Source organism: Shewanella sp. HN-41 (genome assembly GCF_000217915.1).
In the GTDB taxonomy this organism is placed as follows: Bacteria; Pseudomonadota; Gammaproteobacteria; order Enterobacterales; family Shewanellaceae; genus Shewanella.
The window spans coordinates 403,699-519,041 of the sequence record NZ_AFOZ01000014.1; the positions used below are offsets into that span (position 1 = coordinate 403,699).

The following is a 115,343-nucleotide window of genomic DNA, read 5'->3' on the forward strand; positions in this document are numbered from 1 at the left end:
CATGCTGCACTATAACTTCCCTCCATACTCTGTTGGTGAAACAGGCATGGTGGGTTCACCTAAGCGCCGCGAAATCGGTCATGGTAAGTTAGCATGGCGCGGTATCAACGCTGTTATGCCTTCAGCTGCTGAATTCCCATACAGCGTGCGCGTGGTATCTGAAATCACTGAATCTAACGGTTCAAGCTCTATGGCGTCAGTATGTGGTACTTCTCTCGCGCTGATGGATGCCGGTGTACCTATCAAGACTTCTGTCGCGGGTATCGCTATGGGTCTAGTGAAAGAAGGCGATGATTTCGTTGTTCTTTCTGACATCTTAGGTGATGAAGATCATTTAGGTGATATGGACTTTAAAGTGGCGGGTACCCGTAATGGTATTACTGCACTGCAGATGGATATCAAGATCGAAGGTATCACTAAAGAAATCATGGAAATCGCACTGCAACAAGCCTATGGCGCACGTGTGCATATCCTGAACGTGATGGACCAGGCCATTGGTTCACACCGTGCTGATATTTCTGATCACGCACCACGCATCACCACGATCAAAATTAACCCAGAAAAAATCCGTGACGTTATCGGTAAAGGTGGCGCAGTTATTCGCGCTCTGACCGAAGAAACGGGCACTACGATTGAACTGGAAGATGATGGTACTGTGAAGATTGCCTCTTCGAATGGCGAAGCAACCAAAGAAGCTATCCGTCGTATCGAAGAAATCACTTCAGAAGTGGAAGTGGGCCGTATCTACAATGGTAAGGTTATTCGTATCGTTGATTTCGGTGCCTTCGTGAACATTCTGCCGGGCAAAGATGGTTTAGTACACATTTCACAGATCAGTGATGAGCGTGTGGCTAACGTGTCTGATCACCTTGAACTGAACCAAGAAGTGACAGTTAAAGTCATGGAAGTGGATCGTCAAGGCCGTGTAAGGCTGTCAATTAAAGAAGCACAAACGAAAGAAGCTGCTGCAGAATAATTGAGGGATAAACTCAGTATTCCCAAGCACTTTTAAGTGACTGTCCAAAAAGGAGATCAATTGATCTCCTTTTTATTTGTTCAAATTTAATTAAGTTACGATTAATGCTATTCGTCAATAGCAGTCCTGTGGTGGGATTGCTATCATGAACATTCTTCTGCGAGTGTTGGGAATCTAAAAAGGTAGAAATGGATGAGTCTTAAAATTAGAACCGCTATTGTTGCTGTGCTGGCGGCGGGTGCCAGCCTGATGTTGGCTGGATGTGCAACCACTCAGTCTCCCTTAGAGAACCACAACGATGTTGAAGGTAAGTTAGTCGTTGCACCAGTCATGCCCGATTATAAAGTCGAAGTGACACTGGCAAAACTCAATGAGATTTTATCTGCCGTTGAGCTAACTAATGAGCAAAGAGCGCGTTTTCACTATGACCGCGGTGTGATTTATGACAGTGTGGGGTTAAGATTACTCGCACGTATTGATTTTATGCAAGCGTTGAAGCTCCAGCCTGATCTGGCCGATGCTTATAATTTTCTTGGGATTTATTACACTCAGGAAGGGGAATACGACAGTGCCTATGAAGCCTTCGATGGCGTGTTAGAACTCTCACCTAATTACGATTACGCCTATTTAAATCGTGGTATAGCGCTCTATTATGGGGATCGTAATGACCTCGCGGTAAAGGATATGCAAGCCTTTTATGCCGGTGATAATAAAGATGGTTACCGCGCATTGTGGCTGTATTTGATCCAATCAAAAGACAGTGTCGACGAAGCCAAACGCCAATTACAGGAACACCGCAAGGGCCTCGAGGCCGATGCCTGGTCAACCGTTATCGTTGATCACTATCTTGGCTTAAAAAGCCGTGATGATGTTTTTGCCGCGGCAAAATTAGGGCTGACTCATCCCAAAGAATATGCTGAGCGCTTATGTGAGGCCTATTTCTATCTAGCCAAAATGGCAATAGAGACTAAGCACTATCAGGATGCCGCTAACTATTTACGCCTAGCGTTGGCGACCAATATCTATGATTTTGTCGAACACAGATATGCACGCATCGAACTGGCAAAAGTTAAAGGCTTGCTAGAGGATGCAAAATAACCTTTGTGCACCCGAGTTCATCTCGGGCTTTGCCTAGCCAAGTGAGCAGTGAGGCGCTATAATTTGCGCCTTTTTAGCGATACTAGTGCATAGGTTAACATGTCAGGCAATAAAGTAGAGGTCGATAAACGTCGCACCTTCGCGATCATATCGCACCCCGACGCGGGTAAAACAACCATTACCGAAAAAGTGCTGTTATTCGGAAACGCTTTGCAGAAAGCGGGTACGGTTAAAGGCAAAAAATCGGGTCAGCATGCTAAGTCTGACTGGATGGAAATGGAGAAGGACCGTGGTATTTCTATTACTACGTCTGTGATGCAATTTCCTTACGGTGGCGCCCTCGTTAACCTACTCGACACGCCTGGTCACGAAGATTTCTCGGAAGATACCTATCGTACTCTCACCGCGGTTGACTCCTGTCTGATGGTCATCGACTCGGCAAAGGGGGTTGAAGATCGCACCATCAAGTTGATGGAAGTGACCCGTCTGCGTGATACGCCGATCGTGACGTTTATGAACAAACTTGACCGTGATATTCGCGATCCTGTTGAGTTAATGGACGAAGTCGAAGATGTACTCAATATCGCCTGTGCACCTATTACTTGGCCTATAGGTTCGGGTAAAGAATTTAAGGGCGTGTACCATATTCTGCGCGATGAAGTGGTGCTTTATCAAGGCGGTATGGGACACACTATTCAAGAACGTCGCGTGATTGAAGGCATTAATAATCCAGATTTAGATAAAGCGATTGGCAGCTATGCAGCTGACCTGCGTGATGAGATGGAATTAGTGCGTGGTGCATCGAACGAGTTCGACCATGCGGCTTTCTTGAAAGGCGAGTTGACCCCCGTGTTCTTCGGTACAGCATTAGGTAACTTCGGTGTGGATCATATTCTCGACGGTATTGTCGAGTGGGCACCTAAGCCACTACCGCGCGAAAGCGATGTACGGATGATCATGCCAGATGAAGAAAAATTCACCGGTTTTGTGTTTAAGATCCAAGCTAACATGGATCCCAAGCACCGTGACCGTGTCGCCTTTATGCGTGTCTGTTCGGGCCGATATGAACAAGGCATGAAGATGCATCATGTGCGAATTGGTAAGGATGTTAACGTTAGCGATGCGCTGACCTTTATGGCGGGTGACCGCGAGCGCGCCGAAGAGGCTTATCCAGGCGATATTATCGGTTTACATAACCACGGTACTATTCGTATTGGTGATACTTTTACCCAAGGTGAAAAGTTCCGTTTCACTGGCGTGCCTAACTTTGCGCCGGAAATGTTCCGCCGTATTCGTCTGCGCGATCCGCTCAAACAAAAGCAATTGCTTAAAGGTTTAGTGCAGTTATCTGAGGAAGGTGCTGTGCAGGTATTCCGTCCATTAGACACCAACGACTTGATCGTGGGTGCTGTGGGTGTGCTGCAGTTTGAAGTGGTGGTTGGTCGTTTAAAGAGCGAATACAACGTCGAAGCCATTTACGAAGGTATTAGTGTTTCTACCGCACGCTGGGTTTATTGCAAAGATGAGCGTAAGCTAGAAGAGTTCCGCCGCAAGTGTAGCCAGAACTTGGCCCTCGATGGTGGTGATAATTTGACTTATATTGCGCCAACTATGGTTAACCTTAATCTTTCAATGGAAAGATACCCTGATATAGAGTTTGCGAAAACCCGCGAGCATTAATCTTGGTTGGTTTACAGCAGTGTTTAAATGGCGGTGTGTTACCGCCATTTTTGTATCTAATTTACGGTTTGGGATGCTGATATGGCTAATTGGATCACAAAATCATGGCAAGCTTACATTCGATGGTGCGATCGAATGGGGCTCACTCCTGAAAATCGCCGTTGTTGCATGCCACGCCTTGAGGATCCCCCGCTCGCCCCTAAGTGCTCGACTAAAGCACCTAGTCTACCAAACGCATCGAAACCTACATTGAAACCTGCATTGAAACCTGAGTGTAAGCCCGATGATGAGTGAGGTGTTTGTGTATGTTAGATACCCACGCACACTTAGATTTTCCTGAGTTTGATGCTGACCGTGAGCAAGTGGTTCAGCGTATGCAACAAGCTGGGATCAGCAATCTGATCATCCCTGGCGTTTCCCCCAGTCACTGGCAAAAACAACTCGCCGTTGCACAGCAATATCAAGCCTATTTTGCACTAGGCATCCATCCATGGTTTTGCCCTGAGGATGTTGACGCAGGGATCTTAGCATTAACATCTAAAGTTACTTCGTTGCTCGAATGTCCTCGTTTTGTTGCCATTGGTGAATGTGGCCTAGATGCGCTTTATCCCTCAACTTGGCCGCAACAGTTAGCTTTTTTTGAGGCACAACTGGCATTAGCTAAATCCGTTAATCTGCCGGTTATCGTCCATAGCGTGAAAACGCATTCCGAGGTTTTGGCCTGTTTGAAAAAGCATCAATTGCCTAGAGGCGGCGTGATACATGCTTTTTCTGGCAGTGTTGAGATTGCGCAAGAATACATCAAATTAGGTTTTAAGCTTGGGATTGGTGGTTTGATCATGAATTCCAACGCCAAAAAATTGCTCAAAACAGTCGCTGAATTATCGCTCGAAAACTTCCTACTTGAGACTGATTCTCCCGCCATGACACCGATAAATGTTACTGAAAAACGTAACCAGCCCGCCAATGCTGCGCTTTTTATCGACAAAATTGCAACTTTGCAAAAAAAATCAAGTGTTCTAATATCAGAACACTTGATGTTGAATGCTGTGCAACTGTTTGACCTTTAGTTGTTTTTAATTAAACAGGTGTAGGTCGCATTAGCATTCTTCACTAAGCGATTGAAATTAAACTCCAAAAATTTGATCAAAACGACGATTTTCGACTTTGCCTCGGGTATAATCTGACTCGGAAATAGGTTGATTAACAACATAATTAAAAAGTGTTAACAATAGGGTGATGGTTAATGAATATATTGATGAGTTTAGTAGGGGTGGTCGTCCTACTTGCGATAGGTTTCCTCCTATCGAATAACAAAAAAGCAATTAATCTACGTACTGTGGGTGGTGCATTAGCCATCCAAGCCGCCTTCGGTGGTTTTGTACTGTACGTTCCTGTCGGTAAAGATATTCTGAAAAGTGTATCTGACGCCGTCTCTAGCGTAATTGGCTATGCACAAAACGGTATCGGTTTCCTGTTTGGTGATTTAGCTAACTTCAAACTTGGCTTTATTTTCGCTGTTAACGTATTGCCAGTTATCGTGTTCTTCTCTTCTCTGATCGCCGTTCTGTACTACTTAGGCATCATGCAGTGGATCATCCGTATCATCGGTGGCGGTCTACAAAAAGCATTGGGCACAAGCCGTACTGAATCTATGTCAGCGACTGCTAACATCTTCGTTGGTCAAACAGAAGCACCGTTAGTCGTTCGTCCATTCATTCCAACTATGACGCAATCTGAACTGTTTGCGATCATGGTGGGTGGTCTAGCTTCTATTGCGGGTTCTGTATTAGCAGGCTATGCGCAGATGGGCGTGCCTATCGAGTACTTAGTTGCTGCGTCATTTATGGCGGCACCAGGTGGCCTATTAATGGCTAAGCTGATGCACCCAGAAACTGAAGCTGCTAAAAACGATATGGATGAGCTGCCAGAAGATCCTGATAAGCCAGCTAACGTATTAGACGCTGCTGCAGCGGGTGCTTCATCTGGTATGCACTTAGCGCTGAACGTGGGTGCCATGCTGTTAGCCTTCGTTGGTTTGATTGCGATGATCAACGGCATTATCGGTGGTGTGGGCGGTTGGTTTGGTGTTGAAGGTTTAACACTGGAACTGATCCTAGGTTATGTGTTCATGCCTTTAGCTTTCCTAATCGGTGTGCCTTGGAACGAAGCTTTAGTTGCTGGTTCTTTCATTGGTCAAAAGATCATTGTTAACGAATTCGTTGCCTACTTAAACTTTGCTCCATACTTAAAAGACATTGCTGACGGCGGCATGATAGTCGCTGAAACGGGTTTAGCTATGACAGACAGAACTAAGGCGATTATTTCGTTTGCTCTGTGTGGTTTCGCTAACTTGTCTTCAATTGCAATTCTGCTTGGTGGTTTAGGTGCTATGGCTCCTAACCGTCGCCATGATTTAGCGAAAATGGGTATTCGTGCGGTTATTGCCGGCTCACTCGCTAACTTAATGAGCGCCACAATTGCGGGTCTGTTCTTAGCTATCTAAGTTAAGGCAGTCGCAGGGGGGAACCCCACTAACTAGGTCCTGGCTATGCAGGGCAGGACCTAAGTTAATTCAACCATTTTCCAGTAGTGATTCCTGTAGTGAATAGTTTCTCCGATTGCATTGATCAGAATACAAGGAAATTCGATTTGTTATTCTGTTCGTATGTCGTGAATGCACGGTTAAGTTAATTAATCGTGATAATGAAGTCGCGACTTTGTTCACAATTAAGAATTTTGTGTTCGTGATTTTACGCTAGATTATTGAGATTTTTTTAATCGAGGTAGAATGCGAGCGCCACAAAAAGAACGCTATCCTCGATGGTAGCAAACAAGATAAATGGGGTTGATGATGAAAAATGTTAAAACTTTAGCTTTAGCCGCTACTGCTGTAGCTGCAATCTCTGGCAACGCATTTGCTGCAGACCGTACTGATCTTCACGGTTCTGACTATAAGTGGATGCAGTTCAACGCTATGTACTCTATCGGTGAAAAACCAGATAACCCAGCTACTGGCGACCAACATAACTACTTAGAAATGGAATTCGGCGGCCGTTCTGGCATTTTCGATCTCTATGGTTATGTTGACGTATTCAACTTAGCAAACGAGCACACCAAAGATGGTGACAAGAACCCTGGTTCTGGCACCAGCAAGCTGTTCATGAAGTTTGCACCACGTGTATCTATCGATGCATTAACTGGTAAAGATTTATCTTTCGGCCCAGTACAAGAAGTTTACTTCTCAACTCTGTTCAACTGGGACGGTCTGAACGGTGAAGGCGTGAACTCTACATTCTGGGGTGTTGGTGCTGACGTAAACGTGCCTTGGTTAGGCAAAACAGGTATGAACCTGTACGGTTACTATGACATGAACGCGAAAGAGTGGAACGGTTACCAATTCTCTGCTAACTGGTTCAAACCTTTCTACTTCTTCGATAACAAGAGCTTCCTATCATTCCAAGGTTACATCGATTACCAATTCGGTGCTGACGAAGATAAGACTGCTTTCGTACCAAAAACCTCTGATGGTGGTAACATCTTCTTCGGTCTATACTGGCACTCAGATCGCTATGCTCTGGGCTATGGTCTGAAAGGCTTTAAAGACGTTTACCTGTTAGAAGATGGTGCTGGTGCTCTTGCTTTAGAATCAACAGGTTGGTCACACTACCTGTCAGCTACTTACAAGTTCTAATTTCTTGTAAGAGTCGTTGGAGCCGCGATGGCGGCTCCATCTTTTATATGTCATGAATCTTTATCTAAACCCATTTATAATTTGAGCAGTGCGTTTATATAAAGGTTTGTGTTTTTCTCGCGCTAAAACGGATTTTTCGCGGAAAAGTAGGAACAAGGTTTTATTCGTATCCTCTCTTCCGGTCTTCAAGGATTCAAGTCGTGACCACTTATAGTCAATTTAAGTGTCAGGATGCGTATGTGTTATGCATAGGCAAGATTGAATACCTAATAAACATGTAATTTGCCCTACACAAATTACTCGGCATCGCCTGAAGGCCCGGCCATATAAAAATAATCAAAAATAATGCCACCTCTAAGCCTTGCTTTTAAGAGACTGATTTATATTTATTTAATTTTTCTTTTGGAGAGCTATTATGACTGATTTAAAAAAAGCAGCACAACGCGCCATCGAGTTAATGGATTTAACCACATTGAATGATGACGACACCGATCAGAAAGTGATTGATCTGTGCCATAAAGCGAAAACCGCCGCTGGCAACACCGCTGCGATCTGCATTTACCCACGTTTTATCCCCATTGCACGTAAAACCTTAGATGAGATTGGCGCCGAAGATATTCAAATCGCCACTGTGACTAACTTCCCCCATGGTAATGATGATATTGCGATTGCCGTACTTGAAACCCGCGCAGCGGTTGCCTACGGTGCCGATGAAGTCGACGTGGTATTCCCATACCGAGCTCTGATGGAAGGTAACGAAACCATAGGTTTTGAGTTAGTTAAAGCCTGTAAAGAGGCCTGTGGTGAAGTCTTACTGAAAGTGATTATCGAGTCTGGTGTATTAGCCGATCCTGCGCTTATTCGCCGTGCGTCAGAGCTTTCAATCGATGCGGGTGCGGATTTTATCAAAACCTCTACGGGTAAAGTGCCCGTTAACGCCACCCTAGAAGCGGCCGAGATCATGCTGACTGTGATCAGTGAAAAGAACCCTAAGGTAGGCTTTAAGCCTGCTGGTGGTGTACGCGATGCTGCCCAAGCCGCAGAGTTCTTAGGGGTTGCCGAACGTATTCTGGGTGCTGACTGGGTGTCTCCACGTACCTTTAGATTTGGGGCTTCAAGCTTACTCAACAGCTTGTTACACACCTTAGAATTAGCCGATGCGCCTAAGCCTACCCAAGGCTATTAATCACAGATTAATACAAAAAGGGTATATCGAATCTAATTAAGTGTGACCTAAATCTAGTTGAAAACATCAGAACTTCGATAGCATGTGTTTGTAATATTGCTACAGTTTTGATGTTTCATTGCAAAGATAAATGCCAGACTTTGGGTTTGGTGTTTATCTTGGAGGCAGTATCATGTTTCTAGCTCAAGAAATTATTCGTAAGAAACGTAATGGTTTAGCGTTAAGTTCCGAAGAGATACAGTTCTTTGTTAAGGGCATAACCACCAATGCCGTGTCCGAAGGCCAGATTGCCGCATTAGGTATGGCAGTGTACTTTAATGACATGAATATGGATGAAAGAATCGCGTTAACGCTTGCAATGCGCGATTCGGGCACTGTGCTTAACTGGCAATCTTTAGGCCTTAACGGACCTGTAATCGACAAGCACAGTACGGGCGGTGTCGGTGATGTCATCAGCCTAATGCTTGGCCCTATGGCCGCCGCCTGTGGTGGTTATGTGCCGATGATTTCAGGCCGTGGCCTAGGTCATACCGGCGGAACCTTAGATAAGTTTGATGCCATTCCTGGTTATCAGACCGAGCCTTCAAGCGAACTGTTCCGCAAGGTCGTTAAAGAGGTCGGTGTGGCCATTATCGGTCAAACGGGCGATCTGGTTCCCGCCGATAAACGTTTCTATTCCATCCGTGATAATACCGCAACCGTCGAATCCATCTCCCTTATTACCGCCTCCATTCTTTCTAAGAAATTAGCTTGTAGCTTAGATGCATTGGCGATGGACGTTAAAGTTGGTAGCGGCGCCTTTATGCCCACCTATGAAGCCTCCGAGGAATTAGCTCGCAGTATTGCGGCGGTGGCTAATGGCGCAGGCACTAAAACCACAGCCTTACTCACCGACATGAACCAAGTATTAGCGTCATGTGCGGGTAACGCGGTTGAAGTGAAAGAAGCCATCGATTTCTTGACCGGTGCTTACCGTAATCCTCGTCTATACGCTGTGACGATGGGACTCTGTGCTGAGATGTTACTCCTCGGTGGCCTTGCCACTGACGAAGCGGATGCCCGAGCTAAGTTAAACCGCGTATTGGATAACGGCCGTGCTGCCGAGATCTTTGGCAAGATGGTTTCAGGCCTAGGTGGCCCAGTCGACTTTGTCGAAAACTACAGTAAGTACTTACCGCAATCGCAAATTATTCGTCCTGTATTTGCCGATACTCAAGGGTTTGCCCACAGCATGGATACCCGCGAACTGGGTTTAGCCGTGGTCACCCTAGGTGGCGGGCGCCGTAAACCGGGCGATGCACTAGACTATAGTGTTGGCCTAACTCAAGTATGCGCCCTCGGCGATAAAATTGACTCATCAACACCGATTGCAGTGATCCACGCACAATCTGAAGCGGCCTTTGCCGAAGCGGAAAATGCAGTCAAAAAAGCGATTCACATTGGTGAAACCGCTCCTGAAAAAACACCTGAGATCTACGCTTACATTCGTGCGTCGGATCTTTAAGGAAGTATTATGAAACGTACAATTATTATGATGTTGGACTCCTTTGGCATTGGCGCTGCAGCCGATGCCGCCAAGTTTGGGGATTTAGGATCTGACACTTTTGGTCATATTGCGAAGGCCTGCGCCGAAGGCAAAGCCGATATTGGCCGTGAAGGCCCACTTAAACTACCTAACCTAGCGCGCTTAGGCCTAGGCCATGCGGCCATGGAAAGCACAGGTACCTTTGCGCCTGGTTTTGGTGACAATGTTCAGCTGATTGGGGCCTATGGTCATGCCCAAGAGTTAAGTTCGGGTAAAGATACCCCGAGTGGTCACTGGGAAATGGCGGGTGTGCCCGTGTTATTTGACTGGGGCTATTTCAGCGAGCACCAAAATTCATTCCCGAAAGAACTGACGGATAAGATTTTAGCCCGTGCGGGGCTCGATGGCTTTTTAGGGAACTGCCATGCTTCTGGTACTACTATTCTGGAAGAATTAGGTGAAGAGCATATGCGCTCTGGCAAACCCATTTTTTATACCTCGGCGGATTCGGTATTCCAAATTGCCTGCCATGAAGGCACTTTTGGCTTAGAGAACCTATATCGTCTTTGCGAAATTGCCCGTGAAGAGTTAGAGCCTTACAACATCGGTCGCGTGATTGCGCGTCCATTCGATGGTACAGGCCCAAGCGACTTTGCTCGCACCGGTAACCGTAAGGATTACTCCCTCGAGCCGCCTGCGAAAACAGTATTAGATAAGTTAAAAGCCGCTGGTGGTGAAGTGGTGAGTGTAGGCAAGATCGCCGATATTTATGCTTACTGTGGTATCACCAAGAAGGTGAAGGCAAACGGTTTAGAAGCACTGTTTGATGCGACGTTAGCCGAAGTAAAATCCGCCGGTGATAACACTATAGTGTTTACTAACTTCGTAGATTTTGACTCTCACTATGGTCATCGCCGTGATGTAGCGGGCTATGCTAAGGGGCTGGAGTATTTTGATGCCCGCTTGCCCGAAATGCTGGCCTTACTGGGTGAAGACGATCTACTCATTTTAACCGCAGATCATGGCTGCGATCCAACATGGCAAGGTACGGATCATACCCGTGAGTATGTGCCTGTACTTGCCTATGGTGCTGGCTTAAAAGCCGGAACGCTTGGGCGCCGCAATAGTTTTGCCGATATAGGCCAATCAATTGCAAGTCACTTTAAGCTTGAACCAATGGCCTATGGTGAGTCGTTTATTTAATTAAACGCGCTGGATATCGATTTGGCGGCTGATATTTGGCCGTCAGTAAACAAAGACTTAAGTCTTAATAAAATAAACAGGGGTTATTTCGATGGCAACACCACACATTAATGCAGTAGAGGGCGCATTCGCTGAGACGGTTCTGTTTCCTGGCGATCCATTACGTGCAAAATATATTGCTGAAACATTCTTAGAAAATGTTGAGCAAGTGACTGACGTTCGAAACATGCTAGGTTTTACCGGTACTTACAAAGGTAAACGTATTTCTGTTATGGGTTCAGGCATGGGTATTCCTTCATGCTCAATCTATGCAACTGAATTAATTAAAGACTACGGCGTTAAGAACCTGATCCGCGTGGGTACTTGTGGCGCGATCAGCACTGACGTTAAAGTGCGTGATGTGATCATCGGCATGGGTGCTTGTACCGATTCTCAAGTAAACCGTTTACGTTTCAAAGGCCAAGATTTCGCTGCTATCGCGAACTACGAGCTGATGAATGCCGTGATCGAATCTGCCAAAGCCAAAGGCACTAAGATCCGCGTTGGTAACGTATTCTCTGCCGATTTATTCTACACTCCAGATCCACAAATGTTTGACGTGATGGAAAAAATGGGTGTGCTAGGGGTAGAGATGGAAGCGGCTGGTTTATACGGTGTTGCCCATGAATTTGGTGCCCGCGCCCTGTGTGTTGTGACTGTATCCGATCATATCCGCACCGGTGAAAAAACCACTGCAGAAGAACGCCAAACGACCTTCAATGATATGATTATCATGACCTTAGATGCGGCTATTACCCTGTAATTGTTGTTAGGGTTAAAAAGGGTTCGCAATGCGAACCCTTTTTTATGGGCGTCGATCAATCCCGCCGTCGAGTGTATTGCGGATGTTGAGGGATATTAACCCGTGGAGTCCGTATCGAGATCGCTAGGTTGGATAGGGCTTTTCTCCGCGCTGGTTCTTGTCTGGGTTTTAACTCGGCGAACCGTTTTCACTTTAGGCTTTAATTCAGACTTCTCTGCCTGAATAACACTTTCAGAATGACGAGCTTCTTGTTCTGGTTTTATGTTGCCGCCACTCTTTTCCTCTGGCTTGGGTTTATCCTTTGCCTTCGGTTGATCATTCGGATTGCTTAGGCTTATCTCGGCATCATCCTTAGCACTCTCTTCTAAATTGTCCTCGGTATTTTTGGGAGTATCGGATGTGGTTAATTCTGCGTCTGTCGCTCCTCTCTCTTTGGCATTGTTATTTTTTTGGGGATTTTGGCGTAACTTAACCCGGGTGCGACGGCGGTCAAAATCGGCGCGTTTAAAGGATAAGGCGCGGGATAACAACATGCCGATTAAACCCGCGACCAGCAGCATCATTTGCTGTTGCTCCATATTCAGGTTATGGGCTTCTTTAATTTCATTGAAAAATAATTTGGTATCGAGCCTGACCTCAACATAACCGAGATTTTTACCCTCTTGGATCACAGGTTCAACATAGGGAGGATATTTGCTGAGCTGCAGGTTCATTTCCTCGGAGTCAGGGTCTGTTCCTTCTTTGGAAATACTTTGGGCAAAGGAGAGTCGGATGCCTTGGTCACTGAATATTGCCGCGGAGATGACCTTTGGATCTTCGACTAGCGCACTGGCGAGCCATTGCAACTGCTCATCATTCTGCAACTGCAGTGCCGGTGCCGCACTGTAGGCGGTTTGTTGTACCAGTAATCTTGCCATCTTTTGCGTTTGGGACTTTAGAAGCAGTTGACCTTGTAGTAGGCTTGTCTGCCACAATTGCACTAAGCCCACCATCAAGGTCAAAGCGATGGCGATTTGGAGCAGTCTACTGATTTTATGGCTTTTCTTAAGCCCTTTAAGATATAACACTTCGACCCTTAACATTTAACACGCTTGCCTAATCATAATTGATTATGAGTGAGCCCGATAGTTGGAGAATCCCCGTCCTATGGAAAGCTTGAACCAAGATGCATTATTTGTATGGTTAGCCGCTAGCCCCTCGCCACGGTTTGAATACCAAGGGCATGCCTTTGAAGCTTACCAAGAGTCAGCGGGTGCGCCATTGGGTTCTCTCTTTCGTATGCGGCTAATTTATGACGATCTTAGTGTTGAAAGTGCACTCTCGGCTTGGGTGCTTTCTCTGGCTAAAGCACTTGGGCCTGAAGTTATTTATATCGCGCCCATTCGCCGCCAAGTGGCTTTGCACTGTATTGAGCTTACCTTACCCCTTGAACCTAGCCGCGAGTTGCTAGCGACTTTCCCCGATGATTTAGCCGAATGTCATGTGATTAGACAGGCATTGCCTAAGCTGAGTGAACCTGGTTTATTGGTCATGGATATGGATTCAACCGCGATTCAAATCGAATGTATTGACGAATTGGCGGCGATGGCGGGGGTTGGTGAGCGAGTGGCTGCAATTACTGAGCGTGCCATGTTGGGAGAGTTGGATTTTGAGCAAAGCTTACGTCAACGGGTGGCCCAACTTAAGGGGGCTGATGCCAGCATTATTGAGATCCTATGTGATCGCCTACCTTTAATGTCCGGACTTGAACCTATGCTTACCGAGCTTAAGTCGCACCATTGGCGCTTAGTGGTTGCTTCGGGTGGCTTCACACCTTTTTGTCGGCCATTTGAAGCAGCTATTAAACTTAGATGCGGCCTTTGCCAATGAGTTAGTGATTACTGACGGACGGCTCGTCGGTGAAGTGACGGGAAAGGTTGTCGATGCCCAATTTAAGGCCGATGTGATCGCCGCCTGTAGTGGCGATTGGCAAATTCCACAGGGACAAAGAGTTGCCATTGGCGATGGTGCCAATGATATTCCTATGGTTCAAGCGGCAGACTTTGGCATTGCCTTTCATGCGAAACCTAAGTTAGCCGCTGCGGCCGATGCGAATATTCGTCGGCTTGATTTACGGGTTTTGCCTTATTTACTGCAGTATTAGACTATTTTTCAACGTGATAAACTGCTTAGGTCAAAACCAAAGTTAGAGTAATGACTCTTGTTTTTTGAATCCGAGCTGGTAGTTTAGTCTTACTTGATAAACTACCAGTGACTTATTTTGACTCAGCACGCCTCGGTTTCGACCATTTCACAGTTTTCGCTTTACTTACCTTACCGTGACGGGCACTTGCACCTTCGTCAGTTACTGCCAGCTACGCCAGATTTTTCTAAAACGCCTATATTGATGCTTCACGGCGCCATGTCTAATGGGCGGGTGTTTTATAGCCAAAACGGACGGGGTCTTGGCTGCTTCCTCGCTCGGGCTGGATTTATTGTTTATGTGCTCGATACCGCTGGTAGGGGATTGAGCCTGCCTAAGATCACCCGGGATTTTACTCTAGGACAAGGCGAGGTTATTCGTGAGCAGATCCCGTTAGTGCAGCAATTTATTCTGAATTTACATCAACAAACTTGCCAAGGGATCAACGCGGTAGCCCCGTCGAAGGTGCATTGGTGCGCCCATTCCTGGGGCGGTGTATTAATGGCGAGCAGCCTAGCACGTTATCCCCAATTACAGCAGAGTGTTCGCTCACTGTTGACCTTCGGCAGTAAGCGCACTATCCGAGTTAAATCCTTTAAAAAGTGGTTGATGGTCGATCTATTTTGGAATCGACTCGCTCCTGGTTTAGCCATAGGTCAAGGGTATCTCGCCGCGGATAAATTAGGTGTTGGTATGGATAACGAGAGCCGCGCGTCACTCAATCAAAGTATTGACTGGGTGCGGGGGGATTGGCGTGATCACGATGATGGCTTTGACTATGCTAAGGCTGCAAAGAAGGCGCTTTGGCCACAGGCTTGGTTTATTGCGGGGCAAAATGACACTGTGCTAGGGCACCCAGAAGATGTTGCCGATATGGTGCGTGAATGTGGATTCGAACAAGTGAGGTTGACTTTGCTATCTAAGGCTAATGGTTTTAAACACGATTACGGCCATGGGGATATGCTGACCCATTTAGATGCCGCAGGTGATCATTTTTTGCAGATCCTAGACTGGTATTTAGCATTTGATCTGTGTGTGTTTAGGGATTAAAGATCCGCGGATTTTCAGCTTATGCTGGCTAGGTCGACTTTTGATGTAATGCGGGATACCTGAGTTCCACTTCTTGGGTGATATCGAGTAGCTCGCCGACACCTATGATCCGCCAAAGCTGCTCTTCTAACTGCTTTGCCCTATGATTTGCATGGACATTAATGTATTCCAGTTCACGGCGCAGATAACTGATATCGGGTTTTTCCGTTGCTCCGCGATAGATGCGCAGGGCGATAAAACGGCCAGCCATTTTACTCTGACTAATAAACATCACCTTAGCTTTTTCATCCCCAACATCACTCGCTAGGATACACTTTAAATGGATCTGCCCACGGGATTGACGGGTCAGTTGGATAAATACCTCAATAAAATCCATATCCTGCTGCGGCTTCATTTGGCGTATCGGCTCAAGGATCTCCCGCTTGAAGAAACCATCCTTCAGTAGCGGCGCTAAATTGTATTGCAGTGCATCGGAGGTGCCTGCTGCAAAAATATCACTGATATCATCCCGTTGAGTACCGACTCCAAGGCAGGCGACTTGGGCCGATTTTGTTGTTTTCTCGACAAAGTAGGGGACAGAATGTAGCTCGCGTAACAGGATGTTTTTTAATCCATCGGCAAGTTCTTTGACTTCACTATTGTTTTCGGTCAACTGCTCTAACTTTTGTTTATTATGGGCAATCAGTTTATTTAAAAATTCGACACCAACGTGGGGCGTATGGCCCATGACCGCGGCTAAATGGAGAGTTACGCCATTTTTACGGGTGCGCACTAAGCGGTAGGGTAAATTATCCAACTGGGTCTTACCGGCAATGGTCTGCAACTTAGGCAAGCTGATCATTAGAGGTTTGTTTGCAACAAACTCTGCTGGATTATCTAAGGTGAGCTGCATGCCACGCCCAGAAATATCTAAGGTAATCCCTGTCGCTTTTATGCCACCCTGTGACACATTGACTAAGGTTTTGAAGGCAAAACGCGCTTCCTGTCGACGCTCACTAAATTGCATCGAAACCGATTTTATTTGATGCGCGGTGAGCCGCTGTTGGCCGAAGGCTTTGAGTGCATTGGCATTACTATCGTCCTGCCAGGCTTTATAGGTGGCTCTTTCATCTTCATTGGTGAGATCGATGAGCTGCAGCATATGGCTGAACAGGGCCAATTGTTGTTCCACCAGCGGGCTGTATTTAGCTTCATCCCCCGGCAAGGTGGCGCGGCGATAGCCTTTGGCATGGTAAATCTTATCGGGGATGAGTTTAAAAATTCGCCAGCTCGGTTTGGTGGATGCAAAACCTAAAAATAACGACATTAATCCCTTCGCTTTTAGTTCGGCTAAGGTGGCCGAATAAAAATACAAGGCACCTTGGGCATTGTAGGTAAAGCTAAAAAACAGTCCGTAGTCGGGATTTTCGGGATGATTAAGCAGTGCCGAGAGCCGCGCAGGGGTCAGCATCGCGGGTAACTGGCTGATATCATTCTCATCCTGAAAATAATGTACTATTTGCTGGTTATCGCGGCTCAGCAGCATGTGGCTTATCGATTGCGTCTGCTGGTTCAGATATAGGGGCAAGTGTGGCAAATGGGGTAAATAATGGCGCTCAAATCCTAGGCCCGATGCTGTGACTAACACATCGTTAACATCTAACTTATAGCGTAATTTGTAGCCTCGAATTAAATTACCAAGCATTTCACCTAGAGCATCGGTACCGCCAATCCGCCTCAATCTTAACCAAATAAATTCGCCATTGGTTTGGCTGTCAACAATCTGATAATCCACTCCGAGTTGTAGATCTGGGTAGTAATATTCTTCACTGAGCTCGAGTAATTTGACCTTGAGGGGCTTGTCGAGGTCGAAGGGATGATTTGCCGCTAAACGAATACGCGCACCACCAATCGATAAATCGACGGTGATCCCCGGCATTTCTGGTCGTCCAGGCTGGGAGACCGCAATGCGGATGCTGTAATTCATTCGTTCTTCGGCGCGATTAAAATAACTGCCGAGGACAACTCCCGGCACCATAAAAGGCTCGGATTCGAAACTGTCGGTTTGCGTTCCTTGGCGTAATTTTTGTTTGCGCTGCTGATGGGCTGTAAGCACATATTCATACACGCCTAAAGTGTACTGATTACGGTACAAGGACATAGCTTCCAACAAGCTGTGTTTAGCGGGCTCATCTAAAAAGTGACGTTGTTGGCCGAGCATGACTTCAGTGCAGGGGAGTTCAGATTTATCCCTAAGATCGATGATCCGTGTGCAGGGCGACGCTAAGCGATTCAATTCCATTTTCAACAGAAAACGCGTTGAATTGCTTTCGTCTGTGGTTAGCTGTTGAAAAATCTCTTGGAAATTAGGTTCCATGAGCAACGGCTTGAGCTGTTCTATAAGTGCACTATGGTTATCTAAACTCATGTAGGGATTCTTTTCTAATGCTGATTTTATGTCGTGCTGTGTTAGTCTTATGTCGGCAGTATTCACAGTTACTTAAATTGATTTTATACAGATTTTAATAAGTTATGGCAAAGAATAAAACCGCGTACGTATGTAATGAGTGTGGGCAAGACTTTCCCCGTTGGCAAGGTCAATGTAGTGCTTGTCAGGAGTGGAATACGATAACTGAGGTAAGGCTCGGTGCAGCCTCTCCTGGGCGAGCTAAGTTCGTCGGCTATGCCGGTGCTGGCAGCAGTGAAGTCAAAACCTTAGATCAAATTGATCTCAATGCATTGCCGCGGATCCTAAGTCATTTTGGTGAGCTAGACCGTGTACTTGGTGGCGGTATTGTGCCGGGTTCGGCAATTCTTATTGGCGGCCATCCCGGCGCGGGTAAGAGTACGCTTTTATTGCAAACCCTATGTCATCTGGCCGAGCAAATGCCCGCACTGTACGTCACGGGTGAGGAATCTTTGCAGCAAGTGGCTATGCGTGCCCATCGACTCGGTTTACCCACCAATAAACTGCGGATGTTGTCTGAAACCAGCGTTGAGCAAATCTGCGAAGTGGCCCTCAAAGAATTACCTAAGGTAATAGTGGTCGATTCGATTCAAGTGATGCATATGAGCGATGTGGCATCGAGTCCTGGGAGTGTGTCACAGGTGCGCGAATCCGCCTCTTATCTCACCCGTTTTGCGAAGGAAAACGGTATCGCTGTGATTATGGTCGGCCATGTGACTAAGGATGGTAGTCTCGCCGGACCTAAGGTGCTGGAGCACTGCATCGACTGCTCGGTAATGTTTGAGGGAGATAGTGATAGCCGTTACCGCACTTTACGTTCCCATAAGAACCGTTTCGGTGCGATCAATGAGTTAGGCGTATTTGCCATGACCGAACGTGGCCTAAAGGAAGTCGCTAATCCCTCTGCCATTTTTTTATCCCGCGGTGAAGAGGAGTCTTCAGGCTCCTTAGTGATGGTGGTGTGGGAGGGCACTCGGCCGTTACTGGTTGAATTACAAGTGCTGGTGGATAACTCGGCCATGTCTAATCCTCGACGGGTGGCTGTGGGTATGGATGCTAACCGTTTAGCCATGTTGCTTGCTGTTATGCACCGTCACGGCGGCTTACAGATGTCGGACCAAGATGTGTTTGTTAACGTCGTGGGTGGCGTAAAAGTCACCGAGACCAGCGCCGACCTAACCCTATTGCTGGCGATGGTGTCGAGTTTTCGCGGGGATATTTTACCCAGCGATTTAGTTGCCTTTGGTGAAGTCGGTTTATCCGGTGAAATTCGCCCAGTCCCCAATGGTCAAGAACGATTAGTCGAAGCCGCTAAGCATGGTTTTAAGCGGGCAATCGTACCTAAGGCGAACGTCCCGAAAAAGCCGCCCTTGGGCATGGAGGTCATTGGCGTGTCAAAATTATCCGAAGCGCTAGAAGCAATTTAGAATGCTGACGCGAGTTAGCATACATGCATTCGAGCGAGATTAATGTCACAAACACAAACAGCGCCACTAAGCGCTGTTTGTGTTTGTGAGCTGGTGTCTTAATCCGTGGTATTGTGTGCTTCGATAAACAATATGAGTTCGCGGTTTAACAAGGAGGTATCACCTAAGTTCAGCTCGACCATGCGTTTTAGGTGGCTAATGCTATCGACGTCAATAAAGCTGCATTTTAGGCCTAATTGACCATTTCTATGGTGGATTAACTCAGTTTCCATTTTTAGTTCGATATCGGATCCTGGGAGAATAAAACTTAGGGTAATAGGCTGCTCCGTACTGGCGAAATTATCAGGTTCTTCAACTAATGCGCCATTAAGACTGAGGTCGAGGATGGTGGTCTGCCACTGCTCGTTACCCTGTTGCAAAGATGCGCTAGCAGCGAATAAAATTCGCGAAAACTTGCGTCTCTCGTCCATAATCGATCCTTTTTCTTTCATAGTCTGCCAACATGAGTCCTCATTCGTAGTGGTAAGCATAAGTCATATTCATATGTCTGTAAAAGCTCGGCAAATTTATCTGTGATGCTGTGTATCATTGCGTGTCACGATGGACGTTTTTTAAACAACTGATTTTGCGTTTTTGGGCTAATTATTTATCAAAGTGTTGGTGATGTCTTAGCTATCTTGGGGCGTTTACAGTATTATCCGCGGCCAACAACGGCTGCGTCTACAGGGGTAACGACGGTTAACTCTAACGAAGCATCATTGCTTGCAGATCATGGATTTTTCCCACAGTAGGAGAATGATGTGGATCTCTCACCTAAATCCTGTGGATTTGGGGCTCTAATCTGCCGCAGCCAGCGTCGCCAATCCCGTTTAATGTGGATGGTATCGACCCTATTTTAAGAGATCACAAGGTATAACAATATTATGTCTGAGCAATTGAGTTCAACTGCCGTACCCTCTGGTTCATTTCTGGACCAATATTTTTCAATAAAACAACGTGGTAGCACGGTTCGCCAAGAGGTGATTGCGGGATTAACCACCTTCCTAGCTATGGTGTACTCGGTGATTGTGGTGCCCAATATGTTAGGTCAGGCGGGATTTGACCCCGGCGCCGTATTTATCGCTACCTGTTTAATTGCTTCTTTTGGTTCTTTGCTTATGGGTTTATGGGCAAACTTACCTATGGCGATTGGCTGTGCGATTTCGCTCACCGCCTTTACTGCCTTTAGCTTAGTGCTAGGTCAAGGTATGTCGATTCCGGTCACCCTAGGTGCCATCTTCCTGATGGGCGTGGCCTTCACACTCGTGAGTGTGACGGGTATTCGTCAGTGGGTGCTGGCTAATTTACCTCGAGGGATTGCCCACGGTACAGGAATAGGTATTGGCTTGTTTTTACTCTTGATTGCGACTAACAGCGTGCAGTTGATTGTGGCCAATAACGCAGGCTTACCAGTGAAGTTAGGCGATATTAATAGCTTACCCGTTATCGCGACTGTCATAGGTTTAGCGGCAACGATCGGCTTAGAGCGTCGTGGTGTTCCTGGTGGTATTTTGCTGGTGATTATCGCGCTATCGGGATTTGGTTTAGTGTTCGATCCGAGTGTGAAATACCAAGGCTTGTTTGCCTTTCCTGATTTTACCTCGGAGCATTCGCTCATTGGGCAGCTCGATGTTATGGGGGCCTTTAATCCCGTGGTTTTGCCTATCGTATTAGCCCTGGTTATGACGGCGATTTTCGATGCGACAGGGACAATTCGCGCTGTGGCTGGCCAAGCTAATCTGCTCGATAAGGACGACAATATTGTCGGCGGTGGTAAAGCCTTAACCTCAGACTCCGTCAGCAGCATGTTTGCGGGGTTAGTGGGTGGCGCTCCTGCGGCGGTATATATCGAATCGGCGGCGGGTACCGCGGCGGGTGGTAAGACAGGTTTAACGGCGACGATCGTTGGCGTACTGTTTTTATTGATGGTGTTTCTCGCACCGCTCAGCTATTTAGTGCCAGCCTATGCAACTGCGCCAGCATTAATGTATGTCGGCTTATTGATGCTCAGTAATGTGGCAAAACTCGATTTTAACGATAAAGTCGATGCCATGGCGGGCCTAACTTGCGCCGTATTTATTATCCTAAGTTGTAATATCGTCACTGGTATTATGCTGGGTTTTGTGACTCTGGTCATCGGCCGTATTTGTAGTGGCGAATGGCGTAAACTTAAGATTGGCGTGCTGGCCATTACCTTAGGTTTAGTCGTGTTTTATATGGGCGGCTGGGCGATCTAATTTCAACCCCATTGGTATAAAAAGCGAGTGCTAATCTTAGATTAGCACTCGCTTTCTTCTATAGAGAGGTGCTCGCAGTAGGCGCGTAATAGATCCTTCCAAGTCACAATCCCAACTAACTCACCCTGTTCTAAAACGGGTAAGCAACCAATATTATGTTCGAGCAAGATGCGGGTCGCCGTATCTAAGTTGATATGGGATGCTATGGTCACTGGATTACGCGTCATCACTTGATGCACGCGCTTTTGCAGGGTTTCAAGATCTTTTACCGTTTCAGCACTGCTGCCGAGGTTAGGGCTGATAGCGCGCAGTAAATCTCGCTCCGATAGCACACCTTCTAGTTTGCGTTCATCCACTACGAGTAAGTGATGAAAGTTCGCCTGATCGAAAATTTCCTTAGCGACACAGAGACGATCGTCCATTTCGACGGTGACGACACGGGTACTCATAATATCGGCGATAATGATCGTCATGATACTCTCCCTGTTATTGCAACATGTTCTGTTAATACGCTGTATTACAGTTACTTATAACAGAGTGATGTTTAATTAGCCAATTCATTATCATAAAGTATTAACCTAAACAGGATTAAGATCGAGCCGAACGGTGTTCAGTTAATCCGCTTCATTATATTCATCTTCGGGGGTTATTGAGCTGCGCTCCGCCTCCGGTAAATGTATACCAATATAGCGTTGGTACTTTTTCCCTTTCAGTTTATGAGTATCGACCAAGACTAAGCCATCGATACAATCGCCAAAATCGGCGTCTATACCAAAGGCGAGAAACTTCACTCCATCTGTTTTACAGAGTTCACCGTATTGTTTGTAGAGCGTAGGTACTGCCGCCCCCATACTGGCGAGCATTTGTTTTAGTTGCTTGAAATTACTCTGATAATCTTCACTCGAATATACATCATTGAGCTGTTTTTTACGTTGTGGTGATAACCCAAAGGGCGACATGGAGACCGCCATGGTTTGTTCGGGGGCAAATTCCTTCGCGTAAAAATGCACTAACATTTCCCGAGCGCTGCCGGGGAGTTGATTGCTGATGGACACAGGACCGAATAGGTAGCGGTATTCAGGGTGTTTGGCGAGAAAGGCGCCTATGCCAAACCAGAGGTAATCTAAGCTGCGTTTACCCCAATATTTAGGCTGCACAAAGCTGCGGCCAAGTTCTAATCCCTGTTTGACGAAGGGCATAAAGTTGTCGGCGTATTGAAACAGGGATTGGCTGTAGAGGGCATTATCGCCGTATTTTTCTAAGACTTTGTCACCACTGGCAAAACGATAGGCACCGACAATTTCAAACTGCTCCTTATCCCACAAAACCAAATGCTGATAGTAGGAATCGTATTTATCGATATCGCGGCGTTTGCCTGTGCCTTCGCCGACGGCGCGAAAGGCGATTTCCCGCAGGCGACCAATTTCCCGCATGATCGGGTTGCTGTCCTGATGCTGATACAAATAAATCAGCTTGTTATCTTGCGTTGTCCCAAGAAGTTCACATTGCTGCAGTGCCGCTTGCAGTTCACGGCGCGACTCAGGGTGGGCGATGGCGCTTTGGGTGATAAACAGCGGGTCTTTATCTTTGCCTATGCGATATAAATGATTTTTAAGCAGTTTTATCTTGGTCTTTAGCGGAAAGTCCATCGAGCGCACGGCTTCATTGGGAATCAGCTCGCCAATGCGGATCGGCATATTGCGTTTGGCTTGCTTGAACATTTCCTTCACGAGCAGCAGTGTGGCGAGTGGCTTGTAAATCATCGATGCGCCGTAGAAGGTCGCAGAGTTTTTGGCATCTAAAAAAATGGGTAGTAGCGGCGCATTACAGGAAATCGCCATCTTTAAGAAACCCGAGTGCCACAGGGTATCACGCACGCCATTGGGGCGTAGGCGCGAGACTTCCCCCGACGGGAAAATCAGCACTGCGCCTTCGTTACGCAGGTGCTGGTGGATCTTATCTAGGTGTTGTTTCGGTGTGCCGCCAGTCATATTACGCACCGGCAGTAGGATAGAGTGCAGTGGTTCGAGCGCCATCAATAGCTCGTTAGCCACCACCTTGATATCGGGGCGTATTTCACTGATGAGTTTGATAAGGGCGAGGGCATCGAGTGAACCTATGGGATGGTTGGCGAAGATCACAACTCGGCCTTCGCAGGGAATGTTTTCTATTTCGTTGGCAGGCACGGTAAAGCTAAAGTCGAAACTCGCCAGCACTTGTTCGACAAAGTCCACGCCCTGTAAATAGGCGTATTGATTGGCGATATCGTTGCATTGTTTTTCATTGAGTAGGTAACGCAGCATGGCCTTGGCAGGTTTAGCGAGCCAAGGTTTGTCATTGATAGAGGGGAGATTTTGTTCAACCACATTTTCGACGGTAAAGATCATCGAACTGCCTTTTAAGGCGGGCAGTGGCATGTTAACTGGCTCGCACTGTGTGTTTGGGTTTAGTGAATCTGTGCTTGGCGTACTATGGGTTAATTGATCCATGATTAGGCGACATCCCTTGGTTGGATTTCTGGTTGTTTGGGGCTGTGAGTGGCCGTTTGTAGGGCTGGTTTTGAGGCTTGAGCAGGCATTTGAATAGGCGCTTTAGGCTGAGTTTGCGCCAGCACAATACTGCTCAGAATATCGAGGCTTAAGGTTTGATCGTTCCAGCGGCAGAGCTGTAATTCACCGCTTAAGGTTTCGGTGATGAGGCTGCAGTTTTCGACCCAGTCGCCATCATTGGCATAGACTATCTGGCGCTTATCCGGCGTGCTGTATTGATTATCTCGAGGGTGAATCGATAGCTCTGGCTGATGGATATGGCCGCAAATCACGCCATCCACATCATAGTGCTGGGCATAATTCACCACGGCTTGGCGGTAACGGGTGATTGCGGTTTGCGCTTTACCGACGCGGGATTTGATATAGCTGGCGAGTGACCAGTAGGGGTAGCCTAAACGCTCACGTAGGCGATGGAGATTGCGGTTGAGGAACAGCAGTAAGTCGTAGAGGTGATCGCCCAAGATGGCATAAAAGCGCCCAACGCAGACATCGGCATCAAACTGATCTCCATGCAGCATTAGCAGTTTATGGCCGCCAATCCCCTGATGAATATGTTGGCGGGCAATTTTGATATTCAGCAGGGTCAGTTCGGCATAGGGCTTGATTAGCTCATCATGGTTACCCGGCAGGTACATCACCTGAGTGCCGTTTTGTGCCAGTTCAATCAGCTTTTGCAGCACCTTATTATGGCTATCTGGCCAATGCAATTTACGCTTAAGCGCCCATAAATCCACAATATCGCCGACCAAGTACAAGTGCTGGCAACGCACTGTATTTAACAGGCTTAACAGATAGTCGGCTTTGCAATCCTTACAACCTAGGTGGATATCCGATAACCAGAGGGCGTTGACTGTGGTGGTTTGGCTATTTGCGGCGTTGCTGGCGTTGGCAATATGTGGTGTTGAGAAGGAAGTGGCGTTAACACTGGATGGAGCATTGTCGGAAGAGTTGGAAGGAGAGTTACGTGAAGAGTTGCGGGGAGCGTTGAGTGCGTCGATAAGCGTGCGATCAAGTCCCCTGTAATTGGCTCCAGTCATCTCATATTCACCCTATGCGGCTGTTGACTGCCTTAGAGATTAGTGACGGGCTTTGACTGAATGATGAAGCTTAGGTGACATGCAGATGACAACAGGGGTGATTAGCCTAGACTTAACCGTCAAGATTTGGAGCTGGATGCAATGAGAACAGGCTGGAGGATTTAACTTACTTCTGCCCCAAAACTAGATAAGTTTGTCGTCAGGTGTGCTGGATGAATTGTCATTGTTTCCCCTGTGACACGCCACCCTTTTATTTCACAAGAAGCATCCCTGAGGGCTCGACGGCGGTATCTGCTGTATATGGCTCTAGCATTACAAGAATCGAATGTTGCGATCACATGGTCAATGATGTTCCCGACATCATAGTGACATTCCCCATATCCCTATGGGTCAGATGTGAATGAGCAACCATGCCGCCAACGGTCACAGTTGCAACAATGCCAATCTTTACGACCATTGAACTGTTCATCTGGCTAAAAGCTTTTTTGCCCCAAAGCTTGCTAGCATTTATTTAGTGAATCGAAAATTGACGAACTATTTGCCCTAACAGTTCTTATCGATGAACCTTATTTTTAGTGAGTCTTCATGAATGAGCGGAACTGGATGGGTATACAGTCATATTTAAATTTAGATGCTTTTGAGTGTTTTTACACTCATTAGTTTGCGCGTTTATCCAGCCTAAAATTAACAAAATTCTTTAAAATCATTTGCATATACTTTTCCAAAATTAGTTAATAGGTTTGGAAAACGCGCATGCGCGTTTTTCCAGGTGGTGTATTTGATAGAAAGCTGATAAGTTCTTTGCATACAGGTAGTTAACTGTGCGCGTTTTCACTGGTCTAATGAGGTAAACGCGCATGCGCACTAATAATATGTTAAATTTGGAAAGTACGAATGGATGAGCGAGATCGGAAAGCGCTGGAAGATATTGAAAAGTTTGGTTGCCACGTTCTAAATGTTATGGAAGGTGAAGAGCAGCCATGCTTTTCATATTCCATTGGCATAGAGAAAACGCTAAACCAGTCTGAATTAATAATAGTTGGGCTAAAGCGCGAACTTTCACACTCCATAATAAATAACTATCGTCAAAGGTTAGCTTCCGGTGAAGTTTTCATTCCTGGGGTGTTTTATTCGGACTTTATAGAAGGTTTTGATGTTACGTTCATTGAAATGGACAAAAAGCATTACAAAGAATACCTTGGCTGGGGGCTTTGGCTTTACTCGGGTAATAACTTTAAAACTTACCAACTAATTTGGCCTACCACGGCTGGCATTTGGCCGTGGAGCGAAAACAAATCAGAATATTATGCTTGGGCGCAACCAATTCTCAATTCATCAGGTGTGCTTGAAAAAATTTAACAAGGCGCTCCAGCACCGCGCACTCTGTGCGCTCGACAGTTTGTAAGTCGCCTTTTTGTGGTTTTGCTACGCAAAAGTATTCCACAAAAAACCAACTTACAACCTGCGGCTGAGCTTAACGTTATAGGGCAAGAGAGAAATCGAGTCTATGCATGGATTAAATCTAGAGTGCACTCATAACTCTTCATTTAGGCTAATTGGGCTTACTTCTGCTGAATTAGCCAAGGCAGAATCCATAATGGGTGACTGTGAATTCAGAGTTGGTAGCTATTTCAAGGATAAGACTAAAAAAGTCATTACTATTCCTCTCAGCAAAAATATCAGCAGCGAGCTACTCAAAAATATTATCGCGTGTGCTTCAGATTACATATCGTATGACTTCTATGTCTCTACTTGTAATAGTAATGAGTCATTTATCATCGATGTTCCCGAGCATGTATGCAGGTTGTTTCAGAAGGTCGGTGGTGGAATTTCCTTTAGCTATACATATGCTGGCGATGAAAATGAGTAGTATGGGTAAAGCCTATAACAAGGCAATCAAAAACCGCCCACAAAAAGCGTGGGCTGGACTCGCTAACGCTCGCCTTTTATTGCGGCGTTATGCGATGTGGCTTTATAAAATGTTTCCACGTTCTTGTTTTTAAGTTGCATTAAGATTAAATAGATTGTTCGTTACCCGCAGTTTTCAGGTAGATTTGTGCGGGCAGTAAGTGGCAGCAAGACCCTGCCCTCTTTCTTATCTAAAAGAAAAAGTTCAGGTTACAAGGCAGTTCATATCACCAGGCTTATTAGCTGGTTTCGTTCATGCCTTCCTTCTTTCTGCTAAAAGAAAGCTTTCTTTACGAAATACAAAATAGAGGCTATCAGTTGGTTACGTTAACTCAGGCAAAAGTGGCTCATCATCACCATTGCCAAATTACTCAACCGCATAACAAGTTGCTCAAGGGCGCTCACTACGTTCGCTGGACGGCTGCGCCTTTGCAAATGTGTGGTTTTGCTTCGCAAAACTCTACCACACATTTGCAAAGCCACAGCCGCTGGTTAGCAAGGCGTTGGTATGACTCCCCACGTCAAGCAGAGCGCACGAATATCGGCCTAATTATTTAAGCCTTATTTTTACGTGACTCAAAAGGATTGAGTTAACGCAGTAGATGAAGCAAGTAACTTCGTCGGTAAAAGAATTCAAAGACACCCAGCCTTAATAGCGCAGTTGTTAACCTCCGACTATGCTTGGGTTAAGCATTAAACAAGGAGGTTTGTATGCCGCGCCCTCGCAGAACTCAGATTAGTGTTGAACTATCTCTTTAAAATTAGTCCCTATTACCATTGCTGTAGCCGCGTTGTGCGGCGTGCGTTTTTGTGTGGCGATGATACCTATTCTGGAAAAAACTATGACCATCGCCGTGGTTGGGTTGAGTCACTACTGTTTGAACTCGAAGCCGTTTTTGCTATTGATGTGGCGGCCTTTGCGGTGATGTCCAATCATCTACATGTGGTTTTATGTATTGATATAGAGACAGCAAACCGCTGGAGCGACAGGGAGGTGCTTGAGCAATGGCATAAGCTATTTAAAGGCGATGAATTAACGCAAAAATTTGCCAAAGGTGAATTGGTTGAGGCCCATGAGGTCAACAGATTAAGGCATTCAATCGCGATATATCGCAGCCGTTTATGTGATATCAGTTGCCAGTGTTTTCAAAAGAGTGCGCTGCTTAAACGAGCCGATAGCAAGGCAAGCGAATCAAGAAGATATCTGTACAGGTCGTTTCTGGGAAGGTCTGTTTAAATCACAAGCTCTACTCGATGAAGCCGCCGTTTTAGCTTGTATGGCCTATGTTGATTACTCTTTATTAGCAAAAGTCCATTCGAGCCAAGGTGGCCGACACGCCAGAACAATCCGACCATACCAGTACTCAGCTGCGGATTCGGGCCGCATTAAAAGGTGAACAGCCTAAAAATCTACTGCCTTTTATCGGCAATGAACGTGATAACCAACCCAATGGCATTGCGTTTTCATTAACAGACTACCTCGAATTGGTTGATGATACCGGTCGAATCATCCGCAATGATAAACGTGGAAGCATCAGTGAAAATAGCGCCAAGTTACTGACAAGATTAAATATCCCTCATGATAATTGGCTTAAATTGACCACAGAGTTTGGCAAGCTATTTCATGGCCCTGTGGGGACGCTGCAAGAACTGACCGATTACTGTGAACACTTAGAAAAGCGACGACGGCACTTTGCGGCAAACTGCCAGCACTTTCACAGCAATTAACGGTAATCCTGCTTAACCAAACCAATCACTGCTCATTTGTTTTATTGGGCGAGTTAGCATATCTTAAATACACTAATTTTTAATGAGTTAGCTCATTTTCATGCCTCAGCTTTAGCCCTTTAACTTTTGATGACTCTAGTTTAAGCAATTTTAGCTCGTACAGTTGTAGACAAACCCAAAGTGCATTATGTTGTTGATCTAAAATGGGTGGCTAGATTTTAGTGTTTTGTGTTGTTGTTCTAAAATGGGTGGTTAGATTTTAGTTGCACTGTTTTCGGGTGCACAGACTATCTTCCTGATGCAGCCAAGATTGAAATCAATCCAGGTAAGTATGCCGTGCTTTCACTTGCCAAAGGTCTTGGTTCAATCACCGAGGAGTGGGAATGCGCAGATGATCTTTATAAGGTTATTCTATGGCCTTCATCTACCGAAGAGTACAGGGCTTTAAAGAGCTATAAAAACACATAATGAGACGTTAAATACCTACAGGAGTAAAGATGTCCCTCATCGCTAACACACCGAAGCCGCCATACTACGCGGTAATTTTTACATCTCACCGTACTGAAGGTGATGGCGGTTACGGCCAAATGGCAGATCGAATGGTTGAACTAGCCTCAAAACAACCAGGCTTTTTGGGCGTAGAGTCGGCACGAGAGGATGTTGGAATTACCATTTCATATTGGTCCGATCTTGAGTCCATCAGACAGTGGAAGGCAAATGCTGAGCACCAAGAAGCCCAAAGGCTTGGTCATCAAAAATGGTATTCATCGTTCAAAACCCGTATATCGAAGGTAGAGCGCGACTACGGCATTTAACAAACCAATTAATCTGGCCTCAATACGCTGCGTATCTTTCGGCGGCTGATTGGGGCATTAACCCATCGAAATTTTAACCCTAACCCCACAAATTAGAGTAAAAACCTAGCTCACTTTTGCCCCCAACTGAGTTATGTGGTGACGAGTGGAGTTTGTACGCTTAAGCCACACTACATAATCAAAACTATCTGTTTGTGTATGCATGAGTGAGTACAAAAAAGGGGAGTCAGTTAACCTGACTCCCCTTGATATTTCAAAGGTGATGTCGCGCTTAGAACAGCAGGTGAGCCACGCCGGCAATCACTGGTAGAGTCACTAAGGTACGCAGTACGAACACGACAAATAGCTCAACAAAATTCACTGGGATCTTACTGCCAATCAGCAGCGCGCCCACTTCGCTCATATAAATTAGCTGAGTCACAGACAATGCTGCAATCACAAAACGGGTCATATCCGATTCGATAGAGCTGGCTAAAATCGACGGAATAAACATATCGGCAAAGCCCACCACTATGGTCTTAGAGGCTTCGGTCGCTTCTGGGATATGCAGCAGTTCCAGTAACGGAATAAACGGCATACCTAAGTAATTGAAGATAGGTGTATGCTCGGCGATGATCAGCGCTGTGGTACCAATGGCCATTACCACGGGGATAATACCAAATACCATATCGATCACGTTTTTAACGCCTTCATTCAAGACGGCTTTTATGCCACCGGCACTAGCAGCTTTTTCTAGGGCCTTATCAAAGCCCCAAGAGAGTGCGCCGTGTCCAGCAGGGATCATCTCATCATCGGGTAAACGTGGCGTATCGTCGATATAGTTATCTTTTTTCCACGAGAGCGGCGGTAGCTTAGGCACAATTACCGCAGCCGCAAAACCCGCTAGGCATACTGTCAGGTAGAAGGGCACAAACATTTGCTCTAACTTCACCTGTGAGATCACTACTAAGCTAAAAGTGATCGATACCGCAGAAAACGTCGTGCCGATAACCGCCGCTTCCCTCTGAGTATAAAAACGCGCTTCATACTGTTTGCTGGTCAACAAAATACCGACGCTACCATCGCCTAACCATGAGGCCATACAGTCGATGGCACTGCGACCCGGTAAATTGAACACTGGGCGCATGATTTTAGTTAACAGTGTGCCAAAGAGTTCGAGTAGGCCGAAGTTCAGCAGCAGCGGCAATAACATGCCCGCGAAAATAAACACCGAGAACAACACGGGCAGTAAGTCGTTTAAGACTAAGGCGCCCGTACTGGAGGAGTGAATCGCTTCGGGGCCGACTGCAAAATAGGTCAGCACAATAAAGACTGCGCCCACAACTCGAGTCGTTAACCACAGTGGGCTTATATTGAGTAAGCCATTGAGAAAGTGGTTATGGAGGACAAACTTAGGTTTGAGCATTTTGGTGAGTAGGGAGGCAAATGCCATAGTCACCACAATTGCCGTGATGATTAAGGTTAGGTCTTCACTTAATGCACTTTGCAGCGCCTTAGAGATGATTGCGATGGGAATAGTAATCGCATCGTTATAGCTGATAGGGGTCATAAACAGTAGCAGACCTATCAGCGAAGGGACGATAAAGGTGAGTATCGTCTTTATGTTGCGGTTTTTATGTTCAGTAGCCAATGGTGTACACCTTAAAGTACGAGTCGCACAAAATAAACTTGAATAAGCAGCCATCCAAAACTGTTTTTAGGGGCAGTTAAGGTGCATTTTCATTCAGCTCAAAATCGAGAAGGGGGAAGATTACTCGCTTAGTTCCGCTATGTAAAACGATTCGCTAGTTAGTTTGATATAAGCAACAAAACAGCATAGTTATTTTGGCGCCAGTAGCAAGGGGTTGTAGTGATGTTTATCGTAGTGGATTATGGTTATATTCATTTAAATCAATTGCTTGTTGATTTTAATTGGTTCGAGTTTAGCTAAATGCTCTGTTTTATAACTGATGGCTGCTCGTATTTGTATTCGACGAAAAAATACCAGCCAAGGAGCATTCAGCCATGCTTGGCCCACTTTTTACCCCAATTGAGTATGACTAAAAAGTCGATAAAGATGCGGAAAGTAAAAATTTTCTGATAAAGCGGATGCGCGCCGCTTTAAATCTTTTCAATTCCATGTAAGGTATTACTACCTCTGTTTGGCTAAATTACTTATGACTGTTACAAGATCAAGTATCACGATAAGGAAGGGGTCAGGGCTCGCCACTAAATTTGGCTTTCTTGGTCTCTTTGGGTTATTGCTGGGGATTGTTGTGGCGGTCGTGGGATTTAACTGTTCCGAGCCAGAAACCTTTAACTTTTTAAACTATACCCTAAGTGAACTAGGCACTTATGGGCATTCTACCTATGCTGTGGTCCTCAATGGCGGATTATTTTTTGGCAGTTTAAGCGTCGTTTTTTATTGCTTATCCTCGCTACAAAACGTGACATCTTTCTGGGGATATCCTTTTTTTCTCTTCTTAGCCTTCACTTTTTTAGCCTTAGCTTGTGTGGGGCTGTTTCCGGTGAATGTGTACCATTTGCACATTTTAGGACTGAAATGGTTTTTCTATTTTGGCAGCCTAAGTGCAATATCTTATTTGGTTTTAGTGGTAGCGAGTCGCTCGGCCCTTCGCCGTTTAACGGTATTGCTGGCGCTGATGGTGTTCACTAGCATGATGACATTCCTCTATGCCCCGCAGTTATCCTTGGGGCTCACCGAAGGTGGCAGGCCTTTCTACCAGGAAGTGGTTCTGCAGTTTCCTCGTCCAACATTATGGTGGCCAGCCCTATTAGAGTGGCTAGGGCTGGGGAGTTTATTGGGGTGGGTGGGTACCCTGTTACTGAGTCAGCTGAGTTTCACAAAAGTACCAGTGACCGAAAAACAGCTTAACTAATATGAATGGCGACGCCTGCCTCACCAAACCAGTAGCCATTACATTGCTCTGCACTCATAGGGAAATAGGGGGACAACTCTGGTGCTTTGAGTGCAGTGACTAAGGTATCGGCCATAGTGATGCATTCCATGCTGCTGGGGGACACCCTAAAGACATCTACCCCCATCTTCGCCATAGTGGTCATTTCGCTGCGTAAATCCAAGCAATGGGCAGACTGGGTTTGAATACCATTGAGCCTGAGCAAGGGTTGTTGTTCCTGAGTTTGGGCGAGAAGTCCTTTGCTGTATTGACGACAGATCGTTTCGCAACTGTCCTTCGTGAGTTGTTTGTGCCGTGCGGTAAAGCAGCGCGCCGAATGGGCGAGTGGCAAATAGCCATGGCCTAGCACTTCGACCTCAAATGAGGGTTTTTCTTGGATCACTTGACTCAGCCAGGTCTTAGATAATTCCACTGGCATCACAAACCTTTGCATCCCAAAGCGCTGCAAGATATCTAAACTCGCACGATTGTAATTATTGATACTCGCACCGCAGACAAAGGGCAGTTTATGTTCTTGGGCAAGATACACTGCCGCCATATCGTTCGCTTCGACCATAAATTCGCCATTTTCAACTTGGCGTTTAAGCTCAGCGTATTCAGAGGGAGCCTCGATTAACGCCAGTGTTGATATCACCACCTCTTTACCCGCCTGCTTGAGCATCTGCGCCAGTGCCAGATAATCGCCCCATTTGAGTTCGCGTCGACGGCTGCAAACGGCTTCGCCTAAATACACTAAGGGAATTTGACTGGTAGATACTTGTTGGTAAAAATCAATAACTTGTTGTTTTTGCCAGCAATATAGCAACGGTCCTAGGGAAATATTCATCACTCCTCCTTTATCCATTTTTGTTATCTGTCATTGACCGTTATTGCCAATTGCGCTCATAGGCACCCAGAGTGGTAATTTGCCCTTCGGACACCTTTGCAAGTGCCTGTTCCCAATGGGATTGGCTTTGGAATTGTTCGGGATTATTTAGGTAGGTATCTATGGCTTGACGCCATACCTTAGTCACTTGCTCAACATAGGCTGGGCTGCGTTGGCGTCCTTCAATTTTGAGAGACACTATGCCGGCTTTGGCGAGTTCAGGCAGTAGGCTTAGGGTGTTTAAACTGGTCGGGGACTCGAGCAAATACTGGGGCGAGTCCTGATCTTCGGTGAGATAACGGCCTTTACAGACGACGGGGTAGCCCATTTGCTCATCCAGCCCAGACTTATCAATGAGCACCTCATTGAGCCGAGTTAGTCTGTCCTGGCCTTGTTCTTCCCAACGCACATGCTTCGCGGGCGAGCAGGAGCCGCCCGTGTTGGGTGATTGCCCGGTCACATAGGAGGATAAATGACAACGCCCCTCAGCCATAATGCACAGACTGCCAAAGGCAAATACCTCTAAATCGACCGGACTGACCTTGGCTAAGTCACGCACTTGCTTCATGGATAACACCCGCGGCAGCACGACTCGGGCGATATTGAAGGTTTCCTTATAAAAGCTGAGCGCCCCTAGGTTAGTGGCACTGGCCTGCACCGATAAATGCAGCGGCAGGTTTGGATAGTGCCTATGGGCATAATCGAGTAAAGACAGATCGGCAACGATTAGGGCATCCATACCAAGCTTTGCTGCTAAATCAATAGCTTGATACCAACGGTGTTCTTCACCTGGTTTAGGGAAGGTATTTAAGGTTAAAAAGATTTTCTTACCGTGCTTCTGCGTTAGTTCTGCCGCTTCCTGCAATTTTGCTGGGGTGAAGTTTAATCCTGCAAATGAACGTGCATTGGTATCATCTTTTAGTCCTAGGTATATCGCGTCGGCTCCGGCCTGTAGTGCCGCCTTTAACGAGGCCAGATTTCCCGCTGGACACAATAACTCCATAATGATGCTCCCGATAAAATAATAGCCGCAGAGTGTAGGCAAGATTGAATGACGGTGAATTGATTTAAAACAGGTTTAAGATCATAAAATCTAGGTAAACTGAGATACATCGTGTTTTTTTCCGTAGGAATTTCCGTATGTCCGCTGTTTTTTCAGCAAATGTTGCAAAACAATTGCTTGAACTCACCCCAAAACTGATCAGTTTGCCACTCTCCAAAGTGCCCTTTAGCCTCAAGGCCAAGGTGCTAAGCCAACTCCTGACACAACTGCTTGCGTCGCAGGCCGAAGATGGCGAGTTAGATTTCTTGGCGGACAAGTGGGTCGCGATCCGCGTTGAAGACTTAAATCTGTATTTTGAAGTGAGCTTTAGTGGCCGCTGGCAGGTGCGTGAACTTACCGATGCGCAGGTCAGCTTCAGTGCCAATTCCGCAGAACTATTACTGGTTGCGGCAGCGAAAGAGGACCCGGATACGCTGTTTTTTCAACGAAAACTTAGCATCGAGGGCGATACTGAGTTAGGGCTTGAGGTGAAGAACCTGCTGCTGAGCATTGAGTTTGCCAGCTTGCCGACACCGATCCGCTTAAGCGTTGAAAAGCTGACCGATGCGATTGTTCGTTTGCAGCTTGAGGCAAAACCGACGGTTATCTTGGCCAAATCCCCGAGCATGAGTTAATACGGTATTGACTATAATCGACTGATAAATAAAAGCCCCGCCAGATTGCGGGGCTTTTTGTTGGCTTGAACGGCTGGCGCTTACTCAGATTTTTTGTGTGAGTAGGGCAAATTTGACTAATAGTTCGTCGTTAGACTCGATACGGCTTGGATCGGGGTCGATGCAATCAATTGGGCAGACAGAGACACAGGTCGGTTTATCGTAATGACCTACACATTCGGTGCAGCGGTCGGGATCAATTTCATAGATCTCTTCGCCCATGGTGATGGCCTGATTAGGACACTCAGGTTCACACATATCGCAGTTGATGCAGCTATCGTCGATCAGTAATGCCATACCTTAACCTAGTTCATGTGGGTTGCGGGTATCCTGGCCTTGTGGCAGGTTACGCAGCAAAATTCCGTGGCTCAAATCGACTTCCTTAGGCACGGGCAGATACACAGTGTGCCCCGAACCTAAGCCAGCTTCAACCGCTTCTGCTCTACGATTTTCGAGGTGCTCAATCGTCAGGTTCATATTTCCTTGTGGTGTCATCAGTTCGACGCTATCACCCACGGAAAACTTATTTTTCACTTCGATTTCGGCCAGCCCCGCAAGGTTGCGTTTACCCGTTAGTTCACCCACAAATTGTTGAGTGTCACTGACTGAGTAGCCATAGTCGTAATTTTGATATTCATCATGCACATGACGACGTAAGAAGCCTTCGGTATAGCCGCGGTGGGCGAGACCTTCTAATTGATTCATTAGGCTGCGATCGAAATCTTTACCCGATGACGCATCTTCAATCGCTTGACGGTAAAGCTGCGCGGTGCGGGCTACATAATAAAAAGACTTAGTGCGGCCTTCAATCTTGAGTGAGTCAATGCCCATTTTTGTTAGGCGCTCGACGTGCTGGATGGCCCGTAAGTCTTTGGAGTTCATGATATAAGTACCATGTTCATCTTCAAAGGCTGGCATGTACTCGCCGGGACGATTGGCTTCCTGTAGCAGGAAGATTTGGTCCGTTGGCGCACCAGCACCTAACGTCGTCGGGGTCTCGATTTGCACCGCATTAGGCATGGCAATAATGTCGCCGCTGTCGTTTTGCTGCGCTTCGTGCACATCGTATTTCCAGCGACAAGCATTGGTGCAGGTGCCTTGGTTTGGATCGCGTTTGTTGATATAACCCGAGAGTAAACAACGGCCTGAATAGGCCATACACAGAGCACCATGGACAAACACTTCGAGTTCAATATCGGGGCAACGCTGACGAATTTCTTCGATTTCATCTAAGGACAATTCGCGGGATAGGATCACGCGCTTGATACCTTGGGTTTGCCAAAACTTGACCGAGGCCCAGTTGATGGCATTGGCTTGTACCGATAAATGCACCACTTGATCGGGAAACGCCTCACGTACCATCATGATTAAACCCGGATCTGACATGATCAGCGCATCTGGCTTCATCGCCACTACGGGTTCCATATCCTTGATATAGGTTTTGAGTTTGGCATTGTGGGGCGCAATGTTGCTCACCACATACAGTTTTTTCCCCAGCGCATGGGCTTCCTCAATCCCTGTGGCGAGATTTTCCATCTTAAAGTCATTATTACGTACCCTTAAGCTATATCTCGGCTGGCCGGCATACACGGCATCTGCACCATAGGCAAAGGCGTAGCGCATGTTTTTCAGCGTCCCTGCGGGAGATAGTAGCTCTGGTTTAAACATAATGACTCTCGAATTGGTTGATCTAAATAGAGGCGCAATGCGCGGGGGCGGCATTTTACACAATGAAAGTAGGGTTATGCAAATGGTGGCACCTAACTTTAGCTATACTTCACATTTTGCGAATATAACCGTTTTAATCCCTCGGGGATGGATGAGAAAAAGGCTCTATGGGTAGAATTAATAACGCAATCATACAAATTATTAACCTCCGCTGCTTTTTCTACCCATCTCATCACAGCCAACTGATATACTCCAACTATCCAATGTGCATGTTGATAGATTGATGGGAGCTAAGATGTCTACCGAACATCTACTGTTAGTCGGCTTATTAAAAAACTAAAAGATGATGCCTTAGTATTGCCAACCTTACCCGAAGTGGCAATGCGGGTGCAGGAAGTCGTGGGACGTTCCGATGCCAGCCTTAAACAAGTGGCCGAAGTGATTGGCCAAGATGCGGCGATTTCGGCTCGGATCATTAAGGTTGCCAACAGTGCTTTATATAGTCGCGGTATTCCCGCTGAGAGCATTAATAGTGCCGTTTCACGTATTGGATTAATTCAGATCAAGAGCATTGCCACATCAGTTGCGATGGAACAATTATTTATTTCCACCAATGAAATGGTTTGGGAAGTGATGGATGAAGTGTGGCGTACCTCCATCGACGTCACGGCGGCGGCTTGCGCTATGTTGCAGTTGTACAATAAGCGTCGTCCTAGTAGCGGGTTAAATTTCGATACCTTAACCTTGGCTGGACTAGTACATAACATAGGGGCTTTACCCGTATTAACAGAGGCTGAAGCGCACCCTGAGTTGTTTACTAGCATAGATCAATTGCGTGCGTTAGTGCGTAAAATGCAAGGGCCATTAGGTCGGGCCGTATTAAAGAGTTGGGATTTTGCCCCCGAAGTGATGGAAGTGGTTGAGCGCTGGGCGGACCTCCCTTATTTACCCGAGCAGGTGACTTACTTAGATTTTATCCGCGCCGCGGCATTTTATTCGGGGGAATTGCGGGCCGGCACAGAGTTAGAGCAGCGTTTGGATGTGTTTGTTGCACGGGGATTGCCTGTATCGGCTAGTGATCTAGCCAGTGATGAGTTTATGGACAAATTCCATTCAATTAGAGAAAGTTACCAATAGTCGGCCTAGATGGAACCCAAATGATGACTCGGTGCGACAGATGCTGGGTCACCATTGGAAATAAGCTTATGCGGTAAGATTGAGGCCTACGTATGATTATATTGGGATTTATTGGGGTAGCACTGTTTATCGTCTTGATCGGCGTGCTTTACATTTTGTTAGAAAAATATCGTTCTTTGCGAGAACAACAGCGATTTCTAGCACAACTTTGCCCACAGCTTGACCAACAAAAGGTTGAACGTCAGCCCCTGAATATCCCCATAGTCCCACAGGAGTTTGCCCCTCTTTATTACTCTTTAAACGAGATGTTAGCCGCCTTGCCCGCGGGAACGGGTAAGGATAAATTGACGGGACTGAGCAACCGTCTCGGGCTGAAACGCACCTTAGCCTCAATGATGCCGCTTACCCAAGGTACTATGGTGTTGCTCGACATCTATCGGTTTCGCTATGTAAATGATCTTTTCGGCTTCGTGTTTGGAGATATCTTGCTCAAGCAGTTTGCCGAGCGGTTAACTAGCCTCAGTGTAGCCCCTAGACTCATTGCGCGTTTAAATGGCGATGAATTTTTTCTGTACTATGAGCAGAGCCTATCTGAGGCGCAATTACTGCACCTACGCGGCCGGCTACAAGTGCCCTTTAGGATTAAAGATACGCCTGTGAGTGTGCGGGTCCAGGTGGGGTGCGTACAGCTAGAACAGCACCATGCTGATGCCAGCAATATGCTACGCAGACTCGATCTTGCCCTTAACAAAGCGCGCGTGACACGCAGTGCCATTGCCTATTACAGTGAGAATGATGATATTAGGCAACTGCGGGAGCTGCAGATTATTGACAGCTTACCCAAAGGCTTACAGCGTAATCACTTGTATATGGTGTACCAGCCTAAGCAGGATGTAAAAACGGGGCAGTGCACCCAAGTAGAAGCGTTAATACGTTGGGAGCATGAAACCTTGGGGTCCATTTCCCCTGGGGAGTTTATTCCCTTGGCGGAATACGCAGGGATGATTGATTTAGTGAGTCGCTGGGCGCTGGAGCAGGTTTTCGCCCAGCAGGTAAAATGGCGGGCCATGGGGATGAAACTTTGCGTGGCAGTCAATCTATCGACTCGGGATCTTGACAGTGAAACCTTGCCCCAGGAGCTGGCGGCGCGTCTTGCCCATTATCAGTTGCCACCAGAATGTTTAATGATCGAAATCACTGAAAGTACCTTGATGGCAGATCTCAATAAGGCTGTTGAAACCTTAGCGAAAATTCGCAAATTGGGGATAAAACTCGCTATTGATGACTTTGGTACAGGCCATTCGTCCCTCGCTTATTTAAAGCATTTACCCGCCAATGAAGTCAAAATCGATAAGGCTTTTTTAAGGGATCTCGAGCAGAATAAATCGGCTGCATACATTCTCGAGGCTAGTATCAACATAGCGAAAAAGCTCGGCTACAATGTGACTGTCGAAGGTGTTGAAACCCCTGAAATACGTGAAATTTTAGTGGCAATGGGTGCCGATACACTGCAGGGCATACATTATGCTAAGCCCATGAGGGCCGCTGAATTGGAAATGAACTGGGCACAGTTACAACCCGTTTTTAGGGATACGCAGATACTTACTCATCCAGTGCAAATCCGCGACTAAGGGCGGCAATTAAATCCGCTGGCATTGGGGCTAGCTGGCGGGCTTGATTCATGCACACCATTTCAATTGTGGCCGTGACGGCAGGTTTTTTGCCGTTAGGGCGCCAAATTTCCTGTTGCCATACGGTGCGATACTTACTCTCAAAATAAAACCGGGTTCGCACATCGATAATATCGGCAAACTCTACCCCTTCATGGCACAGCATATCGCTACGATACACTGCAAAACCTAATTGCTGTTGTTGCCATAGTGCACTTAAACGCTCGGCACCAATCACATGCTCGCGGGCGCGCTCGAAGTATTTCAAAAAATTGGGGTGATACACCACACCTGAGAAATCCGTATCTTCATAGTAAATTTGCACAGGGAAAGAATAACTCGGGCTAAATTGTGGCATGGTGTGTTCGATATGGAGTAGTTTTGTTTGAGCGCAGTCTAGCGGTTTATGGGGCTAAACAAAACCCGATATATAGGCTAAATCCTGCTGTTAGGGTTGAAATTGCATCGACAGCACAGAGTAAAAAGCCATATTCGCCGAAACGAATATGGCTTTTTTGTAGGGTAATCGGTGGCTTAAGCGAGTATAGCTTAGCGAATGATCATCTGATCGCGCTCAGGACCCACAGACACCATGCTGACGCGCACACCCATTAAGGCTTCGATGCGTTCAACATATTGCTGCGCAGCCTTTGGCAGGCTTTCAAAGGTGCGACAAGTGGTGATGTCTTCGCTCCAGCTTGGCATTTGCTCATACACTGGGCTCAGCGCGGCCGTTTGTGGCCAAATGGGGTTCTCTGTGTGCTCGCCTTCGTAGGCGACGCAAATCTTGAGATCTTTCATGCCAGTTAAGCAATCAATCTTAGTCAGCGCGATTTCAGTTGCCGCTTGTAGCTCAACACCATTGCGAGTTGCTACTGCATCGAAGTAACCCATGTCACGTGGGCGACCCGTAGTTGCACCAAACTCGTTGGCGTTTTCACGGAAGGCATCTTGTTCTTCCATCGCGGTGACTAAAGTGCCAGTCCCTACAGATGAGCTAAAGGCTTTAGCTACCGCAATCACCCGCTCTGGGCGCAGAGCGGGTAAACCACTACCTAGACCTGCGAAAGCTGCCGTCACGTTAGAAGAAGTAGTGTAAGGATACTCACCGTAAATTAAGTCGCGACCCGCGCCTAATTGCGCTTCAAACAGCAGGTTAGCATCTTGTTTTTGCAATGTTTTTAATGGCTCAGTCACATTGCAAATAAACGGACGCCAAGGCGCAGTCACATCCAATAACCACTGAGTCATTTCGGCGGCAGTTTGGCTAAAGTCACAGCTTGGGTACAGTGCTTTTAACTGGGGTAATTTCCAGTCGAGCATAAATTGAATGCGTTCTTGCAGCACTTCGGGTTGGTTTAACCAGCCGACTAAGATGCCCTTTTTCATCACGCGATCGCCATAGGCTGGTGCAATCCCTTGACGGGTTGAACCATAGGCCAGATCGCCTAAACGCTGTTCTTCTAAGGTATCTTCCAGTGCGTGAATAGGTAAGCACAGGGTGGCGCGGTCAGAAATGCACAGTTTAACTTCAATGCCAGCTGCTTCGACTTCAGCGATTTCAACGCTGAGTTTTTCTGGGCTGATCACCATGCCAGGGCCCAAAACTGCAATGCAGTTAGGATTGAAAATGCCACTCGGTAATTGATGTAATTTAAAGGTGCCATAGTCGTTGACTACGGTATGGCCAGCGTTGTTACCGCCTTGAAAGCGAATACTGGCAGCGGCATCTGCGGCTAAATAATCTACGATGCGGCCTTTGCCTTCATCACCCCAATTTGCACCCACAACCACGATAGACGGCATAACATCATCTCCACATTGATTAAGCGGTTATGCTAGACCTCCAATATAAATAAGAGAAATTAATTATAGTTATCGTGCTGATAAGAATTTCATATATCATTATCCCATGATTAATACATTTTCATTGTCTTAGGGTGCACTATGCTCGATCTTCATTGGTTAAAAACCTTTGTCGTCCTCGCTGAACATAAACATTTTGGTAAGGCTGCGGCGGCATTACATATGACACAGCCGAATGTGAGCTTACACATTAAGCAGTTAGAGCAAACGACTCGGGTGAAGTTGATTGAACGTAATCCCTTTCGATTGACGCAGGCGGGATTTCGTCTGTTAGAGAGCAGCCAAAGGACCCTGATGGAATTGCAAATTTGCCAGGCGGATCTGAATGCTATTAACGATCTTAGCCAAGGCACTCTCACCATTGCCGCGAGTGATATTATTTCACGGTTACTGTTGATCCAACCGTTTCAGCTATTTAAGGCGGAGTTTCCGGGAATTGACTTTTCACTGCTCAATACGACTTCCTCGCAGGCCTCGGAGTTAGTGACCAATGCCGAAGCCGATTTAGGCTTTGTGATCGCGCAAAAGGAGAGTCAACCGCTGCATTTTACTGAGTTACAACAAATTAAATGGTGTGCCCTTGGGGACAATTTTGAGCTTTGGCAACAGGCTAAATTGTCAGCAGATACACCACTTGCCGAGCAACCGACATTGATTTTACTCGGCCATGATACCCGTACCCGTGAGTTATTGGATCCTGCACTCCCATCCTTAAACCTGCCCAGTTACAGGATCATGGAAGTGGGCAGTGTTGATGCGCAAATTGATTGGGCTGAAGCCGGATTTGGGGTGGCGATTGTGCCCGAGTTTTCGATTTACACTAAGGCTAACTTGACGACTAAGGTGACGCCTCTGCCGCAATTTCCAAGCACGAGTTTAGGCTATATAGTGCGGCAAAACCAAATCCTTTCTAAGGCAATAAAACAGCTTTTATACTGGGTAAATCAAGAGATTATCCGTTCTCAACAGTCTTAAATGTCTTATACCAATACATTAAATATCTAATCAGTTCATTAGTGCTCAGCGGCGAAGAGTTTTTGGTATTGTCCATCACTTTTAAGTTGTGATAATCCTTTATCCAGTGCCTGAGCGAGCAAAACAGCCTTGGGATTTGTCTTGGAAAATGCGAGGTAAATATGGCTACTATGATTACTAAATGCGGGAATTACCACATCGCTCACCCCCATCTTCTGTACATTTTCTTTGGCGACGAGGTCGAACATTAATGCGGTATCTATACGTCCTATCAGCAATAAATTGATTAACTGCTGTTGTGTGGCGACTTGTACTAGGTTCAGTTGTCTTTGTTTGACTAATAGGGGAAATTCATCACCATACTCGTAGCTTTTTATCACCCCAACTATGGTGCCCTTAGGCAGGTCCCATTTATTATCAGCTTTTATAGCGTGTTCTTTCTTATAGTAAAAAGAGGCTGTCGCAATAAATAATGGCGTCGTACCAAACACAAATCGCTGCTCAGTACTCACCTCGCGTGTCACATTGAATACACCGTCTACTGCGCCTTTTTCCGCCATCATTAATGCTCTGGAATAGGGTACGACGAGGCTATTGACTTCGATATTGGACTGCTTAAATGCGGCAGCAATTAAGCGATGGGAAATACCTTGCCCGAACTGATTTGCAAAGGGAGGCCAGCTGTCTTCTGCGGCTAAGGTAATACTCTGTGATGCGGCTTGTGTGGGGTTAGCTTGGCTTTCTTGGGCGAAGGAGAAGTTGTCAGCGGTAGAGAGTAAAAGCAAGAAAGCAGCAGATAACAATGCCAGCGGGAGGGCCATCACTCGCTGAAATTCATTCCTTGTCGGGCTGCAAACACGCATCTTACTTCCATATCATCCTATTCCTAATGGAAATTTATATCATAACTGCCTGTTGCGAACCTAATCATTTTACGATTTGTGGCGTGGCTTAGATTGTTTATTGCAAAATAATTTAGACACATAAAACTGTGATCTTAGGTTGTGACTTTTTGTTTTTTAATTATTAGAATAATCTGATTGAAAAAAAACTAATGGAGCAATATTCAATGGCTGAAAAAGTTGTCGAAGTCACCACCCATATGGCAAGTGGTTGGAAAGTCACTGCGCAGGTTCGAGAGCATCTTTTAGTGATAGATCAACCTAGTGCCACTAACGAAGGGGCGAATCCTTTGGAGACATTCCTATTTTCACTGGGTGGCTGTATTTCTGCCATTGCGAAAATGGTCGCAAGGGAACGTCATATTGAGCTACGCCAGTTTGACGTGCATGTCCGTGCCGTGATGAATTCCGCTGGGTTATTGGGTCAGCCCTCAGAAGATCCCGTCGGCTTTAAGCACATTGCCCTAAATGCCAGTATTGATGCCGACCTTACAGAGGAGCAGAAGCGTGAATTTTTAGATACTGTGTGTAATCGTTGTCCAGTACATGACAATCTTTTACAACCTACACTTGTGACCCATAGGGTTAATGGTCACGATTAATGGTGAGTTTTCCCCAAAATTCCCCTGTTAGGTCATGACCTAACAGGGGACTCAACTAAGCGGATACATTAGCGGTTACTTTTGGGAAAACTCGCTAAAACAAGCTCAGCCACTTGAAGCAATTCCTCCGAACTGATCCCATTCGTCGCTTGAATGGCCATGCCTTGCAAGACAGTGCCAATATAACGGGCGAGCAATAGGGGGTCGGCTGTGTCGGGTAAATCACCTTCGTCTTTGGCTCTTTGTAGTCTCTCACACAGGGCCAGCTCTCCGTCCCGACGGCGATTAATCAAGGTTTCTTTAATAGCCTCCCCCGCTTCACTACAGGCAAGAGCCCCTTGGACAATCAAACAGCCTTGCGGATGACTATCATCGGCAAGTGAGCTGGCGGCGCCTAAGAGCATGGACTCTACGACTTGATAGGCGGTTTTTTGTTCGAGTGCGGGGTAGAAAAATGCACAGGGGCGCTGCTCATATAATTCTATCGCTTTGAGAAATAACTGTTCTTTATTACCGAAGGCGGCATAGAGGCTAGGCTTATTAATGCCCATTGCTTGGGTGAGATCGGTTAATGACGTGCCTTCAAAACCTTTGCGCCAGAAGACTTCTAAGGCTTTGGCCAATGCATCATTAGTGTCGAAGGCACGCGGGCGACCTACGCAGGGCATCTGGGTGGCGGTTGACATCAATAGACTCCTCAATTCTCAATTGCCCCTAGGATAGACATGGGTTTAGTCCATGTCCAGCCACACTTGCTGACGGGCGTTAGGGCGGGTGAGTGATCATCAATCCTTTCTCCCACAATCCTCCAATGAAAAACACGCCTTTAAGATTTATACCGACTGGTACATAAATTTGTTGACAGAGTCATTTTACGCTATATATTACCGTTCAGTACAGAACATTTTTTACCAGTCGGTATTTATTGGCGCTGCACAAAATGCCCACCACTTTGAGGATAGGAATATGATGAGTCACAACCCCTTACGAACAATGATGTTAACGGCCATTGCTGCTGTCGTCCTTTCTGCTTGTGGTGAGCAAACAGCGCAGCAGGGGCCTGCGCCGAGTGCGCCCAAGGTGGATGTCGCCCAAGTATTGCACGAGCGAGTCACCGAATGGGATGAGTTTACCGGTCGTTTACAGGCGCCCGAAAGTGTGGTCTTAGTCCCACGGGTTTCGGGTTATATCGAGTCTGTGGATTTTAAAGAAGGCGCCTTAGTCAAAAAAGGCGATGTGCTATTTCGCATTGATGCGAGCGTATTTGAAGCTGAAGTGGCCCGGTTAAAAGCAGATCTTGCTAGCGCGCTCTCTGCTGAGCAACTGGCCACTAATGACCTCGAACGTGCCCGTAAACTCTTTGCCCAAAAAGCGGTGTCCGCAGAGTTACTCGACACCCGTGAGTCGAATAAACGTCAAACGACAGCGGCAGTGGCTTCGGTAAAAGCGGCATTGCTGCGGGCCGAACTCGATTTAGATTATACCCAAGTGCGGGCTCCGATTGATGGCCGCGTGTCCTACGCCAATGTCACTGCGGGTAACTATGTCACCGCCGGACAGAGTGTACTGACCAGCTTAGTCTCTACCGCCAGCATGTATGCCTATTTTGATGTGGATGAGCAAACTTACCTTAAATACGTGAAGTTAACCGCACAGAAAAAACGTAACGATCCCCGCGCTGGTGATAACCCTGTCTACATGGCCTTAGCCAATGAGCGTGATTACCAGCGTGTTGGTATGGTCGACTTTGTTGATAATGCGATGGATAAGCAAACTGGCACCATTCGCGTAAGGGCCTCTTTTAACAATGAAGACAATAGCTTATTACCAGGATTATTTGCCCGCCTTCGTACCGCAGGGAGCGGTGCCTATGAAAGCATCTTGATCGACGATAAAGCCGTTGGCACAGATCTGAATAATAAGTTTGTGTTAGTGGTCGGTGCCGATGGTCTAGTCGAATATCGTGGCGTGACCTTAGGTGAGAAAGTTCAAGGGCTTCGTATCGTGACTCAAGGTTTAGAGGCCGAAGATAAGATCGTGGTTAATGGTATGCAGCGCGTACGCCCTAAGATGCAAATTGAGCCGCACATGGTGGACATGGTTGACAGCGACAAGCTCGAAGCAATACGTCAAGCCCAGTTCATGCTCGATAAAAACCAAGATACTTTGACGGCGCAAGCGGTCGAAACGGCTAGCCGCGGTTAAGGAATAAAACACTATGTTGTCGCAGTTTTTCATTAAAAGACCGATATTTGCAGCCGTTTTGTCACTGCTATTTTTTATCTCAGGGGCGATCGCCGTTTGGCAACTGCCGATCACCGAATACCCTGAAGTTGTGCCGCCCACAGTAGTGGTGACTGCTAACTACCCAGGCGCTAACCCAAAAGTGATTGCCGAAACCGTTGCCTCGCCCTTAGAGCAAGAAATCAACGGCGTCGAAGACATGTTGTATATGTCATCGCAAGCCACCTCCGATGGCCGCATGACCTTGACCATCACCTTTGCGATTGGCACCGATGTGGATAGAGCGCAAACCCAAGTGCAGAGCCGAGTCGATCGCGCTATGCCACGTCTGCCGCAGGAAGTGCAACGCTTAGGTATTGTCACCGAAAAATCATCGCCGGACCTGACCATGGTGGTGCATTTGTTGTCACCGGATAACCGTTACGACATGCTGTATCTGTCTAACTACGCGGCATTAAACGTAAAAGATGAGTTAGCACGCATCAAAGGTGTGGGCGCGGTACGCTTGTTTGGCGCTGGTGAATACAGCCTACGTATTTGGCTCGACCCGAATAAAGTTTCGGCTCTGGGTTTATCACCCGCGGACATTATTGCCGCCGTGCGTGAGCAAAACCAACAGGCCGCCGCCGGCAGTTTAGGGGCGCAGCCTAGCGGCAATGCCGACTTTCAACTCCTGATCAACGTGAAAGGTCGTTTAACTGAACTGTCTGAATTTGAAGATATTATCATCAAAGTCGGTCAAAACGCTGAAGTGATCCGCCTAAAAGATGTCGCGCGAGTTGAATTAGGTGCAACCAGCTATGCACTGCGATCATTACTCGATAATAAGGATGCGGTGGCGATTCCTGTGTTCCAAGCATCGGGTTCTAATGCGATTCAGATTTCCGACGATGTGCGCGCCAAAATGGCTGAGTTGTCTCAGTCTTTCCCTGAAGGGCTAGAGTACGAAATCGTCTACGATCCGACTGTCTTCGTGCGTGGCTCGATTGAAGCTGTGGTCAAAACCCTGCTCGAGGCTGTGTTGCTGGTGGTGTTAGTGGTAGTGCTGTTCTTGCAAACGTGGCGCGCCTCGATCATCCCGCTGGTGGCTGTGCCTGTGTCTTTGGTCGGTACTTTTGCCTTTATGCATCTGCTCGGTTTCTCGTTAAACGCCCTATCGCTGTTTGGTCTGGTGCTGGCCATCGGGATTGTGGTGGACGATGCGATTGTGGTCGTCGAAAACGTTGAGCGTAATATTGCCGCTGGTTTAAGCCCGATTGCCGCGACACAAAAAGCGATGAAAGAAGTGACAGGCCCGATTGTGGCAACCACCTTAGTGCTGGCGGCGGTATTTATTCCAACGGCGTTTATGAGTGGCTTAACCGGGCAGTTCTATAAACAGTTTGCCTTGACTATCACTATTTCGACCTTTATCTCGGCCATTAACTCACTCACCTTGAGCCCTGCATTATCGGCTTTGCTGCTTAAAGGGCATGATGCGCCTAAAGATGGCCTCACAAGGTTAATGGATAAACTATTTGGTGGCTGGTTATTTACCCCTTTTAATCGTTTATTTAATCGTGCATCAGACGGTTATGGCTATTTAGTGCGTAAGGTTATCCGTTTTGGTGGCATTATCGGCCTAGTGTATCTGGGTATGGTTGCGCTCACGGGCGTGCAATTTGCCAATACGCCAACGGGTTATGTGCCTGGCCAAGATAAACAGTATTTAGTGGCGTTTGCCCAGCTACCCGATGCAGCTTCCCTTGAACGTACGGATACCGTGATCAAGAAGATGTCTGAGATTGCGCTTAATCACCCGGGTGTGGCGCACTCGATTGCCTTCCCTGGTCTTAGCATCAACGGTTTTACTAATAGTCCCAACTCAGGCGTGGTGTTTGTTGCGCTTGATGATTTTGAGTCGCGCAAGAGTCCTGAGCTGTCGGCCAATGCCATTGCTGGACAATTAAATCAGCAATTTGCTGGTATTCAAGACGCGTTTATTGCCATCTTCCCGCCGCCACCTGTGCAAGGCCTCGGCACTATAGGAGGGTTCCGTCTGCAAATTCAAGACAGAGCCAACCTTGGTTATGAGGCCTTGTATCAGGTGACCCAACAAGTGATGTACAAGGCGTGGGCCGATCCTCAGTTAGCCGGAATTTTCTCCAGCTATCAGGTGAACGTGCCACAACTTGAACTGGATATAGATCGAACCAAAGCGAAACAGCAGGCAGTGTCGCTCGATCAAATTTTCCAGACATTACAAACCTATATGGGCTCAACCTATGTCAACGATTTCAATCGTTTCGGTCGAACCTATCAGGTAAATATGCAAGCCGATGAGGCCTTCCGTCAAAGCCCGCAGCAGATAAGTCAGCTTAAGGTGCCTAACGTGAATGGCGATATGATCCCCTTAGGCTCCTTTATCAATGTCAGCCAGAGCGCTGGGCCCGATCGCGTGATGCACTATAACGGCTTTACGACCGCTGAAATCAACGGTGGTCCTGCGCCGGGCGTGAGTACAGGTCAAGCACAGGCGGCGATTGAGAAAATCCTCGCCGAGACCTTGCCCATAGGTATGACCTACGAGTGGACTGAGTTGACCTATCAGCAAATCTTAGCGGGTAACACAGGCTTGTTAGTCTTCCCGTTGGTGATCTTGTTAGTGTTTATGGTGCTGGCAGCCCAATATGAGAGTTTAAGCTTGCCATTGGCGATTATTTTAATTATCCCAATGACTTTACTCTCGGCGCTCAGTGGCGTGCTTATCTATGGTGGCGATAATAATATTTTCACCCAGATTGGTCTTATTGTCTTAGTCGGATTGGCAACCAAGAACGCTATTTTGATTGTGGAGTTTGCCAAAGAAAAACAAGACCATGGTATGGAAGTCATGGAGTCAATTCTCGAGGCGGCGCGCTTAAGACTGCGCCCCATCCTGATGACCTCTATCGCCTTTATTATGGGAGTCGTGCCTATGGTGTTCTCCACCGGGGCGGGCGCAGAAATGCGTCAGGCCATGGGCGTCGCGGTATTTGCCGGTATGATTGGGGTGACGTTGTTTGGCTTAATCCTAACGCCATTGTTCTACTACGCGTTAGCTAAACGCGGTCGTCGCAAAGTAGAAGCATTGGCTGCGCAATAGTTCTGCCTGTTCAACCTGTTAACAATAAAAAGACCTGCATTTGCAGGTCTTTTTTCGCCTTTAGCGGCTAAATATTAAGGGAGTTACTATAGTTAGGCTAGCGCATTAAATCAGGGAAATTCGATGAGTACTTTTCAGCCCCAAGAAATCCGCGTCAAAATTGATGTTCGGCATGCGCTGCTGGCCGTGGCGACCGTATTGGATTTTGTCGGTGTGGATGATTTACACCACGGTCATAGAGTGGCTTACATGGCTTACGAATGCGCCAATGTGCTGGGTTGGTCCGATGAAAAGAAGCAGTTTGCCTATTTTGCGGGGCTTATCCATGATTGCGGCGTCTCTTCCTCCGAAGAACACTTGCGTCTACTCAAATTAATGCAGCCGGAAGATGCAACTTCCCACAGTCGCCGCGGTTATGAGGCATTAGTGAAATGCCCGATATTAGAACGCTTCGCCTTAACAGTGCTTTATCATCATACCCCTTGGCTTGAGCTGCAATCCCTCGATATTTCTGAATTTGACCGTGATATTGCCGCATTGATTTTTCTCTCGGATCGCACCGACTTTCTACGGGCGCGCTATACCCATGGTTGCCATGAAGAACTCATCACCCTCCATGAAGGCTTAGTCGCAGATAATTTGCGGGCACACAGTGAAGTTCTCTTCGAGCCTCAGATGGTATTGGCCATGTGCCAGTTAGTCAGCAAAGATGGCTTTTGGTACAACATGAATTCGGTCCATATTGAGCAAATGGCCTTGGATTTTGAAGTTAATCAGTTGTACGACAAAGAATTAGGTATTGAAGGCGTTAAACAGTTAGCCAGATTTCTGGCACGGATTGTCGATGCTAAGAGCCCCTTTACCTTCCATCATTCGGATAAAGTTGCACTATTGGCAAAGCTTGTCGCCAAGGATTGCGGAGTATTGGATACCGATACCGAGTTACTGTTCGTCGCAGGGCTTTTGCATGATGTGGGTAAGCTTAAGACGCCTGACTTACTACTCCACAAGGACGGTAAGTTAACCAAGGAAGAATACTCGATCATTAAGCGCCATACAGTCGATACCGACCATACCTTAAAGAGTTTTTTTCCCAAGTCGGTGATTGGTGAGTGGGCTTCAAACCACCATGAGCGCCTCGATGGTTCGGGTTATCCCTTTAGTAAGCGGCAGGAACAGCTAGATCTACCTTCTCGCATTTTGGCTGTAGTTGATGTGTTTCAGGCGCTAACTCAAAAGCGTCCATATAGAGGTTCTTTACCGCTATCAGACATTTTTGACATTATGCAGCCTATGGTCGACAAAGGGCAGCTAGATGCTTATGTTTATAGCGTTTTGTTGGCTGATATAGATAATTTTTATCGACTTTCGACCCAAGAGTTTCAATCTTAGCGATCAGTAGCGTTAGGTTGGCGGTTAGAGCAGTAGGGGTTGGTCAATGGGATAAAACTGAGTTGCTGCATCAATCAATGATTTTGCAGTGAGTGATGGCACGCCATACACCTCAGCTTCAACACCATATTTTTGCGTTATCTTATCAAGTAAAAGTGAGAAGTCCCCATCGCCTGAAAGGAGTATCACAGTGTCCACATCGGGGGCAGCTTCTAAAACATCAATCGTGATACCGACATCCCAATCTCCCTTGGCTGAGCCGTCGCTACGTTGAATAAAGGGTTTCAGCTTCAACTCAAAGCCGATATGCCTTAAGGCATCTTGAAACTTTAACTGGCCATCATCTCCGCGATGAATGGCATAAGCCACAGCACTGACAATTTCCCCCTGTGCACTCAAGTGTTGCCAGAGTTTGCGATAATTAAACTGGCGCTGATAGGCCTCGCGGCAGGTGTAATAGATATTTTGTACATCGACAAAGAGGGCGATTTTCTTCAAGGGATTTGTATATTGCTATCTGGGGGAAGACTCCCCGCACTATAGCACAGCAAGATGGTAAAGGGCGCGAAAGGGGAATATTCACACTTGGTGTAACGGATTACCGCCTTTGAGTTGTACCAGAGGTATTTGAACTTCCGCTAAACGCCAGAGGATTTAAAGTATTGTGCCGGAGTGGTGCCAGTATATTGTTTAAAGAAGCTGATAAAGGCGCTGTCGCTGTTGTGCGTCGTGCAGATCTTGTAGGTTGGACAGAACGTAGAGGTAACTCTTCTGAAACCTAAATGAAAAAGCCAAGGGATGGCTCCCTTGGCTTTTATGATCTAAGCAAACGCGTTATTCACACTGTTTTACATACAGCGATAAATTAGGCTTTGGCCGTTTGTTCCTGTTGTTTGGCGGCCTCTTGTGCTGCTAATTCTTGAGCTTTAATGGCAGCTTCGAGTTTCGCTTCAACATAACCCGGTGAATGGGTGGCGGCCGAGATTAAACGGTACATCGCCGGGATCACGAACAGGGTTACAAAGGTCGCGAAGGCCATACCGAAGAACACCACTGTACCCACCGCGATACGGCTCTCTGAGCCCGCGCCCGTCGAGAAAATCAGTGGAATGGCCCCAACTAAGGTAGTGAAGGCCGTCATTAAGATCGGACGTAACCGACGGGTCGAAGCATCGATAATGGCCTTATCCAGTGCCAAACCTCGGTCACGCAGTTGGTTGGCAAACTCGACGATCAAGATACCATTTTTGGTCACCATACCAATCAACATGATCATGCCGATCTGGCTATAGATGTTAATGCCTTGACTGGTCACTAGCAGGCCGAGGAAACCGCCGAATACCCCCATAGGCACGGTAAACATCACCACTAAGGGGTTGATAAAGCTTTCAAATTGCGCTGCTAATACTAAATAAGCTACCAGTAGTGCGAGACCGAACACAATCAGAATACTGCTCTGGTTTTCTTTAAAGTCCTTAGATTCGCCCGTATAACCGATGGAAATATCCTTAGGCAATAGCTCAATGGCCTTGCTATCCAAAAACTTCAATGCTTCGCCCAAGGTGTAACCTTTGCTGATGTTGGCCTTTAAGGTAATCGACTTTTGCTTATTGGTGTGGCTGAGTTTTTGCGCCGAGGCCACTTCTTCGATATGGGTTACTGTATCGAGCGTGACTAACTCGCCCTTGGCCGAGCGCATATAGATCTGACTCAAATCGCCGACGTTATTAAAGCTATTTTCGTCGCCCCGCAGATACACATCGTATTCTTCGCCTCGGTCGACATAGGTGGTCTCTTTACGACCGCCTAGCATGACCTCTAAGGTTTGTGAGACTTCATCGACGCTGATCCCAAGCTCCGCCGCACGTTCTTTATCGACGGTAACAATCAACTCTGGTGTGGTTTCGGCGTAGTCTAAATCCGCGCCTTCCATCATAGGGCTGGCGTTGGCTTCTTCTTTTAATACCTGTGCCCATTTAAACAGTTCGGCATAATCTGAGCCGCCGAGCACAAATTGTACGGGTTCACTCGATTGCCCCCTAAAACCTGGCATCATAGGGCGAACCATCACATCGGGAATATCTTTCAAAGCGTTGCTGATAATGCCCAGAGCCTGCTGCGCCGTCACATGACGACGCTCCCAGTCCTCTAGCTGCATGATCACAAAGCCCGTTTGATCGCCCGCGCGGCCACCAAACGCCGGAGCTTGCACGCTGAAGGACCGCAATACGCCTTGGCCGAGGAGGGGCATCAGTCGGTCTTCGACTATGTCCATGTTTGCCGTCATTCGGTTATAACTGGTTCCTTCGGCGCCTTTAACGAAGGCGAACAGTACGCCGCGGTCTTCCTGCGGCGCTAGTTGTGATGGTACCTGTTGCATCAACCATACACTGCCGCCGACACAGGCGAGGATCACCAGTGGCGCCAGTAATCTAAAGCGAATGGCATGGGTGACTCCACCGCGGTAAACCCTTTCCATGCGCGCAAAACCACTGTCAACGAAACGATTGAAACGGTTCGGTTTAACATTGGCTTTCAGGAGCTTACTGCTAAGCACTGGGGTTAAGGTTAAAGCGATTAAAGATGAGAACAGTACTGAAACCGCCAGCATCACCGAGAACTCGGTAAAGAGTAAACCCACCATGCCCTCCATAAAGGAGATTGGTAGAAACACCATTACCAATACCGCAGTAGTGGCCACGACCGCAAAGCCCACTTCCCGCGTGCCTTTGTAAGCGGCAAGCAGCGGCTCTTCACCGCGCTCAATATGGTGGAAAATATTCTCAACCACCACGATGGCATCGTCGACGACGAGGCCAATCGCTAGGATTAATGCCATGAGAGTCAATAGGTTAATAGAATAACCAAACATATTGGCGGCGATAAAGGCCGAGATCAGTGACACGGGCACTGTCACTGCGGGGATAAGCGTGGCTCTTACTTGTCCGATAAAGATATACAGCACTAATACCACAAGGGCACCGGTGACATAGAGGGTGTTGTAGACTTCATTAATCGAGCGGTCAATAAACACTGTTGAGTCAAAATCGACCACGAGACTCGTGCCTTCGGGCAAAAAGTCTTGAATTCTATCGACTTCTTTATGGACTTCCTGTGCTACCACTAAAGGGTTTGCATCGGACTGAGTGATCACCCCTAAACTTAAGTTAACGATACCATCACTCTTAAAGGTGGAGTTTTCGTTCTGCGCGCCAACGGCAACATCGGCTACATCTTTTAAATAGATAGGCGTGCCATCGCTGGCGGTACGTACCACTAAGTAATCAAAATCCTTAGGTGTGTAGTAGAGCCGTTTGGTCCTTACCGACATCACTGTGGTGTCATTACGCACTTGGCCGCCGGGAGTTTCGACGTTTTCTTTACGCAGCGCGTTAGTAATGTCGGTGACTGTGACATTGCGTCCCGCCATCTGCTCGGGTCTGAGCTTGACGTACATGACCTTGTAGAGGCCGCCTGAGATGCTAATCGAACTCACGCCGCTGATCAGGCTAAATCTGTCTTCTAATACCCGCTGGGCGTAATCGGTGAGTTGGGTTCGGTCCATCACACTCGAGCTTAAATTCACATAGACAGAGGGCTCGCCGGAACCATTGTCCTTAGAAACCACGGGATCGTTGGCATCCTCGGGCAAGCGGCGCTGGGCACGGGCCACGGCGTCACGCACATCACTCACCCCTTCGGTTAAGTTCCAACCGAGCAGGAATTTAACCGTGATCCGTGAGCTGCCATTGCGGGTAGTGGAAGTGATCTCATCGATACCACTGATCCCCGTCAGTTCATCTTCGAGGGTCTTAGTGATTTGGCTTTCCATGATGGCGGCCGAGGCGCCGGAGTAACTGGTACTGACGGTCACCACAGGGCTTTCGACATCGGGCATTTCCCGCACCGAGAGCTTAGTGAAGGACACTAAGCCGAAGACGCACAGCAGTAGGCTTAAAACGATAGCGACGACGGGGCGCTTAACTGAAACATCGGACAGCCACATTATTTGCTCTCCGTTGCTTTAACGTCTGATTGGACCGTAGGGTTATTACCAGTGTTCTTTGCTTCGAGGGCGACTTCATTGATTTTTAAACCATCGCGCATATTCACTAGCCCTTGAACTACCACTTTATCGCCAATCTTAAGGCCACTCTCGATAAGCACTTGATCGCCAACGCGTGCGCCTAGAATCACTTCGGTGCGGTGGGCAATATGATTGTCTGCGACTATATAGACATAGCGTTTGGTTCCCGAGTACTCCAAAGCCTGTACTGGCACAATAGGTGCCGAAATCGGCGGGAAGGTGATGGTGGATGACATCATCATGCCGGGTTTTAAGCGGTTTTTTGCGTTTTCAAATTGCACACGGATCTTCAGGTTTAAGGTTTCTTCATTCACGCGGGGATCGATGGCGATCACTTTGCCAATAAAGGTTTCGCCTGGCCAAGCACGGCTGGTGGCCGAGACGGGCATGCCAATGCTCAGCTGTGATAGAAAATGTTCCGGCACTTGTAGGTCGAGTCGCATGCTGGATAAATCATCCAGCGTCATCAACTCAGTGCCTATGCTTACCATTTTGCCTTCACTGAAATTAATCAGGCCAGTTTTTCCGGCAAAGGGGGCGATCAGTGAATGGTAATGTAAGTCTGCCTGCGCCGAGGCGAGTCGCGCTCTGGCGATATCGACACTGGCCTTTTGGGCATCGATCTCGGTTTGGGTGATGGCGTTGCGGCTGATGAGTTTTTCAAATTCCCTAAGTTTTCGGGTTTCATCATTTAAAAAGGCATTGGCTTCGGCTATGGCGGCTTGGGCCTTCATATCATCGAGTTCGATAAGCAGTTGGCCTTGCTTAACCGATTGGTTAGAAGTGACAGCTATTTGTTTAATTTTCCCGGTCACCTGCGGCGCGATCACTACGGCACGCTCGGCGGCGAGTTTACCGATTAATGAAATGGATTGTGCTAGTGGGTGCTCGACCACTTCACCCGTGACCACGGGAACTGTGCGCATTAAATGGGGGGCACTTTCGGGTTTCGCCGCTTGCAATACATCACTAAAACTCACAGCGGTGGCAACCGCTGCAATTAAGGCAATGGCTATTATGGTTTTTTTCATTGTAATGATTATCTCGCACAAAGACGGTTAAGAGGTGATAGCGCTTTAGGCGCTATTCTAGTGAATAACCGGCGGCTAGTGGGTAAAAGTTTGTAAAGTTAACTACTAGAAAGTGAAAGAAATTGTGTTTTTTGTAAGTAGAGCACGCTTTCATTTTTTTGACACTCTCACCAAGGGTAAAATGGCTTACTCCTGAGGCTAGGGATATGCTTGTGTTTGTGGTTTTTCTATTGGGGCTAAAGCCGATTTGATCTGAGGATATTGGCTTAAAATAGCGGCTAGACTGCCATCTTTTCTCATATTTTCAAGCCCTTTATTAAATTCATCCACCAGTGTTAAGTGATCTGTTACTGCTAAGGATACGCCTAAATGAAATACCTCAGTGGCGATAGGCTGACCTACTTGCTCAAAGATATCGGTATATTCATCGGGATGCTGCTGGATTAAATACTCCGCTAGGTTATGGCCAATCAATACTAAATCGATACGTTTTAAAAATAACTTTTTAAGATTCATTTCATCGGAATTGCCATCTTCAGTCGTCAGCCCTGCGGCAAAGATTTCGGGTGGGTTGGCGTAGCCTCGACCGATCCCAATAGTGTAAGGCTTGAGATCTGAAAGTTGGTTAAAACTTAATGGCTTATCTTTACGTTTATAAAACACAATCTGTATGGGGTGAATAGGGTCAGAATAGCGTGCCCATTGTTCACGTTCTTTGCGATACCAGAGTCCTACAATACCATCGGCTTGCCCCGTTTTGACTAGCAGGGCTGCTCGGGCGAAGGGATAAAACCTCAAACTGGCATGGTAGCCTCGACGTTTAAAGGCCTCTTTAACGACCTGTGCAATCCCACCTTGCTCGGGTAATGCATCGGTATAAAAAGGGGGATAATTCGTGGCGACTAACTGAAGTTCACGGCCCGCAAAAGTGTCTGGAATATAGCCCGATAGCAGTAGCATTAAGCTCGCTATCAGAGGTAACGTTTTCTCCATATACACTCCAGCACCTTAGTGAGTTGTATTTGGATTGAGTATAGAGTGTGTTGACGTTTCAGGGTTAATTTTGCAGGATTTGGCTGGCTTTTATGTAAGACAAAGTCCGTGCTGCGTAGTAATGCTAGGTAAACGGACGCTAACGCAGCAGAAACGTCAACCAAACACTGTCCGAATAAGGGGCTGGCAAGCGCTTATTTTCTGTCATAGGAGCTGCTTATCATTTGAGTAAAATGGCAGCTTTTTATCCTCGTTTCGCGATCGTGCGCTTGTCTTGGTGAACGAAATGCAACCATCAAATCTCAGTACACCCTAGAGTGGCTCAGTGAATTGCGTTCTAAGATCGTTTACCCACAGCTCGGGTTGGCCGTAATAGCGGCTGATATTAATGGCGGTTATTTTGCCGTCATTCGCCTCTATTGCCATCGAAGGAAAACCTTGAGCGCCTATCAGATTCAGTAATGCTCTGGATTCAACAATATGCTCATATAGCTTGTCTTCACCTTGGGCATAATGCAGCGCAAAGCCTATAGGGTCGAGCCCAAGTTCAGCGGCTAACCTTGCGAGATTACCTTCATCACTGGCGCAGTGACCATCACGGTAATGGGCGCGTTGTACTGAGTGTAGATAGGCCAAACTGTCGCCACCCATAGCTTCGACGGCGAGCATGGCTTTAATAGGAGGCGCCGAGTCGAGTACGATTGTGGTATCGCGCAGCAGACCATCAAAATAGTTTTCCCCAAAGGGTTGTCCGGTTAGTTCGCTAATACGCAGATCGTGGGGCATAACATAGTCGCGCCAGTTGGCATCGATTTGTTTGCGTCTCGGGCCCGTGAGCATACCGCCGCCGTGGAGCTTAATGGTAAAACCAGCTTTGGCGGCGGCATCGAGCAGTGGCGCTGCGGCATAACACCAACCGCATAAAGGGTCAATAATGGCATGCAGAGTGCGCTCTTTGGCAGCCAGTGTTCTGTTGGCTGAATTTGCTGAATGAACTGTTGGGTGAGTCATAGTGTTAAACCTTTTGGCTTAAGTTCGTCGCTAAATTCGCTACTTAAAGCCCTTTGAAATCATTGATTAAAATAGTTTAGTTGGTACAGTTATTTAGCTAAAAATGGCACGCAGTCGCTCACGTGCCCATCTTTAACTGTTTGCACTTAAATGCTTGTACCTAATCACCTGTATATTAAGTGCCGGACTTACATAGGCCAGCTCATTTCGCCCATGTAAACTTTGGCGCCGATCTCAAGCCCTGCATCGGCGGGCATTTGTGGGTATAGCGCCAGCATCTTCTGGATTAGTTTGGTTGAATTTTTTGATGTTTTTGCCGCAACTTCAAAGGCTTTCACATATTCACGGGTAAAACCGATGGCGCGGGTATCAAATCGCGCTTCGCCTAAGTAATGCCCTGGGATCACTGTGGTCGGCTGCAGTTTTTCCATCGCATCTAAATGAGTTAACCATTCTTGACGCTCTGGGGCTGTTTGAGTGTCAGCCATCCAAACATGGGTGTGATCAAAGACTTCTACACCACCTGTGATGGTGTTTGCCGAGGGCACCCACAGGAAAGTGTGTTTAGGGTGCTTATCATTAAAACCTTTGATGATCACTTGCTCACCGTCGATAGTAAAAGTATTGCGGTGAACGGCCTTAGGTAACACTAATTCCCTTGGCGCATTGTCCTTTAAAATCGGCCCCCAGTAGGCAAGTTTGCCCGCCATTGAGGCCTTAATCGCATCGACTGTAGTTTGGGTTGCGACCACTTCAACCTGTGGGAAGTTTTGCTTAATCAGATCCAGCCCAAAGTAAAAATCCGGATCGCTGTGGCTGATATAGACCAAAGTGAGCTTTTTACCGCTAGCTTTAATGGTATCCACTAAGGTTTGGGCGTCGTTACGTTGAAATTGTGCATCGACCAGCATCATCTCGTGCTCGCCGCTGATAAAGCTCGATGACACGGCAAAGATACTGTTTTCACCCGGATTAAAATGGCTCACTTGCAAAGGTGCGGCCTGAGCCGTGCCCATTGCCGCAACGAACATGGCGGCGGCTAACTGGAGTTTAAAGGAGGTCAAGTTTAGGTTATTCGATAGTGTCATTTCTGTACTCACTGATTCATTCAAATAGGCATTCGTCGATTTGCACAGCTGCAAAAGTGAGCTCAGTTTAGGTTGCAAAAAACGTTAGATAAACACGGAAAACTGCGCTTATTTGTTGCATAATTCGGATGAATTGGGATTTTAAAACGGATTATTCAGTGCAAGGCAATCAACACAAAGGGTGGATAAACCATGGATAGACTCGAAGCGGCAAAGGTGTTTGTGACTATTGTCGAACGGGGCAGCATGATTGGCGCCGCCGAGGCGTTAGATATGTCGCGCTCTATGGTGACCCGTTATTTGGCCGAGATGGAAGAATGGTCGGGCGCCCGTTTATTGCACCGCTCTACAAGACGTTTGAGCCTGACCGGTGCTGGCGAACAAGTGCTCGATTATTGCCACAGGTTGCTCGAACTGGCTAATGAAGTACCAGCAGTCAGTCATGCCAGTGTGGCAATCCCGCGGGGATTACTCCGCATTAGCTGCTCACAATTTATGGCACATCAGATTTTAGCGCCTGTGGTACAACAATATTTAGCCAATTATCCACAGGCGAGTGTGAATTTTCACGTGAGTAGCCAAACTGTCGATCTGGTCGCCGAGCGGATTGATTTGGCAATCCGCATCACCAATGAACTCGACCCCAATCTTATCGCAAGACGGTTAGGGGAGTGCGAGTCTGTGGTGTGCGCCGCGCCGAGTTATCTCGCCTCCCGCGCAGCCATTACTCACCCAGAGGATTTGACCCAGCATAACTGCTTAACCTATTCCTATTTTGGCGATGTGATGTGGCGTTTTACCCAAGTCAGCTCGGCATCGAACAAAATGCAGGGCAGTGAGTTGGGTCAGGCCCTTAATATTCCCGTTAAGGGGAATTTGAGTGCCAATGACTCTATGGTGGTGCTTAATGCCACGCTGGCGGGTGAGGGGATTGCCATGCAGCCGCTATGGGCGGCGAAACCCTATTTAGATTCGGGCCAGTTAGTGCCTTTGCTAACGGAGTTTAAGCCGCAGTCTCTGGGAGTATATGGGGTGTACCAATCCCGCAAACATATGCAGCCCGCACTCAGGGTGATGATGGATATGCTGGTGGTCTACTTTGCTAGCTTGAAATAATGCCAAAGTCAGCGGTACTCATAGCGTAACTGGATGCCATAAAAAAGGAGCTTAACCCGTTCGAGCTAAACTCCTTTTTATAGGCTTGTAGAACCTAGATCCTTCTACTTAATCATACGCTTGTATTTTAAGCGGTGTGGCTCAACCACATCGGCGCCATAGGTGTTCTTCAACCACGCCGAGTACTCGGTGTAGTTACCTTCGTAGAAGTTCACTTGGCCTTCGTCGCGGTAGTCCAGAATATGGGTCGCTATACGGTCTAAGAACCAACGGTCATGGGAGATCACCATAGCGCAGCCTGGGAATTCGAGGATCGCTTCCTCCAGTGCGCGCAGGGTTTCAACGTCTAAGTCGTTGGTTGGTTCGTCGAGGAGCAGTACGTTTCCGCCAGCCTGCAGCAGTTTGGCTAAATGCACTCGGTTACGCTCACCGCCCGATAGAGTACCGATGACTTTTTGCTGATCCGCACCACGGAAGTTAAAGCGGCCCACATAGGCGCGGCTTGGGATTTCCATGTTGTTGATGCGCATGATGTCTTGGCCACCGGAGATTTCTTGCCAGATGGTGTTCTTATCATTCATCGAATCACGGAACTGCTCGACCGATGCCAGTTGCACCGTCTCACCCAGTTCGATACTACCGCTATCTGGCGTTTCTGCGCCGGATAACATACGGAACAGGGTCGATTTACCCGCACCGTTGGCACCGATAATACCGACGATGGCGCCCTTAGGAATCGAGAACGACAGGTTATCGATAAGGACTCGGTCACCGTAGGATTTGGTCAGGTTATTGACTTCGATAACCTTGTCACCCAAACGTGGTCCAGGCGGAATAAACAGCTCGTTGGTTTCGTTACGTTTTTGGTAATCGGTAGTGTTCAGTTCTTCAAAGCGTGCCATGCGGGCCTTGCCCTTAGACTGACGACCTTTCGCACCTTGGCGGACCCATTCCAATTCCTTGGCGATGGTCTTTTGGCGGGCGCTTTCGGCGGCAGATTCTTGCTTCAGACGGGCATCTTTTTGCTCAAGCCAAGAAGAGTAGTTACCTTCCCACGGAATACCTTCACCGCGGTCGAGTTCTAAAATCCAGCCAGCGGCATTGTCGAGGAAGTAACGGTCGTGGGTAATTGCCACTACAGTACCGGCATATTCCTGCAGGAAGTGCTCAAGCCAAGCGACAGATTCAGCATCCAAGTGGTTGGTGGGCTCGTCGAGTAACAGCATTTCTGGCTTTTCAAGCAGCAAGCGACAAATCGCCACGCGGCGACGCTCACCACCCGATAGCACTTCGATTTTTTCATCCCAATCCGGCAGACGCAGGGCGTTGGCAGCGCGCTCAAGGATATGATCTAAATTGTGGGCATCTTGGGCTTGGATAATGGCTTCGAGTTCACCTTGCTCCCTGGCAAGGGCGTCGAAATCCGCATCCGGCTCGGCGTAGGCAGCGTAAACGGCATCGAGGCGAGTGAGGGCATTTTTGGCTTCAGAAACGGCTTCTTCAATCGCTTCACGCACGGTTTGATTAGGATCGAGTTTAGGTTCCTGCGGCAGGTAACCAATCTTGAGTCCTGGCATTGGGCGAGCTTCGCCTTCAATCTCAGTATCGATACCCGCCATAATGCGCAGTAGGGTGGATTTACCTGAACCGTTAAGGCCTAATACACCAATTTTGGCGCCGGGGAAAAAGCTTAAAGAAATGTCTTTAAGGATCTGCTTCTTAGGCGGAACAACCTTGCCCACCCGCAGCATGCTATACACAAACTGAGCCATTTTTCTCTATCTTAAGTGACTAATGATGCGGCTAATTCTACTCGATTGCGCGCCGAACTCAACTCGGCAATGAGCCAAGTTCAAGCACAACCACTAGGAATTTCATGTTTCAAATACTGGGATTGTGGCCGCGTTCCGAGTAGAATACCGCGCAACCCTACCTATAAGAATTGGCAGCTGGAGTAAGCAATGCTGAAAAAAGATATGAATATCGCAGATTATGATCCGGAACTGTTCAACGCAATTCAGAACGAAACTCTGCGTCAAGAAGAGCATATTGAGCTGATTGCTTCTGAAAACTACACCAGTCCACGCGTGATGGAAGCGCAAGGTTCACAATTAACCAATAAGTACGCCGAAGGCTATCCAGGCAAGCGTTACTACGGTGGTTGTGAGTATGTGGACGTAGTTGAAACCTTAGCGATTGAGCGTGCTAAACAACTGTTTGGCGCAACTTACGCTAACGTACAACCTCATTCAGGTTCACAGGCAAACAGCGCCGTTTACATGGCATTGTTAAATCCTGGCGATACTGTACTGGGCATGAACTTAGCCCACGGTGGTCACTTGACCCACGGTTCACCCGTTAACTTCTCTGGCAAACTGTACAATATCATTCCTTACGGTATCGATGAGTCTGGCAAAATCGACTACGACGAAATGGAACGTCTGGCCGTAGAACACAAGCCTAAAATGATGATCGGCGGTTTTTCTGCCTATTCAGGTATCGTTGACTGGGCAAGAATGCGTGAAATTGCTGACAAAATAGGTGCTTACCTGTTTGTAGACATGGCGCACGTTGCCGGTCTTATTGCCGCCGGTGTTTATCCAAACCCAGTACCACACGCCCACGTTGTGACTTCAACGACCCACAAAACCTTAGCGGGTCCTCGCGGTGGCGTGATCCTGTCTGCTGCCGACGATGAAGAGCTATATAAAAAGCTGAACTCTGCGGTATTCCCAGGCGGTCAAGGTGGCCCATTGATGCACGTTATCGCGGGTAAAGCGGTTGCGTTCAAAGAAGCCCTAGAGCCAGAATTTAAAGTCTATCAACAGCAAGTGGTTAACAACGCTAAAGCGATGGTTGAAGTCTTCCTCGAGCGTGGTTACAAGATCGTCTCTGGCGGAACCAGCAACCACTTAATGTTAGTCGACCTGATTGGCCGTGACTTAACCGGTAAAGAAGCCGATGCCGCCTTAGGCAGCGCTAACATTACCGTCAACAAAAACTCAGTACCTAACGATCCACGTTCACCCTTTGTGACTTCAGGTGTGCGTATCGGTACGCCAGCAATTACCCGCCGTGGCTTTAAAGAAGCCGAAGCGAAGGAACTGACTGGCTGGATCTGTGACATCCTCGACGATGCCCACAATCCTGCGGTAATTGAGCGTGTGAAGGGCCAAGTATTGGCACTGTGTGCACGTTTCCCTGTTTACGGTTAATCACCGCATCATATAGATGAGTGGCGAAGCGTTGCACCAGACTTGGTGGTTAACCTCAGCCCATAAATAGGATAAAATCCCATGGCCGCATCTTGCGGCCATTTTTATTGCTAAAATCTTAGACTTAAATCAGCTCGATTTAAGCAATATTGCACCGTAAAGCCAAGGCTTTACACCATTCACTGGCAGGAGGCTCAATGCATTGTCCATTTTGCAGCGCGACAGATACTAAAGTGATCGATTCCCGATTAGTGGCGGAAGGCCATCAAGTGCGCCGTCGCCGAGAATGCACCGAATGCCATGAAAGATTTACCACCTTCGAAGGCGCCGAGTTAGTCATGCCTAGGGTGATTAAGCGCGATGGCACCCGGCAACCCTTCGATGAAGAGAAGCTTCAAGGTGGTATGTTGCGTGCCGTTGAGAAACGCCCTGTGTCTATGGATGAAATTGAACAGGCGCTCAGTAAGATCAAGTCAACTCTGCGTGCCACAGGCGAGCGCGAAGTGCCTTCCGAGATGATAGGCAACTTGATGATGGAACAGTTAATGAACCTAGATAAAGTTGCCTATATTCGTTTCGCCTCTGTGTACCGTGCCTTTGAGGATGTGTCTGAATTTGGTGAAGCGATTGCTAAATTGCAAAAATAATTTTGGTTACCTTAGGTTAGAGCTTGGTCTAGCGCCGAGCATCAGGGTGATATTCCCCAACATTTCATAGGGTTTATATGAATTGGTCAGAACTCGATAACCAAATGATGAGCCGTGCTATCCAATTGGCACGCAAAGGTTTTTATACCACTCGGCCCAATCCTAGCGTCGGCTGCGTTATCGTTAAAGCGGATCAGATTGTCGGTGAGGGTTATCATCAGAAAGCGGGTGAACCCCACGCCGAAGTGCATGCGCTGCGCATGGCTGGCGAACATGCCCGCGGCGCAACCGCCTATGTCACCTTAGAACCTTGCAGCCACTATGGCCGCACGCCGCCCTGCGCCTTGGCACTGATCAATATTGGGGTAAAAACGGGTCGTGGTTGCGGTGGAAGATCCCAATCCGCAGGTCGGTGGCCGCGGTATTCAAATGCTGCGCGATGCAGGCATTCAAGTGGATGTTGGCTTGCACCGCGACGAAGCCTATGCCTTAAATTTAGGCTTTATGAAGCGCATGGAATCGTCTCTGCCTTGGGTGACGGTGAAACTGGCCGCGAGTCTCGATGGTAAAACTGCGCTATCAAACGGGGTGTCTAAATGGATCACAGGCCCTGAAGCTCGCCGCGATGTGCAGCGCTTACGTTTACGCGCCTGCGCACTGGTCACTGGGATTGAAACCGTACTGGCCGATGACCCATCGCTCAATGTGCGATACTCAGAGCTTGGCAGTCTCACCTCGCAATTGAGTGCGTCTCAGATGTTACAACCGCTGCGGGTGATTTTAGACAGTCGTTGCCGCATGCCTATTACGGCGGCATTATTTGCGATTGAATCGCCAATTTTATTAGTCTCAACCGAGCCTTATTCTGAAGCTTTTGTCACGCAGTTGCCAGTCCATGTGACTTGTCTTCAATTACCGGCGATTGATGGTCGAATCTCTCTGCCCGCACTATTAAGCTATTTAGGCAAAAGTTGTAATCAGGTGCTTATCGAAGCGGGCGCGACCTTAGCTGGCGCCTTTATCGACGCCGGATTAGCCGATGAGTTAGTGCTGTATCAAGCGATGAAGGTCCTTGGCGCACAGGGACGTAATCTACTTGAATTACCCGATTATCAAATGATGGCCGATATTCCGACCCTCAAACTGGTCGATGAGCGTAAAGTGGGCGCGGATATGCGTTTCACCTTGAGGCTCGAGTCCAATCCATCTTTATCGAATAAGTGAGTTAACCATGTTTACTGGGATTATTGAGGCCGTTGGCACGCTGCGTAAGCTTGAACGCAAGGGCGATGATATTCGTTTAACGGTCGCCAGTGGCAAACTGGATTTAAGCGATGTGCGTTTAGGCGACAGTATCGCCACCAATGGTGTGTGTTTGACTGTGGTGCAACAGTTAGCCGATGGCTATGTGGCGGATGTGTCGGCTGAAACCGTCAGTCTCACAGGCTTTGCTAACTATAAAGTGGGCACTAAGGTTAATCTTGAAAAGGCTGTTACTCCAACCACACGTTTAGGTGGCCATATGGTCAGCGGCCATGTAGACGGTATAGCAACGGTTGAGCAGCGTCACGCCCGTGGTCAAGCTATTGAGTTTTGGTTAGCCGCGCCCGCAGAGCTTGGACGTTACATTGCCCACAAAGGGTCCATCACTATTGATGGGGTGAGCCTGACGGTTAATGAAGTGGACGGCAGTCGATTCCGTTTGACCATAGTGCCGCATACTGCAGGGGAAACCACCTTAGTCGACCTGCAAGCGGGCGATAAGGTGAATATCGAAGTGGATTTAATCGCCCGTTATCTAGAACGCTTGATGAGTTTTGATAACAAAGACAGCAAAAGCGGGGGCGTGACCCTCGAAATGTTAGCCCGTGCTGGCTTTGTGCGTTAGAGCACTGGCAATCGTATTGCTAAGGTATAAAATTCCATAACAACAGCAAAATCATAAAGGTCCTACAATGGCGCTGCACAGTATAGAAGAGATCATCGAGGATATTCGTCAAGGTAAGATGGTTATTTTGATGGATGACGAAGACAGAGAAAACGAAGGTGATTTGATCATGGCGGCCGAAATGGTCACGCCAGAAGCGATCAACTTTATGGCGAAATATGGCCGTGGACTCATTTGCCAGACCATGACCAAAGCCCGTTGCCAGCAGTTAAATTTGCCCTTGATGGTAACTAATAACAATGCGCAGTTCTCGACTAACTTTACCGTTTCTATCGAAGCTGCTGAAGGTGTGACGACGGGGATTTCGGCCCATGACCGCGCCGTGACGGTAAAAGCGGCTGTGGCTAAGAATGCTAAAGCATCGGATTTAGTGCAGCCTGGACATATCTTCCCCTTGATGGCGCAGGACGGCGGTGTATTAACCCGCGCTGGCCACACTGAAGCGGGCTGCGATTTAGCACGCCTTGCTGGACTCGAACCATCGGGCGTGATTGTTGAGATCCTTAATGAAGACGGCACTATGGCACGCCGTCCAGATTTAGAGATTTTCTCCGAATTACATGGCGTTAAAATTGGCACTATTGCGGCATTAATCGAATATCGCAACACCAAAGAAACCACAGTGGTGCGTGAAGCTAAATGCAAACTACCGACCCGTTTCGGCCAGTTCGATATGGTCACCTTTAGAGACACAATCGACAATCAACTGCATTTTGCCTTAGTGAAAGGCGAGGTAAAGCCCGATTGTTTAGTGCGCGTGCATCTGCAAAATACGTTTAATGATTTACTTCATTCTGAACGCGATCAACAGCGCAGCTGGCCGCTGGAAAAAGCAATGGAGCGCATTGCCGCAGAAGGTGGTGTGTTAGTGTTACTCGGTAATCAAGAACATCCTAATGAGATCCTCGCTAAGGTCAAAGCCTTTGAGGCGGAAGATCAAGGGCGACCTGCCTGCGCCAAATGGCAGGGAACTTCACGCCGCGTTGGTGTGGGGTCACAAATCCTCGCCAGTCTAGGGGTGACTAAAATGCGCCTGCTCAGTTCTCCTAAGCGCTATCATTCACTTTCTGGCTTTGGCCTCGAAGTGACCGAGTATGTGGCCGACTGAGTCACTTGCTACGCTGGGGCGAAGTTGCAGTAAGGTAAAATTAACTATTTCTGATAATTTGCATAGGGCTCTGGGCAAATGGCTGTGATATCATATCGCCACTTTTCGCCCCGAGCTGGGTGCTTTAGCAAAATTTAGGTAAGATAATGAACATAGTTCAAGGTAATATCGAAGCGAAAAATGCCAAAGTTGCGATTGTTATTTCGCGTTTCAACAGCTTTTTAGTTGAGAGCCTGCTTGAAGGTGCACTTGACACGCTGAAGCGTTTTGGCCAAGTCAGCGACGACAATATCACTGTTGTCCGTGTACCCGGTGCGGTTGAGTTACCGCTAGCTGCCCGTCGTGTGGCTGCCAGTGGTAAGTTCGACGGTATTATCGCCTTAGGTGCGGTGATCCGTGGTGGTACTCCCCATTTTGATTTTGTTGCAGGCGAATGTAACAAAGGTCTAGCTCAAGTTGCCCTTGAGTTTGATCTGCCTGTTGCCTTCGGTGTGTTGACCACTGATACCATTGAACAAGCGATTGAGCGTTCTGGTACTAAAGCGGGCAATAAAGGCGGCGAAGCTGCGCTAAGCTTGCTTGAAATGGTCAATGTTCTGCAAGAACTTGAACAACAGTTGTAATAGTAGGAAAAATAATGAAGCCTTCTGAGCGCCGCAAGGCCCGCCGTTTAGCCGTTCAAGCCATTTATTCATGGCAACTAAGCGGGAATAATATTGCCGATGTCGAGCATGAGTTTTTAACTGAGCAGAGTCTCGACGGTGTTGATGTAGCTTATTTTCGTGAGCTATTTGCAGGCGTTGCAACTAAGAAAGCCCAACTGGATGAACTGATTATCCCGTTTCTGGACCGCCCAATTGATGAGGTGTCGCCAGTGGAAAAGGCCATAGTTCGCTTAGCGAGCTATGAACTGACCTTCCGTAAAGATGTGCCCTTCAAGGTTGCGATTAATGAAGCAATCGAGTTGGCTAAAGCTTTCGGTGCGGATGACAGTCATAAGTTTGTTAATGGATTACTCGACAAACTGGTTGCACGTAAGTAATAAAGACAAACGGTATCCTAGGATACCGTTTTTCATTGCTAACAAAGGTGGCCGATGTAAGTCGTGCCAAACTGTACAGTGAAAGAATTCCAATTAATTGAATGTTATTTTAATAACCGCGGCCCCACTCGCCGTGATGTGAAGCTTGGCATCGGCGACGATTGTGCCCTAGTGCAACCCGCAGAAAATAAATCGATCGCTATCTCCTGTGACACTTTAGTCGAAAATGTCCACTTCTTCCCCGATATGTCTCCCGTTGCTTTAGGTTACAAAGCCTTAGCGGTAAATTTATCTGATCTGGCTGCCATGGGCGCTGAACCCGCGTGGATGACGCTTGCCTTAACGCTGCCCGAAGTCGATGAAACTTGGCTCAGTGGTTTTAGCGAAGGTTTATTTGAAGCGGCTGAATATTATGGTGTCGCTTTAATTGGTGGCGATACGACCCGTGGTCCACGGGCCATTAATATCACTGTACACGGTCAAGTTCCGCAGGGGAAAGCGTTGACCCGCCACGGTGCTAAGGCTGGCGATTGGATCTATGTCACTGGTACGCTTGGAGATTCTGCCTTAGGTTTGGATATCATTCGAGGCGCTCAACACGCGCGAGCAGAGCATAAAGAGTTTCTGATCAACCGCCATTATCGTCCTACACCTAGGGTCTTAGCTGGACAATCTCTGCGTTCACTGGCATCGAGTGCTATCGACCTTTCCGATGGTTTTATCTCAGATATTGGTCATATCCTTAAGGCGTCACAGGTTGGGGCCATTGTCGATGTGGCGAATATTCCCTTGTCCCGTGCGATGAAAGATACAGTGAGTGAAGAGCACGCCTTAGGGTATGCACTGACTGGGGGCGAAGATTACGAACTGCTGTTTACTGTCCCTGAGGCGCAAAAAGGCGCTTTAGAAACAGCTTTAAGCCATGCGGGGACTAAATTTGTGCGAGTTGGACAAATCAGCGCAGGCACTAAGCTTAAGCTGCAACTCAATGGCGCACCCTTTACACCGCCTTACCACGGTTTTGAGCACTTCTAATGAATTGGTTTTCAAAGGATCAGGCGTTGGCTCGCCTGTCATTAAAAAATCCTGTCCACTTTTTAGCGCTCGGTTTTGGTAGCGGGCTGGCCGCTAAAGCGCCCGGCACCTTCGGCACTCTCGCGGCCATTCCTTTATATTTGCTGATGTCACCGTTGCCCTTGGTTTGGTATTTGGGGTTAACCCTTCTTAGCGTGTTGGCGGGTGTTTATATTTGTGATAAAGCCGCTAAGGATATGGGCGTACATGACCATGGTGCTATTGTTTGGGATGAAGTGGTTGGGTTATTGATCACTATGATAGCGGCGCCAGCGGGCTGGGGTTGGCTACTGGTTGGATTTGGTTTATTTCGCTTTTTCGATATTATCAAACCTTGGCCAATCCGCTGGCTCGATGCCAAAGTCGAAGGTGGTTTTGGGATTATGATCGATGATGTGCTAGCGGGCGTTTTTGCTTTTATCGGTCTACAACTGCTAGCCATGCTCCTCTTATAACGGATACAGTACGCCGCATATCCATGTTCACTCTCAAAATGCCTTTATAACATACTGTTGATAAAGGCATTTTATATTGTTTCGCTTAGTTTTTGTCTTACTCAATGCTGTAGTTTCGGTTTTACGATATAGAGATCGGTTTTTAGCTGATTGATAATATTTCGAGAAGCATTGCCTTTCAATAGACTCAACAATCCTTTGTGTTCCGCGCTCCCCATGATAAGCATATTCACATTAAGCTTTTGAGCTTCCATGGAAATGGTATCCTCAGGTAATCCCTCGACCACATGAAGATTATCGGTATCGAGATTATAATATCGGGCGACATTTGTTAGCTTTTCTTTGTATTTATCTCGCTCAGATATCAGTAGTGTGGTGTTTGGTACATTAAAGCTCATATAGAATGGATCGGGTAAGTAGCTGTTAATTAAATGGAGATCATTAGAGAGAATATTCGCAACACGTTTGCTTTCTTCTATCAGGGTTTCATTAAACATCGTATGTGAAAAGTGTTCATTGTCTAGTTCGAGCGCCGTTAAAATATGTCCATTTTCATGCCAGTCATCAAGGTTGACAAACATCACTGGAATATCTGGCATACGCAGTAATAACCATTCATCTGCAATTAAAAATTCACTGAAAAAGGGTGGATAGAATTTGTGACTCACCACAATAAGATCATAGGGCAGTTGTTTACATTCGTTGACGATGGCGTTGTGGATAGAATGAGACTGACATTCTTTTATGACAATAGAATGCTCTTTATCTGGATATGCTAGTATGGGCTTTCGTTTTTTCTCTTTATTTTCAACATGGTTATCGTGGTGAAAAAACAAGCTTAAGTTGAAGTGATGGGTTCGTTTAACTTTTAGGATGGTTAAGGATGCATGACTTTTTTGGGCTAAGATAACGGCTTTTTTAAGCACGGCCGCGGGTGAGACTACATCATCAATCGCGGCGAGAATATGCTGAAAGGACATGTTCTTCTCCTATTTCCTTTGGGTTATTAAGTCTAGGAGAAGCCCAATAATAGAGTAATATTAAATATCGCTATCAAATTTGCAATTTAGGTAATAATAATCTATGTAAATTAACGCTTTTAAATTCATATCATTACTTAGTAGTGAAAATTCGTTATTTATCCTTTATGCCTAAAAAGCTGTTTAATATACGAATTTATTCGTATTCAATAATGTTAATCTGCTCTTTATTAAAGCTTTGATGGACAATAAGCTGCTGAGTATCAAATGGATTTTTGTCGCTCAAACGCTTATATAGGTAACTACTATGCTTGTAATAACTCTCGCGCATTCGCCAACGTATTAGTCGTGATAATATCACCACCCAGTAATCGAGCAAGCTCTTGAATACGCTGCTCTTTATCTAGTGCAGTCATTGTGGTCTCTGTACTTCCCGCTTTATTATGCTTGTTGACAAACATATGCTGATGGCCATTACCAGCGACTTGTGGCAAGTGGGTTACACACAGCACTTGGGTAGACTCGCCTAAGCTGCGCAGCATTCGACCAACGACCGCGGCAGTCGGTCCCGAAATACCTACATCGACCTCATCGAAAATCAGTGTGGGTGTTGCCACCTTTTTAGCAGTAATCACTTGTATACCAAGGCCTATGCGCGACAACTCTCCCCCCGAAGCCACCTTAGAAATAGGTTGCAAGGGTTGCCCAGGGTTAGTTGTGACCATAAATTCGATATGATCACTGCCGTTGGGAGACATTAACTCTGGGTTAAAACTGACATCAATAGTGAATTTCCCCTTAGGCATATTGAGTTCGTGGATCGACTGAGTCACGAGTTTATCTAGCTCTTTAGCATAGCGGGCACGGCTTTGGCTGAGTTTTTGTGCGCAGGTAAGGTAGGCCGCTTTGCTGGCTTCGACCTGTTGTTGGATGCCTTCAAGCTTAGTTTCATCTTCATCTAAGGTGGCAAGTTCCGCTTTTAAAGCGCGATGATGCTCTGCCAGTTTGTTTGGGCTGACGTGGTGTTTACGCGCCAGCTGCATAGATTTAGACAGCCGTTCTTCTAGGTAGGCGAAATGTGCTGGATCTAGCTCTAACTTGCTTAGGTAATGCTGCAACTCACTGCTACTTTCCTGAACTTGGATCAGGGCGTCATTTAGCATAGTGCTGACGTTGTTTAGCGCTGGGTCAAAGTTTTGTAGATTTTCCGCAAGGGAAACGACTTTATTTAGCAGAGAGCTAATGTTGCTCTCTTCACCATCGGTGAGTAAACAAAGGCTTGCTTGGCAGGTATCGACGAGTTCTGTGCCGTTTGCGAGGCGTTTATGTTCCTGTTCAATTTCTTCAAATTCATCGACTTTAAGGTCAAATTCATCGAGTTCTTCGACTTGATACTGGACTAATTGTTTACGGGCAATACGCTCCTGTTGGGAGGCCTCTAATTGGTTCAGTTCGGCTTCAATTTGTTTACAACTTTGATAGCTGGTGGCGACCGTATTAATCAGGAGTCTGTGATTAGCATAGCTATCGAGCAGAGTCAGCTGATGCTCGCTCTTTAACATGGCGTGGTGGGCGTGTTGTCCGTGGATACCGACTAACAGCTGTCCTAACAACTTAAGCTGAACTAATGGAACAGGGTTGCCATTGATATAGGCCCGCGAACGGCCATCGCTACTAATAGTGCGGCGTAGGATACATTCATCGTCGAGATCGAGGTCATTATCTTCTAACCAGCGTTGTGCTAGGGGAATATCTTCCAAGGAGAAGCGGGCGCTGACCTCTGTCTTGCTTGCTCCTGGTCGGACACTGCTGGCATCGGCACGATTGCCAAGACAGAGCCCAAGGGCATCGATGGCAATCGATTTACCTGCACCCGTTTCACCGGTAATGCTGGTCATGCCAGGACGAAAGTCCAGCTCAAGAAAACGTACGATAGCGAAATTGTTGATGCTGAGTTGGCAAAGCATAATGAATTCCTGTCGAAAGACCGATCAAAACACTGTATTGATAAACAGTATATACTGATTTTATATACAGTAAAGTGGGCTTGGGTAAATATTCGACGTTTTTCTGATGCTGTATATTAATATATTGATTAAGAATATGTTTTTACCAGGTCCTCTAATATTGGAAGGCTGAAAAAGGTCACCAGAGTGCCAAACAATATCCCTTGGGCACTGGTGGACGCTTGGGTGTTGTAACGCTGTGCGAGTAAATACACACTCGCTGCCGTCGGTAATGCACTGAGAATAACTCCCATCACCAGATAGTCGCCGCTGACACCAAAGCATTTCAACATTACAAAGGCTACTGCGGGTTGTAGAGCCAGTTTGAAAAGATTTATTAAGCTCAGTTCGACAAAATTTGCAACCCTAAAAAGGGAACTGTCCTTTTGATAGCGCATCGCTTTTGCCAATACCATCCCCACGGCAAAGAGTGCACAGGGACTAGAGGTATTGCCTATTTGTTGGATCATCATTGCCAGCCCAGAAGGCAGCTTAATGCCGGATGCTGAGATACCAACGCCAATCAAACAGCCTATTACGATGGGATTTTTGCCTACGGCCATAAGCATGATGATGATGGCATGCTGTTGCCGCTGCGTATTGGTGGCCAGCTCCAATGAGACCAAGGCTACGGCAAACATCAACACGGATAATAGGCTCGCAATCGCCGCGGCAACTAAGGCACTTTGTTGCTGCGGAAAGAGAATGATCAATAGTGGGATCCCAATAAATGCGGTATTGCCAAAGGTTGCATTGAGGGCTCGAATCGCGGCTATTGCATGTTTTTTGGGTTGAGCGATAAGGGAAATGCCTAGGCAGATCAGATAAATAATAACCATGGCTGCACTGTAGCCCGCAATGAATCCCCATTGCAAAATCTCGCCAATCGGTTGCTGTGCGAGGGCAATCAGTAAGATCGCAGGGAAGGCAATATAGTACACATATTGATTCAGCACTTGGTCCGTTTCCACGGGAAGAAGTCGCAGTTTCTGTACTACTGTACCCAGTAACATGATCCCGAAGACGGCAAACAGAGGGGTTAAGATAGTCATGTCCCTCACTCATCCTTTTGATTTAGTATTATTCGAACTAGCGCAGTAAAACTGTCCGCAAATTAGCATACCATTTACCAGTAAGGCTATTGCGCTATGGTCGTATAAATGAATAATTCAATGTTTAAAACACAGTTACTTAGCGTTAAGGTTGCTTGTAAAACCTGCGCACAGGGACATTAGGAACTAAGATGAGTGATGATTTAGGCGGTGAATTACAGCTTATTTACCTGTTTGTACACTTAGTGAATGCGGGCAGTTTTTCCCAGGCTGCGAAGGTGCTAGATATGCCCATCGCTACCGTGAGCCGCAAATTAGCTAAGTTGGAAGAGAAGCTCGATAAGCAACTTTTTATGCGTAGTACCCGTAAATTGCGACTGACGGAGGAAGGTTTAGCACTATTTCAGCGCTATCAGAGTGTTATAGCTCAATTTGATGAGCTTAGTGGTGTAGGAAGTGATAAACCTGAAGGCACGTTACGCATCGCCGCTCCAATCTCGATTATCTCCATCATCTTTATCCGTGCTCTGAACGAGTTTGGTCGTCTCTACCCAGATATTCGGCTGCATATTTCCCAAAGCAATGAGTTGGTCGATTTAATTGATAAGGGGATCGATGTGGCTATTGTGGGGGGGGCTCAGCCCGATTCTTCGTGGGTCTCGAGTACCTTGGGGGAACTGGATTATTGCTTGTTCGCAACACCGGAATATTTAGCCCATGCGCCAAAATTAACGCACCCTGACGATTTAGAAGACCATCAACTCATAAAAGTATGGCCCTTATTTAACTGGCATTTAAAACATCCTAATGGAGAGTCCTTCTACTTTAATGGTCCGACTAAGTTGACCTTAACGGATTTGCACGGTGCGATTGAGGCGGCGTTAGACCACGGTGGGATTTTGTATGGTCCTGAATTATTTGTAAAACAGCAGATTAAAGCGGGGCAACTACAAGTACTACTCCCAGAGTGGATAGGTGAGCAGCGGCGGATTTCGATTTTATATCATCAGCGCAGTCAGCAGCCGCTAAAGGTAAGAGTCTTTATTGAATTTATGCAGTCAAAGGCGCCAGAGTTATTCTCTATGCGTTGATTTAACAAGGGAAATTGATTTTTAACGTTTTTTGGGTTTTACCGTATTTTTGCTCATGGTATTTTGCGTTTGTTTCGCGTCCTGCAGGCTTGAACGCGTCGCGGGGAGTATGCCTAGCTCCAAGAAATATCCGACTAAACGCCGTAATTCGAATAAAGAACCGATGCGCTGTTGATCTCTGATGCTTAGTTTCCAACTGTCGGTTCGTCCTTCGCTATTGGTTAAGATAAATCCTTGATAAACAATCTTTCTCATTGGAATAACTCAATATTGGCTGATGTAACCGGTTAGCTCGGGTGCTTATTCGTTATGGGGTTTGCTTGGCAGTGATATGGTCGTGATTGGGCTTATGATTCGGTCATTTATTCTATAGGTACCTAAATATAGGCACCTAAATATAGGTGCTTGAGTCGCCCCAAGCACCCCATCAATTAAGCGACGCTGATGCCGATATTTGACACTCCAGCCTCGATAATATCTTTGCGTAACCCTTTCACCAGTTCTGCGGTGATCTTGGGATTTTCTTCAATAATTTCCAGCAGAGTATTCTGTAATGCTTTTTCTTCTTCCATGACTTCATGGGCGAAGATGAAATCATCCAGTGCATCATCGACGAGATCGACTTCGCTGATAGCCTCAATATAGTTAGCAACAGTACTTGAAGATAACTTGCTAATATTAATGATATCTTCTTCAATCTTACCTTGAATGGCGCCTAATAATGTCGATAGGGCAACGACGGCATCCATGGCGGGATAAACACCATAGGCCTCAAAGTCAGCGGGATCCGGTGTGTTGTCTTCTAATCGTTGCAGATGAACATCGATATTAAACTTGAGTTTATTATCGTATTGGGATTGCCACAGTAACTCTAAGGCAGTGCTTAATACCGTCGGATCGCCAAATTCGCAGACTTCTGAAAACAGTTGGTAGTTGGGCAACATGCGTTGACAGAGTGCAATGGCAAAGAGTTGTTTTTGTGGTAGTTCTAGCGCCTTTAGACGCTTAAAGAAGCCCGTTTTTTTGGTCATCTGTTATTTCCGCTGATAGCTGTGATAGCACTTGTTTTGCCGCAGATTCTACCTTAGTTAACTCATCAAGTAACTCTAGTATTTCCGGTTCGAGATCTGCCACAGGGGTTTCACGTTTTAATGCTGATTCAATCTCTTGGCATAAACGCTGTGTCGTTGGCACTCCACAGTAGCAACTCGCACCGTGTAATTTATGTATGGTACTGAGCATAGTGGCTTGATCGTTTTGATTCAGTGAGGTTTGAATCGTTTCCACGGTTTGTGGGAGTGAGTCCAAGAGCATTCTTAGCATATCGAGGGCCAAGTCCGACTTATGGTTGGCTTGGGTTAAACACAGATCCCAGTTTAGGGTGTGCAGATCAAAATGGGTAAACTTGGGCCGCGTGATCCAGCGGTTGATCACCACCTTAAGCGCGGCTTCATCTATGGGTTTAGGTAAATAGCCATCCATACCACTGCCTAAAATCAGTTCGCGCTCTTCGGCTATCGCGTGGGCCGTCACCGCGATAATCGGTGTGTTGCGGTTCATTGAACCCTGACGAATTTGCTTAGTGGCGCTAATCCCATCGGTTCCTGGCATTTGGATATCCATAAAAATCAGATCGAAGGTACGGCTCTTCGCCTGTTTTACGGCATCTTCTCCGCTATTGACGGCGATAACTGTCGTCACTAGCTCGTTGAGTAAGGTTTCTATCAGTTTTAAATTGGCAAAATTGTCATCCACTGCCAGTACTGTTAAGGATTGACGGGCTGCAGGTGCAGCGATGGTAATGGGGGCGACTATGTCGTATTCCATTGGTGGATAAAGCATATTGCGAGCGAGTTGATGTTCACTGACAGGAAGTGAAAGCACTACATCGGCATTGGGACGGATAAATTGGCTGAGAGCATCTTGCTCTTGGCAATCGTATAGCACAATTAAACAATCGGTTTTTGTTTTGGCTAGGTTTAAGGTATTAACCAGTTGGCCAGCATCACTAAAACCGTGGCAACTCAACAGAATATAATCGAAGTTGCCCTCGGTGGTGGAGAGAGTGATGAGCAAACTTGGAATATGCTGATGGTGGGTGACTTTTGTCTCCCAGAGTTGCAATTGGCGACTGAGTACTGAGTGTGTCAGTACCCTAGGCTCATAAAAGAGTATGGTTTTATGTTTGAGTTTCTCAAGGGGTAACGAGTCGCCAATTTGGAATTGGCCTAGCCCTAATGGCAGGGTAAACCAGAAATTTGAGCCCTTATCAACAGAGGAGGTGAAACCAATTTGGCCCCCCATTTGATTAACTAAGCGTTTAGTGATGACTAAACCGAGCCCTGTGCCACCGAAGCGGCGTGAAATCGATGAGTCTGCTTGGCCAAAGGCTTGAAATAAAAAGTCCTGCTGACTTTCATCGATACCAATACCCGTGTCTATCACATCACAGCGGAGTACGACCTGTTCGTCCGATTGACTCTGTAATTCGAGTTTGACTAATACGCTACCCGAGTCGGTAAACTTGATCGCATTACCGACTAAGTTATTGATGATTTGGCATACACGCATGGCATCACCGTTGACACTGTCGGGCACATTGGGGGCGATATCGACGACCAATTCGAGGCCCTTTGCTTGGGCACTGCCTGAGATCAAGGTCATAGTGTCGCCTATGGTTTCCCGTAAACCGAAGGGCATGTTTTCCAACACCATCTTACCTGCCTCAAGTTTGGAAAAGTCGAGGATATCGTTAATGATGGCCAGCAGGTTGGTGGCACTGCGTTCAATGGTATTGATGTAATCGACTTGGCTTGAATGTAAGGGGGTTTTAACCAGTTGGCGGGCAAAGCCGATGACACCATTGAGCGGTGTGCGCAACTCGTGGGACATATTGGCTAAGAATTCGGATTTAATCCGGCTCGCTTCTAAGGCGCGTTTCTTGGCTAAGTCCAGCTCGACGTTTTGGATTTCGATTTGTTCTAAGGTTTCCCTTAAGTCGGACGTAGCCTGATCGATATTTTGCTGCATCTCATCGTGGTACTCCGACAGCGAACCCGCCATGGCATTGATGCCGCGTTTGAGTAAATCCAGTTCCCCAATCAGATTGCCATCTAAACGCGCGTCTAATTTCCCTTCACGGATTTTGGCGACCACACGCACCATTTCGGTAATAGGCTGAGTGACATTTTTCACTAAACGGAAAGTGAATAGCAGGTTTAATTGCACCCCAATCAACACAATAATAAAAGCGGCAACGGCGGCTCTGTGCTGCTCGAGTAAAGCGCGCTCCTTGTTGATAATGACGGAAATATACCCCAATAGCTCGCCATTCTCGGTGTGGGCCTCCATATTGGCAGGGGCTGCGGTGGGCGCTGTGGCAAAAATGGGGGTGCGTAAAATCAGGCTATCGCCGACATGTTCGATTTCTGTCTGCTGTAAATTGCCGAGCGCCTCTTTATAGCGCATGATCTCAAAGTCTTTATGGTAATGGGAAGTGACAAACAGCTGGTTGTGAATATCAAAAATGGCAATGGATTTCACTAAGGTGGATTTATTGAGCTGTGCCGCAGCGAGTAATCGTTTGGTGGCTTCACGATCGTTGTTGACTAATCCCCCTTCACTGGCAATGGCGAGGGGCTCAATAATGTTACTGCCCTGCTCAATGAGCGTATCTTCGAGTTCATAAAAGCGATTTATGGTAAAGTAGCTGCCCAGAAGAATACCGACCAAGATCGTTGGCGCAAGCGCCAGTACCAGAACCCAAGAACGCAGGCTGTATTTGGTCATGTTGTTGACAGGGTTCATAGCAGCGGTGGTATTTCCTGAAACAGAGACATAATCGTTTTATAAGACTGCCAGAAAAAGGCCTGTCTTTGCCAGTTTTTTATTGATTTAGAGGCCGAAATGGCACAATTTTTTAAAGCAAAACCAAATAGTTCCAAACAGTTGTCGGCCAAATTGTCGCTAACGGTCAACCAGCTCGATCACTTAGGGGCAGGTATAGCACAACATCAGGGGAAAGTCGTGTTCATCCCCGGTGCGCTGCCTAATGAAAACGTGCAGGTACAGCTGACGGAGCAGAAGAAAAATTATGCCCGCGCTAAGTTGGTCACTATTGATACGCCTAGTGCTGAGCGGGTTGTGCCTGCTTGCCCCCATTACCATACCTGTGGTGGTTGTGATTTACAGCATATGTCCTTAGCGGGTCAGCGTGAGCATAAAGAAGCCGCGCTGCTGGATATTATGGCTAAGTTTGCCGGTGCTGCTGGCGGTGTGTTATCTCCCGCCTTAACGGGGGAAGGCTGGCATTATCGCCGCCGTGCCCGTCTGGCAACCTTATTCGACAAAAATACCAAACAGTTAAGTTTAGGTTTTCGTGCGGCGAGCAGCAGCAATGTCGTGCCTATCAGCCAGTGTCAGGTGTTAGCTAAGCCATTATCGGATTTGATCGTGCCATTTGCTAAATTGCTGAATCAATTGTCGGCTAAAGCAAGTCTAGGTCATTTAGAGCTTATTGAAGCCGATAATGGTCACTTTGCGGTGCTGCGTATCACTAAGGCGTTAAACGATAAAGATCTCGCTAAGTTGTCAGCCTTTGCCGAGCAGCATCAGATCCACATTTGTTTGCAGGATAATGAAGGGCAATTCCACGGCGTCGGTGAGGCACTAGTCCTACCGAGTTACTCGCTTCTCGATGACCAAGGTTTGGCAAGTCCACAGGCTGTTAGTTTACGTTTTACCCCAGGTAACTTTGTGCAGGTCAATGGCCAAATCAACAAGGCTATGGTTGAGCAAGCATTGGCGTGGCTAGCCCCACAGGCCGGTGAGCGGATTTTAGATCTGTTCTGCGGTATGGGTAATTTTAGTTTGCCCTTAGCCAAAATGGGCAGCGATGTGATAGGCGTCGAAGGGGTTGCCGAAATGGTGAACCAAGCGCGGGATAATGCCTTAGCTAATGGGCTCGATAATCTCACCTTCTACCACGGCGATTTGAGTGCGGATTTATCCCTCGAGCCTTGGATGGGGAAGATCGATAAATTATTGCTCGATCCTGCTCGGGCTGGTGCCTTTGAAAGTTTACAGTGGCTGAAGAAAATGAAGCCGCGCAAGGTTGTGTATGTCTCTTGTAATCCCGCCAGTTTAGGCCGCGATAGTGCGGTTTTACTAGATCGGGGTTATAAGCTGCAACAACTCGGATTAATCGATATGTTCCCGCAGACGCATCATATCGAAGCGATGGCGTTGTTTGAATTGGTAAAATAAATCTAGGACACTTAAAGTCAGTTAGATATCGCCACTTGAGCCGCTAAGAGTGAATCAACAAAGTAAGCAAAGCGTTTGAATAACGTAAAAAATGTGATTATTACGTCGGTTGGGTTTGACAAGTTCGCGCCAATGCTGAAGATAGGAGAGCTGAAGTGGTGCCCACTTTCTCCCTGAGCACGGATAAGGAAATAAATTAGATGGTCTCTGTTCGCGAAGCGCACTTTAATGATCCCGATTTTCACTTAGAAGATTGGGTGGCCCGCTATGTCGCTCATGCCGATGAAGCTCAGATGCTGCTCACTCTGATTGGGCAGATTGATGCTTTGCCCTCCAAGAGTCCCGCTGCGAAGAGAGAACTGCTCGAACGTGCCCGCGAGATGATTGAAATCCTCGCGCCGCTGAACATGGATATCGAAACCCTGCAGGCGGCAATTCTGTTTGTGGTGTTCGATGCCGGACTCTTGACCGAAGAAGCCATCAAAGAAAAATTTGGTGAGCCGCTGGCGCGTTTAGTGGCGAGCGTCGTGACCATGAATGCCATCGGCGCCTTGAAAATTAACCCCAATTCGCGCTCAACCGAGCCGCAAATCGACAATATCCGCCGCATGTTATTGGCGATGGTTGAAGATGTGCGCGCAGTAGTGATTAAACTTGCCGAACGCGTGTGTTTGCTACGGGCGGTGAAAAATGCCGATGAAGAAACTCGCGTGTTGTTGGCCCGTGAAATTGCCGATATTTATGCGCCGCTGGCTAACCGTTTAGGGATTGGCCAATTGAAGTGGGAGCTGGAAGATATTTCTTTCCGCTATCTACATCCAGACACCTATAAAGACATCGCTAAGCAGTTAGACGGTAAGCGGCTGGATCGTGAAGTCTTTATCGACAAGTTTGTCAGCCAATTGCAGCAAAGGTTAGATGAAGATCATATCCGCGCTAAGGTCTACGGCCGGCCGAAACACATCTACAGTATCTGGCGCAAGATGAAGGGCAAGCACCTCAAATTCGATGAGTTGTTTGATGTGCGCGCCGTGCGTATCGTGACCGAGCGTTTGCAGGACTGTTACGGCGCCTTAGGTGTTGTACATACGCTTTGGCACCATATTCCCCGTGAATTTGACGACTATGTCGCTAACCCTAAACCTAACGGTTATCAATCGATTCATACCGTAGTGGTGGGGCCTGAGGGCAAAACCGTTGAAATTCAAATTCGTACCCAAGACATGCATGAAGATGCAGAGCTGGGTGTGGCCGCGCATTGGAAATATAAAGAAGGCAATCATTCCGGTAAGCAAAGCGGCTACGAAGAAAAAATTAACTGGCTGCGCAAAATTCTGCAATGGCAGGAGGATGTGGTCGAAAGTGGCAACTTGGTCGAAGAAGTACGCAGCCAAGTGTTTGAAGACAGAGTCTATGTGTTCACCCCAAGCGGTGAAGTCGTTGACCTGCCACTGGGCTCAACTGTGCTCGACTTTGCCTATTACATTCACTCCCAGGTGGGGCATAAATGTATTGGTGCTAAGGTCGATGGCCGTATTGTGCCGTTCACCTATCAGGTTGAAACGGGCGAGCGTATCGAGATCATCACCTCGAAACAGCCTAATCCCAAGCGCGACTGGCTTAACCCTAACTTAGGTTATATCCGTACCTCGCGGGCGCGTTCGAAAATCCAGCATTGGTTCAAGCAACAGGACAGAGACAAGAATATTGTCGCCGGCAAAGAAATGCTTGAATCTGAACTGGCGCGGGTGAGTCTTAAAATTAAAGACGCTGCGATTGCGGTCGAGCGCTTTAATATGGCGAGCATGGATGACTTACTGGCAGCGATTGGTGGCGGTGATGTTCGTCTGCACCAAGTGGTTAACCATATTCAAAGCCGTCTGCGGCTCGACGACGTGTCAGAAGAAGATGCCGTCGAAGAATTAGTCAAGAAAGGCCAACATAAGCCAACCTCCAGTGGCCGAGGTCAGGTTGAAGTCAACGGTGTGGGTAATTTACTTAATCATATTGCCCGTTGTTGTCAGCCAGTACCCGGAGATGAGATTTTAGGTTTTATCACTAAGGGGCGTGGCATTTCAGTGCATCGCGCCGATTGTGAACAAGTTAAAGAGCTGATGCGCCTTCATCCAGAGCGTGGTGTCGATGTGGTCTGGGGGGAAAATTACTCTGGCGGTTATCGCATGCGCCTGCGGGTATTGGCCCACGACCGTAGCGGCTTATTGCGTGACTTAACCTCAGTGCTGGCCGCCGAAAAATCCAATGTATTGGCCATGAGTTCGTCATCGGACACTAAAAACCAGACCGCCGCGATTGAGTTGGAACTGGAGCTTTATAACCTAGATGGTTTATCGCGGGTGTTATCTAAGTTATCCCAAGTCGATAGTGTGATTGAGGCTCGTCGACTGTAGTTTTCGATTTTGCTTTCAAAAGGGCGGTAGGGCGTAAATCCCTACCGCTTTTTTGTTTGTTTTTGGAAAAGAGCTCCAATGCCAATCTTAACTACCGAACGTGCTATTTGTTAGGCTAAAAAGTAAAGGGACAAAAGCGATCAGCATTATTCGCGGGATTATCTGCAATTCGGATAAACAAAAGTCATACCGAGCGTTGAATAGTGGACATTTATTAGCTTAAGGATGCAACGCTTGGCTTGGCGATTTACCTTTACACCAATGTCCGCTGTGATGTTGCTCTTTGAATTCACACATCGCATCCCAACGACCACTTATGCCACTGTATTGACGGCGAAATTCTTTGGCTGAGGTCAACCAAGCATCGGGCGCAATGCCTAACTCATTAAGCAGTTTTGGCCGTTGGTTATCGATATAACCTTTTTTATCCTGGCGAATCGCTCGGCCGGTCCAATCAATCAGTTCGAGATAATCGGCAAAATGAAACGGAATGCCAGATTGCTGACTTAGATGTGTTGAACCATCAAATTTGGCGAGAGACTTGTATGTTGTTTGCGGTAGTTTATTTGCGGATTGAGCCAGTGTGTTAAGTGAGGGAAAAGTGTCATCTTGCGGGTCTAGCGAACTAATTCTTTCTTGAATCGATGTAAAATCAGAGGATTGCAAAGAGTCAGCAATGCCCGCTCTGATAGGATTTAAATCCACATACATCATGCATGCCAGCAAAGCTTGTTCATCCAATAATGCTTGCGACTTAAACCGACCTTCCCAGAAGGCCCCTTTACACTCATCTTCACGATTGGCCTTACGAGCAATTTCTTCATTTAAACAGCGCATAAACCAGCTGATACTACTTAATCGTTCATGCCACTCGGCAAGTAAGCCATCGAGTAACATGACTTCAGCGTCGATTAAAAGCATCACCATTCATATATTTAGTGGCGACTGAATGGCCCTTAGTGATTTGACGCCAGCGGCTGATAATGTCTTTTTGCGTTAACGATTTTGCCTTGTCGACGATCAATTTTAAGCACTAAATGATAGTGATTGCTCATCACCGCATAAGCGCAAATATCAATGCAAAAAATCGCAGATAATGCCTTGATTTTATCGACAATCCAGCCACGTCTATGCTCATAACTACGGCCCGTGAGTTTATCTTCACCACATAAAAAAGCCCTACGAACACAGCGATTTATCACATGATAGAAAGGCGTTGCATTGGCATCAATTAACTGTCTTCTGGCCGAGGTCATCACAAACTCCACACAGACAAAATCAAGATAATTTAAAGCCTAGTAGAAGGGGCTGAAAAACACAAAAAGATGTGGCTGTCCTTGCCTGTTTCCTTGCCTGTTGCCTTTGCTAGCAGCCGAAGGCTGCGTGCTGCCGGACCTTGTTAGAGGCCCTTACTCTTTTTCCCATGAACCAGCCTGATAATTAACTTTTAAGGTGTATGTTTCATTAACCCACCAAGATTTATTGACGTCTTTGCTAGGTTTTTGTGACTTTACTTTAAGGATTAAATTACTCGGTGGATCCTCTGTTTCTGGAAAACTTACCCACTTAATAAATTCCCAGTTATACCCTTCTGGTAATTGATAAAGTTTCTGCTCGGGATACTCACCGTTTTCTGACACGGCAATATACATTGTTGATTTTGGACAGGTGTCCGGTGAACCATCACATTCTCCGTGCTCTTGCACGCGAAAAACACGAGCAAACATTTTTGACGATTCAGGCGTTTCAGCGAGTAAAACAAAATTTGTCAGAACGTCTTTTAGCTTTGAGTCTTTAATAACAGACAACTGCTCAGCATCAGTTAAAAATGGGACAAGTAAAAAAATAGCATTGCGCTGAATCGCATATAAGCCTCTAACGCTTAGCACACGGGCGGAAAAACGCGTTAGCGTTTGACGTCCCAGTGGCCTCAGGCCACGAGTGTTGCGCCTTGTTATAAGCCATTTGTGTTAACCCTATTACCACAATGAATGCAAACAATTGTGCCAGAAAACCAACGCCAAACAACTTTAGACCAATCCCCACTTGATGCTGGATGTGGTGCTGCGAGGCCCTGAACAGTTAAACATTTATTGCAGTGAGGGCAACGGTTAAAAAATGCCAAGACAATATGAACAGCAACAGCACCAAGAAACGCACCGAAGATGTATACCAAATGACTCGCACTTGCTCCCGGTGGAGAGAAAAACTTACCGTAACCCAGCGCTAGAAAGAAGATGATCAGAAGAGACCACCCAATAAAAACGCTGAGTACATCGAGTTTGCCTATTAACGTTTTGAACACCGATCTTCCCTATGGCTTATAACGCTCCGTTAACGGGCGAGCGTTGTTTGCGAGTCCGTGCCAGCGTTGTTTGCTGGCGTTTTCGTTAAACGGCTTGTTATACATCGTTATCTTTTGACCAGGGCAATTGAATATACAGCAATGCATGAATCACCAAGCTTATGGGTGTTATACGCGCAATAGAGTTTAAGTCAATTTCGTTTGCGTCGAGATAATTTCCCACGACATAAGAAAGCATTAATGTAAAAGTTCCCGAAATTGAAAACCCTATCGCCCTGATGGTTTTATTGCGTTGAGAGGTTTCTAGTTGAGAATAAACAACGACAGATACAACAATCGAAGGTATCAAAAATAACATATACAAAGGTACAAGGGCATTCGAATAATCATCTTCAAGTAGAGCATTTACAACAATGAATATAGCCATAGGTAAATAAACTAAGCCCAAAAATTTAGACGTAGATTTTAAATTCGAAACAAATCGTTTTTTCGTATCCTGATTCAAATGTGCTCCATGCTAAAAAGATGTATAGACATAATGACTCCCCACAAAGATGCTGATCTCCAATCAATCGTGGGTTAGCTGAAAGCTAGAGCCATAATAGTTTTGTCAAAGAAACTAAAAATTGGAGATCAGCATGATAAAACATAACATACTTTTCATTGGCTTAGATACTCATAAAGCATTCGTCGAGGTCGCCTACATCGAAGATGATTATGGGGCACAAGCGGTACATTACGGCCGCGTTTCTAGTGCAAAAGCCTCCATCACTAAACTAGCAAAACAATTTCAATCCAAGTATCCAGATGCAACACTGCACTTTGTCTACGAAGCAGGCCCTTGTGGCTATTGGATCTATCGGCTCCTCACTACCAACGCCCCGCTTAGGGGCAATAACACGTGGGTTAAAATTAGGAGCGAAGCGACTGAGCCCACGTGTTATTGTCCCAGGGTGCTTGCGACCGGCTACAGCGGTTTGTTATGCGTTAGCGCCGATGGTATAAAATACCAAGCGATCCTCGAACCCAGACTTCCTTGAACTCTGAACCAACTTCGAATGTATTAAAGTGCGCTTTTGATACATCCAATTTCACCGGCTCACTTGAGTTCGGAAGTGAAACGTATACATAGTAACTCATACCGCCTTTCGTACTCTTATATGTATCAAGTTCGACAACTGTACCTGTTAGATAAACTTCATCTTGGCTACCCACAAAAGCATTAAAGAACAGAACATAGCCGCCACTAAATAGTAATAGCAAAGCTGCAACCATTGAAGTCCATGCAATACCCTTAAATTTTCCAGCTTTACGTCGAAATTTTGGTAGCTTGTAAAAATAAACGTAGAAAGATATGCCAAAGATTGGAATAGACAAATATTTAAAGGCCCAGTGATAAGGCGCATTCAAAACTGTGTCATATAAAAAGTTGGGGACTATGGCAACAATTGCTACAAGAATAAAAAGCCAGTCTCCATACTTTTTTAGATAAAACTCCAAGGCCTCTCCTTTGACGCATAACTTCAAGTTAACGGGCTGGGCGTAGCGAAGCGGAGACCAGTCCAGTGAGCAACGCGAACGGCGTTGAACGCCTTGTTATGCAGTATTGAAAAAATGAACCCGATTTCGCCTCAGAAGTAACGACTGGTTTCTCGGACTAGCGTTCAACACTGTAAACAGAAAAAATGGTTGTAAGGAATTACCCACGACGGCGTTGATGTGCAGAAGCTCATAATCGCTGCGTCGAAATTGCTGAAGCCCACGGCTAAAATGTTTGGCGTATTATGAGCGGGCACCACGCTGCAATAGTGAGCTGTAAACAACACTGAACTTGCAGCTAACACCGCTTTAAAACTCGAATTCCCCGCAAAGCTACCAACGAATAAAAACTGCATAACATTTTATTAGTGCGCATGCGCGTTTACCTTGTTGGACCAGTGAAAACGCGCACAGTTAACTAGCTGTATGCAAAGAACTTATCAGCTTTCTATCAAATACACCACTTGGGAAAACGCGCATGCGCGTTTTCCAAACCTATTAACTAATTTGGTTAAACCATATGTAGTTGATTTTAAATGGTTTTGATAATTTCAGATTGGAAAAACGCGCAAAATAATGGGTTTAAAACGCGAAAAGCTACTTAAATTTGAATATGACTGTATACCCATGGCTCTTCTCTGAACTGTTAGAGCAAGTAGTTCGTCAATTTTCGATTCACTAAATAAATGCTAGCAAGCTTTGGGGCAATAGCTTTTTAGCTGAATGAACAGCCAGAGGGGTAGTTAAGATTGGCATTGTTGCACCAGTGACCTTCTAAAACATGGGTGTTTTAGTAGAGCCCTCAGGGACGCTTCTTGTTAAATAAAGGGGCGGCGTGTCACTGGGGAAGTAATGTCAATTAATGCGTAATGCGCGTAGCTCAACTGTCTTACTTTGGGGCAATTGCGTTTCAGAGGGTCCTTTATATTCAGAAAATTAGCTGTAATACACTTCGGCCTGGTTATTACGCTGCCGCTCTTCATTTTTCTCGCTGGCTTCTTTAATCAGTTCTACTTTTTGAGCCTGAAGCAATGCGATTTGCTTGGTTTTTTCTTCCTCGGATAAAGTGTTATCGGCGGCGATTTTGGCCATTTCCTCTTCGAGTTGTTTCAGTTTTTCCCTATCCACGCCTGTGCGTTTATCGAGAATTGCCTGCATCGCTTCTTCTAGTCTATTGGTTGGTTTTTCTGGTTCAGAGGTTCCAGCAATGGCTTGTACATTCTCCGTATAGCCTTGTTTGGCATTGGGCGCGAGGTGACTATAGGTATCGGCTGTTGCAACAGGCGCAGTAGAAGAGAGCGTGACTGAATCTTGGCTTGCCGCTGAACCCGATGTGGTCATTGAAGATGAATTATTGGCTTGGCTACTCTGGCTCGATTTGAGTTGTGTGAGTGCCACATTGGCATAGTTCTTAGCAATGGTATAGCTATTGGGGTTGATGGTGCTCATGTCCGATTCCTTTACGTATGGCCCAGTGGTTGCGATTAAGTCCCTTTGTACCTTTGATGTTAATGCTGTGCGGTTAAATGGCGCTACCGGGCGTTTGAACTCAATCTAATTACCGCACATTTTTAATAAGCAAGTTAGAGGCCAAGCTTGATTCATCTGTGATTAACTTATTGGAGTACGTTTGAACCAGACTTCTCGAAAATATTTATACAAAAATTTGATCCTTGTACAACTATGGACCGTAATACTGTCCATAGTTATACAACGAGTCTTCTTATGTACAAGTTTAACCCGCAGCGAATTCAGATTGGGATCAGTGCTTGCTTATTGGGGGAGAAGGTTCGTTTCGATGGTGGCCATAAAAACTCTTCCTACTGTAATCAAGAGATTGCGCCATTTTTTGATTATGTGCCAGTTTGCCCTGAAATGGCGATTGGCCTTGGTGCGCCCCGTAAAAGTATCCGTCTAGTCCGTGATGGTGAAACCATCTTGGTTCAGAGCGGTGACGGTAGCTTAGATGTGACCGACAGGCTCAATGAATACAGCGAAAACAAGGTTCAGGAGCTCGACTTCCTCGGCGGGTATTTGCTCTGTGCTAAGTCGCCAACCTGCGGCATGGAACGGGTCACTGAGTACAAAATTGGCACCAACAATGGATCTAAGTCGGGGATTGGTGTGTTTGCCCGCAAGTTGATGGAGCGTTACCCATTATTACCCGTGGAAGAAGAAGGCCGCTTGCATGACATGGTGCTGCGGGATAACTTTTTCACCCGCGTTTATGCCTATCACGATTGGCACCTTATGCGGCATGAAGGGCTGACTAAGCATAGGTTAGTGAAGTTTCATTCCCGCTATAAATATCTGTTAATGGCACATAGCCCAATATGGTATCGCGAGCTTGGGTCGATAGTGGCCAATATTGAGGATCTTGAGCAAAGCGCGACCCACTACTTTGACGGCTTTATGGCGGCGCTGAAAATCAATGCGACCCGTAAAAACCATACCAGTACGCTGCAGCATATTCAGGGTTACTTTAAAAAGCATCTGAGCAAAGAGCAAAAGACAGAACTGTCTGAAGCTATTATGAAATATCGCCAAGGCCTATTGCCTCTGTTAGTCCCCATCACGCTGATTAACCATTACCTGCGGGAATTTCCGACGCCTTATATTGAAGAACAAGTGTATTTAAATCCTCACCCAGAGGCGTTAAAGCTGCGCTATGCCTATTAGTCGTTGTTTTCTACGCCACAAAAAAGAGTAAGTGATTAATATGAAAAAAGATTTACCCTTAATCAGCGATGACGAAACCTTACTGCCTATAGGTGAAGTGTCGGCATTAACGGGCGTGAATGCCGTGACCTTAAGGGCATGGCAGCGCCGTTTTGGTTTAGTGATCCCCAAGCGCACACCTAAGGGGCACAGGCTATATACGAGCGAAAATATCCAAGAAATCCATGAGATTAATGCATGGCTAGCTAAAGGCGTTGCGATTAGCAAGGTTAAACCTTTGCTGACGAGTACTGCCAAATCTTCGTCTACAGAAATGGTTGAACCTCAAGTTGTCGAGCTGTGGGGCGAGCAAATGACTACGTTGAATACGGCAGTGTTCGACTTCAATCAGCGCAAATTGCAGCAGATATTGGATGAGGCATTTAGTTTATATCCTTTTCAATTAGTGAAAGAAAAGTTACTGCAACCTTGGCTTAATCAACTCGATGACTTAGTGGATGAACGGCTCGATGCCGAACTCATTATGGCGTGGTTAAAGAGCGAATTACTCAGCCGAGTAGGCGGGCGTTATGCTTTTACTGGGCAGCCAGCCGCGGCGCGCATTGCTGTGGTGCAGTTATCCCACGGCGCTGCAACACCGCCTAACTCTAGTCGTACTAAAAGCTTGTATTCTCTGCTGCTATCCCTCGAGTTAGCGTCGCTTAGGGTATCGGTTATCGACCTTGGCGAGCAGGCCATAGGCCATTTACCGCTGCTGCGAGGCCGGCTTAAGCTCGATGCGCTCCTGCTTATTCCTGATCCAAATCATTCCGGTTCTGAGCAGGCTGAAATGCTCACTGTGCTGACACAAATGAGTTTCCCCTGTCGATTTGTTGGCCCCTTTGCGCCGACTTTGACTTCCTTATCGGCTTTCTGGGCGCCTTCGATTGCTGACTTGATTGGGCAAATATCGACTCGCTCGGTGGGGAAGGTCAACAGAAGTCACAAAGGCAAAGGGAAAAGCGAGCAGGGCAATAGTGGGGAACACAATGATATCAGCTAACCATCCAATAAAATCAGCTCATCATTCAACCCCAAAAGAAGCGCAGGGCAATAATGCACTGATGTGGTTTCGCCAGGATTTACGCCTTGCCGATAATCAAGCGCTAACCGCCGCTTGCGATTGGGCGCGGGCGAATAGCGTGGCACTTAAGGCCATTTACATCGCTACCCCAAGCCAGTGGCAACGCCATGATGTGGCGCCCATCCAGTTAGATTTTATCGAACGTCACATCAATTTACTTGCCCAAGGGCTGGCGAGTCTGGGTATTACATTCGAATTAATTCAGCTAGATACCTTTGCCGATGTGCCTAGGTTTCTCGGTCATTACTGTCTACAGCAGGGTATTGGCCGCGTGTTTGCCGGCAGTGAGCCTGAGATTAATGAGCAACAGCGCGACCAAGCCTGTATTCAGGTGGGTATCCCTCTAGTGTTAACCGAAGAGCATTGTTTGCTTAAGCCGGGCACAGTGCTGAACTTGTCCGGCGACATGTATAAGGTGTTCACGCCTTTTAGCCGTAAGTGGCGAGAAATTGCCGCCCGCCATGCCATTTTGCCGCTTCCAGTTCCGGCGCCGCTTGGACCTGTGTTGGCCGAGCCAAAGCCGCTTTTATTTAACCATGTCACTAAAGTATCGAGTGAATTTTGGGCAGCGGGAGAAGGGCAGGCAAAGCTTTTACTCTCGGCATTTATTCAACAGAAAGTGCAGGATTATAAGCAAGATAGGGATTTTCCTGCCATCGATGGCACCAGTTCAATGTCACCCTATCTGGCCATTGGTGTGGTTAGCCCAAGACAATGTGTTGCCGCGCTGCTGCATCACTTTCCTGAGGTGATTGCCGATGACACTAGCCCAGCCCGTACTTGGTTAAATGAGCTTACCTGGCGTGAGTTTTATCGTCATTTGCTGGTGGCGTTTCCTGACTTATCTAAGAGTCACAATTTCAATCGGCAAGCCGACCATGTGCAGTGGCGCAACAATCCGCAGGAGTTTGCCGCTTGGTGTGAAGGTCGTACAGGCTATCCGATTATCGATGCGGCAATGCGCCAACTCAATCAAACGGGTTGGATGCACAACCGTTTGCGTATGGTGGTGGCGAGTTTCCTGACTAAACATCTGCTGATCGATTGGCGTTGGGGCGAGCGTTATTTCCGCCAAAAGCTCATCGATGGTGATTTAGCCGCGAATAATGGCGGCTGGCAGTGGTCCGCTGGTTGTGGCTGCGATGCCCAGCCCTATTTCCGCATTTTTAATCCTATGAGCCAGAGTGAAAAGTTTGATCCAGATGGCAGCTTCATCCGTAAGTACTTACCAGAGCTCGCATCTTGGGGAATTAAGCAATTACATCAACCCAGTACAGCGCAGACACCGTCCTTGTTTGAACCGCCGTTATTCAACACTCAAACGGCTTACCCGAGTGCGATTGTCGAGCACAGTGCAGCAAGAGCAAGGGCGTTAACCGTACTAGGCGTATTGAAAAAGGCCGCGGCCCAATAAATAGGATCAGGAGCAATAACCAGATGACAAACCAAGTGACGACTGAGACTAATACGCTTGTTGATGATTTTATTCAGCTTTATCAAGCTTTGAATAAAGATAACTTGCATTTGTTAGCTCAGGTTTATGACGACAGTATTAGCTTTACCGATCCTATGCATCAAATCACCGGGCTAGCATCGTTAACTCAGTACTTCGCGAAGTTATATAAGAATGTTAAGCATATTCAGTTTGAGATCAAAGAAGTACAGCAGGATGCGAATCAAGCTGCGCTATTTTGGCAGATGCAATATTGCCACCCTAAGTTGAATAAAGGCGGACTTATCCGTGTCGATGGCATGAGCCAACTTAAATTCAACGACAAGATTTATTTTCACAGGGATTACTTCGACCTAGGGCAAATGTTGTATGAGCATTTGCCTTGCATGGGCGGCCTTATCCGCTTGCTCAAAGACAGGGCGGCTAAGTAATGGACGTTGTTAAGCCATTGAAAATAAATTCAGTGCTGATTACAGGTGCAAGCTCAGGCATTGGGCTGCAACTGGCGCAGGATTATTTAGCCTTAGGTTGGCACGTCATTGCCTGTGGCCGCTCCCAAGAAAGATTAGATGCGTTAGCCTTGAATGAACTCGTAGGTGCCACGCTGTTAATTTTTGATATATCCCAGCGCGACCAAGTTCAACAAGCTGGCCAAGATTTAGCCGAGCTATTGGCGAAAACCGATTGCCAGCTCGATTTGGTGATTTTGAATGCCGGCAGTTGTGAGTACATAGACGATGCGAAGGCCTTCGATGATGTGTTATTCGAGCGCGTCGTCCATACCAATTTGATTGCGATGGGATATTGCCTCGGGGCATTTTTACCTTTAATGCCAAGGGGTTCACGTATTGGCTTAATGAGTTCCAGCGCTATTTATCTGCCTTTCCCTCGCGCGCAAGCCTACGGCGCCTCTAAAGCTGGCGTGCAGTATTTAGCCTCGAGTCTCGCGCTTGATCTTGCCAAGAATGACATAGGCGTGAGCTTGGTTTGCCCTGGTTTTGTGGCGACACCACTGACCGCAAAAAATGATTTTTCTATGCCAATGCAAGTGAGTGTACAAACCGCTTCTAAGGCGATACGTAATGGGCTGAAAGGTGGCAAGCGCGAGATCCATTTTCCGCGACGCTTTACTTATCCATTGAAATTAATGTCGTTTTTACCTGCCTTTGTATGGCAAAAAATGATTGCAAACGATACTCAAGCCAAGCCGCTTAAGGACAAGAGTGTATGAAAAATATCGCCATCGTCGGCACCGGCATTTCTGGATTAACCTGCGGCCATCTATTAAGCGAGTCGCATAAGATCACAGTGTTTGAGGCCAATGACTATATTGGCGGCCATACGGCGACAGTCGATGTGGAGCACCAAGGACAAACCTACGCCATAGACACAGGTTTTATCGTGTTCAACGACAGAACCTATCCACGATTTGAACGTTTATTGGCTCGCCTCAATGTCAGCATATTACCGACTGAGATGAGTTTCAGCGTCCATAATGCGCTGACAGGGCTTGAATATAATGGCCACAATTTAGGGAGTTTGTTTGCCCAAAAGCGTAACCTGCTGAATCCGCGCTTTTGGGCCTTTTTAAAAGAAATTCTACGCTTCAATAAAGGCTGTAAGGCACTCTATCAACAGGATATTTACCCTGAAGGTAACTTAGGTGAATATTTAGACAGTGAAAACTTTTCGCGCTTTTTTGCCGAGCACTATATTTTGCCCATGGGGGCGGCGATTTGGTCTTCGAGCATAGAAGATATGCGCGCGTTTTCGTTGAAGTTTTTTATTCGTTTCTTCCAGCACCATGGTTTATTAAATGTCAGTGATAGACCCCAGTGGTATGTGTTAAAGGGCGGTTCACGGAGTTATATTCCTGATCTTATTGCGCCCTTTAAAGACAATATTCGCCTTAACTCCCCCGTGACGGGTATTGAACGCCATGGCAATGGGGTGAAGCTAGCGGTTAACGGTGAATGGTTGGAATTCGATGAGGTGATTTTAGCCTGTCATAGCGACCAAGCACTGCGGATGTTAAACGATCCCACGCCAACAGAACGCGCCATTCTAGGCGATCTCAGCTATCAGAATAACGATGTGGTGCTGCATATGGATACAAGTATCTTGCCTAAGCGAAAAGTGGCTTGGGCGAGTTGGAACTATCGGCTTGACGGCAATCTAAAACGTCCAGCGTCAGTGACTTACAACATGAACATACTGCAGCAGTTGCCAGCTAATGCGCCGACGTTTTGTGTCACCTTGAATCAGTCAGAGTTGATTGATGAGGCGAAAGTGATACGCCGTTTCAATTATGCCCACCCAGTGTTTAACGAAGCTAGCCTTAAGGCCCAGGGCCGCCGTGAGGAAATATCCGGTCAAAATCATACTCATTTTGCAGGAGCCTATTGGCACAATGGTTTCCATGAAGATGGTGTTCGCAGTGCACTGGATGTGTGTGCCCATTTTGGTGTCAGCCTATGACAGCTTTAAATGTGACAGGTCCCAATATGCCAGAGCTAAATAGCGGCATTTATTACGGTACTGTATCCCACAGCCGTTTTACGCCGATTAAACATAGTTTTAGTTATGCAATGGCGCTGCTGGCGATTGACTTAGATGAAGTCGACAAGATAAGTGCCATGGGGCGTATTTTTGCCAGTCAGCGCCGTGCTTTACTGAGATTTAATCCAAGGGATTATTTAACGACCTTTACGACTAAATCCAATAACAGCGGTGAAGTAGTCGTTGCCGATCCGAGCGCCGCGGCACTGAAGAGTCGAGTGCTGGCTCAAGTGGCCGAGTTAGGTGCAGATAAGCTGTGCGACCGAGTCTTGTTTGTGGGGCAGATCCGTCATTTGGGTGTGTATTTCAGCCCTGTCAATTTTTACTTTTGTTATCAAGATCAAACGCCTTTATACATGTTGGCCGAGGTGAGTAACACGCCTTGGGATCAGCGCCATTGCTATTTAGTGGATGTAGCCGCGCCCAAACCGTCTGACAAGGTGTTTCACGTTTCCCCTTTTATGACCCTCGATATGCGTTATCTCTGGCATGTGGCTGCGCCGAGTGAAGACTTAAATATTGGTATTGAAAACAAGTCGATGCAGGAAAATGGCAAAAAATTGTTTAATGCCAATCTTGTGATGAAACGCCAACCGATCACGGCGGCCAATTTGCGGATGCTGTTGTTTCGCTTCCCTTTTATGACGCTCAAGATCTTTTTCGGGATTTATTGGCAAGCGCTGAAACTCTTTTTCAAACGTGTGCCCTTTGTGCCGCATCCAGCTCAGGTGGAGAAATAACATGGAAAATACTGCTTCACAGGCCTCTGTCGACACAGGGAAACTGCCCGACAGTATTGCGCGTAAAGTCTTGCTTAAGGCGCTGGAAAGTCTGCCCCACGGCTGCTTGACCTTGGTTGAGGGCGACAAGAGCTATCGTTTTGGTGAGAGTCATACCGATTTACACGCGACCTTAGTGGTTAAACACCCCAGTTTTTATCGCCAAATCATGCTTTCAGGCTCCATTGGTGCGGGTGAAGGCTATATTCAAGGCCATTGGACGAGCCCAGATCTCACCAAAGTCGTGCAACTGTTTGCCCGCAATTTAGCTTTGCTCGATAGGATTGAAGCCAAGTTTTCTTGGTTAACGGGCACGATAAACCGTGTGAAGCATGTGCTGAATCGTAACTCGCAGCAGGGCTCGAAGCGCAATATTCTGGCCCATTACGATTTAGGTAATGCCATGTACGAGCAATTCCTCGACCGTGAAATGTTGTACTCGAGTGCGCTTTATCCCCATGAGGAAGCCAGTTTGCAGGAAGCTCAGCTGTTTAAGCTGATGACTATTTGCGAGCGCCTCGATTTACAGCCGGGTCAAACTTTACTGGAAATTGGCACCGGCTGGGGCGCACTGGCTATTTATGCGGTAAAGCATTATGACGTGCAGGTGACAACGACAACGATTTCTGATGCGCAATACGCCTATGCCAAAGCGCGCGTTGAAAGTGAAGGACTAAGCGATAAAGTGACGCTGCTGACCGAAGATTATCGCAATCTGACGGGGCAATACGACAGGGTTGTTTCTATCGAGATGATTGAAGCGGTAGGGCATGAATATTTGCCGGGTTTCTTTAAAAAGCTGGAATCACTGTTAAAACCCCATGGGCGCATGCTGCTTCAGGCGATAACGATTGCCGATCAACGTTACGACAGTTATCGCAAAGGCGTGGATTTTATTCAGCGCTATATTTTCCCCGGTGGCTGCTTACCCTCTGTCAGCCAAATGGTCGGTCACATCGCGAAACAGACGGATATGGTGGTCTGGTCGCTCAATGATATGGGGCTCGATTACGCTAAAACTCTGCGGCATTGGCATGGGAATTTCGATCATGCTGTGGGTGAAATCCAAACCTTAGGTTATGGCGAAGATTTTATCCGCATGTGGAAATTCTACCTAAGTTATTGCGAGGGTGGATTTTTAGAACGCACCACCAGCACAGTGCATTTAGTTGCCGTACGTCCAGACTATCGCATTCCCAATAATCGCCTTTTCGAGGTGAAATCCGTTTAGCTACATGTATTTAAATGCGTTCGTTTAAATAAAATCATCGCTTTAGTTATAGCAAGATAAAAGTGAGGCAAAGATGAAGTCAATGTTAGCTAACTCTCGGCATCTGCCTAAACATCAGGGCTTTATTCTCTATAACGCCCTGAGTTTTCAGCTGGTGTGGTGGTCTAGCGTGCTTTGGCTTAACAGCTCACTGCTGCTTACTATCCCTTTGTTATTGATTCACTTTATCTTGTTAGCCGCCTTAGGTAAGCACGAGTATCACCAAGTGGATTTACAATTAATGCTCAAGGTTGCCGCCCTAGGGATAGGCATTGACACTGTGCTGTCGGTTTTAGGACTGTTCGAGTTTGCAACCTTACCTTGGTGGCTTGGCTGTTTATGGCTGCACTTTGGCTTGAGTTTGAATCATAGCTTGGCCTTTATGCGACCCTTACCGCTGATGTTTCAGGCGTTACTCGGAGGAATATTTGGCGCGTTAAGCTATGTCGCGGGCGCACAGTTTAATGCGGTTAATTTACCCTACGGTAATGTCATTTCTGCTGTGGTGTTATGTTTTGTTTGGCTAGTCTTGCTGCCATTTTTAATCCAACTTGCTAATTCCTATGGCGTTAATCGAAGCACTAAGGCTCGCTCTGTTACTGTTTTGAATTTAAGTAGCTTAAGTTTATTGGCGCTCGGTTTATTGACCGCACCTTTAAAAGCATTAGAGGCGAAAACGCCTGATTTTGAGAATATTAGTATCGAGTTGAATGATACCGCCGATGTGACACAGACTTTTTTGGAGGTGGGGCGCGGAGAAATGGATTGGCTGTGGTTTAGTTTGTATAAGGCGAGACTGATGACGGTAACTGGCCGTTATCAAAAGGGGCAATATCCTCTGCTGTTAGATATTGAATATTATCGAGATATAGTCTTTGAAGATCTGTTAGAGGCGACAAAGGATCAATGGCAGCATTTAGCGTTTGCCGAAAATGATATCCAGCGTTGGCTCAGTTTATTAACCGCCACTTGGCCAGATGTGAAGCAGGGCGACCATTTAAGTTTTAAGGTTATGGATGGGCAAACGAGTCAGTTTTTCTTTAATCATCAACCACTCGATATTATCCACGATGCTGATTTTGCGGAGGCATTTTTAGCGATTTGGTTATCGAAAGACACTAGCCGTCCGAGTTTGCGGGCGCAATTACTCGGAGAAAAACCATGCGATTGTTAGCTGGGCTTATCGGTCGAAAGTTATTGTTAGGCCTGATCATAATAGGGCTGCTATCGAGTTGCTCATCGGTGGAAGTGACAGATTATAAAGACACTCACCCAACACTGGTGTTGGAATCATTCTTTAATGGGTCATTAACAGCGTCTGGGATAGTGCATGATTTTAGTGGCAAAGTGATCCGCAAATTCAATGTCACTATGGAAGCCAGTTGGCAGGGAAACGAGGGCGTCATTAATGAATGGTTTGTCTATGACGATGGCGAAACTCAAACCCGAGTGTGGCGCATTAAAGCACTAGGGGAAGGGCGATACTCGGGAACTGCGGGTGACATTATCGGCACCGCCGATGGTCAATCTAGCGGTAGTGCGCTACGTTGGAAATACGATATGTTATTGCCCGTGGATGGCGATGAGTATCAAGTTCATTTTGACGATTGGATGTTCTTAGTGAATGACAATACCATTATAAATCAGAGTGATATTATTAAGTTTGGCATCACAGTCGCCCAGGTGACTTTAGTGATCCAAAAATAAGAACAGCCAATTTTGTTTGATTTGAGTGAATGATAAAAAACACTGAGTGCTAAGGAGTGCACGACTTAGTTTATCGTTAACCGCTTGTCCTTACTGTGACTTTAAGTTTCATTAAGGACAATGCGTTAGAAAACAGTAGCAACCTCAATTAAGTATTGAAGTTGCTAGGGAAAATAAGAAGAACTAGCCAGCTTGACGACTGTTATCAACGAATTTTTTATCGTAATACTCGAAGGGAAATAGATTACGGATCCTTTGCTTCACATTGTCACTCACATTGGCAGAAATATGTAAGCGTACATCTCCAGATTTTTCCGCCCTTATTGTACAAGTCAGTTTTTCGGTTTTAGCAATGTGGCGGCATTCGCGCTCGAAGCGCTCAGGGATCTTGCCCTTATGTTGGGTCATACGGCCATCTTTAAAATGCATTTCAAAAATCGTGAGCCCCTTTTTGCCGCTAAATATCAGCTTGTAAACCAGAAATAAGCCAATCACAACAAAAATGAGTTTGAAAATATCGGCTGTCATAATGCCTCCTATCTTATGTTTATAGAGCAAAGATACTCTGGAGTGAGGTATTTTAACAGTGCGCTAACACGCAATTTTGAATTGGCTATAAAAGGGTTTCAGCCTAAACTTAATTGTCCAAGGAAAACTCACCCCCAGTTAAGGAAAACACTATGTACTTATCAAATGCGGATCGTTGGTCATTATTATGTAAGATGCAAATCGATGTTCTCGATAAACTTTCTATGCATTTCCCCGAGAGAAAAGCATACCTTAGTGAACTGACTCAAGGGTGGCGCCATGTTCAACATCAAGTGCAAGCCGGTGATAGGCCTATGCCACTCGAATTAAACAAATAAACTAGTAGTAAGTCAGTTGGCTCTGCTCTGAACATTTCAAACTATCAGAGATAAAATATTTAAATTTCAGAGACAAAAAAGCCACTCGTTTGAGTGGCTTCGTTGTTTATATGGTGCCAGTACTAAGAGTCGAACTCGGGACCTACTGGAATTATCGAGAGTAAGTCAGTTGCGCGGCAAGGGGTTGAGTACTCTTGCTGATGTAAAACCATCACCTGTGGATATAACCAAATTTCAGAGACAAAAAAGCCACTCGTTTGAGTGGCTTCGTTGTTTATATGGTGCCGGCACCAAGAGTCGAACTCGGGACCTACTGATTACAAGTCAGTTGCTCTACCAACTGAGCTATGCCGGCTAAACTTTTACTGCAAAATAGTGGTGCCCGAACCCGGAATCGAACCAGGGACACGAGGATTTTCAATCCTCTGCTCTACCGACTGAGCTATTCGGGCAACTAAACTAAGCGTTAGTTGACTACTGCGAACCTGCTGCATAAAGCCGCCTCGTTCGAAGTGCGGCTATATTAGCTAGTGAGTTTCACCTCTGCAAGTGCTTTTTCCTGACAAATAACTCGTTCGGCTGTTTAATGCACATCTTGGATGTTTTTTATCTACTACTTGACGAATTCGGGCCAATTTCATTGGTTAGTTGTATTTTTTAAGCAGAAGGATACTGATGTTTACAAATAGATTTGTGCTCATAAATCTCGATTTCGGGTCTATTTTCTAAAATTTCGAAAGATATGAGCGATTTTTACTGATTTTAGTTTTTAAATTTAGATTTATGATAATGAACATTATTTCATCTATGGTATGAGAAATCGCGGGTATGGAGTCGCAGTATGTTTCGAAATAGTCAGTTGTCTTATGGATTGATTGCCATTGCGACCCATTGGGTTAGTGCTTTAATCGTAATAGGCTTGTTTGCAGTCGGTGTGTGGATGGTGGAGTTAACCTACTACAGCGCTTGGTACAAGACAGGGCCGCATCTACATAAAAGCATAGGAATTTTACTCTTGGCAGTGACTTTACTACGGTTGTTGTGGCGCTTAGTGAACCCTAAACCCGCACCAGAGGCGGATCATAAACAGTGGGAAAAGCAGGCGGCCCATATTGCGCATTTAGCTATTTATGCCTTGCTGCTGATGATCATGTTTACAGGGATTTTAATTTCAACGGCAGAAGGTCGGGGAATTATGGTGTTTGACTGGTTTGAACTACCAGGATTTGGACCTTTGTTTGAAAACCAAGCTGATATAGCGGGCGATATCCACCAATACGCAGCTTATAGCTTAATTGCACTCGTCGTGATCCACGGTGCAGGTGCATTAAAGCATCACTTTATCGATAAAGACGCAACTCTACTCAAAATGATTAAATTTAATCGAGGATAATACAATGAAAAAGCAACTGTTAAGCGCACTGGTTGGTGCATCTCTATTGGCTCCGATGGCGGCTTCAGCGGCGGACTATGTCATTGACCGTGAAGGAGCACATGCCTCTATTACCTTTAAAGTGAGCCACTTAGGTTATAGCTATGTCGTTGGTCGTTTTAATGATTTTAGTGGTGACTTTAGTTATGACGCGGCTAAACCGACTGAAGCTAAAGTGAATGTGACTGTAAATACCTTAAGCGTGGATTCAAACCACGCCGAGCGTGATAAACATATTCGCAGCGAAGATTTCCTTAATACTGGCAAATTCGCTAAAGCGACCTTTGCATCTACTTCGGTGGAAGATAAAGGAAATGGCGATTTAGTGATTAATGGCAACTTAACCTTAAATGGTGTCACTAAGCCATTAGCGATTAATGCCCATGCCGTGGGTGAAGGCCAAGATCCTTGGGGTGGTTACCGTGCCGGTTTTACTGGCACCACCACCTTCGCGATGAAAGATTTCGGTATCAAAATGGATTTAGGCCCAGCGTCTAGCCATGTTGAGTTAGATTTAGTGGTTGAAGGTGTGCGTAAGTAACGCTCAGTTATTCTTCACGAGATGAATAAACAAAAAAGCGCCGAAAGGCGCTTTTTTGTGAGCTTTATCGTTAAGTTAACGACAATAATTAATCTTGGTCTTTTTCAGGCACAAAGCCTTCAATTTCAACTTCTTTACCTTCAAAGAGGAAAGAGGTCATTTGTTCTTCAAGAAACTTACGATCATCAACATTCATCATATTGAGTTTTTTTTCGTTGATCAGCATGGTTTGCTTTTTTTGCCATAGGCCCCAAGCTTCTTTGCTGACGTTATCAAAAATGCGCTTACCTAAATCACCTGGATACAGTTGAAAGTCTAGGCCGTCGGCTTCTTTATTTAAATATACGCAATTGACTGTACGCGCCATGATTATTCCTTACTGACTGCGGATTGAACGAGTGTTCCCAAATTGGCTAGCACGCGCTCGGTGGCGGCGGCGAGTCCCACTTTGGAAGGATGACTTATGTTATACCAGAGAGACTGGTTTTGTTCCATGACAGCGCCCACGCTCTGCTTATTGCCGTGGCTGTTATCTAAATTAAGCATCATGGGCTGAATATCTAAATGAAAGTGGCTAAATGTGTGCCTAAAGCCAGTTAACCATTCGAGTTGCTGCGCAGCAAACCCTTGCTCTTCGATATGGGTTTCGAGTGCGACTTGAGTGGCAAACTCAGGGAAACACCAAAGTCCGCCCCAAATTCCCGCTGGTGGACGTTTAGCTAAAAAGACTTGGTTGTCTTGCATCAGTACCAACATCCACGCCGCTTTGGTCGGTATGGTTTTTTTAGGCTTTTTACCGGGGAAGTCGGTTTGTCTACCAATGAGCTGAGCTTTGCAATCAATAGCGACTGGACAGGCGGCGCAGTTAGGTTTGCTACGAGTGCAAATACTGGCGCCAATATCCATCATGGCTTGATTATATTTCTGAATATTTTGCTGCGGTGTATACGTATCGGTCAGCTGCCAAAGCTGTTCTTCAACGTTTTTTTGCCCCGGCCAACCTGCTATAGCGCCGTGTCTTGCTAACACGCGTTTGACGTTACCGTCGAGGATCGGGTGATGTTGCCCAAGTGATAGTGACAATACCGCACCAGCCGTCGAGCGACCAATGCCAGGCAGAGCCAGTACTTGCTCAAAATCCGTTGGAAATAATCCCTGATAATCATCACGGATCATCTTGGCGGCTTTATGCAGATTACGCGCCCTAGCGTAATAACCAAGGCCAGTCCAATGATGCAACACCTCATCATCTGGCGCGTTAGCGAGTGCTAACACATCGGGGAAACGCGCCATGAATTTAAGGTAATAGGGAATAACAGTCGCAACCTGAGTTTGTTGTAGCATGATTTCAGAAACCCATACGCTATATGGGGTTTTATCCTGCTGCCAAGGGAGGGTTTTACGACCATGATTGTCGTACCAAGAGACGATACGTGTAGCAAAGGAGGCTGTAGATTTCATCGGCGCAGTGTAGCGGCAGTTATCTTCTTAGACAAGCTCAAAAGACAAGTGAATAAGGGCTAAAAAGTCGAAAATCACCGCTAAATTCGCACTCTCAAATAATCTTGGTATACTTTGGCGCCATTAGTGCTTGCACTGTATGTTGAACTTTGGATAATGCCCTTCTTTTATTATGGTGCTGTCCACGAGACGAGGCAAAAATGAGCGAAGTCACTACCGCTGAATTTAATGAAGAAGGCAAGTATCTGCGTAAGATCAGAAGCTTTGTCCTAAGAGAAGGTCGCCTAACTAAGGGGCAGGCACATGCCATTGAAAGCCAGTGGCCAACCATGGGCTTAGATTACAGCCCAACGCCATTGGTACTGAGCGACGTTTTTGGCCGTGAGGCTGATACTGTGCTGGAAATTGGCTTTGGCATGGGCGCCTCTTTAGTGCAAATGGCTAAAGACGCACCAGAGCAAAATTTTATTGGTATTGAAGTGCATAAACCAGGTGTCGGTTCTTGCTTAAGTGATGCCGCCATTGCGGGTGTGACTAATCTACGGGTCTATCATCACGATGCGATGGAAGTATTAGAGCATGCAATTGCCGACGGTTCATTAGCCCGAGTGCAATTGTTTTTCCCCGATCCTTGGCATAAAAAACGTCACCATAAGCGCCGCATAGTCCAAGCCGAATTTGCTGAACTTATTCGCCGTAAACTAAAAGTTGGCGGCGTGTTCCATATGGCGACAGATTGGGAAAACTATAGCGAACACATGCTCGAAGTGATGAATGTGGCGCCCGGTTATAAAAACCAATCGGCAGATGGCACTGTGGTGCCACGTCCTGATCACCGCCCATTGACAAAGTTTGAAGCCCGCGGCCATAGATTGGGTCATGGGGTATGGGATCTGATGTTTGAGCGTATCGCTTAATCTAGCACTCTCATTTTTATTAATTTTTTAACACAACGGGGAAAGTCACTATGGCAACTAATCGTAGCCGTCGTTTACGTAAGAAAATGCGCGTTGATGAATTCCAAGAGTTAGGTTTTGATATGGCTTGGACTTTTGATGCATCAGTATCTGAAGCCGATATCGATGCAACGGTAGATAAATTCATCGATGAAGTGATTGAAGCCCGCAAATTAGGTTTCCACGGTGGCGGTCATATCGAATGGGAAGGCATTATCGCAACCCAAACGATCGGCAAATGCACCGAAGAAGATATTGCTGCAGTTAAGGCATTCTGGGCGAACCAAAAAGTTTCTCAGGTTGAAGTTAGCGAACTGTACGACATTTGGTGGAGTTAATGCCCGAGTTGGCATTACTTGAGGAAGTGGTCGACAAAGTTCGACCCTTGCTCGGCCAAGGAAAGGTTGCAGATTATATCCCCGCACTGGCCAGCGTTGATGCTGGTAAATTAGGCATTGCCATCACAACTGTTGATGGTGAAACCTTAGGTGCGGGCGATTACCTTGAGCCGTTTTCAATTCAAAGTATCTCTAAAGTTTTCAGCTTAACCTTAGCCTTAAACTTATATGAAGAGGCCGAAATCTGGAGCCGTGTTGGCAAAGAGCCTTCGGGGCATTCCTTTAATTCTCTTGTCCAAGTCGAGTTAGAACGTGGCAAGCCGCGTAACCCCTTTATCAATGCTGGCGCGTTAGTGATTGCTGACTTATTGCAGAGTCGTTTAGGTGCGCCTAAACACAGGATGCTTGAGTTAGTCAGGCAACTAAGCCAAAACGATAAAGTGTGTTTCGATAAACAAGTGGCGGATTCAGAATATCAGCATAGTGCGCGCAATGCGGCTATCGCTTATTTGATGAAGTCCTTTGGTAATTTTCAAGGCGATGTCGATACAGTGCTGCGCACCTATTTTCATTATTGCGCCCTAAAGATGAATTGTGCTGACTTGTCTAAGGCCATGTTGTATTTGGCTAATCGCGGCAAAACTTTGGATGGTACTGAACTAATTTCTCAGGTGCAAACTCGGCAACTGAATGCGCTGTTGGCGACTTCGGGCTTATACGATGGTGCGGGTGAATTTGCCTATCGTGTTGGTATGCCGGGTAAAAGTGGTGTAGGTGGTGGGATTATTGCGGTTATCCCTGGCGAGTTATCCATATGTGTTTGGTCACCTGAACTCGATAATCAAGGCAACTCCCTTGCGGGTACCGCTATGCTGGAGCATTTAAGCCAGCGTCTTGGCCGATCTATCTTCTAGCTTTATTTCCCATTTTTATTAGCACTAATCGGCTAAAAGTTAGTGAATTTCACTATTTGTTCTTTAGTGCTAATTTTATAAGTATTTAATAATCAATAGCTTAAATAGTTGGCATGTCTTCTGCAAATCATCTTTTAGTTGTTAAATTTTATCGATCTTCATATCAAAGGATGACCAAAAATGAAAATAAATAAGCTGATGATGGGTTTAGCTGTGTCTGGAATGATTTTCACAGTATCGACTTTACAACTCGCTCAAGCGAAAACTGAGCCGAATACCGATGACCGCTGTGACGTGTCTTTAAATTATGATGTGAAGATCGAACCTAAAAATTAGTTATGAGCGAGAAGGGCACTGAGAAGTATCGCATAGAAGCCGATAAGTTATTTGTAGAGGGTAAACAAGTTAACTTAACCGATAAACAAAAAAGCTAGTGACCCAATACGCCGATGAAGTCTCGACGCAAGTGCCTGAAGTGATTGAAATCGTGAACGAGGCTGTCGCTCTGGCTTCCCAAGCTGTGAGTATGGCATTAACACCTTTAATGGGTGATGCAGCCGGTGCTAAGCTCGATGAAATGATGGCTGGCGTGCAGAAACGTGTTGATTCAGTGGCCTACAAGCATGGCGATAGTTTCTATTTAGGGGCAACGGAAGACTCGATGCAGAACACCTTTAATGATGAATTCGAGCAGGAAATGGAGCAAATTGTCCAGAATTCAATTGGCACCATTATGATGACTATAGGTGGCCAAATCATGTCGGGTGACGGTGATAGTTTTGAAGCCAAGATGGATGCCTTCTCCCAAAAAATGGATAACTTAGGCCAAGATATAGAGCAACAAATTGAGGCCCAATCTAAGGGGCTAGAAGCAAAAGCCGACCGTTTATGTGACCGATTTGAAGAGCTGTTAGTGCTTGAAAACCAATTGCGTAAGGAAGTACCTGAATTAGCCTCCTATGCTTTGACACAAAACTCATCCAGTGAGCTGCGTGAATGACAGTTTAGTGAGTGACCATTCACTCTAAGTACTCAATCTTTGAGATCCAAAGCCCTAGCTACGGTAATCGTACTAGGGCTTTGGCGTTATAGGGGAATATGGGCATTGATATGAGCGATATGGTGGTGCTTGCGGCTATTTAGTATGGAATGTTACAGTCTAAAGACTAATGTTTGGTATACTCTTAAAATATAATGAAAAGCTGACCATCCAGTCAGATAAAATACTCTACTTCAGCGGACTTTTTCGGTCTAAATCTCTGCAATAAATACATTTTGCCATGGGATATTAATGCAAAATTGAGTATGCAGCTATTTTATGCTGTATTCCTGTGTTATACCGAAAGTTAATATCATTGTCGTAAACTGCTTAAGGCGACTTTCAATGTTAGAACTGTTAGAACCTATTGCGATTTTTACTCATGTGGCCAGAGCTGGTAGTTTTAGCTCCGCCGCAAGAAGGCTTGGGATCTCTAAGTCTAAGGTCAGTACGCAGGTAGCCGATCTTGAACATAGACTTGGTGTTCAATTAATCCAACGTACCACTCGAAGCTTAAGTCTGACTGAAGCTGGACATTTGTTATATCTGCAAGGGGAAGAGCTACTGCGTGATGCTGAGCAGGCAATTGCAAGTGTTCATAATTTGAACGACGCTACCCGAGGGGTGCTGAAAGTGGGTATATCCCAGTCTTTTGGCGCTATGCATATTATTCCAGCCTTACCATCCTTTATGGCGAAACATCCTGAACTCGAACTGCAGGTGAGTTTACTTGACCATAAGGTGGATGTGGTGAGTGAAGGTCTTGATTTACTGCTTACTATGTCAGAACAATTGCCTTTGGGAATGGTTGCAAGACCCTTAATGAAGTGCCAATTCCTCCTCGTTGCTTCCCCGGATTATGTTGCCAAGCATGGAGAACCGACTCGTCCTGAACAATTGGTTGACCACAATTGTTTAGTCTATCAAGGCGAGTGGCATGAACACAGTATGTGGCAATTTAGGAAGGGTGATGATTACTGTGAAATTGGGGTGTCAGGGAATTTCAGGGTTGATAATGCCCCTGCATTAAAATCTGCGGCTATTAGTGGCCTAGGTATTGTGTATTTAGCCAGTTATTTGATGGAAGATGAGATCACTAAGGGGACCTTAGTGCCTTTGTTAAAGGATTGGCAATTGACCCACCACTTACCTTTGCAAGCGGTTTATCCACGTCGTAAGCACCTTGCTCCTAAGGTCAGTGCCTTTATCGAATTTATCAAAGATCACATAGGAAATCCGCCCTATTGGGATATTCCCTACGCTGAACTCTTTAGTAAACGTCAGTAAAAATGAAAACATTGTTCTCAAAATCAGTCTTATGTGGTTCTGGTTGGTTTTTGTTGTTAATTTTTGTTTGTTAATCAGTTGGTTATGTTTTGTTTGTTGGTATATTGGCGTTCGATTTTTTAGGGGTTTCTAAAGCATGCTTGTTAAGTGCACTTGAACTCTGTTCTTATTTGAATACAATGGCGACAGCTGATTTGGAATGACCTGAGTCCTATACTCATATTGGAAATGACCCCTTTCGATATGGCTGTACAGGTTGGCAGAAATGCAGTTCTAGATCACCGCCAGCAGAAGTTTTCGAACTAAAACAATGTTGGCTTTTAAACCATCATCCTAGTTTTTGGTTTACCTCAGCCCTATAGCTGAGGTAATTTTTTCTGGTGGTTTAGTTCTGGGACAAGTTTTGTCTCTCTGTACCCTAAAGTCGCATCGAGTATTGAGTTTTTGAAATTAATACATCAAATATAGTGACCCACAGTGAGATAGGGTTTTATTATCAAATAGGTAATAAATCCAATAAAAAAGCCACGGAGTACGTGGCGTTTTTTATTGGGCTCTATTCGTCCCATGTAAGGTTCATCGGAGGCACTTCCCTATGCCTCCCTATCAGTTGCTATCAGGCCTTATTTTTACTGGCAATCCATTGGTCAACTTGCTCTTCGAGTACATCTAATGGCAATGCGCCGTTCGCTAGTACTAAAGTATGAAAGTCCCTAATATCAAATTTATTACCAAGCTGTTGCTCTGCTTTATGCCTTAGTTCCAGTAGTTTAATCATCCCCACTTTATAGGCCGTCGCTTGAGATGGCATAACGATATGGCGTTCAACCATTTTCACGGCATCCGATTTAGCATTTGGCGTATTATCCACGTAATAGGCTATACCTTGCTCGCGGGTCCACTTTTTGGCGTGGATACCTGTATCTACGACTAAGCGGCATGCACGCCACAGCTCCATTGCTAGGCGACCAAAGTCAGAATAAGGATCGGCATAGAGTTCCATTTCTTTCGGGAAAGATTCGCTATATAAACCCCAGCCCTCGATATATGCGGTATAGCCACCAAACTTACGGAATTTAGGAATATTTTGCAGTTCTTGGGAAATGGCGATCTGCATATGATGACCAGGAATACCTTCGTGGTAGGCCAACGCCTCCATTTGGTATTTGGGCATGGCTTTCATGTCATATAGGTTTGCATAGTAGCTACCTGGACGCGAACCATCCGGTGCCGGTTGCTCATAGAAGGCTTTGCCTGCTGATTTTTCCCTAAAAGCTTCAACCTGTTTCACTATCATGGCGGCCTTAGGTTTTACTTTGAACACTTCATCTAAGCGCGATTTCATATTGTCGATGAGCTTAGTCGCCTCGGCTAAATAAGCGGCTTTGCCTTCGGCGGTATTGGGGTAGTAGAACTGGGGATCGTCACGCATAAAGCTAAAGAATTGCTGTAAATCGCCGTTAAAATTGACCTTCTTCATAATGGCGCGCATTTCATTGTGGATACGTTCCACCTCTGAAAGACCTAAGTCATGGATTTGATCGGCGGTCATATTGGTCGTGGTAGTACGGGCCAAGGCATTATTGTAGAAGACGGCTCCGTTAGGAAGCTTCCACGCACCATCGCGGTCATCAGCTTTAGCTGCTAAGGTTTTGACGTAACTGATGAGCTTGTTATAGGCGGGTTCTACTTGAGTAACTAGTGCTTGCTCAGCCTGTTTAAGTAGTGCTTGCTTCTCTGTTTCTTGGATCGCTAATGCGTTCACTTTACGGCGAAAATCTGCGAGTAGCGCGCTATCGTCGCCCTTATCAAAGGGCGCACCTTTGATAATGTTCTGGCTGTCTGAAATTACATAAGCGAATACGAACTTAGGCGCGATAATGCCTTTATCTGCGCGAACGGCTAATACTGTCTGTAATTGACTTAAGCGTTTGGGCACGCCATTTAAGCGGTTGATATAGGCCTTGGCATCGCTGACATCTGTGATTTGATGTTGGTTAATCAAGAAGGAGGCGATCATAGAGTGGCCGCCATACATCTGATTCACAGGGTAATTATGGTAGCGCCATTGGTCATCTTCGATGTCATTTTGCAGATTTTGTTTTAGTAAGGTAAGGCTAAGGTTTGTTTGTGGGTCGAGTTTGTCCGCATCAATCTGATTGACCTGTGCCAGTTGTTTTTTCGTGCGCGCTAGGGCGTTATCATCGGCTGTATCACCCAGTTCATCCCATTTATCATAGTCTTGCTTGATCCCCATATAGGTTTGCGAAATGGGGCTTGCCATGATGTTTTCCATGAAGATGGTTTCGAACAAGGCATTGGCTTTTTCTGACTCAGTTTGCGTTACCGCATTCACTGGTTCGCTTGCACTGTGTAAAGCTGGCGAGGTTGGTGCGGCATACGCGGGAATGGTCAACAGCGCTGAAAGGGTCAGTGCGACTAAGCTGATTTTCGTTTTTATTGGCATGATCAGGCTTCCTAGATTGAGTTGCATCAATTCTAAAGAAGCTAAGTAAGAATGTATGAATATTAATGTTAGAAAATGTGTTAGCAGTAATAGTATTAAACTGCGCCATTGACCACTAACACATTATTTATATAGCTATTTTAACAACAGGCTTAGCAGAATTGTGTCAGTAAATCATTCACAAACATATGACCTTTACTGGTTAATTGCCAATGTTCGGTCGATTCTGTGAGTAACCCTCGCTGTTTAGCCTTTTCCATTCCTTCGGCCAGTGTGTCTCTGTGTTGTCCGGTGCGCAGTTCAAATTCTTGCTTAGGGATTGGGGTCATCAGGCGCAGACGATTCATTAAATATTCGAGCGCGCGGTCTTCCTCTGCAACGTCAATCGATTCGAAGGTGTAGTTGCTGGCACTCAGGTAACCCTTGGGATGCTTAATTTTTACCGTGCGTATGATGCGGTTTTCCTCTGGCAAGGTCACCTTGCCGTGGGCACCGCAACCTATACCTAGATAATCACCAAACTGCCAGTAGTTAAGGTTATGCCGACATTGGTAACCGGGTTTCGCATAGGCGGATATTTCGTATTGCTCATACCCTAATTCGGCCAGCTTTTGTTGACCTTGCTCATAGATATGCCAGAGCGCTTCGTCATCGGGCAGCTGCGGTGGTTTTGAGTGGAATAGGGTGTTGGGTTCTATCGTCAACTGATACCAAGACAGGTGGGGAGGATTGAGCGCCGCAGCGGTGTCAATATCGGCCATGGCTTCAGCAAAACGTTGGTTCGGTAATCCATGCATTAAATCGAGGTTAAAACTTAAATATCCCGCTTGGCTGGCTTTTTGAGCGGCGATTTGTGCCTCGTTTTGATCGTGAATACGCCCGAGTAAATTGAGCTTATCCTTAGAAAAACTCTGCACCCCGATAGATAAACGAGTGACACCGGCTGCACGGTAAGCGCTGAAGTCATCGTGTTCTAGGGTGCCAGGGTTGGCTTCCATGGTGATTTCGATATTATCACTAAAGGGGATCAGCGCATTAGCACCATCGAGTATGCGTTTGATTTGCGATGCATCGAATAAGGATGGTGTGCCACCGCCAATAAAAATGGTATGAATTTTTCGACCTTGGACCAGATGTAAATCTTGGCGTAAGTCTTCCAGAAGCGCATCAACATAGGCCTGCTGTGGCAGCTCACCATTTTGACCATGGGAGTTAAAGTCGCAGTAGGGGCACTTTTGTACGCACCAGGGAATATGGATATACAGGCTGAGTGGTGGCAGTTCGAGTTTCATCGCAGTAGTCACGGCAGTTGACGACATTATTGTGCATTCCCGCCGGTTAACACGCCTTGGGCTTGCATTGCGGCTAAGAGTTGTACTAGGGCTTTGCCGCGATGGCTTAAGGCATTTTTCTCGTTGCTGCTCAGCTCTGCCGCGCTACATGGATAATTTTCAGGGATAAAAATTGGATCGTAACCATGGCCATTGTCGCCGCGTTGTTCGTAGCCAATTTGCCCTTCCCAGGAGGCTTGGCAAATAATCGGGGTGGGATCTTTGGCGTGGCGCATATACACCAATACACATTGGAATCTGGCTGTGCGAGGGGCAGGACTGTCTTTTAATGTTTCAAGCAACTTCAGCACATTATCTTGATCTTTGGCGGCTTCACCTGCGTAGCGAGCCGAATAAATACCTGGAGCGCCTTGGAGTAAGTCCACTTCTAGGCCTGAGTCGTCCGCAATCGCGGCAAGGCCGGTGATTTGAGCCGCGTGCCTTGCCTTGATAATGGCGTTTTCCACAAAGGTAGTGCCCGTTTCCTCGACGTCACTGACGTTAAATTGGTTCTGCGGCAGCACTTTTACACCATAAGTGGCTAGCATTTGATCAAATTCGGCGAGTTTACCTTTGTTACCACTGGCGAGGACAATCTGTTGCATGGAACACCTATATCATTGGGGCGACTTATACTGCGGCAATGATACCCAAGCTCAGGGTTAAAGGACAGCGAAAGGGGCCGGACGATGTGGTTTTACATCGCCCGAATAGGGATTGTTGAGGTGCTATTCGACGTAAAATTTTTGTTTAAACTGCAGGTTGGTATTGAGTTCATTACCGTGTTTGATGGCGATATTGAAGTTGATCTCTTGATCGTCTCGGTAAGGCACTTCTGCAATGTAATAAATAGCATTACCTTCGCGGATTTCTCTAAATTTCAAATCAATACGTGCATCTAACAGGTTATTAGCTACGCCTGTAATGTCAACGGGAACCGCTGGTGAGTCCGTTGCACTCGTATCTAATACGGCGATATTGATGATCCCCGTATAGCTGCTGCGTTCGATGCCGTAGGACTTAGCTATGCTAGGAGTTAAAAATGTGCTGCCTAATGCCATGTAATGAATATCAAAATTACCGACAGTTTCTTTTTGTTCGGCGTTTGCTACGCCGCATAGACTTGCGGTTAACGCAAGCAGTAAGAGGAGGTGACGAAACATGATTGGATACCTTCATATTAGTGGAGTCTTGAGTATATACCCAAGCTACTTCAAGATACGAGTTTCAGGGCGCCTAGGGTGCTTCAATTCAAGGCGTATCAATGACAGAATGTCGACTACCTTTTGAATTGATGCAACACGGAAGTGGAGTGCCTAGGCGCTCCGTCCCGGTGGGTTTTAACGCACTTTTATGTCGTGCTGGCTATTTTTAACTTAGCCCACTAAGTCTGCTAATAGCCGCCCTGCCTAAAGTGCGTTAAATTCCCGCTGAATCCTGCATCTTGAGGTTGTTTGGGTATACAGGGCCTATGGCTTCCAAAGGAATTTTTTACTAATACATATTCGCGCTTATTCAATCAAGGCATTGACTTCGGGTGGAATAAGTTTTGGTGCAATAATGCGAACTTGTTTGTGGCGGCCAAGTTCACCCTTTAGGATGTGAACATCACTTTTAGGGACTTTAAACGCTTTAGCTAAATACTTGCTCAAGTGCGCATTGGCCTTACCATCGATGGGCGGTGCTGTGATGGCAACTTTGAGCTCATCGCCATGCAGCCCCACTATTTGATCTCGACTCGCCTTAGGTTGAATATACAGATTAAGCAGCAAGTCGCCTTGCTGCAAAATAATAGCACTCATCAAATGATTGCCCAGTAAGGGACATATTGAGCGAGCAGCATGTTGATGAAGTTCATGCCAATAATAACAACCATTACGGACAAATCTAACCCGCCGATAGGGGGGATAATACGCCTAACGGGGGCTAAAACAGGCTCTGTTAGTTGGTCCATAATCATCACTATGGGGTTATAGCCTTGATTAAACCAGCTTAAAATGGCGCGAATGATCAGCATCCAAAAGAGCAGTACTCCCGCTTTTTTTACCACAGACACTAAGGCAAATACGAGAAACAGCAGAATATCAAATCCACCACCAGCAATAAGGCTTATTAGCAATAATTTTGCGATAACAACGAGTAGGGCGAGCACGAAAGAGGCGGTATCGAATCTCCCCACAGAAGGGAGCACTCGGCGCATCGGCGCGATAAGGGGGTGGGTGGCCTTTACGATAAACTGACTGAAAGGATTGTAAAAGTCGGCTCTAGCCAATTGTAGCCAGATCCGCAATATCACCACCATTAAATACAAATCAAAGAATGTGTTGATTAAAAAGGTTAATGCATTCATCGATATTTCTGCCTATGTGAGTTCGATAAAAAAAGCGTTAAAGCTAAAATGTTGCAGCCATTTCCTCTGCACGGTTAATGCAATTTTCCATGGCTTTTTTCACTAATCCCCGCATATCGGCGGCCTCAAATGTCGCAATGGCTTGGGCAGTGGTTCCGCCCTTTGATGTGACATTTTCCCTTAGATTACCAAGAGTAAGATTCGGGTTTTGTTTGGCCATCATAGCAGCGCCGAGGGCTGCTTGCTGTACTAAACTTCTGGCTTTTGCTTCATCCATTCCCATTTGTTTACCCGCATCTATCATAGACTCCATCAGCAGGAAGAAATAAGCAGGCGAACTGCCAGCCAGTGCGATCACTTTATTAATATCCGCTTCTTCATTCACCCAGACGATGTCGCCACCGCTTGACATGAGACGCTCACAGATGGCTTTTTGCTCTGCAGACAGGGATTGAGGTGCAAAGAGCCCTGTCATACCAACCCCTATTTGCATTGGGGTATTCGGCATTGCGCGGATAAGGGTAACGGACTGCGCGAGGTATTCGCTATAACGGCTCGCCTTAATGCCTGCTGCAATAGTGATGACTAACTTCTGTGATAGATCCACCGTCTGTAAGGCTTCACATACTTGCTGCATCAACTGCGGTTTCACTGATAACACTATGACATCGGCATTTTTGGCGGCGATTAAATTATCTTGAGAAACTAAAACCCCAAAATCGGCCTCGAGTGCATCTAACTTACCTTGGCTTGGATTTGTGGCTTGAACAAGCCTTGCGGGATAGCCACTGCGGATTAAGCCACTAATGATGCTGCGGGTCATATTACCTGCGCCGATAAAGCAGATTTTCTGTTGATCCATGTGATTCTCGTTTGTTGATTAATCGCTTAATGTTGTTTTTGTTTGCCATTAAGCGATAGAGCCCTAATGGGAGTATATTAAGTGAGTCTTACTACAGTATTTGGGCGCTAGGTTGTAAAAACAAGGCTAGCAGCCGAGTTGATTGTCCTAAGCTATCTACGGCATCAGGCTGAATAATCGCGTTCACCAAAGATTGCACTCCCAATGCGTACCATAGTCGAGCCGCAGGTTATCGCTGTGTCGAGGTCATTGCTCATGCCCATTGAGAGAGTATCAATATGGGGATAATGGTGCTTTAACTCTTCAAATAATTCTTTTAGCTTAGTGAATTCTTGCACTTGTAGCGCTGAGTTTTCTGTTGCTGTGGGAATGGCCATCAATCCCCTGAGGGTTAAGTTAGGGAGCTGGGTGATTAATTGTGCGAGCGGCAACATTTGTTCGGCATCTATGCCTGATTTGGTCGATTCATTACTGATATTGATTTGAATACACACATTAAGTGGTGCCATTGAGATAGGACGTTGCTCATTGAGGCGTAGGGCGATTTTGTCCCGTGATACCGTGTGCATCCAGTCAAAATATTGGGCGACGATATTGGTTTTATTCGATTGTAGTGGTCCAATAAAATGCCACTCAATATCGGGATAGCTTTCCTTCAATTCGAGAATTTTTGCCATCCCCTCTTGGACATAGTTTTCACCAAAGTCACGTTGTCCGGCATGATAGGCTGCTATAATGTCTTCAATGGGTTTGGTCTTGCTGACTGCAAGTAAACGAATGCTGTTAGGTAGGCGTGCACATTTTTGCGCCGCTTGCGCGATCCTATGCTGGGCGATTGCGAGTCTGTCTGCTATTGTTGTCATGATGTAATTATCTGGTTGCTAGGATATCCCAAACTATGGAAATCACTGAGTTATTAGCCTTTAGTGTAAAACACAAAGCCTCGGATCTACACCTCTCTGCAGGGATATCTCCCATGATCCGTGTCGACGGTGAAGTGAGAAAAATTAACCTGCCGGCGCTCGATCATCAGGGCGTACACAGTTTAGTGTACGATATTATGAATGATAAACAGCGCAAGGACTATGAAGAGCATTTAGAAATCGACTTTTCCTTCGAAGTCCCTAATTTAGCCCGTTTCCGGGTGAACGCATTTAATCAATCCCGCGGCGCTGCGGCGGTTTTTCGTACCATTCCCAGCGAGATTTTGTCACTCGAGCAGCTAGGTGCTCCCGAGATTTTTAAAAAAATCTCTAGTTTTCCCAGAGGGTTAGTCTTAGTTACTGGGCCTACAGGTTCGGGTAAGAGTACCACACTTGCGGCCATGGTGGATTACATCAATGAAAACCGCCATGACCATATCTTAACGATTGAAGATCCTATCGAATTCGTTCACCAAAATAAGCAATGCCTGATCAACCAGCGGGAAGTTCACCGCCATACCCACAGTTTTAATGCCGCACTGCGCAGTGCACTGCGTGAGGACCCCGACGTGATCCTCGTCGGCGAGATGCGAGATCTTGAAACGATTCGCCTTGCGATGACCGCTGCCGAAACTGGCCACTTAGTCTTTGGTACTTTGCATACTACCTCGGCAGCTAAAACCATCGACCGTGTGGTTGACGTATTCCCTGCCGGTGAGAAAGACATGGTGCGCACTATGCTATCAGAGTCATTACAGGCGGTTATTTCACAAACGCTGATTAAAAAAATCGGTGGTGGCCGTGTGGCCGCCCACGAAATTATGATGGGCACGCCTGCGATTCGTAACTTAATCCGCGAAGATAAAGTGGCGCAAATGTACTCG

101 protein-coding genes, 2 tRNA genes and 9 pseudogenes (2 of these 112 only partly in view) are annotated in these 115,343 nt (G+C 46.5%); 63 read left to right on the forward strand and 49 right to left on the reverse strand.

Going from position 1 to position 115,343, the window contains the following annotated elements:
- The 11 genes from pnp to deoD form a co-directional block, all read left to right on the forward strand.
- Positions 1–976 carry the end of a polyribonucleotide nucleotidyltransferase gene (pnp, locus tag SOHN41_RS04430; RefSeq protein WP_007646050.1) on the forward strand. 1,124 nt of this gene lie to the left of the window's left edge, so only the last 976 of its 2,100 coding nucleotides appear in the window; its start codon lies beyond the left edge, outside the window; it ends in the stop codon at positions 974–976.
- A gap of 192 nt (positions 977–1,168) precedes the next feature.
- Positions 1,169–2,074 carry a lipoprotein NlpI gene (gene nlpI / locus SOHN41_RS04435; RefSeq protein ID WP_007646052.1) on the forward strand — a complete coding sequence of 302 codons (906 nt, stop codon included), beginning with the start codon at positions 1,169–1,171 and terminating at the stop codon, positions 2,072–2,074.
- A gap of 99 nt (positions 2,075–2,173) precedes the next feature.
- On the forward strand, positions 2,174–3,754 hold the full coding sequence (prfC, locus tag SOHN41_RS04440) for a peptide chain release factor 3 (RefSeq protein ID WP_007646054.1): 1,581 nt from the start codon (positions 2,174–2,176) through the stop codon (positions 3,752–3,754).
- Between the two features lie 81 nt (positions 3,755–3,835).
- Positions 3,836–4,048: a hypothetical protein gene (locus SOHN41_RS20565; protein WP_050801816.1), complete on the forward strand. Its 213-nt coding sequence runs from the start codon at positions 3,836–3,838 to the stop codon at positions 4,046–4,048.
- 11 nt (positions 4,049–4,059) lie between these two features.
- Positions 4,060–4,824: a TatD family hydrolase gene (locus SOHN41_RS04450; protein ID WP_007646055.1), complete on the forward strand. Its 765-nt coding sequence runs from the start codon at positions 4,060–4,062 to the stop codon at positions 4,822–4,824.
- A 176-nt stretch (positions 4,825–5,000) separates the two neighbouring features.
- A complete protein-coding gene (locus SOHN41_RS04455; protein WP_007646058.1) occupies positions 5,001–6,260 on the forward strand; it encodes a NupC/NupG family nucleoside CNT transporter in 1,260 nt (419 codons plus the stop codon).
- Between the two features lie 348 nt (positions 6,261–6,608).
- Positions 6,609–7,448 (forward strand): outer membrane protein OmpK, encoded by an 840-nt coding sequence (locus tag SOHN41_RS04460; RefSeq protein WP_037458044.1) that lies wholly within the window; start codon positions 6,609–6,611, stop codon positions 7,446–7,448.
- Between the two features lie 415 nt (positions 7,449–7,863).
- The gene (gene deoC, locus SOHN41_RS04465; protein ID WP_007646060.1) at positions 7,864–8,634 is read left to right on the forward strand and encodes a deoxyribose-phosphate aldolase; all 771 of its coding nucleotides are present in this window, start codon (positions 7,864–7,866) and stop codon (positions 8,632–8,634) included.
- A 172-nt stretch (positions 8,635–8,806) separates the two neighbouring features.
- Positions 8,807–10,138, forward strand: a complete 1,332-nt coding sequence (gene deoA, locus SOHN41_RS04470) for a thymidine phosphorylase (protein ID WP_007646061.1) — start codon at positions 8,807–8,809, stop codon at positions 10,136–10,138.
- A 9-nt stretch (positions 10,139–10,147) separates the two neighbouring features.
- Positions 10,148–11,362 carry a phosphopentomutase gene (locus tag SOHN41_RS04475; protein ID WP_007646065.1) on the forward strand — a complete coding sequence of 405 codons (1,215 nt, stop codon included), beginning with the start codon at positions 10,148–10,150 and terminating at the stop codon, positions 11,360–11,362.
- A gap of 91 nt (positions 11,363–11,453) precedes the next feature.
- Complete coding sequence (gene deoD / locus SOHN41_RS04480) at positions 11,454–12,164, forward strand: purine-nucleoside phosphorylase (RefSeq protein WP_007646066.1); 711 nt, start codon at positions 11,454–11,456, stop codon at positions 12,162–12,164.
- A 95-nt stretch (positions 12,165–12,259) separates the two neighbouring features.
- Here deoD and SOHN41_RS04485 read toward each other — a convergent pair whose 3' ends face one another.
- Positions 12,260–13,231, reverse strand: coding sequence for an AhpA/YtjB family protein (locus SOHN41_RS04485; protein ID WP_083820740.1), 972 nt, complete (start codon positions 13,229–13,231; stop codon positions 12,260–12,262).
- Positions 13,232–13,310: 79 nt separating this feature from the next.
- Between SOHN41_RS04485 and serB the strand changes: the two are divergent.
- Positions 13,311–14,307: pseudogene (gene serB / locus SOHN41_RS04490) on the forward strand (phosphoserine phosphatase SerB).
- A gap of 117 nt (positions 14,308–14,424) precedes the next feature.
- A complete protein-coding gene (locus SOHN41_RS04495) occupies positions 14,425–15,396 on the forward strand; it encodes an alpha/beta fold hydrolase (RefSeq protein ID WP_007646073.1) in 972 nt (323 codons plus the stop codon).
- Between the two features lie 28 nt (positions 15,397–15,424).
- Here the strand turns inward: SOHN41_RS04495 and SOHN41_RS04500 are convergent, their stop codons facing one another.
- Positions 15,425–17,803 carry a PilZ domain-containing protein gene (locus SOHN41_RS04500; RefSeq protein WP_007646075.1) on the reverse strand — a complete coding sequence of 793 codons (2,379 nt, stop codon included), beginning with the start codon at positions 17,801–17,803 and terminating at the stop codon, positions 15,425–15,427.
- 104 nt (positions 17,804–17,907) lie between these two features.
- Here SOHN41_RS04500 and radA point away from each other — a divergent pair, with 104 nt between their 5' ends.
- A complete protein-coding gene (radA, locus tag SOHN41_RS04505; RefSeq protein ID WP_007646076.1) occupies positions 17,908–19,269 on the forward strand; it encodes a DNA repair protein RadA in 1,362 nt (453 codons plus the stop codon).
- Between the two features lie 98 nt (positions 19,270–19,367).
- Here the strand turns inward: radA and SOHN41_RS04510 are convergent, their stop codons facing one another.
- Positions 19,368–19,739, reverse strand: a complete 372-nt coding sequence (locus SOHN41_RS04510; RefSeq protein ID WP_007646077.1) for a PilZ domain-containing protein — start codon at positions 19,737–19,739, stop codon at positions 19,368–19,370.
- A 453-nt stretch (positions 19,740–20,192) separates the two neighbouring features.
- Here SOHN41_RS04510 and SOHN41_RS04515 point away from each other — a divergent pair, with 453 nt between their 5' ends.
- Positions 20,193–21,545: an NCS2 family permease gene (locus SOHN41_RS04515; RefSeq protein WP_007646078.1), complete on the forward strand. Its 1,353-nt coding sequence runs from the start codon at positions 20,193–20,195 to the stop codon at positions 21,543–21,545.
- 41 nt (positions 21,546–21,586) lie between these two features.
- Here the strand turns inward: SOHN41_RS04515 and SOHN41_RS04520 are convergent, their stop codons facing one another.
- The 4 genes from SOHN41_RS04520 to SOHN41_RS20490 form a co-directional block, all read right to left on the reverse strand.
- Positions 21,587–22,018, reverse strand: a complete 432-nt coding sequence (locus SOHN41_RS04520; protein ID WP_007646079.1) for a CBS domain-containing protein — start codon at positions 22,016–22,018, stop codon at positions 21,587–21,589.
- 141 nt (positions 22,019–22,159) lie between these two features.
- Entirely contained in the window at positions 22,160–24,034 is a 1,875-nt protein-coding gene (locus SOHN41_RS04525; protein WP_007646080.1) for a GNAT family N-acyltransferase, read from the reverse strand.
- A 2-nt stretch (positions 24,035–24,036) separates the two neighbouring features.
- Complete coding sequence (locus SOHN41_RS04530) at positions 24,037–25,131, reverse strand: UDP-2,3-diacylglucosamine diphosphatase (RefSeq protein WP_007646081.1); 1,095 nt, start codon at positions 25,129–25,131, stop codon at positions 24,037–24,039.
- A gap of 334 nt (positions 25,132–25,465) precedes the next feature.
- On the reverse strand, positions 25,466–25,588 hold the full coding sequence (locus SOHN41_RS20490) for a hypothetical protein (protein WP_007646083.1): 123 nt from the start codon (positions 25,586–25,588) through the stop codon (positions 25,466–25,468).
- Positions 25,589–26,025: 437 nt separating this feature from the next.
- Here SOHN41_RS20490 and SOHN41_RS04535 point away from each other — a divergent pair, with 437 nt between their 5' ends.
- The 5 genes and pseudogenes from SOHN41_RS04535 to SOHN41_RS04550 all read left to right on the forward strand — a co-directional run bounded on the left by SOHN41_RS04535 (position 26,026) and on the right by SOHN41_RS04550 (position 29,582).
- The gene (locus SOHN41_RS04535; RefSeq protein ID WP_037458047.1) at positions 26,026–26,490 is read left to right on the forward strand and encodes a DUF4262 domain-containing protein; all 465 of its coding nucleotides are present in this window, start codon (positions 26,026–26,028) and stop codon (positions 26,488–26,490) included.
- A gap of 248 nt (positions 26,491–26,738) precedes the next feature.
- Positions 26,739–27,134: a hypothetical protein gene (locus SOHN41_RS04540; protein WP_139058329.1), complete on the forward strand. Its 396-nt coding sequence runs from the start codon at positions 26,739–26,741 to the stop codon at positions 27,132–27,134.
- A 223-nt stretch (positions 27,135–27,357) separates the two neighbouring features.
- The gene (locus SOHN41_RS20045) at positions 27,358–27,597 is read left to right on the forward strand and encodes a hypothetical protein (protein WP_007646088.1); all 240 of its coding nucleotides are present in this window, start codon (positions 27,358–27,360) and stop codon (positions 27,595–27,597) included.
- A 153-nt stretch (positions 27,598–27,750) separates the two neighbouring features.
- Positions 27,751–28,767: pseudogene (locus SOHN41_RS04545) on the forward strand (transposase).
- Positions 28,768–29,264: 497 nt separating this feature from the next.
- Positions 29,265–29,582 carry an antibiotic biosynthesis monooxygenase family protein gene (locus tag SOHN41_RS04550; RefSeq protein ID WP_037458051.1) on the forward strand — a complete coding sequence of 106 codons (318 nt, stop codon included), beginning with the start codon at positions 29,265–29,267 and terminating at the stop codon, positions 29,580–29,582.
- A 271-nt stretch (positions 29,583–29,853) separates the two neighbouring features.
- Here the strand turns inward: SOHN41_RS04550 and SOHN41_RS04555 are convergent, their stop codons facing one another.
- On the reverse strand, positions 29,854–31,212 hold the full coding sequence (locus SOHN41_RS04555) for a YjiH family protein (protein ID WP_007646092.1): 1,359 nt from the start codon (positions 31,210–31,212) through the stop codon (positions 29,854–29,856).
- Positions 31,213–31,738: 526 nt separating this feature from the next.
- On the opposite strand from SOHN41_RS04555, the gene SOHN41_RS04560 reads away from it, so the two are divergent.
- Complete coding sequence (locus SOHN41_RS04560) at positions 31,739–32,461, forward strand: hypothetical protein (protein ID WP_037458053.1); 723 nt, start codon at positions 31,739–31,741, stop codon at positions 32,459–32,461.
- Here SOHN41_RS04560 and SOHN41_RS04565 read toward each other — a convergent pair.
- Complete coding sequence (locus SOHN41_RS04565) at positions 32,454–33,326, reverse strand: U32 family peptidase (RefSeq protein WP_007646095.1); 873 nt, start codon at positions 33,324–33,326, stop codon at positions 32,454–32,456. The two genes, SOHN41_RS04560 and SOHN41_RS04565, sit on opposite strands and share 8 nt — an antisense overlap.
- A 40-nt stretch (positions 33,327–33,366) precedes the next feature.
- Entirely contained in the window at positions 33,367–34,368 is a 1,002-nt protein-coding gene (gene ubiU / locus SOHN41_RS04570; RefSeq protein ID WP_007646096.1) for a ubiquinone anaerobic biosynthesis protein UbiU, read from the reverse strand.
- A 137-nt stretch (positions 34,369–34,505) separates the two neighbouring features.
- On the opposite strand from ubiU, the gene ubiT reads away from it, so the two are divergent.
- Positions 34,506–35,042: a ubiquinone anaerobic biosynthesis accessory factor UbiT gene (ubiT, locus tag SOHN41_RS04575; RefSeq protein WP_007646099.1), complete on the forward strand. Its 537-nt coding sequence runs from the start codon at positions 34,506–34,508 to the stop codon at positions 35,040–35,042.
- Between the two features lie 84 nt (positions 35,043–35,126).
- On the opposite strand, the gene SOHN41_RS04580 is transcribed toward ubiT, so the two are convergent.
- Together SOHN41_RS04580 and yegQ are read right to left on the reverse strand one after the other, a co-directional pair.
- Positions 35,127–35,378 carry a YfhL family 4Fe-4S dicluster ferredoxin gene (locus SOHN41_RS04580; protein ID WP_007646101.1) on the reverse strand — a complete coding sequence of 84 codons (252 nt, stop codon included), beginning with the start codon at positions 35,376–35,378 and terminating at the stop codon, positions 35,127–35,129.
- 3 nt (positions 35,379–35,381) lie between these two features.
- Positions 35,382–36,749: a tRNA 5-hydroxyuridine modification protein YegQ gene (gene yegQ, locus SOHN41_RS04585; RefSeq protein WP_037458057.1), complete on the reverse strand. Its 1,368-nt coding sequence runs from the start codon at positions 36,747–36,749 to the stop codon at positions 35,382–35,384.
- Positions 36,750–37,044: 295 nt separating this feature from the next.
- Here yegQ and SOHN41_RS04590 point away from each other — a divergent pair.
- Positions 37,045–37,886: pseudogene (locus tag SOHN41_RS04590) on the forward strand (HDOD domain-containing protein).
- 92 nt (positions 37,887–37,978) lie between these two features.
- Positions 37,979–39,517, forward strand: a complete 1,539-nt coding sequence (locus SOHN41_RS04595; protein ID WP_007646109.1) for a putative bifunctional diguanylate cyclase/phosphodiesterase — start codon at positions 37,979–37,981, stop codon at positions 39,515–39,517.
- On the opposite strand, the gene SOHN41_RS04600 is transcribed toward SOHN41_RS04595, so the two are convergent.
- Both SOHN41_RS04600 and SOHN41_RS04605 read right to left on the reverse strand, forming a co-directional pair.
- Positions 39,489–39,914, reverse strand: coding sequence for a thioesterase family protein (locus SOHN41_RS04600; RefSeq protein ID WP_007646110.1), 426 nt, complete (start codon positions 39,912–39,914; stop codon positions 39,489–39,491). The genes SOHN41_RS04595 and SOHN41_RS04600 overlap by 29 nt on opposite strands.
- Positions 39,915–40,105: 191 nt before the next feature.
- Positions 40,106–41,362, reverse strand: a complete 1,257-nt coding sequence (locus tag SOHN41_RS04605; protein ID WP_007646112.1) for an adenylosuccinate synthase — start codon at positions 41,360–41,362, stop codon at positions 40,106–40,108.
- A gap of 141 nt (positions 41,363–41,503) precedes the next feature.
- Here SOHN41_RS04605 and SOHN41_RS04610 point away from each other — a divergent pair, with 141 nt between their 5' ends.
- Positions 41,504–42,397, forward strand: coding sequence for a LysR family transcriptional regulator (locus SOHN41_RS04610; protein ID WP_007646114.1), 894 nt, complete (start codon positions 41,504–41,506; stop codon positions 42,395–42,397).
- Positions 42,398–42,435: 38 nt separating this feature from the next.
- Here SOHN41_RS04610 and SOHN41_RS04615 read toward each other — a convergent pair whose 3' ends face one another.
- Complete coding sequence (locus tag SOHN41_RS04615) at positions 42,436–43,260, reverse strand: substrate-binding periplasmic protein (RefSeq protein WP_037458060.1); 825 nt, start codon at positions 43,258–43,260, stop codon at positions 42,436–42,438.
- 206 nt (positions 43,261–43,466) lie between these two features.
- Here SOHN41_RS04615 and SOHN41_RS04620 point away from each other — a divergent pair, with 206 nt between their 5' ends.
- Positions 43,467–43,901, forward strand: a complete 435-nt coding sequence (locus tag SOHN41_RS04620) for an OsmC family protein (protein ID WP_007646118.1) — start codon at positions 43,467–43,469, stop codon at positions 43,899–43,901.
- Positions 43,902–43,969: 68 nt separating this feature from the next.
- On the opposite strand, the gene SOHN41_RS04625 is transcribed toward SOHN41_RS04620, so the two are convergent.
- Positions 43,970–44,587: a TetR/AcrR family transcriptional regulator gene (locus SOHN41_RS04625; protein WP_007646120.1), complete on the reverse strand. Its 618-nt coding sequence runs from the start codon at positions 44,585–44,587 to the stop codon at positions 43,970–43,972.
- A 280-nt stretch (positions 44,588–44,867) separates the two neighbouring features.
- On the opposite strand from SOHN41_RS04625, the gene SOHN41_RS04630 reads away from it, so the two are divergent.
- From SOHN41_RS04630 to SOHN41_RS04640, 3 genes are all read left to right on the forward strand, one after another.
- Positions 44,868–46,106, forward strand: a complete 1,239-nt coding sequence (locus SOHN41_RS04630) for an efflux RND transporter periplasmic adaptor subunit (RefSeq protein ID WP_037458062.1) — start codon at positions 44,868–44,870, stop codon at positions 46,104–46,106.
- Between the two features lie 13 nt (positions 46,107–46,119).
- Positions 46,120–49,269, forward strand: a complete 3,150-nt coding sequence (locus SOHN41_RS04635; RefSeq protein ID WP_007646129.1) for an efflux RND transporter permease subunit — start codon at positions 46,120–46,122, stop codon at positions 49,267–49,269.
- A gap of 123 nt (positions 49,270–49,392) precedes the next feature.
- Positions 49,393–50,661 carry an HD-GYP domain-containing protein gene (locus SOHN41_RS04640; protein ID WP_007646131.1) on the forward strand — a complete coding sequence of 423 codons (1,269 nt, stop codon included), beginning with the start codon at positions 49,393–49,395 and terminating at the stop codon, positions 50,659–50,661.
- 24 nt (positions 50,662–50,685) lie between these two features.
- Here SOHN41_RS04640 and SOHN41_RS04645 read toward each other — a convergent pair whose 3' ends face one another.
- From SOHN41_RS04645 to SOHN41_RS04670, 7 genes and pseudogenes are all read right to left on the reverse strand, one after another.
- Positions 50,686–51,159, reverse strand: a complete 474-nt coding sequence (locus tag SOHN41_RS04645) for an NYN domain-containing protein (protein ID WP_007646133.1) — start codon at positions 51,157–51,159, stop codon at positions 50,686–50,688.
- A gap of 140 nt (positions 51,160–51,299) precedes the next feature.
- A pseudogene (locus tag SOHN41_RS20285) lies at positions 51,300–51,383 on the reverse strand (AraC family transcriptional regulator); the annotation flags it as partial.
- 143 nt (positions 51,384–51,526) lie between these two features.
- Positions 51,527–54,667, reverse strand: a complete 3,141-nt coding sequence (locus SOHN41_RS04650) for a multidrug efflux RND transporter permease subunit (RefSeq protein ID WP_007646135.1) — start codon at positions 54,665–54,667, stop codon at positions 51,527–51,529.
- Positions 54,667–55,779 (reverse strand): efflux RND transporter periplasmic adaptor subunit, encoded by a 1,113-nt coding sequence (locus tag SOHN41_RS04655; protein ID WP_007646137.1) that lies wholly within the window; start codon positions 55,777–55,779, stop codon positions 54,667–54,669. The genes SOHN41_RS04650 and SOHN41_RS04655 overlap by 1 nt, the downstream gene beginning before the upstream one ends.
- 198 nt (positions 55,780–55,977) lie before the next feature.
- Complete coding sequence (locus tag SOHN41_RS04660) at positions 55,978–56,772, reverse strand: substrate-binding periplasmic protein (RefSeq protein WP_007646139.1); 795 nt, start codon at positions 56,770–56,772, stop codon at positions 55,978–55,980.
- A gap of 312 nt (positions 56,773–57,084) precedes the next feature.
- Positions 57,085–57,783, reverse strand: a complete 699-nt coding sequence (locus SOHN41_RS04665; protein WP_007646142.1) for a DsbA family protein — start codon at positions 57,781–57,783, stop codon at positions 57,085–57,087.
- 188 nt (positions 57,784–57,971) lie between these two features.
- Entirely contained in the window at positions 57,972–58,871 is a 900-nt protein-coding gene (locus SOHN41_RS04670; RefSeq protein ID WP_007646144.1) for an MBL fold metallo-hydrolase, read from the reverse strand.
- A gap of 192 nt (positions 58,872–59,063) precedes the next feature.
- Here SOHN41_RS04670 and SOHN41_RS04675 point away from each other — a divergent pair, with 192 nt between their 5' ends.
- Positions 59,064–59,987, forward strand: a complete 924-nt coding sequence (locus SOHN41_RS04675) for a LysR family transcriptional regulator (RefSeq protein WP_007646145.1) — start codon at positions 59,064–59,066, stop codon at positions 59,985–59,987.
- Between the two features lie 104 nt (positions 59,988–60,091).
- On the opposite strand, the gene ettA is transcribed toward SOHN41_RS04675, so the two are convergent.
- Entirely contained in the window at positions 60,092–61,759 is a 1,668-nt protein-coding gene (gene ettA / locus SOHN41_RS04680; protein ID WP_007646148.1) for an energy-dependent translational throttle protein EttA, read from the reverse strand.
- 189 nt (positions 61,760–61,948) lie between these two features.
- Between ettA and glyA the strand changes: the two genes are divergently transcribed.
- From glyA to SOHN41_RS04725, 9 genes and pseudogenes are all read left to right on the forward strand, one after another.
- A complete protein-coding gene (gene glyA, locus SOHN41_RS04685) occupies positions 61,949–63,202 on the forward strand; it encodes a serine hydroxymethyltransferase (RefSeq protein WP_007646150.1) in 1,254 nt (417 codons plus the stop codon).
- Positions 63,203–63,399: 197 nt separating this feature from the next.
- The gene (nrdR, locus tag SOHN41_RS04690; protein WP_007646151.1) at positions 63,400–63,849 is read left to right on the forward strand and encodes a transcriptional regulator NrdR; all 450 of its coding nucleotides are present in this window, start codon (positions 63,400–63,402) and stop codon (positions 63,847–63,849) included.
- A 77-nt stretch (positions 63,850–63,926) separates the two neighbouring features.
- Positions 63,927–65,073: pseudogene (gene ribD / locus SOHN41_RS04695) on the forward strand (bifunctional diaminohydroxyphosphoribosylaminopyrimidine deaminase/5-amino-6-(5-phosphoribosylamino)uracil reductase RibD).
- Between the two features lie 7 nt (positions 65,074–65,080).
- Positions 65,081–65,737 (forward strand): riboflavin synthase, encoded by a 657-nt coding sequence (locus SOHN41_RS04700; RefSeq protein WP_007646153.1) that lies wholly within the window; start codon positions 65,081–65,083, stop codon positions 65,735–65,737.
- Between the two features lie 67 nt (positions 65,738–65,804).
- Entirely contained in the window at positions 65,805–66,905 is a 1,101-nt protein-coding gene (ribBA, locus tag SOHN41_RS04705) for a bifunctional 3,4-dihydroxy-2-butanone-4-phosphate synthase/GTP cyclohydrolase II (RefSeq protein WP_007646159.1), read from the forward strand.
- A gap of 146 nt (positions 66,906–67,051) precedes the next feature.
- Complete coding sequence (gene ribE, locus SOHN41_RS04710; RefSeq protein ID WP_007646164.1) at positions 67,052–67,528, forward strand: 6,7-dimethyl-8-ribityllumazine synthase; 477 nt, start codon at positions 67,052–67,054, stop codon at positions 67,526–67,528.
- A gap of 14 nt (positions 67,529–67,542) precedes the next feature.
- A complete protein-coding gene (nusB, locus tag SOHN41_RS04715) occupies positions 67,543–67,947 on the forward strand; it encodes a transcription antitermination factor NusB (protein WP_007646165.1) in 405 nt (134 codons plus the stop codon).
- A 78-nt stretch (positions 67,948–68,025) separates the two neighbouring features.
- Positions 68,026–68,982 (forward strand): thiamine-phosphate kinase, encoded by a 957-nt coding sequence (gene thiL / locus SOHN41_RS04720; RefSeq protein ID WP_037458065.1) that lies wholly within the window; start codon positions 68,026–68,028, stop codon positions 68,980–68,982.
- Positions 68,982–69,476 carry a phosphatidylglycerophosphatase A gene (locus SOHN41_RS04725; RefSeq protein WP_037458067.1) on the forward strand — a complete coding sequence of 165 codons (495 nt, stop codon included), beginning with the start codon at positions 68,982–68,984 and terminating at the stop codon, positions 69,474–69,476. The genes thiL and SOHN41_RS04725 overlap by 1 nt, the downstream gene beginning before the upstream one ends.
- 101 nt (positions 69,477–69,577) lie before the next feature.
- Here SOHN41_RS04725 and SOHN41_RS04730 read toward each other — a convergent pair whose 3' ends face one another.
- From SOHN41_RS04730 to SOHN41_RS04740, 3 genes are all read right to left on the reverse strand, one after another.
- On the reverse strand, positions 69,578–70,456 hold the full coding sequence (locus SOHN41_RS04730; protein WP_007646170.1) for a universal stress protein: 879 nt from the start codon (positions 70,454–70,456) through the stop codon (positions 69,578–69,580).
- A 305-nt stretch (positions 70,457–70,761) separates the two neighbouring features.
- Positions 70,762–72,423 (reverse strand): DNA repair protein RecN, encoded by a 1,662-nt coding sequence (recN, locus tag SOHN41_RS04735; protein WP_007646174.1) that lies wholly within the window; start codon positions 72,421–72,423, stop codon positions 70,762–70,764.
- Between the two features lie 128 nt (positions 72,424–72,551).
- Positions 72,552–73,514 (reverse strand): AEC family transporter, encoded by a 963-nt coding sequence (locus SOHN41_RS04740; RefSeq protein WP_007646176.1) that lies wholly within the window; start codon positions 73,512–73,514, stop codon positions 72,552–72,554.
- Positions 73,515–73,705: 191 nt separating this feature from the next.
- Between SOHN41_RS04740 and lldR the strand changes: the two genes are divergently transcribed.
- On the forward strand, positions 73,706–74,605 hold the full coding sequence (gene lldR / locus SOHN41_RS04745) for a LysR family transcriptional regulator LldR (protein ID WP_007646179.1): 900 nt from the start codon (positions 73,706–73,708) through the stop codon (positions 74,603–74,605).
- A 21-nt stretch (positions 74,606–74,626) separates the two neighbouring features.
- On the opposite strand, the gene SOHN41_RS04750 is transcribed toward lldR, so the two are convergent.
- The 3 genes from SOHN41_RS04750 to barA form a co-directional block, all read right to left on the reverse strand.
- Positions 74,627–74,860: a DUF3319 domain-containing protein gene (locus SOHN41_RS04750; protein WP_007646181.1), complete on the reverse strand. Its 234-nt coding sequence runs from the start codon at positions 74,858–74,860 to the stop codon at positions 74,627–74,629.
- A gap of 176 nt (positions 74,861–75,036) precedes the next feature.
- Positions 75,037–75,636: a YjaG family protein gene (locus SOHN41_RS04755; RefSeq protein ID WP_007646183.1), complete on the reverse strand. Its 600-nt coding sequence runs from the start codon at positions 75,634–75,636 to the stop codon at positions 75,037–75,039.
- A complete protein-coding gene (gene barA / locus SOHN41_RS04760; RefSeq protein ID WP_007646185.1) occupies positions 75,611–78,412 on the reverse strand; it encodes a two-component sensor histidine kinase BarA in 2,802 nt (933 codons plus the stop codon). Before barA ends, SOHN41_RS04755 begins: the two co-directional genes overlap by 26 nt.
- Positions 78,413–78,511: 99 nt before the next feature.
- Between barA and rlmD the strand changes: the two genes are divergently transcribed.
- Together rlmD and relA are read left to right on the forward strand one after the other, a co-directional pair.
- Complete coding sequence (gene rlmD, locus SOHN41_RS04765) at positions 78,512–79,870, forward strand: 23S rRNA (uracil(1939)-C(5))-methyltransferase RlmD (protein ID WP_007646187.1); 1,359 nt, start codon at positions 78,512–78,514, stop codon at positions 79,868–79,870.
- A 200-nt stretch (positions 79,871–80,070) separates the two neighbouring features.
- Positions 80,071–82,278, forward strand: coding sequence for a GTP diphosphokinase (gene relA, locus SOHN41_RS04770; protein WP_007646189.1), 2,208 nt, complete (start codon positions 80,071–80,073; stop codon positions 82,276–82,278).
- A 219-nt stretch (positions 82,279–82,497) separates the two neighbouring features.
- Here relA and SOHN41_RS04775 read toward each other — a convergent pair.
- From SOHN41_RS04775 to SOHN41_RS04785, 4 genes and pseudogenes are all read right to left on the reverse strand, one after another.
- Positions 82,498–83,534, reverse strand: a pseudogene (locus SOHN41_RS04775) (transposase).
- Between the two features lie 153 nt (positions 83,535–83,687).
- Entirely contained in the window at positions 83,688–84,167 is a 480-nt protein-coding gene (locus tag SOHN41_RS04780) for a hypothetical protein (protein ID WP_007646195.1), read from the reverse strand.
- Positions 84,168–84,232: 65 nt separating this feature from the next.
- Positions 84,233–84,583 (reverse strand): hypothetical protein, encoded by a 351-nt coding sequence (locus tag SOHN41_RS20055; RefSeq protein ID WP_139058333.1) that lies wholly within the window; start codon positions 84,581–84,583, stop codon positions 84,233–84,235.
- A gap of 97 nt (positions 84,584–84,680) precedes the next feature.
- On the reverse strand, positions 84,681–85,088 hold the full coding sequence (locus SOHN41_RS04785; protein ID WP_037458069.1) for a hypothetical protein: 408 nt from the start codon (positions 85,086–85,088) through the stop codon (positions 84,681–84,683).
- A gap of 133 nt (positions 85,089–85,221) precedes the next feature.
- Between SOHN41_RS04785 and SOHN41_RS19770 the strand changes: the two are divergent.
- Positions 85,222–85,458, forward strand: a pseudogene (locus SOHN41_RS19770) (IS110 family transposase); the annotation flags it as partial.
- Between the two features lie 112 nt (positions 85,459–85,570).
- Here the strand turns inward: SOHN41_RS19770 and SOHN41_RS20060 are convergent.
- Positions 85,571–86,083: a hypothetical protein gene (locus SOHN41_RS20060; protein WP_037458071.1), complete on the reverse strand. Its 513-nt coding sequence runs from the start codon at positions 86,081–86,083 to the stop codon at positions 85,571–85,573.
- Positions 86,084–87,058: 975 nt separating this feature from the next.
- Positions 87,059–87,571: a hypothetical protein gene (locus SOHN41_RS04795; protein WP_007646197.1), complete on the reverse strand. Its 513-nt coding sequence runs from the start codon at positions 87,569–87,571 to the stop codon at positions 87,059–87,061.
- 276 nt (positions 87,572–87,847) lie between these two features.
- On the opposite strand from SOHN41_RS04795, the gene SOHN41_RS04800 reads away from it, so the two are divergent.
- From SOHN41_RS04800 to SOHN41_RS04850, 11 genes and pseudogenes are all read left to right on the forward strand, one after another.
- Positions 87,848–88,801 carry a YbgA family protein gene (locus tag SOHN41_RS04800; RefSeq protein WP_007646198.1) on the forward strand — a complete coding sequence of 318 codons (954 nt, stop codon included), beginning with the start codon at positions 87,848–87,850 and terminating at the stop codon, positions 88,799–88,801.
- 40 nt (positions 88,802–88,841) lie between these two features.
- Positions 88,842–89,843 carry a MerR family transcriptional regulator gene (locus tag SOHN41_RS04805; RefSeq protein ID WP_007646199.1) on the forward strand — a complete coding sequence of 334 codons (1,002 nt, stop codon included), beginning with the start codon at positions 88,842–88,844 and terminating at the stop codon, positions 89,841–89,843.
- 61 nt (positions 89,844–89,904) lie between these two features.
- On the forward strand, positions 89,905–91,338 hold the full coding sequence (phrB, locus tag SOHN41_RS04810; RefSeq protein WP_007646201.1) for a deoxyribodipyrimidine photo-lyase: 1,434 nt from the start codon (positions 89,905–89,907) through the stop codon (positions 91,336–91,338).
- 23 nt (positions 91,339–91,361) lie between these two features.
- On the forward strand, positions 91,362–91,808 hold the full coding sequence (locus SOHN41_RS04815; protein WP_007646203.1) for a nuclear transport factor 2 family protein: 447 nt from the start codon (positions 91,362–91,364) through the stop codon (positions 91,806–91,808).
- On the forward strand, positions 91,808–92,608 hold the full coding sequence (locus tag SOHN41_RS04820) for an SDR family NAD(P)-dependent oxidoreductase (RefSeq protein WP_007646205.1): 801 nt from the start codon (positions 91,808–91,810) through the stop codon (positions 92,606–92,608). Before SOHN41_RS04815 ends, SOHN41_RS04820 begins: the two co-directional genes overlap by 1 nt.
- Positions 92,605–93,855, forward strand: a complete 1,251-nt coding sequence (locus SOHN41_RS04825) for an NAD(P)/FAD-dependent oxidoreductase (protein ID WP_007646207.1) — start codon at positions 92,605–92,607, stop codon at positions 93,853–93,855. Before SOHN41_RS04820 ends, SOHN41_RS04825 begins: the two co-directional genes overlap by 4 nt.
- On the forward strand, positions 93,852–94,676 hold the full coding sequence (locus tag SOHN41_RS04830; protein WP_007646209.1) for a DUF1365 domain-containing protein: 825 nt from the start codon (positions 93,852–93,854) through the stop codon (positions 94,674–94,676). Before SOHN41_RS04825 ends, SOHN41_RS04830 begins: the two co-directional genes overlap by 4 nt.
- 1 nt (position 94,677) lies before the next feature.
- Positions 94,678–95,946: an SAM-dependent methyltransferase gene (locus tag SOHN41_RS04835; protein ID WP_007646211.1), complete on the forward strand. Its 1,269-nt coding sequence runs from the start codon at positions 94,678–94,680 to the stop codon at positions 95,944–95,946.
- Between the two features lie 73 nt (positions 95,947–96,019).
- Positions 96,020–96,589, forward strand: a pseudogene (locus SOHN41_RS20570) (DUF2878 domain-containing protein); the annotation flags it as partial.
- Positions 96,590–97,159: a chalcone isomerase family protein gene (locus SOHN41_RS20575; RefSeq protein WP_086017343.1), complete on the forward strand. Its 570-nt coding sequence runs from the start codon at positions 96,590–96,592 to the stop codon at positions 97,157–97,159.
- Positions 97,147–97,692, forward strand: coding sequence for a DUF3833 domain-containing protein (locus SOHN41_RS04850; protein ID WP_007646213.1), 546 nt, complete (start codon positions 97,147–97,149; stop codon positions 97,690–97,692). The genes SOHN41_RS20575 and SOHN41_RS04850 overlap by 13 nt, the downstream gene beginning before the upstream one ends.
- A gap of 183 nt (positions 97,693–97,875) precedes the next feature.
- Here SOHN41_RS04850 and SOHN41_RS04855 read toward each other — a convergent pair whose 3' ends face one another.
- Positions 97,876–98,220, reverse strand: coding sequence for a DUF3634 family protein (locus tag SOHN41_RS04855; protein WP_007646215.1), 345 nt, complete (start codon positions 98,218–98,220; stop codon positions 97,876–97,878).
- 152 nt (positions 98,221–98,372) lie between these two features.
- Between SOHN41_RS04855 and SOHN41_RS04860 the strand changes: the two genes are divergently transcribed.
- Positions 98,373–98,558, forward strand: coding sequence for a hypothetical protein (locus SOHN41_RS04860; RefSeq protein ID WP_007646218.1), 186 nt, complete (start codon positions 98,373–98,375; stop codon positions 98,556–98,558).
- A gap of 279 nt (positions 98,559–98,837) precedes the next feature.
- Here the strand turns inward: SOHN41_RS04860 and SOHN41_RS04865 are convergent.
- Positions 98,838–98,913 (reverse strand) — tRNA-Thr (locus SOHN41_RS04865).
- A 21-nt stretch (positions 98,914–98,934) separates the two neighbouring features.
- Positions 98,935–99,010 (reverse strand) — tRNA-Phe (locus SOHN41_RS04870).
- A gap of 389 nt (positions 99,011–99,399) precedes the next feature.
- Between SOHN41_RS04870 and SOHN41_RS04875 the strand changes: the two genes are divergently transcribed.
- Together SOHN41_RS04875 and SOHN41_RS04880 are read left to right on the forward strand one after the other, a co-directional pair.
- The gene (locus SOHN41_RS04875; protein ID WP_007646220.1) at positions 99,400–99,951 is read left to right on the forward strand and encodes a cytochrome b; all 552 of its coding nucleotides are present in this window, start codon (positions 99,400–99,402) and stop codon (positions 99,949–99,951) included.
- Positions 99,952–99,955: 4 nt separating this feature from the next.
- Entirely contained in the window at positions 99,956–100,531 is a 576-nt protein-coding gene (locus tag SOHN41_RS04880) for a YceI family protein (RefSeq protein WP_007646222.1), read from the forward strand.
- Positions 100,532–100,619: 88 nt separating this feature from the next.
- On the opposite strand, the gene SOHN41_RS04885 is transcribed toward SOHN41_RS04880, so the two are convergent.
- Both SOHN41_RS04885 and mutY read right to left on the reverse strand, forming a co-directional pair.
- Positions 100,620–100,898, reverse strand: a complete 279-nt coding sequence (locus tag SOHN41_RS04885; RefSeq protein WP_007646224.1) for an oxidative damage protection protein — start codon at positions 100,896–100,898, stop codon at positions 100,620–100,622.
- A gap of 2 nt (positions 100,899–100,900) precedes the next feature.
- Positions 100,901–101,992 carry an A/G-specific adenine glycosylase gene (gene mutY / locus SOHN41_RS04890; RefSeq protein WP_007646227.1) on the reverse strand — a complete coding sequence of 364 codons (1,092 nt, stop codon included), beginning with the start codon at positions 101,990–101,992 and terminating at the stop codon, positions 100,901–100,903.
- Positions 101,993–102,192: 200 nt separating this feature from the next.
- On the opposite strand from mutY, the gene trmB reads away from it, so the two are divergent.
- From trmB to SOHN41_RS04915, 5 genes and pseudogenes are all read left to right on the forward strand, one after another.
- The gene (gene trmB / locus SOHN41_RS04895; protein ID WP_007646229.1) at positions 102,193–102,909 is read left to right on the forward strand and encodes a tRNA (guanosine(46)-N7)-methyltransferase TrmB; all 717 of its coding nucleotides are present in this window, start codon (positions 102,193–102,195) and stop codon (positions 102,907–102,909) included.
- Positions 102,910–102,959: 50 nt separating this feature from the next.
- Positions 102,960–103,286: a YggL family protein gene (locus SOHN41_RS04900; RefSeq protein WP_007646234.1), complete on the forward strand. Its 327-nt coding sequence runs from the start codon at positions 102,960–102,962 to the stop codon at positions 103,284–103,286.
- Positions 103,286–104,200 (forward strand): glutaminase B, encoded by a 915-nt coding sequence (gene glsB, locus SOHN41_RS04905; RefSeq protein WP_007646236.1) that lies wholly within the window; start codon positions 103,286–103,288, stop codon positions 104,198–104,200. Before SOHN41_RS04900 ends, glsB begins: the two co-directional genes overlap by 1 nt.
- Before the next feature lie 180 nt (positions 104,201–104,380).
- Positions 104,381–105,200 (forward strand): annotated as a pseudogene (locus tag SOHN41_RS04910) (YggN family protein).
- A 384-nt stretch (positions 105,201–105,584) separates the two neighbouring features.
- Entirely contained in the window at positions 105,585–106,526 is a 942-nt protein-coding gene (locus SOHN41_RS04915; protein WP_007646239.1) for a LysR family transcriptional regulator, read from the forward strand.
- Positions 106,527–107,142: 616 nt separating this feature from the next.
- Here SOHN41_RS04915 and SOHN41_RS04920 read toward each other — a convergent pair.
- From SOHN41_RS04920 to SOHN41_RS04955, 8 genes are all read right to left on the reverse strand, one after another.
- Entirely contained in the window at positions 107,143–108,993 is a 1,851-nt protein-coding gene (locus SOHN41_RS04920) for a DUF885 domain-containing protein (RefSeq protein ID WP_007646241.1), read from the reverse strand.
- Between the two features lie 152 nt (positions 108,994–109,145).
- Positions 109,146–110,312: a radical SAM family heme chaperone HemW gene (gene hemW, locus SOHN41_RS04925; RefSeq protein WP_007646242.1), complete on the reverse strand. Its 1,167-nt coding sequence runs from the start codon at positions 110,310–110,312 to the stop codon at positions 109,146–109,148.
- Positions 110,312–110,929 carry an RdgB/HAM1 family non-canonical purine NTP pyrophosphatase gene (rdgB, locus tag SOHN41_RS04930; protein WP_007646243.1) on the reverse strand — a complete coding sequence of 206 codons (618 nt, stop codon included), beginning with the start codon at positions 110,927–110,929 and terminating at the stop codon, positions 110,312–110,314. The genes hemW and rdgB overlap by 1 nt, the downstream gene beginning before the upstream one ends.
- Positions 110,930–111,052: 123 nt before the next feature.
- A complete protein-coding gene (locus tag SOHN41_RS04935) occupies positions 111,053–111,487 on the reverse strand; it encodes a DUF4426 domain-containing protein (RefSeq protein WP_007646244.1) in 435 nt (144 codons plus the stop codon).
- A gap of 348 nt (positions 111,488–111,835) precedes the next feature.
- The gene (yggU, locus tag SOHN41_RS04940) at positions 111,836–112,126 is read right to left on the reverse strand and encodes a DUF167 family protein YggU (protein WP_007646245.1); all 291 of its coding nucleotides are present in this window, start codon (positions 112,124–112,126) and stop codon (positions 111,836–111,838) included.
- The gene (locus SOHN41_RS04945; protein ID WP_007646247.1) at positions 112,126–112,674 is read right to left on the reverse strand and encodes a YggT family protein; all 549 of its coding nucleotides are present in this window, start codon (positions 112,672–112,674) and stop codon (positions 112,126–112,128) included. Before SOHN41_RS04945 ends, yggU begins: the two co-directional genes overlap by 1 nt.
- A 43-nt stretch (positions 112,675–112,717) precedes the next feature.
- The gene (proC, locus tag SOHN41_RS04950; protein WP_007646248.1) at positions 112,718–113,536 is read right to left on the reverse strand and encodes a pyrroline-5-carboxylate reductase; all 819 of its coding nucleotides are present in this window, start codon (positions 113,534–113,536) and stop codon (positions 112,718–112,720) included.
- 164 nt (positions 113,537–113,700) lie between these two features.
- On the reverse strand, positions 113,701–114,399 hold the full coding sequence (locus tag SOHN41_RS04955) for a YggS family pyridoxal phosphate-dependent enzyme (RefSeq protein ID WP_007646254.1): 699 nt from the start codon (positions 114,397–114,399) through the stop codon (positions 113,701–113,703).
- 35 nt (positions 114,400–114,434) lie between these two features.
- Here SOHN41_RS04955 and SOHN41_RS04960 point away from each other — a divergent pair, with 35 nt between their 5' ends.
- Positions 114,435–115,343, forward strand: the 5' portion of a protein-coding gene (locus SOHN41_RS04960) for a type IV pilus twitching motility protein PilT (protein ID WP_007646255.1). Its footprint extends 129 nt past the window's final position; the window shows 909 of its 1,038 coding nt (coding positions 1–909); it begins with the start codon at positions 114,435–114,437; its stop codon lies beyond the right edge, outside the window.

What these genes read in the sequence shown, in the direction of transcription:
- deoD (WP_007646066.1), top strand. Translation starts at nt 11,454, where the DNA reads ATGGCAACACCACACATTAATGCAGTAGAGGGCGCATTCGCTGAGACG.
- SOHN41_RS04920 (WP_007646241.1), bottom strand. Translation starts at nt 108,993, where the DNA reads ATGCCAATAAAAACGAAAATCAGCTTAGTCGCACTGACCCTTTCAGCG.
- SOHN41_RS04795 (WP_007646197.1), bottom strand. Translation starts at nt 87,571, where the DNA reads ATGAGCACCATCAACCCCAATAGCTATACCATTGCTAAGAACTATGCC.
- SOHN41_RS04755 (WP_007646183.1), bottom strand. Translation starts at nt 75,636, where the DNA reads ATGACCAAAAAAACGGGCTTCTTTAAGCGTCTAAAGGCGCTAGAACTA.
- lldR (WP_007646179.1), top strand. Translation starts at nt 73,706, where the DNA reads ATGAGTGATGATTTAGGCGGTGAATTACAGCTTATTTACCTGTTTGTA.
- ubiU (WP_007646096.1), bottom strand. Translation starts at nt 34,368, where the DNA reads ATGGAGTTATTGTGTCCAGCGGGAAATCTGGCCTCGTTAAAGGCGGCA.
- SOHN41_RS04750 (WP_007646181.1), bottom strand. Translation starts at nt 74,860, where the DNA reads ATGAGAAAGATTGTTTATCAAGGATTTATCTTAACCAATAGCGAAGGA.
- SOHN41_RS04640 (WP_007646131.1), top strand. Translation starts at nt 49,393, where the DNA reads ATGAGTACTTTTCAGCCCCAAGAAATCCGCGTCAAAATTGATGTTCGG.
- mutY (WP_007646227.1), bottom strand. Translation starts at nt 101,992, where the DNA reads ATGAAATCTACAGCCTCCTTTGCTACACGTATCGTCTCTTGGTACGAC.
- rlmD (WP_007646187.1), top strand. Translation starts at nt 78,512, where the DNA reads ATGGCACAATTTTTTAAAGCAAAACCAAATAGTTCCAAACAGTTGTCG.
- SOHN41_RS04615 (WP_037458060.1), bottom strand. Translation starts at nt 43,260, where the DNA reads ATGCGTGTTTGCAGCCCGACAAGGAATGAATTTCAGCGAGTGATGGCC.
- nusB (WP_007646165.1), top strand. Translation starts at nt 67,543, where the DNA reads ATGAAGCCTTCTGAGCGCCGCAAGGCCCGCCGTTTAGCCGTTCAAGCC.
- SOHN41_RS04665 (WP_007646142.1), bottom strand. Translation starts at nt 57,783, where the DNA reads ATGACTCACCCAACAGTTCATTCAGCAAATTCAGCCAACAGAACACTG.
- deoA (WP_007646061.1), top strand. Translation starts at nt 8,807, where the DNA reads ATGTTTCTAGCTCAAGAAATTATTCGTAAGAAACGTAATGGTTTAGCG.
- SOHN41_RS04730 (WP_007646170.1), bottom strand. Translation starts at nt 70,456, where the DNA reads ATGTCCTTTCAGCATATTCTCGCCGCGATTGATGATGTAGTCTCACCC.
- SOHN41_RS04815 (WP_007646203.1), top strand. Translation starts at nt 91,362, where the DNA reads ATGACAAACCAAGTGACGACTGAGACTAATACGCTTGTTGATGATTTT.
- SOHN41_RS04945 (WP_007646247.1), bottom strand. Translation starts at nt 112,674, where the DNA reads ATGAATGCATTAACCTTTTTAATCAACACATTCTTTGATTTGTATTTA.
- SOHN41_RS04620 (WP_007646118.1), top strand. Translation starts at nt 43,467, where the DNA reads ATGGCTGAAAAAGTTGTCGAAGTCACCACCCATATGGCAAGTGGTTGG.
- recN (WP_007646174.1), bottom strand. Translation starts at nt 72,423, where the DNA reads ATGCTTTGCCAACTCAGCATCAACAATTTCGCTATCGTACGTTTTCTT.
- SOHN41_RS04515 (WP_007646078.1), top strand. Translation starts at nt 20,193, where the DNA reads ATGTCTGAGCAATTGAGTTCAACTGCCGTACCCTCTGGTTCATTTCTG.
- SOHN41_RS20490 (WP_007646083.1), bottom strand. Translation starts at nt 25,588, where the DNA reads ATGGTCGTAAAGATTGGCATTGTTGCAACTGTGACCGTTGGCGGCATG.
- deoC (WP_007646060.1), top strand. Translation starts at nt 7,864, where the DNA reads ATGACTGATTTAAAAAAAGCAGCACAACGCGCCATCGAGTTAATGGAT.
- SOHN41_RS04860 (WP_007646218.1), top strand. Translation starts at nt 98,373, where the DNA reads ATGTACTTATCAAATGCGGATCGTTGGTCATTATTATGTAAGATGCAA.
- relA (WP_007646189.1), top strand. Translation starts at nt 80,071, where the DNA reads ATGGTCTCTGTTCGCGAAGCGCACTTTAATGATCCCGATTTTCACTTA.
- SOHN41_RS04625 (WP_007646120.1), bottom strand. Translation starts at nt 44,587, where the DNA reads ATGTCAACCGCCACCCAGATGCCCTGCGTAGGTCGCCCGCGTGCCTTC.
- hemW (WP_007646242.1), bottom strand. Translation starts at nt 110,312, where the DNA reads ATGTCGTCAACTGCCGTGACTACTGCGATGAAACTCGAACTGCCACCA.
- SOHN41_RS04580 (WP_007646101.1), bottom strand. Translation starts at nt 35,378, where the DNA reads ATGGCATTACTGATCGACGATAGCTGCATCAACTGCGATATGTGTGAA.
- SOHN41_RS04605 (WP_007646112.1), bottom strand. Translation starts at nt 41,362, where the DNA reads ATGCCGTCTATCGTGGTTGTGGGTGCAAATTGGGGTGATGAAGGCAAA.
- SOHN41_RS04535 (WP_037458047.1), top strand. Translation starts at nt 26,026, where the DNA reads ATGGATGAGCGAGATCGGAAAGCGCTGGAAGATATTGAAAAGTTTGGT.
- SOHN41_RS04595 (WP_007646109.1), top strand. Translation starts at nt 37,979, where the DNA reads ATGATTATATTGGGATTTATTGGGGTAGCACTGTTTATCGTCTTGATC.
- SOHN41_RS20565 (WP_050801816.1), top strand. Translation starts at nt 3,836, where the DNA reads ATGGCTAATTGGATCACAAAATCATGGCAAGCTTACATTCGATGGTGC.
- prfC (WP_007646054.1), top strand. Translation starts at nt 2,174, where the DNA reads ATGTCAGGCAATAAAGTAGAGGTCGATAAACGTCGCACCTTCGCGATC.
- SOHN41_RS04915 (WP_007646239.1), top strand. Translation starts at nt 105,585, where the DNA reads ATGTTAGAACTGTTAGAACCTATTGCGATTTTTACTCATGTGGCCAGA.
- SOHN41_RS04675 (WP_007646145.1), top strand. Translation starts at nt 59,064, where the DNA reads ATGGATAGACTCGAAGCGGCAAAGGTGTTTGTGACTATTGTCGAACGG.
- SOHN41_RS04560 (WP_037458053.1), top strand. Translation starts at nt 31,739, where the DNA reads ATGACTGTTACAAGATCAAGTATCACGATAAGGAAGGGGTCAGGGCTC.
- trmB (WP_007646229.1), top strand. Translation starts at nt 102,193, where the DNA reads ATGAGCGAAGTCACTACCGCTGAATTTAATGAAGAAGGCAAGTATCTG.
- SOHN41_RS04805 (WP_007646199.1), top strand. Translation starts at nt 88,842, where the DNA reads ATGAAAAAAGATTTACCCTTAATCAGCGATGACGAAACCTTACTGCCT.
- SOHN41_RS04650 (WP_007646135.1), bottom strand. Translation starts at nt 54,667, where the DNA reads ATGTGGCTGTCCGATGTTTCAGTTAAGCGCCCCGTCGTCGCTATCGTT.
- SOHN41_RS04740 (WP_007646176.1), bottom strand. Translation starts at nt 73,514, where the DNA reads ATGACTATCTTAACCCCTCTGTTTGCCGTCTTCGGGATCATGTTACTG.
- yggU (WP_007646245.1), bottom strand. Translation starts at nt 112,126, where the DNA reads ATGAGTGCTATTATTTTGCAGCAAGGCGACTTGCTGCTTAATCTGTAT.
- SOHN41_RS04510 (WP_007646077.1), bottom strand. Translation starts at nt 19,739, where the DNA reads ATGGACGAGAGACGCAAGTTTTCGCGAATTTTATTCGCTGCTAGCGCA.
- SOHN41_RS04530 (WP_007646081.1), bottom strand. Translation starts at nt 25,131, where the DNA reads ATGACTGGAGCCAATTACAGGGGACTTGATCGCACGCTTATCGACGCA.
- nlpI (WP_007646052.1), top strand. Translation starts at nt 1,169, where the DNA reads ATGAGTCTTAAAATTAGAACCGCTATTGTTGCTGTGCTGGCGGCGGGT.
- SOHN41_RS04600 (WP_007646110.1), bottom strand. Translation starts at nt 39,914, where the DNA reads ATGCCACAATTTAGCCCGAGTTATTCTTTCCCTGTGCAAATTTACTAT.
- SOHN41_RS04820 (WP_007646205.1), top strand. Translation starts at nt 91,808, where the DNA reads ATGGACGTTGTTAAGCCATTGAAAATAAATTCAGTGCTGATTACAGGT.
- SOHN41_RS04955 (WP_007646254.1), bottom strand. Translation starts at nt 114,399, where the DNA reads ATGACAACAATAGCAGACAGACTCGCAATCGCCCAGCATAGGATCGCG.
- SOHN41_RS04550 (WP_037458051.1), top strand. Translation starts at nt 29,265, where the DNA reads ATGTCCCTCATCGCTAACACACCGAAGCCGCCATACTACGCGGTAATT.
- SOHN41_RS04610 (WP_007646114.1), top strand. Translation starts at nt 41,504, where the DNA reads ATGCTCGATCTTCATTGGTTAAAAACCTTTGTCGTCCTCGCTGAACAT.
- SOHN41_RS04660 (WP_007646139.1), bottom strand. Translation starts at nt 56,772, where the DNA reads ATGGAGAAAACGTTACCTCTGATAGCGAGCTTAATGCTACTGCTATCG.
- SOHN41_RS04655 (WP_007646137.1), bottom strand. Translation starts at nt 55,779, where the DNA reads ATGAAAAAAACCATAATAGCCATTGCCTTAATTGCAGCGGTTGCCACC.
- SOHN41_RS04875 (WP_007646220.1), top strand. Translation starts at nt 99,400, where the DNA reads ATGTTTCGAAATAGTCAGTTGTCTTATGGATTGATTGCCATTGCGACC.
- SOHN41_RS04855 (WP_007646215.1), bottom strand. Translation starts at nt 98,220, where the DNA reads ATGACAGCCGATATTTTCAAACTCATTTTTGTTGTGATTGGCTTATTT.
- SOHN41_RS04475 (WP_007646065.1), top strand. Translation starts at nt 10,148, where the DNA reads ATGAAACGTACAATTATTATGATGTTGGACTCCTTTGGCATTGGCGCT.
- SOHN41_RS04830 (WP_007646209.1), top strand. Translation starts at nt 93,852, where the DNA reads ATGACAGCTTTAAATGTGACAGGTCCCAATATGCCAGAGCTAAATAGC.
- yegQ (WP_037458057.1), bottom strand. Translation starts at nt 36,749, where the DNA reads ATGTTTAAACCAGAGCTACTATCTCCCGCAGGGACGCTGAAAAACATG.
- proC (WP_007646248.1), bottom strand. Translation starts at nt 113,536, where the DNA reads ATGGATCAACAGAAAATCTGCTTTATCGGCGCAGGTAATATGACCCGC.
- SOHN41_RS04835 (WP_007646211.1), top strand. Translation starts at nt 94,678, where the DNA reads ATGGAAAATACTGCTTCACAGGCCTCTGTCGACACAGGGAAACTGCCC.
- SOHN41_RS04850 (WP_007646213.1), top strand. Translation starts at nt 97,147, where the DNA reads ATGCGATTGTTAGCTGGGCTTATCGGTCGAAAGTTATTGTTAGGCCTG.
- nrdR (WP_007646151.1), top strand. Translation starts at nt 63,400, where the DNA reads ATGCATTGTCCATTTTGCAGCGCGACAGATACTAAAGTGATCGATTCC.
- SOHN41_RS04525 (WP_007646080.1), bottom strand. Translation starts at nt 24,034, where the DNA reads ATGGATCAATTAACCCATAGTACGCCAAGCACAGATTCACTAAACCCA.
- glyA (WP_007646150.1), top strand. Translation starts at nt 61,949, where the DNA reads ATGCTGAAAAAAGATATGAATATCGCAGATTATGATCCGGAACTGTTC.
- ribE (WP_007646164.1), top strand. Translation starts at nt 67,052, where the DNA reads ATGAACATAGTTCAAGGTAATATCGAAGCGAAAAATGCCAAAGTTGCG.
- SOHN41_RS04630 (WP_037458062.1), top strand. Translation starts at nt 44,868, where the DNA reads ATGATGAGTCACAACCCCTTACGAACAATGATGTTAACGGCCATTGCT.
- SOHN41_RS04455 (WP_007646058.1), top strand. Translation starts at nt 5,001, where the DNA reads ATGAATATATTGATGAGTTTAGTAGGGGTGGTCGTCCTACTTGCGATA.
- SOHN41_RS04825 (WP_007646207.1), top strand. Translation starts at nt 92,605, where the DNA reads ATGAAAAATATCGCCATCGTCGGCACCGGCATTTCTGGATTAACCTGC.
- radA (WP_007646076.1), top strand. Translation starts at nt 17,908, where the DNA reads ATGGCAAAGAATAAAACCGCGTACGTATGTAATGAGTGTGGGCAAGAC.
- SOHN41_RS04500 (WP_007646075.1), bottom strand. Translation starts at nt 17,803, where the DNA reads ATGAGTTTAGATAACCATAGTGCACTTATAGAACAGCTCAAGCCGTTG.
- SOHN41_RS04880 (WP_007646222.1), top strand. Translation starts at nt 99,956, where the DNA reads ATGAAAAAGCAACTGTTAAGCGCACTGGTTGGTGCATCTCTATTGGCT.
- SOHN41_RS04450 (WP_007646055.1), top strand. Translation starts at nt 4,060, where the DNA reads ATGTTAGATACCCACGCACACTTAGATTTTCCTGAGTTTGATGCTGAC.
- ribBA (WP_007646159.1), top strand. Translation starts at nt 65,805, where the DNA reads ATGGCGCTGCACAGTATAGAAGAGATCATCGAGGATATTCGTCAAGGT.
- SOHN41_RS04800 (WP_007646198.1), top strand. Translation starts at nt 87,848, where the DNA reads ATGTACAAGTTTAACCCGCAGCGAATTCAGATTGGGATCAGTGCTTGC.
- barA (WP_007646185.1), bottom strand. Translation starts at nt 78,412, where the DNA reads ATGAACCCTGTCAACAACATGACCAAATACAGCCTGCGTTCTTGGGTT.
- ubiT (WP_007646099.1), top strand. Translation starts at nt 34,506, where the DNA reads ATGTCCGCTGTTTTTTCAGCAAATGTTGCAAAACAATTGCTTGAACTC.
- SOHN41_RS04520 (WP_007646079.1), bottom strand. Translation starts at nt 22,018, where the DNA reads ATGACGATCATTATCGCCGATATTATGAGTACCCGTGTCGTCACCGTC.
- SOHN41_RS04900 (WP_007646234.1), top strand. Translation starts at nt 102,960, where the DNA reads ATGGCAACTAATCGTAGCCGTCGTTTACGTAAGAAAATGCGCGTTGAT.
- SOHN41_RS04935 (WP_007646244.1), bottom strand. Translation starts at nt 111,487, where the DNA reads ATGTTTCGTCACCTCCTCTTACTGCTTGCGTTAACCGCAAGTCTATGC.
- glsB (WP_007646236.1), top strand. Translation starts at nt 103,286, where the DNA reads ATGCCCGAGTTGGCATTACTTGAGGAAGTGGTCGACAAAGTTCGACCC.
- phrB (WP_007646201.1), top strand. Translation starts at nt 89,905, where the DNA reads ATGTGGTTTCGCCAGGATTTACGCCTTGCCGATAATCAAGCGCTAACC.
- SOHN41_RS04725 (WP_037458067.1), top strand. Translation starts at nt 68,982, where the DNA reads ATGAATTGGTTTTCAAAGGATCAGGCGTTGGCTCGCCTGTCATTAAAA.
- rdgB (WP_007646243.1), bottom strand. Translation starts at nt 110,929, where the DNA reads ATGCAACAGATTGTCCTCGCCAGTGGTAACAAAGGTAAACTCGCCGAA.
- SOHN41_RS04565 (WP_007646095.1), bottom strand. Translation starts at nt 33,326, where the DNA reads ATGAATATTTCCCTAGGACCGTTGCTATATTGCTGGCAAAAACAACAA.
- SOHN41_RS04885 (WP_007646224.1), bottom strand. Translation starts at nt 100,898, where the DNA reads ATGGCGCGTACAGTCAATTGCGTATATTTAAATAAAGAAGCCGACGGC.
- SOHN41_RS04635 (WP_007646129.1), top strand. Translation starts at nt 46,120, where the DNA reads ATGTTGTCGCAGTTTTTCATTAAAAGACCGATATTTGCAGCCGTTTTG.
- SOHN41_RS04670 (WP_007646144.1), bottom strand. Translation starts at nt 58,871, where the DNA reads ATGACACTATCGAATAACCTAAACTTGACCTCCTTTAAACTCCAGTTA.
- ettA (WP_007646148.1), bottom strand. Translation starts at nt 61,759, where the DNA reads ATGGCTCAGTTTGTGTATAGCATGCTGCGGGTGGGCAAGGTTGTTCCG.
- SOHN41_RS04700 (WP_007646153.1), top strand. Translation starts at nt 65,081, where the DNA reads ATGTTTACTGGGATTATTGAGGCCGTTGGCACGCTGCGTAAGCTTGAA.
- SOHN41_RS04460 (WP_037458044.1), top strand. Translation starts at nt 6,609, where the DNA reads ATGAAAAATGTTAAAACTTTAGCTTTAGCCGCTACTGCTGTAGCTGCA.